Consider the following 115,343-nt stretch of genomic DNA (forward strand, 5'->3'; position numbering starts at 1 on the left):
AGATAGAGCACTAAATGTTAAAAAAGCCCTTATACAAAATGGTGTCGAAGAGTGGCGTTTAGTCTCTCGAGGTAGAGGTGAACTTGATCCACTTGAGTCCAATAGAACTGAATCGGGGCGTTTAACAAATCGTCGAACAGAGATAGTTCTCTTTTACTAACCTAAATTAAAGGAGTAGCCAATGCATGAACACTCAATATCAGTTAATGACGATGCTCTTTTAGAAGTTTTTGTACTTTTTACAAAGCTATTTCATAAACCTTATACAAAAGAAGCACTACTTTCAGGTCTTCCTATCCATGGCTCTCAAAAACTTTTTTCTCAAGGAAGTTCCAAATCACTTTTTTCACGTGTTGCTGGGCGTGCTGGCCTTAAGTCGACACTTATAAAAAGATCGATAGAAGATATGCTTTCTCTTCATCTCCCTGCCATTCTTATCTTAAGTAATGATAATGTCTGCATACTAGAGAAGTTTAATAGTGATAAAACAGAGGCAAAGATTATCTACCCTGAGGGTGACGGATTTGAGCAGTGGCTAAGTGTAGAAGATTTAGAAAAAGAGTATTTGGGTTTTGCTTATCTGCTAAAAAAAGAGTTCCAATACGATAAGAAAAACTCAAGAACTCTCCAGCTAAAGCAAAAGCATTGGTTTTGGAGTACTTTGAAACTCTCTATTCCAATATATAGAGATGTTTTATGGGCGTCGTTACTAATAAATCTTTTTGTTTTAGCAACACCACTCTTTACAATGAATGTGTATGATAGAGTTATACCAAATAATGCTCAAGAGACACTAATGGTCTTTACTGTAGGAATTATTTTTATTTACATACTCGACTTTTTTCTAAAGTTTACTCGAGGCTACCTCTTAGAGTTAGCAGGTAAAAAGAGTGATATTATTATGTCCTCTATTATTTTTGAAAAAGTACTTGATCTGAAGATGTCAGAACATCCTGCTTCTGTAGGATCATTTGCTAGTAATCTAAAAGATTTTGAATCTGTACGCTCATTTTTTACAACTGCCACAATGACTGCTGTAATAGATTTACCATTTGCGATAATCTTCTTAGCTGTTATCTATTATATAGGTGGAGTTTTGGTTTTTGTACCCTTAATTACTATGGTTTTAATTTTTATATATGCTATGGTAATCAGAGGCCCGCTAAGAGAGAGCATAGAGTCATCACATGAGGCAAGCGCAAAAAAGAACTCTATATTGATAGAAACGCTGCAAAATATAGAAACAGTAAAATCTATGCGTATGAGTGGAAAAATGCAGTGGAATTGGGAAGAGTCAACTGGTGAAATAGCTGAGAAGAACTTAACTTCACGTCTTTTATCATCTTCTATCCCCAATGTGACAAATCTCTTTATTCAGCTAAACACAGTCTTTGTTGTTGTCTTTGGTGTTTACTTAATTCAAGAATTTGAACTTACTATGGGTGGATTGATTGGTGTAGTTATATTAACGTCAAGAACAGTCGCTCCAATGGGCCAGGCCGCAGCCCTTATAACAAACTACTCCGATGCAAAAACTTCCTATACTTCACTCAACGATATCATCTCAAAAGAGGTTGAACGCCCTGCTGGTAAAGAGTTTGTTGAACGTCCGAAATTTTATGGAAAAATAGAGTTTAAAGACGTATGTTTTAACTATCCAGGAACTGAGATACCTGCATTAACAAACGTTAACTTTGTTATCAATCCTGGTGAGAAAGTAGCTATGATTGGTCGTATAGGTTCTGGAAAAAGCACTATTGCAAAACTAATACTAAAACTTTACGACCCTACTAGCGGTAAAATTTTACTAGATGATATAGATATATCCCAGATAGATCCAGCAGATTTACGTAAGTTCATCTCATATGTTCCTCAAGATATAAATCTCTTTAGAGGAACTATAAAAGATAATATTATCTCGTCTGAGCAGTACCCAAGTGTTGAAGATATTATATATGCTTCTCAAGTGAGTGGTGTTGAAGATTTTGTCAAAACCCACCCCTTAGGCTTTGATATGCCAATAGGTGAGAGAGGAGCTGGACTCTCAGGTGGACAACGCCAAAGTGTTGGTGTGGCTCGAGCACTTATTCAGGATAGTGCCATTATGATTATGGATGAACCTAGTAATGCTATGGATCAAACCACAGAAGCTAACCTATTAAGAAAACTTTCCGAAGAGTTAAAAGATGAAACAGTGATACTTATAACACAAAAATTATCGCTTTTATCTATGACAGATAGAGTTATTGTTATGCATCAATCTAAGGTATTATTAGATGGTCCTCGTGATGAAGTAACTAAGCAGTTAGGAGGGGGATCAAATGTCAAATGATGTAAAAAAGAACCTTTCTAAGCGCGACTATGAATTTATGCACTCTCTGAGTGCTGCAGTACTTGAAGTTGCTCCGACTCGTCTACGGTTTGTTCTCTACTTTTGGATTATTGCAATATTTGGTTTTTTAGCATGGGCAAATTATGCTCTCATTGATGAAATAGCTCGTGGTGATGGAGAGATTATTCCAAGTGGTGAGAATCAACTTATACAAAACCTTGAAGGTGGAATAGTTGAAGAGATTTTAGTCTCAGAGGGTCAAGATGTTAAAAAAGGGCAAATTCTTATACGAATAGATAATCAAAAATCAAAATCATCATTTAGCTCAAACGCAATCAAAGCCGATGCCCTTCAAGCTAAAATTGCAAGGCTCCGTGCTGAGTCTATGGGTGAACCTTTTGATGTAGATAAGTCTCTTGAAGAAAAAATACCAGATATAGTAGAGAATGAAAAAAGTCTTTACAAAACAAATCAGCATCAATTAGATTCAAAGCTAAGTGGTCTTGAAGAGAAGCTTTCTCAAAGAAGGCAAGAGCTCTCAGAAGCTCAGTCAGAACTAGAGCATCTTAAGTCATCAAACCAGATGATTCAAACTGAAGTTAGAATGACAAAACCTATGGTTGCAAAAGGTGTTCGTTCTAAAATTGATTTCTTAAAGCTCCAACGTGAAGCTAATGATATAGAGTCAAAATATCAGTCTGTGAAAAAATCTATACCACGGCTTAACTCAGCTATTAAAGAGGTACAAAATAGTATTGATGAAGCTAAATATATGTTTATGGGTGATGCAAAGATTAAGCGTAATGAGGCAATTGCTGAGCTGAGATCTTTAAGAGAAAACTCAACTGCACTACAAGACCAAGTTAGTAGAACAATAGTGAAATCACCGATGAATGGTATAATTCAGAGACTATTTGTTCATACGGTTGGTGGTGTAATCAAGCCAGGTGAGGACATTATGGAGATAGTTCCAAGTGATCAAAACCTACTTGTTGAAGTAAAAATAAAACCAGCAGATATTGCGTTTATATACTTTAGTCAAAAAGCTATTGTGAAATTTTCAGCCTATGATTTTGCGATTTATGGCGGACTTGATGGAAAGGTTGTCTTTATCGGTGCAGATACTGAAAAAGATGAAAAAGATAATGTTTTTTATAAAGTAAGAATTCAAACAGATAAAAATTACCTTTCTCGTAATGGAGAAAAACTAAGAATTATCCCTGGAATGACGGTAAGTGTTGATATTATTACTGGGCAAAAAAGTGTTCTGGACTATATTTTAAAACCTATACTTAAAACAAAACAATATACATTTACGGAGCGTTGAGAAGATGAAAACAGTACTCTATAGTGATGATATAAATTTACTTTCACACTGGCAAAAATCTCTTGAAAACCTATGTGATGTATATGATGACCTTGACTCTTTGTATGAGATAAAAGAGAGTATTATTATTATCAATTTTTCAGCTTGTTTACCCGAGTGTAGTTATGTTTTAGCCGAGCTAAATAAAAATAATAATAGAGTTTTAATCCTTCACAGAACACCTGACTTTGAAGTGGCAAAAAAGATGATCCATTTAGGTGCTTTTGGTTATGGAAATGCACTTATGCGAGACCATTTTATAGTCTCTGCAGTAAATACAATTAGAGATGGAATGGTCTGGCTCTATCCAGAATATACATCGCAACTAATTATGGAAATTAGACCAAAAGAAGAGAATCAAGATGCATTACTAGTTAGTTTAACATCAAGAGAAAAAGAGGTTGCTCTTCTTTTAAAAGATGGGCTTACCTATAAAGATATTGCAATTAAACTAGATATAACACCAAGAACGGTTAAGGCTCATGCTCAAAATACATATGCAAAACTTCATGTAAAAGATAGAGTAGCATTAGCACTTTTACTAAAGTAAATACTCTCCTCTAAACCCCTATAAACAAGCAATTTTACACTTTCTTGTCCCTCTGGACAATACCCTTTTATATTTGAACTCGTTATAATAGTTCCAATATTATATTTTTAGGGGATTATTATGAAAGCATCAATAGGAAAAGTAACAGAACTAGAAGGTACATTTTTCGCTCAAGACAAATCTGGAGAGATTTTTAAGCTAAAAGTTGGTGACAGCATTACTGAAGGTATGTTAGTTTATGGAGCAAGTGATAATAGCTCATCTGCATCTTTAAAAATATCTATGCAAAATGTTGAAGAGCCAATTGTTTTGAGTGGTTTAGATAAGCAACTTTTTGATCTATCTATAATAGAAGATGCTGGATTAGAAGAGGCTGTTTCCCCTGACAGCGTTAACCTAGCACTTGATGAAAGCATATATGCTGATAGTGATAACCCAGATGCTAAAGTTGGTGAGGATACAGAAGAAGATGAAACAGCAGCGGGTGAAGACCAAGCAGCAGTAGGTCACTCTTTTTCTGATACATTTGCAGACAGAGATGCGGCAGAAGTTGATATTAATAGTGATCTGCGTGGAGCTGAATTTCCTCAAGAAGAGTTAATTACTCGGACAGATGGTGAAAGAATTCAAACTAGAAATAGTATCTCTCTGTCTGGAACTGCACTAGTAGAAGAGGGTGAAATAAGTAGTTATACTTTAGAACTACAAAAAGCTCCAACAGTAGATATGGTTGTTACTATCAATATATCTGACATTACAACAAATGGGGATATTTTAAACACTTCTATTGAGGTGATAATTCCTGCTGGAAGTTCAACTATTTCATTTGCAATAAATAATCTAGATGACATGATAAAAGAAAATTCTGAAGATTATAGAGTAACTATAGTTGGAACAACTAATGGTGGCTTTGACTCAATAAGTATCGAAAACCCTGAAGTTATTACTACTATTATAGATGAGATAACGCCATCTGAAGAAGATACAACAAGACTCACTCTTTCGGACATATCTGTTAGTGAAGGAAGCTCTAACGCTACTATTGAGGCATCTTTAAATCATGCCCCAGTAGAATCTCCATTAGTAATCGCTTTAGACAATGGAGCAACTATCACATTCGAAGTCGGTCAGAGAGTGGCAACTTCAACTCCATTTGCAATCCAAGGTGATGATGTTTACATAGACGGTGAAGTAATTACTTTAGCTGCAACAGTTACATCTGGTGGAGCTGAGTTTGAAAACCTAGTAACTACTGATACAGCGACGGTTACAGTTGTAGATACTATAGATACAACAACTCTAAGCCTAAGCGGAGCAACAACAGCAAATGAGGGAGATACTCCTATATACACGGTAAGTGTAGACAACGCACCATTAGAAGATATGACTGTAGACATTACTTACAGCTATACAAGTGCATCAACAGGGGATATAGTTACAAACACTAATCAAGTAACAATTTTAAAAGATACAAACTCAGTTGACTTCAACTTAGATATTGTAGATGACAATATTGCTGAAAACGCAGAAACATTTGATGTTACTATTTCAAATCCATCTCAAGGTAGTTTTGAGAATGTAGTTATAGGTAATAGTACAGTTACTACAACTATATTAGGTAACGACACTCCTTCTATCTCTATCAACGATGTAATCGTAAACGAAGATGATGGAACTATGACATTTACAGTTACACTAAGTAACCCAAGTAATTTACCAGTAAGTGTAGATTATGCAAGTGTAGATGGAACAGCAACGGCAGGATTAGACTATACAGCAACAAGTGGTAGCCTTACTTTTAACCCAGGTGTTCTTACTCAAACTATCACAGTAACAGTAAACGATGACTTTATTAATGAAGGAAGCGAGACCTTAGATATGGTTCTAAGTAACCCTTCAAACGCAACTATCTCAGATAATACAGGTCTAGGTATCATTACAGATGAACCAACACCATCAACTGCCGATACTATCTCTGTAACTCTTAGTGGAGATACAGCAGTAACTGAAGGTGGGACTGCATCGTATACGGTAACGCTGAGTGAAAATGCAATCACTCCAATGGATGTAGTAGTAACTACAGGGCATGTTACAACAGAAAATGGCGACCTGATTCCAGCAACTATAACAGTAACTATCCCAGCAAACTCAAACTCTGTAAACTTTACAGTGGATAACATTGATGACTCTTATGCTGAAGGTGATGAGACGTACAAGGTAGAACTCTCTGGTATAACAACAGGTGGAGGGTTTGAAGCGGTAAATGTAGATACAACACCAGTAAATACAGTTATCTCTGATAACACGACTCCAGGAACGGAAAGTGATACTGATGTAGTAAAGGTTACACTAAGTGGAGCTGAAACAGTAGCTGAAGGTGCAGATGCAACTTATACTATTACTTTAGATGAGCCTACAGCAACACCTATGCAAGTAGAAGTACAAACAGGACATGTTACAACTGATGATGGTGATTTAGTTCCAACTACTATGATGGTGGATATCCCAGCCAACACTTCAAGTGTTAACTTCACAGTATCTAATAACCAAGATGCCATTGCTGAGGGTAATGAAGATTACACAGTAGCACTCACAGGAGTAACAACAGGTGGAGGGTTTGAGACTACAAATGTAAATACTAATCCAGTAACAACTACTATTACAGACGATGACGTACTCTCAATCAGTATAAATAATGTAACAGTAAATGAAGATGCAGGAACTATGACATTTATAGTCTCTCTTAGTAAAGTTTCAGCTACAGATACTACATTTGATTATGCATCAGCAGACAGTGCAAGCGCATTAGCGGGCAGTGACTATACAGCAGTGACTGGCTCAGGAATTATCACAGCAGGAGCTACAACAACTACAATTACGGTTCCTGTAATAGATGACTATATAGCTGAGAACCCTGAGACATTCTTAATGAACTTAAGTAATGTAACGCCAGGTGTAGTTGTAGCTGATGGACAAGGTGTAGGTACAATCACGGATGAGCCAACTGCAGATGCAGCTGATACTGTTACTCTTAATATTGCGGGAACTACAGATGTAAATGAAGGAGATGGTGCAACATATACAGTCACTACTGATAAAGCGGTAATAACTGATATGAGCGTAGACGTAACGTACTCTTTTACTTCAGCGGAATCTGGAGATATTATTACAAACACAACAACGGTAACTATCCCAGCAGGATCAACTGCAGCACCAACATTTAGTGTTGCAACGGTAGATGACGTATATGCAGAGGGTGATGAAGTTTATAACGTAACTATCTCTAACCCACAAGGCGGTGGCGTTGAGAAAGTAGTGATAGGTACGGCTACAGTGGCAACAACTATCCATGATGACGCAACTCCGGGAACTGAAACAACTACCGATACGGCTTTAGTCTCTATCACAGGCGCGTCTGACGTAAATGAAGGAGACTCTTCAGTTTATACTGTAGCAGTAGACAGCCCAACTACTTCACCATTAAACGTAGATATAACTTACTCTTTCACTTCGGCGCAGAGCGGTGATATAGCAACAAACACCGTGTCCGTTACAATCCCAGCAAACAGCTCATCAGTTGATTTCAGCATAGCAACTATAGATGACGTATATGCTGAAGGGGATGAAGTTTATAACGTAACTATCTCTAACCCAGTAGGCGGCGGATTTGAGAACGTAGCAGTAGATGCAACAGCAGATACCGTAGCAACAACTATCCATGACAATACAACTCCAGGAACTGAGAGTGATGACGAAGTAGTAAACGTAGTGCTAAGTGGAGTAACTACAGTTATCGAAGGCGGATCTGCAACTTATACTATCACGTTAGATGAGCCAACGGCTACAGCTATGGATGTTGAAGTACAGACTGGACACTCTACAACAGATGACGGTGACCTAGTACCAACAACAATGACAGTGACAATTGCAGCAGGAGATAGTTCAGTAAACTTCAATGTTCTAAATACGAATGATAGTATCACAGAAGGTAATGAAGATTACACAGTAACTCTTACAGGAACAACAACTGGTGGAGGGTTTGAGACTACAAACGTAAATACAACGCCAGTAACTACGACAATCATAGATGATGAAGGTAAACCAAGTTTAACTATTAACGACGTAACTGTTGATGAAGATGCAGGCAGTATGACATTTACAGTGACTCTTAGCAATCCAACGACCGAGAATGTAACATTCGATTACGCCTCTGCAGATGATAGTGCATTAGATGGAGCTGACTATACTGCAGTGTCTGGTCTAGGTACTATCACAGCAGGAACTACAACAACAACTATAACAGTGCCAATAACGGATGATTACATCAGTGAAGCAAATGAGACTTTCACTATGAATCTTTCGAATGCAAGTTTAAACGCGGTAATAGCGGATGCACAAGGTATAGGAACAATCACAGATGAAGCAGTTCCAACTAATCCAGAGGATACTTTAACTCTAACTCTAAGTGGAGACGCAAACGTTGAAGAATCAGGAGCAGCTACATATACAGTAACAGCAGATAAAGCACCATCAACTGACTTAACGGTTAGCATCATAACGGGTCATACAACTACGGAAGATGGAGATTATGTAGCACTAAGTACTACGGTAACTATCCCAGCTAATCAAATGTCAGTTGATTTCACGGTACAAACAAATGATGACGCATATGCCGAAGGAGCGGAAGATTACACTGTAACTATGTCTAACCCAATAGGTGGCGGCGTTGAAGCAGTAGCTCTTGGAAATACGGAAGTAACAACGACGATTACTGATGAAGTTTCACCAGCGAGTGAAGATACGGCAACAGTAAGCATTTCAGGCTCAAGTACAGTGGTAGAAGGGAATACAGCTACATATACAGTTTCTGTAGATAAAACGCCAATTACAGATTTAAACGTAGACATAACAACAGGGCATATCACAACTCAAGATGGTGATTATGTAGCAGTTACTAAAACAGTAACAATCGTAGCAGGAACAACTTCAGCGACATTTACAGTAGATACAACAGATGATGCACTCGCTGAGACAACGGAAGATTTCAAAGCTTCTATCACAGGTGTAAATGGTGGAGGGTTTGAGAATACTATAATCGGAGTAGCGAGTGTTACTACGGCTATTACGGATGAGACTAATGATGCTGATAAAGATATTGGAGCTGAACTCTCTATTTCAGGAGCCACTTCGACAAATGAAGGTGAATCAGTAATCTATACAGTAACAGCTACAGCCCCAGTTGTAGAAGCTATGGATGTAGAACTTACAATTACAGAAATTACAACGAATGGAGATATTCAAGCTAAAGTTGTAACGGTAACGATTCCCGTTGGAGAAACTACAGCTACTTATACGGTAGAAAATGTAGATGATACAATTAAAGAAATTCCAGAAGATTATAAAATAGCAATTAGCAATAACTCAAATGGTGGATTTGAAGTAGTAACTTTAGGAATTTCTGAAATTATTACAACTATTAATGATAATGATATCACAGCTTCAATCACACTAGATACTGAAATCACTGCTGATGATGTTATCAACGCAGCTGAATCTGGTCAAAACATTGCAATCACTGGTGTAGTTGGTGGAGATGTTCAAGTTGGAGATACAGTTACACTTGTAATAAATAATGTTACTTCAACTGGTCTAGTGACAGATAATGGAACAAACTTAGTATTTAGTATCGATGTAGCTGGTTCAGACTTAGCAGCAGATGGAGATAGAACAATTGACGCTTCAGTAACAACTACAGATGCAGCTGGAAATACAGCAACTGCAACTGATACTGAAGATTACACAGTAGATACAGCAATCACAGCTTCAATCACACTAGATACTGAAATCACTGCTGATGATGTTATCAACGCAGCTGAATCTGGTCAAAACATTGCAATCACTGGTGTAGTTGGTGGAGATGTTCAAGTTGGAGATACAGTTACACTTGTAATAAATAATGTTACTTCAACTGGTCTAGTGACAGATAATGGAACAAACTTAGTATTTAGTATCGATGTAGCTGGTTCAGACTTAGCAGCAGATGGAGATAGAACAATTGACGCTTCAGTAACAACTACAGATGCAGCTGGAAATACAGCAACTGCAACTGATACTGAAGATTACACAGTAGATACAGCAATCACAGCTTCAATCACACTAGATACTGAAATCACTGCTGATGATGTTATCAACGCAGCTGAATCTGGTCAAAACATTGCAATCACTGGTGTAGTTGGTGGAGATGTTCAAGTTGGAGATACAGTTACACTTGTAATAAATAATGTTACTTCAACTGGTCTAGTGACAGATAATGGAACAAACTTAGTATTTAGTATCGATGTAGCTGGTTCAGACTTAGCAGCAGATGGAGATAGAACAATTGACGCTTCAGTAACAACTACAGATGCAGCTGGAAATACAGCAACTGCAACTGATACTGAAGATTACACAGTAGATACAGCAATCACAGCTTCAATCACACTAGATACTGAAATCACTGCTGATGATGTTATCAACGCAGCTGAATCTGGTCAAAACATTGCAATCACTGGTGTAGTTGGTGGAGATGTTCAAGTTGGAGATACAGTTACACTTGTAATAAATAATGTTACTTCAACTGGTCTAGTGACAGATAATGGAACAAACTTAGTATTTAGTATCGATGTAGCTGGTTCAGACTTAGCAGCAGATGGAGATAGAACAATTGACGCTTCAGTAACAACTACAGATGCAGCTGGAAATACAGCAACTGCAACTGATACTGAAGATTACACAGTAGATACAGCAATCACAGCTTCAATCACACTAGATACTGAAATCACTGCTGATGATGTTATCAACGCAGCTGAATCTGGTCAAAACATTGCAATCACTGGTGTAGTTGGTGGAGATGTTCAAGTTGGAGATACAGTTACACTTGTAATAAATAATGTTACTTCAACTGGTCTAGTGACAGATAATGGAACAAACTTAGTATTTAGTATCGATGTAGCTGGTTCAGACTTAGCAGCAGATGGAGATAGAACAATTGACGCTTCAGTAACAACTACAGATGCAGCTGGAAATACAGCAACTGCAACTGATACTGAAGATTACACAGTAGATACAGCAATCACAGCTTCAATCACACTAGATACTGAAATCACTGCTGATGATGTTATCAACGCAGCTGAATCTGGTCAAAACATTGCAATCACTGGTGTAGTTGGTGGAGATGTTCAAGTTGGAGATACAGTTACACTTGTAATAAATAATGTTACTTCAACTGGTCTAGTGACAGATAATGGAACAAACTTAGTATTTAGTATCGATGTAGCTGGTTCAGACTTAGCAGCAGATGGAGATAGAACAATTGACGCTTCAGTAACAACTACAGATGCAGCTGGAAATACAGCAACTGCAACTGATACTGAAGATTACACAGTAGATACAGCAATCACAGCTTCAATCACACTAGATACTGAAATCACTGCTGATGATGTTATCAACGCAGCTGAATCTGGTCAAAACATTGCAATCACTGGTGTAGTTGGTGGAGATGTTCAAGTTGGAGATACAGTTACACTTGTAATAAATAATGTTACTTCAACTGGTCTAGTGACAGATAATGGAACAAACTTAGTATTTAGTATCGATGTAGCTGGTTCAGACTTAGCAGCAGATGGAGATAGAACAATTGACGCTTCAGTAACAACTACAGATGCAGCTGGAAATACAGCAACTGCAACTGATACTGAAGATTACACAGTAGATACAGCAATCACAGCTTCAATCACACTAGATACTGAAATCACTGCTGATGATGTTATCAACGCAGCTGAATCTGGTCAAAACATTGCAATCACTGGTGTAGTTGGTGGAGATGTTCAAGTTGGAGATACAGTTACACTTGTAATAAATAATGTTACTTCAACTGGTCTAGTGACAGATAATGGAACAAACTTAGTATTTAGTATCGATGTAGCTGGTTCAGACTTAGCAGCAGATGGAGATAGAACAATTGACGCTTCAGTAACAACTACAGATGCAGCTGGAAATACAGCAACTGCAACTGATACTGAAGATTACACAGTAGATACAGCAATCACAGCTTCAATCACACTAGATACTGAAATCACTGCTGATGATGTTATCAACGCAGCTGAATCTGGTCAAAACATTGCAATCACTGGTGTAGTTGGTGGAGATGTTCAAGTTGGAGATACAGTTACACTTGTAATAAATAATGTTACTTCAACTGGTCTAGTGACAGATAATGGAACAAACTTAGTATTTAGTATCGATGTAGCTGGTTCAGACTTAGCAGCAGATGGAGATAGAACAATTGACGCTTCAGTAACAACTACAGATGCAGCTGGAAATACAGCAACTGCAACTGATACTGAAGATTACACAGTAGATACAGCAATCACAGCTTCAATCACACTAGATACTGAAATCACTGCTGATGATGTTATCAACGCAGCTGAATCTGGTCAAAACATTGCAATCACTGGTGTAGTTGGTGGAGATGTTCAAGTTGGAGATACAGTTACACTTGTAATAAATAATGTTACTTCAACTGGTCTAGTGACAGATAATGGAACAAACTTAGTATTTAGTATCGATGTAGCTGGTTCAGACTTAGCAGCAGATGGAGATAGAACAATTGACGCTTCAGTAACAACTACAGATGCAGCTGGAAATACAGCAACTGCAACTGATACTGAAGATTACACAGTAGATACAGCAATCACAGCTTCAATCACACTAGATACTGAAATCACTGCTGATGATGTTATCAACGCAGCTGAATCTGGTCAAAACATTGCAATCACTGGTGTAGTTGGTGGAGATGTTCAAGTTGGAGATACAGTTACACTTGTAATAAATAATGTTACTTCAACTGGTCTAGTGACAGATAATGGAACAAACTTAGTATTTAGTATCGATGTAGCTGGTTCAGACTTAGCAGCAGATGGAGATAGAACAATTGACGCTTCAGTAACAACTACAGATGCAGCTGGAAATACAGCAACTGCAACTGATACTGAAGATTACACAGTAGATACAGCAATCACAGCTTCAATCACACTAGATACTGAAATCACTGCTGATGATGTTATCAACGCAGCTGAATCTGGTCAAAACATTGCAATCACTGGTGTAGTTGGTGGAGATGTTCAAGTTGGAGATACAGTTACACTTGTAATAAATAATGTTACTTCAACTGGTCTAGTGACAGATAATGGAACAAACTTAGTATTTAGTATCGATGTAGCTGGTTCAGACTTAGCAGCAGATGGAGATAGAACAATTGACGCTTCAGTAACAACTACAGATGCAGCTGGAAATACAGCAACTGCAACTGATACTGAAGATTACACAGTAGATACAGCAATCACAGCTTCAATCACACTAGATACTGAAATCACTGCTGATGATGTTATCAACGCAGCTGAATCTGGTCAAAACATTGCAATCACTGGTGTAGTTGGTGGAGATGTTCAAGTTGGAGATACAGTTACACTTGTAATAAATAATGTTACTTCAACTGGTCTAGTGACAGATAATGGAACAAACTTAGTATTTAGTATCGATGTAGCTGGTTCAGACTTAGCAGCAGATGGAGATAGAACAATTGACGCTTCAGTAACAACTACAGATGCAGCTGGAAATACAGCAACTGCAACTGATACTGAAGATTACACAGTAGATACAGCAATCACAGCTTCAATCACACTAGATACTGAAATCACTGCTGATGATGTTATCAACGCAGCTGAATCTGGTCAAAACATTGCAATCACTGGTGTAGTTGGTGGAGATGTTCAAGTTGGAGATACAGTTACACTTGTAATAAATAATGTTACTTCAACTGGTCTAGTGACAGATAATGGAACAAACTTAGTATTTAGTATCGATGTAGCTGGTTCAGACTTAGCAGCAGATGGAGATAGAACAATTGACGCTTCAGTAACAACTACAGATGCAGCTGGAAATACAGCAACTGCAACTGATACTGAAGATTACACAGTAGATACAGCAATCACAGCTTCAATCACACTAGATACTGAAATCACTGCTGATGATGTTATCAACGCAGCTGAATCTGGTCAAAACATTGCAATCACTGGTGTAGTTGGTGGAGATGTTCAAGTTGGAGATACAGTTACACTTGTAATAAATAATGTTACTTCAACTGGTCTAGTGACAGATAATGGAACAAACTTAGTATTTAGTATCGATGTAGCTGGTTCAGACTTAGCAGCAGATGGAGATAGAACAATTGACGCTTCAGTAACAACTACAGATGCAGCTGGAAATACAGCAACTGCAACTGATACTGAAGATTACACAGTAGATACAGCAATCACAGCTTCAATCACACTAGATACTGAAATCACTGCTGATGATGTTATCAACGCAGCTGAATCTGGTCAAAACATTGCAATCACTGGTGTAGTTGGTGGAGATGTTCAAGTTGGAGATACAGTTACACTTGTAATAAATAATGTTACTTCAACTGGTCTAGTGACAGATAATGGAACAAACTTAGTATTTAGTATCGATGTAGCTGGTTCAGACTTAGCAGCAGATGGAGATAGAACAATTGACGCTTCAGTAACAACTACAGATGCAGCTGGAAATACAGCAACTGCAACTGATACTGAAGATTACACAGTAGATACAGCAATCACAGCTTCAATCACACTAGATACTGAAATCACTGCTGATGATGTTATCAACGCAGCTGAATCTGGTCAAAACATTGCAATCACTGGTGTAGTTGGTGGAGATGTTCAAGTTGGAGATACAGTTACACTTGTAATAAATAATGTTACTTCAACTGGTCTAGTGACAGATAATGGAACAAACTTAGTATTTAGTATCGATGTAGCTGGTTCAGACTTAGCAGCAGATGGAGATAGAACAATTGACGCTTCAGTAACAACTACAGATGCAGCTGGAAATACAGCAACTGCAACTGATACTGAAGATTACACAGTAGATACAGCAATCACAGCTTCAATCACACTAGATACTGAAATCACTGCTGATGATGTTATCAACGCAGCTGAATCTGGTCAAAACATTGCAATCACTGGTGTAGTTGGTGGAGATGTTCAAGTTGGAGATACAGTTACACTTGTAATAAATAATGTTACTTCAACTGGTCTAGTGACAGATAATGGAACAAACTTAGTATTTAGTATCGATGTAGCTGGTTCAGACTTAGCAGCAGATGGAGATAGAACAATTGACGCTTCAGTAACAACTACAGATGCAGCTGGAAATACAGCAACTGCAACTGATACTGAAGATTACACAGTAGATACAGCAATCACAGCTTCAATCACACTAGATACTGAAATCACTGCTGATGATGTTATCAACGCAGCTGAATCTGGTCAAAACATTGCAATCACTGGTGTAGTTGGTGGAGATGTTCAAGTTGGAGATACAGTTACACTTGTAATAAATAATGTTACTTCAACTGGTCTAGTGACAGATAATGGAACAAACTTAGTATTTAGTATCGATGTAGCTGGTTCAGACTTAGCAGCAGATGGAGATAGAACAATTGACGCTTCAGTAACAACTACAGATGCAGCTGGAAATACAGCAACTGCAACTGATACTGAAGATTACACAGTAGATACAGCAATCACAGCTTCAATCACACTAGATACTGAAATCACTGCTGATGATGTTATCAACGCAGCTGAATCTGGTCAAAACATTGCAATCACTGGTGTAGTTGGTGGAGATGTTCAAGTTGGAGATACAGTTACACTTGTAATAAATAATGTTACTTCAACTGGTCTAGTGACAGATAATGGAACAAACTTAGTATTTAGTATCGATGTAGCTGGTTCAGACTTAGCAGCAGATGGAGATAGAACAATTGACGCTTCAGTAACAACTACAGATGCAGCTGGAAATACAGCAACTGCAACTGATACTGAAGATTACACAGTAGATACAGCAATCACAGCTTCAATCACACTAGATACTGAAATCACTGCTGATGATGTTATCAACGCAGCTGAATCTGGTCAAAACATTGCAATCACTGGTGTAGTTGGTGGAGATGTTCAAGTTGGAGATACAGTTACACTTGTAATAAATAATGTTACTTCAACTGGTCTAGTGACAGATAATGGAACAAACTTAGTATTTAGTATCGATGTAGCTGGTTCAGACTTAGCAGCAGATGGAGATAGAACAATTGACGCTTCAGTAACAACTACAGATGCAGCTGGAAATACAGCAACTGCAACTGATACTGAAGATTACACAGTAGATACAGCAATCACAGCTTCAATCACACTAGATACTGAAATCACTGCTGATGATGTTATCAACGCAGCTGAATCTGGTCAAAACATTGCAATCACTGGTGTAGTTGGTGGAGATGTTCAAGTTGGAGATACAGTTACACTTGTAATAAATAATGTTACTTCAACTGGTCTAGTGACAGATAATGGAACAAACTTAGTATTTAGTATCGATGTAGCTGGTTCAGACTTAGCAGCAGATGGAGATAGAACAATTGACGCTTCAGTAACAACTACAGATGCAGCTGGAAATACAGCAACTGCAACTGATACTGAAGATTACACAGTAGATACAGCAATCACAGCTTCAATCACACTAGATACTGAAATCACTGCTGATGATGTTATCAACGCAGCTGAATCTGGTCAAAACATTGCAATCACTGGTGTAGTTGGTGGAGATGTTCAAGTTGGAGATACAGTTACACTTGTAATAAATAATGTTACTTCAACTGGTCTAGTGACAGATAATGGAACAAACTTAGTATTTAGTATCGATGTAGCTGGTTCAGACTTAGCAGCAGATGGAGATAGAACAATTGACGCTTCAGTACAACATTGCAATGCACTGGTGTAGTTGGTGGAGATGTTTCAAGTTGGAGATACAGTTACACTTGTAATAAATAATGTTACTTCAACTGGTCTAGTGACAGATAATGGAACAAACTTAGTATTTAGTATCGATGTAGCTGGTTCAGACTTAGCAGCAGATGGAGATAGAACAATTGACGCTTCAGTAACAACTACAGATGCAGCTGGAAATACAGCAACTGCAACTGATACTGAAGATTACACAGTAGATACAGCAATCACAGCTTCAATCACACTAGATACTGAAATCACTGCTGATGATGTTATCAACGCAGCTGAATCTGGTCAAAACATTGCAATCACTGGTGTAGTTGGTGGAGATGTTCAAGTTGGAGATACAGTTACACTTGTAATAAATAATGTTACTTCAACTGGTCTAGTGACAGATAATGGAACAAACTTAGTATTTAGTATCGATGTAGCTGGTTCAGACTTAGCAGCAGATGGAGATAGAACAATTGACGCTTCAGTAACAACTACAGATGCAGCTGGAAATACAGCAACTGCAACTGATACTGAAGATTACACAGTAGATACAGCAATCACAGCTTCAATCACACTAGATACTGAAATCACTGCTGATGATGTTATCAACGCAGCTGAATCTGGTCAAAACATTGCAATCACTGGTGTAGTTGGTGGAGATGTTCAAGTTGGAGATACAGTTACACTTGTAATAAATAATGTTACTTCAACTGGTCTAGTGACAGATAATGGAACAAACTTAGTATTTAGTATCGATGTAGCTGGTTCAGACTTAGCAGCAGATGGAGATAGAACAATTGACGCTTCAGTAACAACTACAGATGCAGCTGGAAATACAGCAACTGCAACTGATACTGAAGATTACACAGTAGATACAGCAATCACAGCTTCAATCACACTAGATACTGAAAATCACTGCTGATGATGTTATCAACGCAGCTGAATCTGGTCAAAACATTGCAATCACTGGTGTAGTTGGTGGAGATGTTCAAGTTGGAGATACAGTTACACTTGTAATAAATAATGTTACTTCAACTGGTCTAGTGACAGATAATGGAACAAACTTAGTATTTAGTATCGATGTAGCTGGTTCAGACTTAGCAGCAGATGGAGATAGAACAATTGACGCTTCAGTAACAACTACAGATGCAGCTGAAATACAGCAACTGCAACTGATACTGAAATACACAGTAGATACAGCAATCACAGCTCAATACAAGATACTAAATCACTGCTGATGATTATCAACGCAGCTGAATCTGTCAAAACATTGCAATCACTGGTGTAGTTGGTGGAGATGTTCAAGTTGGAGATACAGTTACACTTGTAATAAATAATGTTACTTCAACTGGTCTAGTGACAGATAATGGAACAAACTTAGTATTTAGTATCGATGTAGCTGGTTCAGACTTAGCAGCAGATGGAGATAGAACAATTGACGCTTCAGTAACAACTACAGATGCAGCTGGAAATACAGCAACTGCAACTGATACTGAAGATTACACAGTAGATACAGCAATCACAGCTTCAATCACACTAGATACTGAAATCACTGCTGATGATGTTATCAACGCAGCTGAATCTGGTCAAAACATTGCAATCACTGGTGTAGTTGGTGGAGATGTTCAAGTTGGAGATACAGTTACACTTGTAATAAATAATGTTACTTCAACTGGTCTAGTGACAGATAATGGAACAAACTTAGTATTTAGTATCGATGTAGCTGGTTCAGACTTAGCAGCAGATGGAGATAGAACAATTGACGCTTCAGTAACAACTACAGATGCAGCTGGAAATACAGCAACTGCAACTGATACTGAAGATTACACAGTAGATACAGCAATCACAGCTTCAATCACACTAGATACTGAAATCACTGCTGATGATGTTATCAACGCAGCTGAATCTGGTCAAAACATTGCAATCACTGGTGTAGTTGGTGGAGATGTTCAAGTTGGAGATACAGTTACACTTGTAATAAATAATGTTACTTCAACTGGTCTAGTGACAGATAATGGAACAAACTTAGTATTTAGTATCGATGTAGCTGGTTCAGACTTAGCAGCAGATGGAGATAGAACAATTGACGCTTCAGTAACAACTACAGATGCAGCTGGAAATACAGCAACTGCAACTGATACTGAAGATTACACAGTAGATACAGCAATCACAGCTTCAATCACACTAGATACTGAAATCACTGCTGATGATGTTATCAACGCAGCTGAATCTGGTCAAAACATTGCAATCACTGGTGTAGTTGGTGGAGATGTTCAAGTTGGAGATACAGTTACACTTGTAATAAATAATGTTACTTCAACTGGTCTAGTGACAGATAATGGAACAAACTTAGTATTTAGTATCGATGTAGCTGGTTCAGACTTAGCAGCAGATGGAGATAGAACAATTGACGCTTCAGTAACAACTACAGATGCAGCTGGAAATACAGCAACTGCAACTGATACTGAAGATTACACAGTAGATACAGCAATCACAGCTTCAATCACACTAGATACTGAAATCACTGCTGATGATGTTATCAACGCAGCTGAATCTGGTCAAAACATTGCAATCACTGGTGTAGTTGGTGGAGATGTTCAAGTTGGAGATACAGTTACACTTGTAATAAATAATGTTACTTCAACTGGTCTAGTGACAGATAATGGAACAAACTTAGTATTTAGTATCGATGTAGCTGGTTCAGACTTAGCAGCAGATGGAGATAGAACAATTGACGCTTCAGTAACAACTACAGATGCAGCTGGAAATACAGCAACTGCAACTGATACTGAAGATTACACAGTAGATACAGCAATCACAGCTTCAATCACACTAGATACTGAAATCACTGCTGATGATGTTATCAACGCAGCTGAATCTGGTCAAAACATTGCAATCACTGGTGTAGTTGGTGGAGATGTTCAAGTTGGAGATACAGTTACACTTGTAATAAATAATGTTACTTCAACTGGTCTAGTGACAGATAATGGAACAAACTTAGTATTTAGTATCGATGTAGCTGGTTCAGACTTAGCAGCAGATGGAGATAGAACAATTGACGCTTCAGTAACAACTACAGATGCAGCTGGAAATACAGCAACTGCAACTGATACTGAAGATTACACAGTAGATACAGCAATCACAGCTTCAATCACACTAGATACTGAAATCACTGCTGATGATGTTATCAACGCAGCTGAATCTGGTCAAAACATTGCAATCACTGGTGTAGTTGGTGGAGATGTTCAAGTTGGAGATACAGTTACACTTGTAATAAATAATGTTACTTCAACTGGTCTAGTGACAGATAATGGAACAAACTTAGTATTTAGTATCGATGTAGCTGGTTCAGACTTAGCAGCAGATGGAGATAGAACAATTGACGCTTCAGTAACAACTACAGATGCAGCTGGAAATACAGCAACTGCAACTGATACTGAAGATTACACAGTAGATACAGCAATCACAGCTTCAATCACACTAGATACTGAAATCACTGCTGATGATGTTATCAACGCAGCTGAATCTGGTCAAAACATTGCAATCACTGGTGTAGTTGGTGGAGATGTTCAAGTTGGAGATACAGTTACACTTGTAATAAATAATGTTACTTCAACTGGTCTAGTGACAGATAATGGAACAAACTTAGTATTTAGTATCGATGTAGCTGGTTCAGACTTAGCAGCAGATGGAGATAGAACAATTGACGCTTCAGTAACAACTACAGATGCAGCTGGAAATACAGCAACTGCAACTGATACTGAAGATTACACAGTAGATACAGCAATCACAGCTTCAATCACACTAGATACTGAAATCACTGCTGATGATGTTATCAACGCAGCTGAATCTGGTCAAAACATTGCAATCACTGGTGTAGTTGGTGGAGATGTTCAAGTTGGAGATACAGTTACACTTGTAATAAATAATGTTACTTCAACTGGTCTAGTGACAGATAATGGAACAAACTTAGTATTTAGTATCGATGTAGCTGGTTCAGACTTAGCAGCAGATGGAGATAGAACAATTGACGCTTCAGTAACAACTACAGATGCAGCTGGAAATACAGCAACTGCAACTGATACTGAAGATTACACAGTAGATACAGCAATCACAGCTTCAATCACACTAGATACTGAAATCACTGCTGATGATGTTATCAACGCAGCTGAATCTGGTCAAAACATTGCAATCACTGGTGTAGTTGGTGGAGATGTTCAAGTTGGAGATACAGTTACACTTGTAATAAATAATGTTACTTCAACTGGTCTAGTGACAGATAATGGAACAAACTTAGTATTTAGTATCGATGTAGCTGGTTCAGACTTAGCAGCAGATGGAGATAGAACAATTGACGCTTCAGTAACAACTACAGATGCAGCTGGAAATACAGCAACTGCAACTGATACTGAAGATTACACAGTAGATACAGCAATCACAGCTTCAATCACACTAGATACTGAAATCACTGCTGATGATGTTATCAACGCAGCTGAATCTGGTCAAAACATTGCAATCACTGGTGTAGTTGGTGGAGATGTTCAAGTTGGAGATACAGTTACACTTGTAATAAATAATGTTACTTCAACTGGTCTAGTGACAGATAATGGAACAAACTTAGTATTTAGTATCGATGTAGCTGGTTCAGACTTAGCAGCAGATGGAGATAGAACAATTGACGCTTCAGTAACAACTACAGATGCAGCTGGAAATACAGCAACTGCAACTGATACTGAAGATTACACAGTAGATACAGCAATCACAGCTTCAATCACACTAGATACTGAAATCACTGCTGATGATGTTATCAACGCAGCTGAATCTGGTCAAAACATTGCAATCACTGGTGTAGTTGGTGGAGATGTTCAAGTTGGAGATACAGTTACACTTGTAATAAATAATGTTACTTCAACTGGTCTAGTGACAGATAATGGAACAAACTTAGTATTTAGTATCGATGTAGCTGGTTCAGACTTAGCAGCAGATGGAGATAGAACAATTGACGCTTCAGTAACAACTACAGATGCAGCTGGAAATACAGCAACTGCAACTGATACTGAAGATTACACAGTAGATACAGCAATCACAGCTTCAATCACACTAGATACTGAAATCACTGCTGATGATGTTATCAACGCAGCTGAATCTGGTCAAAACATTGCAATCACTGGTGTAGTTGGTGGAGATGTTCAAGTTGGAGATACAGTTACACTTGTAATAAATAATGTTACTTCAACTGGTCTAGTGACAGATAATGGAACAAACTTAGTATTTAGTATCGATGTAGCTGGTTCAGACTTAGCAGCAGATGGAGATAGAACAATTGACGCTTCAGTAACAACTACAGATGCAGCTGGAAATACAGCAACTGCAACTGATACTGAAGATTACACAGTAGATACAGCAATCACAGCTTCAATCACACTAGATACTGAAATCACTGCTGATGATGTTATCAACGCAGCTGAATCTGGTCAAAACATTGCAATCACTGGTGTAGTTGGTGGAGATGTTCAAGTTGGAGATACAGTTACACTTGTAATAAATAATGTTACTTCAACTGGTCTAGTGACAGATAATGGAACAAACTTAGTATTTAGTATCGATGTAGCTGGTTCAGACTTAGCAGCAGATGGAGATAGAACAATTGACGCTTCAGTAACAACTACAGATGCAGCTGGAAATACAGCAACTGCAACTGATACTGAAGATTACACAGTAGATACAGCAATCACAGCTTCAATCACACTAGATACTGAAATCACTGCTGATGATGTTATCAACGCAGCTGAATCTGGTCAAAACATTGCAATCACTGGTGTAGTTGGTGGAGATGTTCAAGTTGGAGATACAGTTACACTTGTAATAAATAATGTTACTTCAACTGGTCTAGTGACAGATAATGGAACAAACTTAGTATTTAGTATCGATGTAGCTGGTTCAGACTTAGCAGCAGATGGAGATAGAACAATTGACGCTTCAGTAACAACTACAGATGCAGCTGGAAATACAGCAACTGCAACTGATACTGAAGATTACACAGTAGATACAGCAATCACAGCTTCAATCACACTAGATACTGAAATCACTGCTGATGATGTTATCAACGCAGCTGAATCTGGTCAAAACATTGCAATCACTGGTGTAGTTGGTGGAGATGTTCAAGTTGGAGATACAGTTACACTTGTAATAAATAATGTTACTTCAACTGGTCTAGTGACAGATAATGGAACAAACTTAGTATTTAGTATCGATGTAGCTGGTTCAGACTTAGCAGCAGATGGAGATAGAACAATTGACGCTTCAGTAACAACTACAGATGCAGCTGGAAATACAGCAACTGCAACTGATACTGAAGATTACACAGTAGATACAGCAATCACAGCTTCAATCACACTAGATACTGAAATCACTGCTGATGATGTTATCAACGCAGCTGAATCTGGTCAAAACATTGCAATCACTGGTGTAGTTGGTGGAGATGTTCAAGTTGGAGATACAGTTACACTTGTAATAAATAATGTTACTTCAACTGGTCTAGTGACAGATAATGGAACAAACTTAGTATTTAGTATCGATGTAGCTGGTTCAGACTTAGCAGCAGATGGAGATAGAACAATTGACGCTTCAGTAACAACTACAGATGCAGCTGGAAATACAGCAACTGCAACTGATACTGAAGATTACACAGTAGATACAGCAATCACAGCTTCAATCACACTAGATACTGAAATCACTGCTGATGATGTTATCAACGCAGCTGAATCTGGTCAAAACATTGCAATCACTGGTGTAGTTGGTGGAGATGTTCAAGTTGGAGATACAGTTACACTTGTAATAAATAATGTTACTTCAACTGGTCTAGTGACAGATAATGGAACAAACTTAGTATTTAGTATCGATGTAGCTGGTTCAGACTTAGCAGCAGATGGAGATAGAACAATTGACGCTTCAGTAACAACTACAGATGCAGCTGGAAATACAGCAACTGCAACTGATACTGAAGATTACACAGTAGATACAGCAATCACAGCTTCAATCACACTAGATACTGAAATCACTGCTGATGATGTTATCAACGCAGCTGAATCTGGTCAAAACATTGCAATCACTGGTGTAGTTGGTGGAGATGTTCAAGTTGGAGATACAGTTACACTTGTAATAAATAATGTTACTTCAACTGGTCTAGTGACAGATAATGGAACAAACTTAGTATTTAGTATCGATGTAGCTGGTTCAGACTTAGCAGCAGATGGAGATAGAACAATTGACGCTTCAGTAACAACTACAGATGCAGCTGGAAATACAGCAACTGCAACTGATACTGAAGATTACACAGGTAATTTGGCACCAGTAGCAGTAGATGATTCAATCACAGTCGATGAAGATACACCATTTACTTCTACAATTGATTTAGATGCAAACGATACAAATTTAGATGGAGATGCATTAAGTGTAACGCCAGGTACTTTTACAACAGCTCAAGGCGGAACTTTAGTTCTAGCAGCTGATGGATCTTACACTTATACACCAGCAGCTAACTTCAATGGAATTGATACAGTTGATTACACAGTAACTGATGGTTCACTAACAGATGTAGGTACTTTAACAATTAATGTAACACCAGTAAATGATGCACCTGTAGCAGTAGATGATTCAATCACAATTGGTGAAGATACACCATTTACTTCAACTGTAGATTTAGATTTCAATGATACAGACTTAGATGGAGATGCATTAAGTGTAACGCCAGGTACTTTTACAACAGCTCAAGGCGGAACTTTAGTTCTAGCAGCTGATGGATCTTACACTTATACACCAGCAGCTAACTTCAATGGAATTGATACAGTTGATTACACAGTAACTGATGGTTCACTAACAGATGTAGGTACTTTAACAATTAATGTAACACCAGTAAATGATGCACCTGTAGCAGTAGATGATTCAATCACAATTGATGAAGATACACCATTTACTTCAACTGTAGATTTAGATTTCAATGATACAGACTTAGATGGAGATGCGTTAAGTGTAACGCCAGGTACTTTTACAACAGCTCAAGGCGGAACTTTAGTTCTAGCAGCTGATGGATCTTACACTTATACACCAGCAGCTAACTTCAATGGAGTTGATACAGTTGATTACACAGTAACTGATGGTTCACTAACAGATGTAGGTACTTTAACAATTAATGTAACACCAGTAAATGATGCCCCTGAAGCAGTAGATGGATTTGCAAGAGTTTCTGAAGAGGGACTTTTCAATGGTATAGTCGATACTACTGGTGAAAATCCTGGAGATGACACTACTGATTCAGCTGTTATGACAGGAACGATGTCTTTTAGTGATGTTGAAGGTGATGTATTGAGTGTTTCACTCTCTAATCCAACTCAAACTCTTACTTCTGGTGGAGCAACTGTAACATGGAGTGGAGCTGGCAGTGACACTTTAACAGGTTCAGCAAACGGTACTGATGTTATTACTATAAATGTGACAAACACAGGTGCATATACAGTAACTCTTTTGGATGCAGTTGATCATCCTACTAACTCAGTTGAAGATATTTTAGCATTAGATTTTAATGTAGCAGTTACGGATAGTGTAGACACTACGAATGTAAACTTAAATGTAATCATAGAAGATGATATGGCCATAAGTGGAAATATCGTTCAGGATATTGAAATTCCTGAACAAAATACAAACTTGATGTTTATAGTAGATACTTCTGGAAGTATGGGTTGGGATGCCGATACTGGTTCAACTACGATTACTACAGTGGAGAGAATGGAACTACTTCTTACATCTATGAAAGATGTAATTAACTCATATGATGATATGGGTAATGTAAAAATACAAATTACTACTTTTAATAGCGGTGAGTCTACACACCAAAATCACTGGTTTACAGTTACTGAAGCCTTAGAATTTATAGGAGATGGAACTGCTGCTACTCGTGATATTAGTTTAACACCAGGTGGTGGAACTAACTATGATGAAGCAGTTGCAGAAGCTGAAATTGGTTATCTAGTAGATGGTAAAATAGAAGCGACAGCAGAGATAGAAGTGGCAAACATAACTTACTTCTTCTCTGATGGTCAACCTCAAACTGCTGGTGGTACTGAAGGTACAGATGGAATTACTGGTGTTGAGATAACTGAATGGACTGACTTTTTAGAAGCAAATGATATTAGTGCCTATGGCGTTGGATTTGGATCTGGCTTGACTGCGGCTGATCAAGCTTTTCTTGATCCATTAGCTTATGATGGATTAAATGAAGTTGAACGTGATGGTGTTATCGTTACGGATTCAACAACATTAGCAGAAACTTTACTTGGAACAATCCAGCCTCCACTTGTTGGAAATGTTCTTGGCCAGTTAGGTAGTGATGGATTTGGTGCAGATGGTGGATATTTCCAAGATATCACAATAGATGGAGTACTTTATACATACAATGTAGCATCTGATACTATTACAAATGATGCAGATGCAAATGTAATAGCTGGAAGCCAACTCGAACTAGATACTTTACAGCTAGGACATATCTCACTTAACTTTGCTACAGGAGCATATGTTTACTCCCCAGATGTACGCTTAGCACAAGGTGATACAAAACAAGAAGTTTTTGATTTTACAGCAGTTGATAATGATGGAGATACATCTACAGGTGTGGTTACGTTAAATATTAATCGTGCTGCAGAAGAGATTCCAGTTCTTAATTCGAATGTAGATGAAGTTTATGAGTCAGCATTAGATACTGGAACAGATAGTACAAGTACGGCAGAAATCACGACTGGTAATATTCTCGCAAATGACACACTACCACTTGGATCAGCTCTTACTAATGCTACTATAGCAGGTGGTACAACAGATACTTCAGTAGCCGGAGAAATTACAGTTACAACAAAAGAGGGTAATGTTCTAGTAATAGATACAACAACAGGTGATTACACATATACACTTGTTAATGCAGTTGATCATTATACTTACAATGAGCTATTAGCAGCTATTAATGTTAATCAAACATTCAGTGCTGGATTAGAAGGGTGGTCAGGAACTAATGTAATCAATAATGCAGGTAAAATGCTTATTGATGGTGGTGGAAACACTGCTAGTCAAACTTTTGATTTTGGAGCTGCATATGCAGGTAAAACTGTTACAGTATCATTTGACTTTGAAGCAGTTGGAGTTTGGGATGGTGGTAATGATAACTTTGTTGTTACAGCTAATACAGATACAATTAGTGATATAGCATATTTTGATGGAGAAGCTCACTATGATTTTGATGTTGTTTTAGATACAAATGGACGAGTATCAATAGATCTTTTAAATAGTAGTGGTTGGAATCAAGAAGATGCACTAATAGACAATTTTTCTATTCAAGCACCAGCAGAAACAGAAATCTCAGGACTTGCAGATAATGTAATGGATAGTTTTGTATACACTGTGACAGATTTAGCGGGTTATAATTATACAGGTGGTTTAGATGTGACAATTCATGATGATGCACCAACGGCAACACCACAAGACGTTACTTTAACAATTGAACCAGTAACAACAAACATCTCAGTTATAGTAGATGTCTCTTCAAGTATGAGTGATTCAGATTTAGCATTAACAGAACAAGCAATAGAGACAATGATTAATAAGTACGAATCTATGGGAAGTGTAAACGTTAATATAGTTCAGTTTTATGGAAATGGAAAGATTCAAAGTGGTTGGCTAGATGCTGATGCAGGTAGAGCACTTACTTTAGATACTACACGAAGTGGTACAGACATTGAGCAAGGTCTTCGTGAAGTAGTAGAGAACTCGTACGGAACTCTATATACTCCAACACTTGCAGCTGCAGATCAAGATGTAATGTACTTCTTTGGAGATGGTAATACATACGACGCTTATAAAACAGATTTTGATGCATATTTACCAACTTGGAATAGTTTTGTAGACTCTGGGGCTATTGATAAGCTATTTAGTTATAGTGTAAATACAACAAGTGTTTTAAGTGATATAGTAAAAGTCGCAGATAATGGTGAAAACGTTGTTTCTCAGGATGCTGAAAATATCTCTAATATAGCTCAGCTTAGTACTGCAGTTAGTTCAACTGCTGCACTTTATACTGAAGGTAGCTTTACATCAGATGCAAGCGGTAACACTATAATCGACTTTGGTGCAGATGGTGGACATATTGAGTCAGTTACTATCGGAGCGAATACAGTTACATATGATGCTGTTAATGTAGTTCAAACTATTTCTGGAACACATGGAGATTTTGAAATTAACTTTGAAACTGGTAGTTATAGATATATACCAACAGATAGAGTAGCAACTACAGAAACTATTGAAGCTTCAATTGTTGATAACGATGGGGACTCTTTAAATACGATTTTACTTGATATAAACATAGAATACTCTGCAGTGTTTAACGATACTCTAACATATGATGGAGTTGCTCAATTAGATGGAGAAGCTGGCTTTGATACTGTTGTGATGGATGCTGGAATAACTCTTGATGCTGGAACTACTTTAGACTATACTAAACTAGATAATATTGAAAAAATTGACTTGAGTGCTAGTGGAGATCATCAGATTACGAATTTATCACTTGATGATGTCTTAAGCATTACAGACTCAAACAATACTCTGCAAATCATAGGCGATGGTGATGGAAACCCTATAATTGGACTTGATGAAGATAATGTGGCTACAGTAGACACAACTGGTTGGGATAGAGTAAATGGGACAGGAGTTTCAGATGGAACATCTACAACATATGAGTATGTAAAATCGGATGGTTCAGGTGATAGTATTAAATTGATTGTAGAAGATCAAATAGATAATACAGGCTTATAAAATAACTAGTCCCAAATCTTCTTGGGACTAGTTTTTGCTACAATTCTGCAAACATTTTAAATTTGTAGGACTCTGCTTATATGTATAAAATCCATCAACTGTTTATAGTGAAGTTTTTGTTGCTTTTCATAGGTGCTTTTGTGATATTTTCCATCATTGGATATAGCTCTATTAAATCTATCATTATTGAAGAGAACAAAAACTACTTACAAAAAATCATTTTACTCTCCGCTTTAGATATAGATAGGGTGAAAAACTTAGAACTCTATGCTAAAAACATATCTAACGCAGCCGTATTAAGAGTGACTATGATAAAGAGTGATGGAGAAGTCTTAGCTGAGTCAAACTTCGACATCCATGCAATGCAAAATCATAAAGACAGAGAAGAAATTCTCCAAGCGCAAAAGCAAGAATTTTCAAGCAGTATTCGTTTTTCTCAGACTTTAGGAATTGATTTTTTATATGTCGCTAAAAAGATAAACTATAAAGATGCAAAGATATACCTGCGTTTAGCAACACCGCTCTCAGGCATTATGGACTCTTTTTATAGCCTCTTTTTTAAACTTGCTCTAGCTTTTTTACTCATACTTTCTATCGCATTTTATATAGCGAAATTGATGAGTGATAGGGTTTTATATGATCTAAATCAGTTAAAAAATTATCTAGAAGAGATATCTACGAAAAATTATAAAGCGATTATGCATGTAAAATATTTTCATGAGTTTTTAGAACTCTCTTTAATTTTAAAGAATATTATAAAAAGACTCAATAAAAAAGAGAAAAAGAAAAAATAGCAAACTGCCATACTTTCACTCTTATTTTATCCCTTTAGATATATTTACACAAATAAATTTAAAGAGTACTTATGAGAGACTTTCATGCCATTATTAAAGTATTAAAACTTCATTTAAGCGGAGCAAAAGAGGTAAAAGTGTTAGACAAAGACGTCGCTTCTTTACTAGATATATCTCAGTCTAAATTTGCCACAATAAAAAAACGAAACGTGACACCCTATGAAAATATTTTAGAGTTTTGTAAACGCGAGGAGCTCTGCTGTAGTGAGATTTTTTTTGATTAGATTTTTGACTGGACCGTTATCTTTTTAGCTTCAAACATCTCTATAGCTTTTTGAATAAGAGGCTCTTGCGTTATATCTGTGCCGTTTAACTCTTCTAGCGGTGCCGCGTCATTACAGTTTGTAACGCAGCTCGCGTTTCCACCCATCTCCGCATCTTCTATCATTGTAGTACTTTGAGGACCTTGCATCTCTGGCTGCGTTATAGCAGTTGGCTGAGGAGCGGGTTGTTCTATGTTTGTTTGAGTAAATTCAGGAGTGCTTACAAAAGTCTCTTCTGGTATATACGTCTCTTGAGGTTCATTCTCTGGAAGATTTTGTGGCTCTTTAGTGCAAGCAATTCCTTTGATTTTTGTCTCAAAACTAAATATCTCTCGTACAAGTTGCTTAATAACAGAGTATCCATGCTTGAGAAGTTTTTTACAATCTTCATCCGCACAACTCTCCCATGTTAAAACACTCTCTTCATAAGAGATAAAAGTAATATTTTTAGTAAAACACTCACCAAGTTCATAGTTTCTATCGCTAATTTTTGCTATAAGCTCATGAAATAGTTTTAGAGCGGGGTCTTCTTGAATTATAGGAGCTACGACAGGTTCCACTATAGGCTCGGGAGCAGGAGGCACTTCTTCAACTGCTTGAGTGGTAACTTCTTTCTCTTCTTCTGTTTTAGTCTCTATTGGAGAATCCGCCTGAACTGCTGACGCTATTTCGGGAGTAGCCGTTTGGATTTTTATTTTGGCTGGAGTTGGAGTCGTTATTTCTGGTCTTTGAACGTCTTTTTGAAAAGACTCTATCATCTGGTCTATTTCACGAATACGAAGAGCTTCGATCATCTTAAAGAAAATCATAGAGAGCACAAAAGAGCCATCGGCGTTTATACTAAAGAGATATTTTGAATCACTTAAAATTCTAAAAAATCTATCTAAAACTAAAGTTGAGAAGAGTGCGTCGTGGTTATACATCTTATCTTTTAGGTAAGCTATAAGCTCATCTACTACCATCTCACTCTCATAATCTTCAAGTACTTTTGTATACTCAACTAACGCAGCGTAATCTTTGGCAAATACTGCGTTAAAAAGTTCGCCAATGAACTTAGGGTCAACTAATCCTAGCATATCTGTAACGGTGCGAACGTCTACGTGATTTTTAGAGTAAATGATGGCTTGATCTAAAAGAGTAAGCGTATCGCGAAGACTCCCTCCACCACTACGAGCCAAAATCTCTAAGGCGTCATTTTCATAAGCTATACCTTCAAGATTTAATATATGCGCTAAATGATCGATGACTTTATTTGTAGCGATGCTTTTAAATCTAAAGTGCTGCGTTCTACTTAAAATAGTGGCTGGAAGTTTTAGTGGGTCAGTCGTTGCAAGTATAAACTTTACATACTCTGGTGGCTCTTCTAGCGTTTTTAAAAGGGCGTTAAAAGCCTCTTTTGTAAGCATATGCACTTCATCGATAATAAATATTTTATATCTTGCAACGGCAGGTTTATACTTTGTCTGCTCAACTAAATCACGGATGTCGTCTATCTTACGACTACTCGCACCATCCATCTCAATGATGTCCATATGACGGCCTTCTAACGCCATAACACAGTTGGAACAAACGCCACAAGGGTGATGACTCATTCCTTCTTCGCAGATAAGAGCTTTAGCGAAAATACGAGCGGTAGAAGTTTTACCACTCCCTCTTAAACCTGAAAAAAGGTAAGCGTGTGAGAGTCTATTTGAATCAAGCGCAAGTGATAGCGTTTGAGCTATAGTCTCTTGACCTATAAGCTCATCGAAATTTGAGGGGCGATATTTTCTAGCTAAAACTTCTGATGACTCTTTCAAATAGATACTCCATTATTTAATTGAAATGATTTTAGCATTTATAGAGTTAAAAGATAATATAATCCAATAAACAATTATGAAAATGGCTAAAATGAAAAAATTTAATGAGTTACGAGAACAAAATAATAAGTTTGTATACAAGAGCTACGGCACATTAGAAAATGAGCAAACTATTTCTCTTCATTTTCACTATCAACTTATTGAATCAGACAAAATAAACGATTTTCATCACAAACTCTCACTCAATAAAAATGACAAAATATCTACTGATTTAGATTTCTCAAATATTATATTTCATATAGGAATGGCGGAAGCAATTAGCTACTATAAAATAGCTACTCCTAAAGAGTTTATTATAGAGTGTGGAACTTTAAATGATGAGCAGCAAGCATGGTTTAAAAAGCTCTACTACAACGGTCTTGGCGAGTTTATTTACTTAAATAACATAGCGGTTACTCAAGATGAACTTCTGAAGTTTGTCATCGCGTTTAATGGAGATGATTTTAAAGAGATAAAAGTTGCTACGCAAGAGAATAACATCATTCCTATTGGTGGTGGAAAAGATTCTCTTGTCTCTTATGAGCTTTTAAAAGATGAGTTTCCAGAGTCACTAATGTTCTCTATGAATCCAATAGTGGCAAGTAAAGCCATACTCGATAAGCATCCAGATAACTCTATAGAACTTAAACGCGAACTTGATTTAGAGAAGATTCTTGATTTTAATAAACGCGGATATTTAAATGGTCACATACCATTCTCTTCTATCGTTGGTTTTATCTCCATTTGGTTAGGTCTTATTTATAAGACAAAGTATATAGTACTCTCAAATGAGTCAAGTGCAAATGAAGAAAATATCATTTTTAATGGACTAAAAGTAAATCATCAGTACTCAAAATCTGTGGAGTTTGAGAATGATTTTAGATTTTACGTATCTTCATTTATAACTAAAGACGTAGAGTATTTTAGCTTTTTACGCCCACTCGATGAGATTCATATAGCAAAGCTTTTCTCACAGACTAAAGAGCATTTCTTTACTTTTAGAAGTTGTAACGTTGGAAGTAAACGAAATGAGTGGTGTGGCAAATGCCCGAAGTGTCTTTTTACCTACATCATGCTTTGCAATTTTATAGAAGATGAAACACTACATAAGATATTTGACAAGGATATGCTTGATGATAGTGAGCTTCAAGAGCTTTTTGACGGGCTTAGCAAAAGTGATGAAGTAAAACCTTTTGAGTGTGTAGGAACATATGATGAAGTAAACTATGCTTTGAGTAAAAAAAGAGCGACATACACTCAAGATAAACTTCCTTTTTTACTTAAAAATTATAAGCCGGTAGATATTCACTATGGTCTAGAAGTGGCATTTAATGGTGAAAATAATCTTCCTAAAAAATTTAAAGAGATACTAAAAGCAAATGTTGAAAAACTTAGTTTCTGATTTAGCGGCTTTTAGTCGTATAGCGATATTTGGCTTTGGAAAAGAGGGGAGGTCGTTTTATGATTTCGCTCTTAAATATTTGCCAAACGCCACCCTATGTATAGTCGATAAAAACACGCCTCAGGATATAGAAGAGAGTGAGAAGGTAGTTTTTTTTAGTGGAGATGATTATCTAAAAGGCTTAGAAAAAGTTGACTTAGTTATAAAATCACCAGGTGTTTCACTTTATAATCTTGGCATAAAGTATGACGCATATAACTTTAGTTCGACTACTGAACTCTTTATAAAACACTTTAAAAAGCAGATTATTGGTGTAACTGGAACAAAGGGCAAGAGTACTCTTGTAACGATTATAGACCAACTTCTTAAAAATGCAAAACAAGAGACTGTTTTATGCGGAAACATTGGGACGCCAGCGTTTGATATAGTCCAAGAGATTACTCCTACAACTAGAGTTGTGATGGAACTCTCTTCGCACCAACTCTTAAATATAAAACACTCTCCTCACATAGCAATTTTGACAAATCTATTTGAAGAACATCTGGATTACTATAAAGACCTACAAGAGTATTATGACGCAAAGTTTAATATCTTGCATTTTCAAAATGAGAATGACATTTTGATAGTGAATTTACAAGAACCATATAAAGAGTTAAACGCAAGTTTATTTCAAACAAAGAGCGTCTACAACGTTTTTGAACATACTCTAAAATATGATGTAACTTTTGACGTAAAGCAGGGCTTTATTCACAAAAGTTCTTTACAGATTCTAGAAAAACTAGTAGAGTTGTTAAAGATAGATAAAGAGACATACTTAAAGACAATTAAAGAGTTTAAAACGCTTCCTCATAGGCTGGAGTATGTAGATACCATAGAGGGCGTTATATATATTAATGACTCGATATCAACAATTCCAGAAGCTACCATGGAAGCAGTTAAAATATTAAAAAACGTTGAGAGCTTAATATTAGGTGGATTTGATAGAGGGATACACTATGATTCTTTGGTAGAATACTTGCTTGAATCAGATATTCAAAATATTGTACTTTTCTCAGATACTGGAAAAAAAATATTTGAAAGTCTAAGTAAAAGTGATAAAAATTTAAATATATTTTATGTAACTTCATTAAGCCAAGCTGTTGAAAAAGTTCATCAGATAACAGAGTCCGGCATAGCTCTTTTTTCTCCAGCCGCGTCAAGTTTTAACGAGTACAAAAACTTTATGCAACGCGGCGATGAGTTTAAAAGCCTTGTAATAGACTATAAACAACAAGAGGAAAAATAGATGGATAAAAAACAAGATTTGTTTGGAAGTAAAGAAGACATATTTGAGACTATGACATATAGACTCAAGAGCTCAAAAAAGATAGAAGACCTTGTAGAGAGTATACAAAAAGCATGTGATTCAAACAAGTTTTCATTACTTCATAGTTATGACTACAATGCCTTACTAAAGTCTAAGGGCTTCCCTATAGAGAGAAAGGCCTATGTATATGAGGTATGTCAGGCAAAAGTTGCTTCGGATGTTTTAAGACTAGAGCCAATGTTCACGCCATTTATGCCGTGTAGAATCGCTTTGTATGAAGAGGGTGAAAATGTGGAAGTGTCAACTCAAAATTTAGATTTATTGATAAGTAGTTTAAAAGAAGGTAGCGAGCTTCATAAGACTATGTCTACAATGTTCTCAACTCTTAAGTTAATTATGGCGGAGATAATAGAGTAGAGTTACTCTATTTATCTGTGTTCATACTCTCTAGGAACTCTTCGTTCGTAGGTTTTTTACGCATAGTGTTATAAACAAATTTAAGCGCTTCGACTTCATTGTCTTGTTTATGAATCATCTGACGAAGTATAAATACTTTTTGTAAATCAAGCTTACCAATAAGTAACTCATCTTTACGAGTACCAGATTTAAGAATGTCAATAGCGGGAAATATTCTTCTATCTGCAATTTTTCTATCAAGAACAACTTCCATATTACCAGTACCTTTGAACTCTTCAAAGATAACTTCATCCATACGGCTACCAGTATCAACAAGCGCAGTTGCTATAATAGTTAAACTTCCGCCATTTTCGATGTTACGAGCAGCTCCAAAGAAGCGTTTTGGTTTGTGAAGAGCATTCGCGTCAACGCCACCTGAGAGTACTTTACCACTTGATGGCGTTACCGTGTTATAAGCACGCGCAAGACGAGTGATAGAGTCAAGAAGTATAACTACGTCACGACCCATTTCAACGCGACGTTTTGCTTTTTCTATAACCATCTCAGCAACTTTAACATGGTTTTTCGCTGGCATATCAAAAGTAGAAGAGTAAACTTCACCCTTAACGCTACGTTCCATATCTGTAACCTCTTCTGGTCTCTCATCAACAAGTAAAACTAGTAGGTCAATTTCAGCATGGTTTGCAGAAATACCATGTGCTATCTCTTTAAGAAGCTCAGTTTTACCTGAACGAGGAGGTGCAACAATAAGACCACGTTGTCCTTTACCAATAGGAGAGAAAAGATCAAGCATACGGCCAGTTAAACCTTTTTCTCTATACTCTAGTTTAATTCTCTCTTCTGGATAAAGAGGAGTAAGGTTTTCAAAAAGTGGACGTTTTTTAGACTCTTCTGGAGGAAGACCATTAACCGCTTCTATCTTTATAAGTGCATAGTAGCGTTCTTGATCTTTTGGAGGGCGTACCTGACCAGTTACAACGTCACCATTTCTAAGTGCAAAGCGTTTGATTTGAGTATTTGAAACATAAGCGTCATTGATAGACTCGTTAAAACTTTTGTCAATCGAGCGGATAAAACCATAACCATCTTGCATAATCTCAAGGATTCCACTAAAGAGGATAAAACCACCTTGCTCAGTTTGAGCCTTAAGAATTTCAAAGATAACGTCTTGGCGTTTAAGCTCTTGTGGATGCTCTACATTTAACTCTTCAGCTATGTTAATAAGCTCTTCAATACTTTTAGTACGTAAGTCTTCTACACTTGATCCTTTAACCGGAGTATGTGTTCTAGATTTTGAGTTGTTTTTATTGTTTGATTTTGGATTTGTAGGTTTAGAGTTGTTACGAGGTTGTTGTGAATTGTTATCACTCATATAATGACTGCCTTAAGTTTTTGGGATTTTTGTTTGAACGAAGTAAAATTTTGGTTCAATACTTTGTATTTAGCCTGTAGTATAAGTTGTCTGACTTTTATTTGAAGTTCTGTGAGTTCACTTCTTCTTAATTGTTGTAATTTTACACTAACTCTAGCACATAAGTCAAGTTTTTAGGCTTTGAGGTTTGTTATGTTGTCTACAATCGCTGATATATCGACCTTTGCTTCACTCAAAGTCTTTTGCGTAGTCTCTGCTAGTTTTCTAACTTCATCGGCTACAACGGCAAAACCACGACCATGCTCGCCTGCACGAGCGGCTTCTATAGCTGCATTTAACGCCAGGAGGTTTGTCTGTTCCGCAATATCTGAAATAGTATCTAAGACATTAAATATATCTCTTGATTGCGCTTGTAACGCCAAGAGATTCTCTTTAAAATGGCTTCCACTCTCATCATCAAGTTCTTTTGTATTTTTAAGATGATCTAGCTCTCTTATGAGTTGCTCTTTTTGTGCATTCACTGACTTTAGTTTACCTTCAATAGTATCAATCTGTTTCATATAGTTGATATTTAAATCACTTAACTCATTTTGTAGTGATTCGTTGTGGTCTTGAAGTTGAGTGTATTGTGTATGTAGAGTATTATTACTCTCTTTTGTTTTTGATGATGTTATATCTGTTTGAGACTGGAGTCTTTTTATCTCTTTAGAGAGTTTTTTATTCTCTTCTTCTATATCTTTTAGATTGACTATGCCTTTTGCTGGAAACTCATTCTCTTTACTTCTAAAAAGTAAATAACCAACTCCTAGTCCTATAAGTGCTGTAACTATCGCTAATATAACAGTAAATATATAGGATTTTTTGTCCGTCTTAATCTCTTTTTTATCTCTGTATATGATTTTATCTTTATAGACAATTTTATCTTTGTATATAACTTTTTGAGTTTTTTGTTTTGGACTGTTTTTTATTAACTCTTTTGCTTGGCTATTCATATCAGTATAGAGCTTTCTCAACTTTTCTATATCTGCAGTAGTTAATTTAGTGTTAGATTCATGAAGATTGGAGAGTGTTTTTAGTGTTTCATTTTTTATATTTTTCAACTCTTCTACTTTTGTTTTATCAAGGGAAAGAGCGGTCGCTATTTTTTCATGAGTAGAGAGTACAAGGTAATATAGAGAGACTTTCTCTTCCGGAGTTAGTTTATGAGATATCTTGTCTATTTCATTATTAAGTGAAGTATAGTTTTTTTCTATATCGTTTGCAAGGCTTAGTGTTGTGAGTAGTAAAATAATAAATAATGTTTTCATGTTTGTTTTAAGCAAGGATAGTACCATAAATAGATTTAGGAGTTTTAGTTAATTTTAATTACATTTCATATAGAATTTGGCCAAAACAAAGGAACCCCATGTTAAAAATTATATTTTTACTTCTTGCATTTTTCATTTTCTCTAGTGCATCTGACTATACACGCTCAAATTCTGCATCGGCATCTGCTTTAAAAGGCTTAGATTGTGAGTTTGAAGATTGCAGTGAACCAGAGCCCAAAGTTATAGTAAAAGAAAAAGTTATTCTCAAAGAGAAGGTTGTTTACAGAGATAGACCAGTAGAGGTTATAAAAGAAAAGGTAGTTTATAAAGATAGACCTGTAGAAACCGTACAAAAAGTTGTAGAAGTTTCAGATAATGTAGTAGCGGGGAGAACTTATAACAAAGCTTTTTTTGATGTACATACTAATACACAGGCACCTATGCTAGATTATATTACTTATGGCAGCCGCACATCTTTTAATATTCAACAGTATGTAGATACTATTAGTAAAATTAAAGAGAATGGGACACATATATATATCCATGGAAAAATTGAAGTTCCAAGTTCAATTACCACATCACAAGTTTATATTGACTCAGGAAAAAAATATTTTAATTCTTATTCTAGTACTTGGATAAAAGAGATCTTTTATAACGATGCTAAAACAAGACAAAATTCTGACTACTTTTTAGTAGATGTTAAAAAAGATAATAATGGAAATAAATATGTAGATTACAAAATACATATATTATTACGTGTTCCAACTAGTGTCGGTGAAGGAAATAAAGATTGGACTCCAAACTATTACTTCTTTAAAATGGCTCCAAAAGTAAGAGGCTTTAAAAATAAGTTCGTAAAAGCAACACCATATATTATAGAAGAATAGTAATATAAATATTTATACCCTTAAGCATAAATATTTTTGTTAAACTCATCAAACTCTTTTAAAGTTTTCTCTAAAAGTTTTTGAGTCTCCTCTAAAATCTTCTTCATAGTGTCTTCAACACTCATCTCTTTTGGAGGTTGAAGCTCTGCTAATGATTTATCAAACATCTTCACTATATTTGTCTTAATAGCATTTACTCCATCTTCGTTGCGTTCTCTATTTGGGTCAAAAATAGCCGCTATTTGATGGGCAAGTTTTGTAACTGGAGTTCCGGGTGCATCCTCGGAAAACTCTTTTAAAAAGTTATCTATAAAAGGCTGAGCAGTTTTCATAAACTCATCTATCTCTTTTTGATCTTGTGCATCTATACCATTTCCCTTAATAGAAAACTGAAATGATTGCATTGATGAGAAACTCATAGAAGTACTTGAACCATTCTCATTTTGTGAGTGTCTAATTGAAGAAGATTGCTCGTTTGAGAAGTCCATTTTTATTGTATCACCACTTGATGTTCTCATAGCAATATTGAGGTCGTGTGCTCTGTAAGCATCTACTCCATAAGAGGTATTCATAATTTATCCTTTAGTTGTTAAGAAGTAAATCGGATAAAAAGTAAAATTATAAAGAGTAATGGAGAATTATTATGGGTGTAGTTATTTTATTAAATATCATCTTTATTTATCTCAACGCCACCATCTTCTAGCGTATATATGAGGTCTGTTGTATCTAGTTTGTCAAAATTTGCCAGCATTATTTTTCTCAGGTATGCTTTTTCAGCCTGTTCAGCCTTTAGTAAGCTTCCAGCAAAAATGCCTTTTTTCTCTAAAACTAAAGATGTGATATCTCTATCCATTTTGACATGAGCCATTAACTCTTTGATATTGATATCAAAAATTGAGCCCAGCAGAGAGAACATACCTGCGATGTACGCTTTGTCTTTGAGCCCTTCACTTGCGTCTGCCTCCATACTCTCGGCACGCTTGAGGGCAAGCTCAAGGATAGTTTGTGAAGCTGTATTTGTTGATACTTCAGAATAAAGATAGACCATTAACCATCTAAGGAGTTGATCTCTTCCCATAAGGGTGATTACCTGTGTTATTGATTGGACTTGTACATCCAACTTCTTAGATTTGTTGAAAAATTGGATAAGTTTAAAAGAGAGGTCAGGCTGTCTTTTTATAAAAGACTCTATCTCTTCAGTCGTTTTACTCTCTTTTAGATGTTGGATAAGTTGTAATATAACTACTTGAGCAGGTTCTTTAGAACTTTTAATCTCTATAATTTCTGGCTGATTTAGAATATAGCCTTGGAAATAATCAAAGCCCATCTCTAGAGATTTTTTAAAATCTTCTCGCGTTTCTATATTGTGTGCGAGTAGTTTTATTCGAGTACCCTTAAACTTCTGCATCACTTTTTTCAAGTTTTCAGGTTCAGAACTAAGTATATCCATACGGATAATATCTATGTATGCAAAAAGTCTTTGATACTTTACAATCATTGCAGCACTTGAGTCAAAATGTCCTATAGACAACTTAAAGCCTCTTTTTTTGTACTGAACTATTTTTTTAACAATAGCTTCTGTAAGATTAATAGTCTCGCAAAGGCTAAGCACAAATCTATCTTTATTTAAAATATCCAAAATACCTTTTGTAAGAGTTGCTTCATCAACATTGATAAATGCTAATGTATTTCTTCCTAGTAAAAGGTCTAGCTCATTACTTGTGATGGAGCTGATGATAAGCTTTGCAGTCCCTTTTACATTATTGGCGATAGTTGTTGGATTGTTATCAGCATCTTTAAAAACAAGCTCGTAAGCAAATATTCCATTTTTGTGGTTAAATATTTTTTGTTTGGAGATGTAGACTGAATTCATTAACTTATCCTTATATTTTGATTATTATACTATAAAATGACTTTATTGATAAAAGTTGAGTTATTCCACTAAAGAGTGTAAAATACACTTATGAATAAAAAGTATAAAATTTTAGTAACAAATGATGACGGTTATGAAGCAAAAGGGCTTTTGTCTTTAGTAGAAGCTCTTAAAGAGTTGGATGACGTTGAGGTAATGGTTGTAGCTCCCGCAAATGAAAAGTCTGCATGTGGACACTCTTTGACCCTTGTGAGACCTCTTCGTTTTGTTAGTGTGGATGATGATTTTTATAAACTTGATGATGGAACGCCAAGCGACTGTGTTTATCTCTCATTGAGCACTATTTATGAAAACACGAAGCCCGACCTACTTGTAAGTGGTATAAACCGTGGCTCAAACATGGGTGAAGACATTACGTACTCGGGAACTGCTGCTGGAGCGATGGAAGGTGTTTTACACGATATTCCCTCTATCGCGATAAGCCAAGTGATGGATTTTACAAATCCAGATGGCGATTTTTCTCTTGCTGGGGAGACCATTAAAAAATTAGTTACTAAGATAAGAGAAGGCTCGTTTCCTCTTCCTGAACGCGAATTTTTAAATGTAAATATTCCTCCTGATGCCACAAGCGCCAAGATAAAAGTGACTTATGCAGGTTACAGACACTATGCAAATGACTCACATCTACATAGAAATCCAAGAGGAGAAGAGCACCACTGGCTAGGACTTCATCCTCTGAACTTTTCTAAACGCGAGGGTGTAGATGGTATGAGCGACTATGATGCTATAGAAGCGGGATACATCTCCATAACACCAATCATGCTTGATTTGAGTGCTTATAAGAGTATGCAGAGACTTAAAGAGTGGGTAGAGTAGTTTGGGAAAATATGACCGCATAAAAATAATTCTTCAAGATGATTTTAAAAAACTAGAAGACGCTAAAATAATCCTTTTAGGAGTTGGCGGCGTTGGAAGTTTTTGTCTTGATTGTCTCTATCGAAGTGGAATAAAAGATATAACAATCGTTGACTTTGACACTTATGACGACTCAAATCAGAACCGCCAAATGTGGTCGGAAATGCATGAAAACGAAGTAAAAGTAGAGGCTCTTTTAAAGCATTACCCCGAACTTAAAATTATCAACAAAAAAATTGATGAGCAGTGGGTTTGGGATTTTGACTTTGATGAGTATGACGTAGTTTTAGACGCCATAGATGATAGAAATGCAAAACTCGCGTTAGCTCAAAAGTGTTATAAAAAACTTATCTCCTCTTTTGGTGCAGCTAAACGCATGGATCCGACAAAGATAATCGTGGATGATATTTGGAAAAGTTATGGAGACAAGTTTGGCTCTCGCATACGAAGCGAACTTAAAAAACGCGGGTTTAAAAAGAAGTATAAAGTGATATTTTCATCTGAAGAGGCTCAAGTAAAAGAGAAGGGTAGTTTTATGGGTGTTACCGCCGCATTTGGACTTGTGATGTGTTCAGAGACTATAAAAAGGCTTCGTGGTTGAGACTTATTTTAGTCATTTTCTTTCTGAGGACTTTGCTTATGTCGGAAGATTTAGTCGAGTATGATTATGAACTTGACGCATACTACTCGAATGTCTCTGCGTTTATAGATCTTGATACCGCAAATGAGATAACAGACGCCTCAGAACTAAGTGAAGCTGAGTTATACACAAGATTAGTATTAAATACACTCAATCCAAATATTTTTTTACTTGAAGCTGCTGTGCACCCTATGCCAATAGTAGGTATATATAGTCGTAAAAACTATGAAGAGAGTTATAATAGCTCAACTATAAATGATTTAAATCTTGTAAGAGCCGTAACGGCAGGTTTTGCAGAGCCTTACTCATTATCTCTTTTTTTTGGAAGGATGATGGTTTTTAAAAACAAGAAGAGTGATGAGAGGGTTGGAAAAAATAGAGCTTATATAGGATATTTATTAACTATAGGAGATAACTCTATCAAAGAGAATGTTGCTCATGCCAATAGATTTATGACTTTTGAGTTTAAATTAAAAGGGACAAGAGAGCAAAAAGATAGAGATTTGGACTGGAGTTTTAGAGTTGGAGCAAAAATGAATGAAAATAGAAATTTTGTAGACACTTTTTACATTGGGGCGAGAAGAAGCAGTATTGACTATAAAAAAAGTGCTTTCTCTTTTTTATATAACAGTGCATTTACTGCCCTTGTAGAAGTAAGCTCAAATACTTTTAAGTTTACAAATTCTGAGTTTGTAATTGAGAAAAAGTTTCCACTCTCTTGGAGTGAAAAGATGTCTTTTGGTTTAGGACTAGGATATCTCTACACTAGTAATGAGAAATATAATGGGATACTTAGAGATGAGGGTGTTGAAAATCATCAACTTATCTTTCGTCCAAATTTAAAGTTTTAAAGGAAGCGATTGTTTGATTTTTTAGATAGTGATTGGTTTAACATAGGTCTAGAGATAGTTTTTGTTATCTTAATCTCGTATGATATTAAAAAGTACATAGAGACTAAGAAACGCGAGTATATTACAAACATAGTACTCACCGTAGCATTTGCCATATGGACGCTTTATCCATACTATAACTCTTATGTAGGCTGGGATGGGACTCAAAAAGAGAAGATGTTAAGTACTTGTGTCGACTCAAATGACTCAAAACTTTGTAAATGTATGGATGATAAAATATTTAAAGAGTATGTATACGATGAGTATATACAAGTAGATCATAACTCAAGTGAATATAGAGAGTTTTTAGACGAAGCTAAAGAGGATTGTTTAGATGATGGATGGTTTTGATTTAAACTCCGCTCTTGTTTGTGAAGGTATTATTGGAGATGGTTGTGGAGGTGGAAGAGTCTTTTTTGTTGAGGATGAAACACTTAAAACATTTGATCCGCTAACAAAAAGTAGTACACTTTTACTAGAGGGTATTGTGGATGCACTCTCGGTATCTAAAAAGGCATGTATTATAACAATTAGCACTAAATCTCAAGAGATTAAATATGACTTATCCCTCTTACAACAGATTTAAATAGTCTCACTACTTAAAATCATTGGATTATGAAAGGTATATATAAAGGTGCTTCCCTTGGCTAACTCGGAGTGTATATCTAAAGTGATGTCCGATTCGTCTATTATGGATTTAACTATACTCATACCAATCCCAAATCCATTCTTATGCTCATTTTCTCTATAGTGTTTTTTTAGAATCATATGAGGGTTTTTAATACCTTGTCCGTAGTCTTGAATACTCAGCTTTATATCATCAGTATCTTTTTTTAGCGTTACATTGATTTTAGAGTTTGTATTGGAAAATTTTATAGCGTTTGAGAGTGTATTATCAACTATCCTCTCAAGTTTTGTTCTATTAAAAAGAATCTCTACTTTTACACTACAGTCAAAAGAGATAACTATATCTTTAAGTTCACAAATCAATTCAAAATATGTCACTCTATCTCTTAAAAACGCATTCAAGTTGATAGGTTCATCTTGGTATTCTATACGATTTTGTTTGATTAAATAGTCCATATCATTATATATGGTTGCTAAAGATTTCGTCGCAGATTTTATACGATTGAAGTATTTATTTGCTCCATAAATACTGCTAAAGAGGTCCACATTTACATTTATAATACTCAAAGGGGTATTGATTTCATGCATAGACTCTTTGATAAAATCATCTAGTTTTTCGTTTACTCTTTTAAATGGTCTTGAGAAGCTGTTTAAAAAGTAAAAAGAGAGAAGTAAAATAAGAGCAATTATCCCAAACGCCACAATACTTGCTTCTAAGTATATTGGAGCAAAAGATATTTTTTTCTCAGTAATCAAATACTCAGCGAAGAAATATTTCTCAGAGGGTAGTTTCGTTATAAGATACCTATTAGAACCATCACTATGATAACCATTCATAAATGAGGGTAGGGGCTCTTTAATCTGTGTATATATTCGTGAAAAATCTTTTTTGTAAATTCCAGATTTATATTGTGTAAATTTTGGAAATTCAAATGTTTCATTTGGGTGGTTTCCAAAAATATCCATCGCATTAATGATATGGGACTGGATGGATTTGAGCTCAACTTCGGTTTTGATTTCATGTAGCTTTATTTTATGGTCGATGTAGATATACAGGGGTGCTAAAAGGATTATTGATATAATTAAAGTATAGATGAAACTATATTTTTTTACAAACTTTTGCTCATTAACAATCAAGACGATATCCCAAGCCATAAATATTTTTTATAATCTCTTTTGGTAATTTCCTACGAAGATTATTTATTTGAACTCTTGCATTGGCTGAAGAGACACTATTCTGCCATATTTGCTCATGTAACATTTCAGTGGTGACTACCCTGTTTCTATGAAGTAAAAAAAGGTTTAGTATATCTCCCTCTGTCTTACTTAAGGCAACTCTTTGTTCATTATGTGTTAACTCATAAGTTGTGACATTATAGTTGTATCCTTGAGGAAGTTTAATAAAAGTCTCATCGGTTTTAAAGCAGTTTGACTTAAGGGCATGTTGGACTCTTAGGAGTAGTTCTATCAAGTCAAATGGTTTTTTTATGTAATCACAACACCCATGTGCATACCCCTGAAGCATAGCATCCGCACTTGACATGGATGTTACAAAAATCGTTGGAATGTTTTTATTTTCTATTGAGAGCTCTTTTCTAAGTGAAAAGCCATCCCACTCTCCTGGGACATTCACATCAAGAAGTAAAAGGTCATAATCAATTGTGAAAATCGCATCAAAAGCATCATCGCTATTCTCGTAACTGTCTACATGATAGTTTTTACTTTTTAGAAACTCTTCTATGCTCTCTTTTAATATAGTCTCATCTTCAAGTAAAAGTATTTTCACTTTATTTTTCCTCTAGATATATTTTTTGGATTATTTACAGCTTTTTCTTTATTTAAGCATATATTTGAGTCGATTGACTCACTATTTTTAAGTACAGAGTAGTAGAGATCTTTTCTTGCATATGTGAAAAATGCATTAAGCTCTCTTTCAAATGCACTAAATAGTTCAAGCTTCTGCTTTGAGATTATTAGTATAAAGTATCCAATATTGTCTCCATTACTATTTAGAATTGCTCGAGAAAAATAGAAGTGGTTTTTCCCTTCAAGCTGCCCTTGATTTAGTAGCTTAGAGATGCCAGTTTTTTTCAGATAAGCAATATGCTCTACATTTGCTCCATTATTTGCAATAATCATATTTTCAATTACTGGATTATTATTTAAAAGAACAGCTTGGTTTTTGTATTTAGAATTTAGTAGAGCAATCATACTTATGTCATAGTTAAGAAAATACTCTTCGAGTGAATTAAATCTATGTATGACCTCTATAAAACCAACAACTTCTCCATTTCTAACTATAGGTATGGAAGCTATGAGAACTAATCTTCTTGCAGCTTCAAAAGATAGATGCGGATTTTTACTTATTTTTATCTCTTGTAAGTCTGGTCTAAATTTTTTAACATTTAAGCCAGCATCACTATTGTCCCAACTTCGTGCAAAGATAACATACTCTTTAGTAAGTATCTGCGCACGCATTTTTGAACCACTAAATATCTCTAGGGCATTCATATGCTGCTTGAGTATTTCATAGCCTTTTATCGAGTCATTAGTTTTGATTGCGGATTGGAGTGTTTCATTTTGAGATAGAGCAAAGGCAAAGTTAAATGCTTCGGCCTTTTCTCTCTCTATCTGTTTATTGAGGAGATTTATAAGAACTGTATGTACATTATTAACATACTCTTCTTTCTTTTGTAGATTAAAGTAGAGACTTAAAAGTACAAGAACTATCAACAATAGAACCAAGTACTTTTGATAAAGTTTCATAACTATTCCTAATCTTACTCTGTGATGTATTGTATCACTTTTATGACTACTATTTTATTTTAATGTAAGCATATCCATCTCTTTGCAGATCAATTGCTTTAATTATTCCAGCAGGTGTTAGCTCTACAAAGTCTAGAATTTGTTCAGGTTTTACATTTTTCTTTTCCATCGTATTTCCACAAGCATAAATAGTCAAGCTATCACCAGCAGTTTGCTTTAGGCTAGAAATTCTGCCTGCTGTTCCATTACCAGAGGGCCCACCATGATCTTGGTAAGGTTTTTTTACAAAACCAGTTCCTTTAAAGTCCTTCATTACATATTGTAAACATGGTCCAAGGGCTACTAGGTTTAAATCGTATTGAATCATATTTTTGTTGTAGTGTTTTACAACATTGTTCATAGTGTTTAACATCAAGTGAATACGCTTTGGATCAGCAAAATCACATTGGTAGACTATATTTACTACATCATCTTCATCGTTATCATTTGCAGATGATGGAACAACCATCATCATTACTACTGCAAGGGCATATATTAATTTAGTTAATTTCATTTTTATTCCTTTTTAAAATGCTGCTGTGAATTGAACTTCAACACGATCGCCAATATTGTCTACTACTGTTTGTGCATTAGCATTGTTTGGTGCTTGAATATCTCTAATTAGGTAGTTAAAGTCAAGACGAGTTGGACCTTTAAATCTATATGAACACCCAAGAGTAGTAGTTGTAAAGTCACGCTCGGCTTTTTCATCATTTGTTAAGCGGTTGAGATAATCATATCTTCCAAAAACTTCGAATTTTTTAGGAACAATCTCATACTGTAAATTCACATAACCACCATCTGCTTTATTTTCATCGCCTACAGCATATTGGAACTGCCAATCTTCTTGAAGTGCATCAGGATTTTTATCTTTAGCTCCGGTATATATCATACCCTCGGCTTTCATGTACTCAGCTTCAAATCTTAATCCGTAGTTGTAGTAAGTCATACCTAAACCATAGCGTTTACGGTTTGTATCAACTCTTGTAGTAGTGGTTCCATCATTAGATAGAAGTGATCTCTTTCCACTCTGGCCCCATAAGTAGAACTTCAATGCTTGTGTAAAGTAACCTCTACCACCATAAGTCTGCTCTAACGCTAAAAATCCATAGTTTGTCTCTTGTGAATCAGAACTACTGTTTGAAATACCAGTTCCATTACCATGCATATATGCATAAGAAACTGCCCAGTCATTAGCTATATCTACTGTGTCAAATATTTGAATACCAGTATCTCTAAAAGCACCTATTGGCTGTGTGACTTCACTACTTGTATAATGGTCAGTTTTTGCACCACCAGCTGCAAGACCTGTTTGAACTGTACCAACATTTGTAACGAGTCTCTCTAAAAGTTGTTGATTTGTCATGTTTGTAAAAGTAATATATGGAGATACGAAAACAGCTTGTAAGCCCTCTTCACTACCAGGGTATTTAAACTTACCCACACGCACTTTTGCATATGGAACATGTTTTAATGTAATGGATGCATCTGAAAAGAAAGTAGCAACATTACCATGTCCTGCTAGATTGTTAACGCCATTGTTAGCAAATTCAGTCATGAAGAAATAGTTTACTAAGTTGTCATTATCTGCCATACCTCTTAGAGCTAATCTTGCCCTAAATAGGTTTACACCTGATTGACTTTGTAAGTCGGGATTAAGTAGTGAAAATGGAGTTCTATTGATTCCATCATTTTTGTTACTTATGGGGTTGAAATCTGAAACTGTTCCAAGATCTTGTTTATAGTTCACTTGAATAAATCCCCAAAGTTTTGGAACTTTACTACGATATGGTACTTTTACACCCTTTGGTGCGACTACTGCAGGTTGTTCCCCCTGTAGTGATAGCCAGTCCGCAGCATTTACTTGAGATGAAGATGCAAGTAGTGCTAAACCTAAAAGTTTTACTTTTAAAGCTGTTTTCATATATTCCTCCTATGAATGATTTGTGTAGTGTAAAATAAAAGTGAAAAGAAAGTGTAAAGTTTTTATATTTGCATATACTAGAGATATAACAAGTTTAGATATAATCATAAAAAATAAAACTTTAAAGAGAAACAACTATGCAAAGAGTAGAACCTATGACACTTTTCGGCTATGAAAAATTACAAGCTGAAGTGAAAGATTTAAAAGAAGTGAAACGTCCTCAAGTTGTAAAAGATATAGAAGATGCACTAGAACATGGTGACCTAAAAGAAAATGCTGAGTACCATGCCGCAAAAGAGATGCAGAAAAATATAGACAATCGTTTAGCAGAGCTTCAAGATATCTTAGGAAACTCACAAATAGTAGACCCTAGTGAACTTGAACATGCAAGAATCTCTTTTGGTTCAACTGTATGTATGACAGATATGAATACAGATGAAGAGGTTACATACACTATAGTAGGTGGCTGTGAATCTAATCCAGATATGGGCCTTATCTCTTTTGGTTCTCCTTTAGCAAAACAGCTTTTAGGAAAAGAGGAGGGTGATGAAGTGAAAGTCACTCTTCCTGGTGGAGAAAAAGAGTTTGAGATAGATGAAGTGAAATACCAAGAAATAGTTTTTGAGTGTCACTAAAAATGAGTAAAAATATAAATGTAGGAATCATTGGAGTAAGTGGTTATACCGGTTTAGAGCTTGTAAAGATGCTTATAAATCATCCTACTTTTAAGCTAAATTATGTTGCTAACTCTACTGGTGACATAACTATGGATGAACTCCATCCATCTTTAAGCGGCATTTGCTCTTTAGAGGTAAAAAAAGCTGACGTAGATGAGTGCGCAGCCACTTGTTCTCTTGTTTTTTTAGCGGTACCGCATAAGACTGCGATGGCGTTTGTGAAGCCTTTTATGAAACTTGGGATTAAAGTGGTGGACTTCTCGGCTGACTATAGACTAACGCAAGACGTTTATGAAGAGTACTACTGTGCACATACTGACGCAGAAAATCTAGAAAATGTTGTGTATGGTCTGCCAGAGATGTTCCGCGAAGAGATTAAGAACGCTTCTTTAGTTGCAAACCCAGGATGCTTTCCAACTTCGGCTATTTTAGGACTTCTTCCTTTTATGGATAGAAGAGTTCCTAATACTCCTATCATTGTAGACGCAAAAACAGGTGTAAGTGGTGCTGGAAAGAAGTTAAGCGATGTGACACATTTTGTAAATGTCAACGATAACCTTTTTGCATATAACCCTTTTCATCATAGACATGCTCCTGAAATTGCTCAAAAACTTGGCGTTTCATTTGATGAGGTAAATTTTGTACCTCATTTAGTTCCATTAACTCGAGGGATGATTTCATCTATTTATATTCAAACGCAGGGCTCATTTGATGCGGAGGAACTTGTTCGTGAGTATTATAAAGATGAGCCATATGTGCGTATCAGTAAAAACCCAGTTGATATGAAAAATACAGCGGGAACAAATTTCTGTGATATCTATGTAAAACAAAAAGGTAACCTACTATTTGTCTCAAGTTCTATAGATAACCTTCTTCGTGGCTCATCTTCCCAAGCTCTAGCAAATGCTAACTTGATGATGGGACTTGATGAAAACAGTGGGATACCTAACATAGCTTATGTCCCATAATATAGAACTACTTGAGGGTGCATTTGTAATCTCAGATGCACACTACTCAGATCTTCGACCCGAATTACTTGCGCTTATTAAAGATATTCATTCGAAAAAACTACTCCCTTCTCAAATCGTTTTCATGGGTGATATATTTGACGCACTTTTTGGAGAAGTTCCCTATACTCATAGTATAAATGAGGAGATGATAACTCTTATAAATGAGATAAATCAAGAGATAGAGGTGATATACCTTGAAGGCAATCATGACTTTAATCTAGAGTCAGTTTTTCCAAACGCGAAGATATTTTCCTTGAATGAACAACCAGTGAGTTGTAACTTTAAAGGCAAAAAAGTATGCTTGGCACATGGCGATTTTGATGTCAGTCTCTCTTATAGTATATACAGTGGAGTTATTAGAAACTCTACTGTTCTCTCTACTCTTAAAATAATAGATAATTTTACAAATCACTACATACTTAAAAAGCTAGACAGTTTTTTAGCAAAAAAAGATGATTGTAAAGAGTTCATAGGCTTTAGAGATTTTATATCTAAACGCGAGTTAGAGAAGTTTGAGTGTGATTATTTTATTGAAGGGCACTTTCATCAAAATAGCGCTTTTAGCTTTGATAATTTTTACTATATTAATTTAGCCGCTTTTGCTTGTAATCAAAGATATTTTATAGTAGAATCTTCAGATAATAAAGAACTATTAAAAGAAGAAAAATTCTCTAAGGAGATTTAAAATATGGACGATCGTTCCCTAAAAGTCGGTTCTAATGAAATGGAACTTGTCGACTTTCGTATACTTAAACAAGAAGAAGATGGTGTATATGAAGGTATATATGGAATAAATGTTTCAAAGGTACGTGAAATTATTCGTGTTCCATTTTTAACTGAATTGCCAGGTACGCCTGAGTTTATAGAAGGTATTTTTGATCTACGTGAAGTTGTTATACCAGTTGTAAACTTAGCAAAGTGGATGGGAATAAAAGCACCAGAGTCTGCTGAGAAAAACTCTAGAGTTATTATTACAGAGTTTAATAATGTACTTATTGGTTTTGTGGTTCATGAAGCAAAACGTATACGAAGAATTAACTGGAATGACATAGAACCTGCCTCATTTATGAGCGGAGGTGACTCCCTTGATAGTAATAAAATAACGGGTGTAACAAAAATAGAAGACGATAACGTCCTTTTGATTTTAGACCTTGAGAGTGTTGTGCAAGACTTGGGTCTTTATGAACCGGATGTAGATAGTATACCTCAAGAGATAGAAAGATTTTCTGGATTAGCACTTGTGCTAGATGATAGTGCAACCGCTAGAAAAATAGTAAAAGAGGCACTTATAAAAATGGGCTTTAGTGTGGTAGAAGCTATGGATGGAGAAGAGGGTCTGAGTCGCCTTAATGAAATCTATAGTACTTACGGAGAAAACATAGCGAATAATTTGAAAATAATTATTTCAGATGTTGAGATGCCAAAAATGGATGGTTTTCATTTTGCATCTAATGTCAAAGCAGATGGAAGATTTAATAATATTCCTATAGTGTTCAACTCTTCGATTAGTGATCATTTTAGTGAGGGAAGAGGAATAGATGCTGGCGGTGAGGCTTATTTAGTTAAGTTTGAAGCAAGCTCATTTTATAACGAAGTAGCACGTGTTGTACGTGCACATATGAAGTAGGAGTGTAAATATGGATGAATTTCAAGAGATACTACAAGATTTTTTAGTCGAATCATTTGAACTTGTAGAAAAATTAGATGAAGATTTAGTAGAATTAGAAAATACCCCAGAAGATTTAGAACTTTTAAATGGTATTTTTCGTGTAGCACACACGGTTAAGGGAGCTTCATCATTTTTAAATTTTGATGTTTTAACGCACCTTACTCACCATATGGAAGATGTACTTAATAAGGCTCGTCATGGTGAGCTAATTTTAACACCTGATATTATGGATGTTGTACTAGAATCAATTGACCTTATGAAAGCATTGCTTGAGACTATCCGTGACACAAGTGCTGATGCTGGAATAGACGTTTCTGCTTGTGTAGCTAGACTAGATAAAGTGGCTGGCGGTACGGGAGAAGTTGAATCTCCTGTTGTAGAAGCACCTGCCGCTCAGATTATTGAGGCTGAAGCTGTTGCGGAAGTAGCGGTAGATTCAGATGAACCTGATTATGATAATATGGACCCAGATGAGATTGAAGCTGAGATTGAGAGACTATTACAAGAGCGCCAAGAGCAAGATAAGGCTAAACGCCAAGCTAAGATAGATGCAGGTGAGAGCGTATTAGCCGCTCCTCCTGAACCAACATCCGATGATGAAGCTAGCTCAGAGCCAACACCAGCAGCTCCACCGCCTCCACCACCACCTTCAGCTCCAGCTGTTGTTATAAATGATGCTCCGGATGAAGATCCAAAAGCAGCTGCTCCAGCCAAACGAACACCGGCTGCAGTTGAACAGACTATTCGTGTTGATGTAAAAAGACTTGACCACTTGATGAACCTTATAGGTGAGCTGGTTCTTGCAAAAAATAGACTCATTAAGATAAATGATGATGTAGAAGAGCGTTATGAGGGTGAAGAGTTCCTTGAAGAGTTAAACCAAGTGGTTTCTATAGTATCTATTGTTACAACTGACTTACAGATAGCAGTTATGAAAACTAGAATGCTTCCTATTGGTAAGGTATTTAATAAGTTTCCAAGAATGATTAGAGACCTTTCACGTGAACTCAACAAAAAAATAGAACTTGAAATATCTGGTGAAGATACTGAGCTTGACAAGTCTATTGTTGAAGAGATAGGCGATCCATTAGTTCACATTATTCGTAACTCATGTGATCATGGTGTAGAGACTCCTTCAGAGCGTATAGCTAAAGGAAAAGATGAGACCGGAACTATAGGCTTAAAGGCTTATAATGAAGGGAATCAAATTGTTATTCAGATAGATGATGATGGTAAAGGTTTAGACTCTAACATGCTTAAGAATAAATCACTTGAAAAAGGGATTATTACTGAAAAAGAAGCTGATAGTATGAGTGAAAAAGAGTCCTTTGGTCTTATTTTCAAACCTGGATTCTCAACTGCTGCTTCTGTAACAAGTGTTTCTGGTCGTGGTGTTGGTATGGATGTTGTAAAAACAAATATTGAAAAGCTTAACGGTATTATCGATATTGATAGCGAGCTTGGTGTTGGTACTTCAATGAAGTTGAAGATTCCTTTAACACTTGCGATTATACAGGCACTTCTTGTTGGTGTTCAAGAGGAGCATTATGCTATTCCTCTTGCATCTGTTTTAGAGACTGTTAGAATCTCTAAAGATGAGATATATACAGTAGAAGGTCGCTCAGTTATGAGACTTCGTGAAGAGGTTTTATCACTTGTTCATATTGGAGATATCTTTGAAGTTGAGCGCATTCTTGATGCGAGTGAGCATGCTTATGTAGTTGTACTTGGTTTGGGTACAAGTAAAATAGGTCTTATTGTTGATACTTTAGTTGGTCAAGAAGAGATAGTTATTAAGTCATTAGGTGATTATCTCAAAGGGATTGAAGGTATCGCTGGGGCTACTATCCGTGGTGATGGTGGCGTTACACTTATTGTGGATGTTGTTGCACTTATGTCTATGGCAAAAACTGTAAAAGCTTCTCAAATAAGTAGTAGTGATTCATCTTCAGCAGATGTCTCTCGTGAAAAAACAAAGGCTAGTGACTACACGGTAATGATAGTAGATGATTCTAAAACAGATAGAACTATTATGCGTAAATCTTTAGAGTCTACAGGAATAACTCTAGTAGAAGCTACTGATGGCCAAGAAGCACTAAATATTTTAAAAGCGGGTGATCATAATTTTGATGCAATGCTGATTGATATAGAGATGCCTAGAATGGATGGATATACTTTAGCTACAGAGATTAAGAAGTACAACAAGTATAAAGCTTTACCACTTATTGCCGTTACCTCTCGTACTGGAAAATCAGATCGTATGCGTGGTGTAGAGTCTGGAATGGTAGAGTATATTACTAAACCATACTCTGCAGATTATCTCTCTAGTGTTGTACAGAGAAATGTTAACTTTAAATCGGAGTTTTTATAATGAGTGATAAATTAAAACAGATTATTAACAATCAGAATGCACAAGAAAACGGTTCTAAAGAAAATATAGATGAAGTTGTTCAACTAGTAGGATTTGTGATAGGAGATGAAGAGTACGCTGTGCCTATTCTTGCCATTCAAGAGATTATTAAACCTTTTTCATGGACAAGAGTTCCCCAAGTTCCAAAGTATGTTCTTGGCGTATTTAATCTTCGTGGAGCAGTAATTCCTCTAATTGATTTACGCTCTAAATTCAGCCTTCCTACTAAGAAGCACTCCGAAGATACGCGTTTCATCGTTATGCGTCATGGTGATGATGTGGCAGGGTTTGTTATAGATAGACTCACTATGGCGATTAGAATTAAAAAGCAAAATATTGGTCCAGCACCTGATACAGCGAGTGGTGATGACACGATTATTGATGGTGTTGGAAAACAAGAAGATAAAATTATTACTATACTTAAAGTTAATAAACTACTAGAAAGAGATTTTTAAACCTTTAAGAATGGCAAAAGAACTTATACTCCAACATAGCGATGAAAAACTCTCCATACTCTTCAGTGGAGAGTTGACTCTTTATACAATAGCAAATTACCAAAAACAACTTGAAAATAGCTCTTTAGAGATAAGAGATAATATTGTGCTTGACCTAAAAGAAGTATCATTTATAGATACGGCAGGGGCACTTTTTTTAAATAAACTCGAAAAAAAGTATAAACTTTTAGAAAAAAATGTAAAAATTGAGTCTGCAAATAAAGAGGTTTTTAGCACTCTTGAACTTATAAAAAAACAAGAGTATTCACATCAAGAAAAAAAGAAAAAAGAGGAGCTATTTAGAGATAGTGGCAGCTCTCAAAGTGGCACTACATATCTAGCAGGTATTTTCTCTTTTTTTGCTTTTTTAGGTAAGCTCTTTATGACGAAGGTTTACTATATAAAATGCGCTAAGTTCTTAAGGTTTAAAGAGATGGCGTTTGAGCTTAACGAGAGTGCCATAAAGGCATTAGGTATAGTCTCGCTTACGAGTTTTTTAATAGGTTTAGTTGTGGCATACCAATCTGCGTATCAGCTCAAAATTTATGGTGCGAATATATATATCGTAGATATGCTAGGTATTTCTATATTAAGAGAGTTAGCACCACTTATTACAGCTATTGTAATAGCTGGAAGAAGTGGATCCGCATTTACTGCACAGATTGGCGCTATGAAGATAACACAAGAGTTAGATGCGATGCAAACTATGGGCTTTGACCCTTTTAGATTTTTAGTAATTCCGAGAATTTTTGCCCTGATGATAGCTATGCCACTATTAATATTTGTAGCAGATATTATGGGTATCTTAGGTGGAATGCTAATTGCAAATATTGACCTTGGTATTAGTGTAGATCTATTTTTAAACAGATTTAATGAAGTGGTAGCTGCAAAACATTTTTTTGTCGGAATTGTAAAGGGGCCATTCTTTGCGTTTTTAATTGCAACAATCTCTATATATAGAGGGATGATAGTAAAAGACGACACACAAAGTATAGGTTTTAACACTACGAAGAGTGTGGTCGAATCTATCTTTGCTGTAATAGTTTGTGATGCACTCTTCTCTATCGCGTTTACAAATTTGGGGATATAATGGCAATCATTGAAGTAAAAGACGTACGAACGGTTTTTGGCTCTAAGGTTATACATGATGGACTGAATCTAGAGATAAATCAAGGTGAAATCTATGGTCTTTTAGGTCCAAGTGGATGTGGGAAAACAACGCTGCTTCGTGAAATGGTTATGCTTCAAGGGTTCCACTCTGGGAGTATAAAAATTCTTGGTGAGAAGATAGAAAGTATTAGCGATGAGGCTGCTCAAAAGTTAAGAAGAGAGTGGGGTGTTTTATTTCAAGCTGGAGCACTCTTTTCATCTTTGAGCATTAAAGAGAACATAGCACTGCCACTTATTGAATATAGTGACCTCTCAAACTCTATGATAGAAGAGATAGTTGACTTTAAGATAAATCTTGTTGGATTAAAGAGTAGTGATGCTCATCTTTTCCCATCTGAAATTAGTGGTGGTATGAAGAAAAAAGCTGCACTTGCCCGCTCTTTAGCGATGGATCCAAAACTACTTTTTTTAGATGAGCCAACAAGTGGACTTGACCCTATCTCTGCACGTGAGTTTGACCAACTTATTTTAAATCTTCGCTCAATGCTAGACTTAACCATCGTAATGGTCTCACATGATTTACAATCCATTTATGATACTTTAGATAGAGTTGCTATAATAGACAATAAAAAAATTGTATCTGAAGGGACTCTCAGTGAGGTTATGTCGACTTCAAGTGAATTTATTCAAACTTTTTTTAAAAACCAAGGGTGATGATATATGAACAATAAAGCAAATTATACATTAGTAGGTTTTGTAGTCTTCATCGGACTTGCATTGATGCTAGGCTTTACTTATTGGATGTTAAAGCCAACCGTAGACTCACAAGTACAAAAGTATACGATCTATTTTGATGAGTCCGTTTTAGGACTTAACATTGATGCACCTGTAAAATATAGAGGGATTAGTGTTGGAAAAGTCTCAAAGTTGATGATAAATCCAAATAATTCCGAACAAGTAGAAGTACGAGTAACGATACTAAAAAATACTCCAATTAAAGCAAATACAGTTGCAAAGCTTACTGCACAGGGGATAACTGGACTCACCTATATAAACCTAAGTATGGGGGATAAGAGTACAGAACTGCTTAAAGCTAAAGATAATGAAAAATATCCAGTAATAAAAACAGAAGCATCGTTTTTTGAAAACTTTGAGAAATCCTTTGGTTCAGTCTCCTCTAGACTCTCTTCTACGCTTGGAAGAACAGAAGAACTTTTAGGCGCGGATAATCAAGAGCAGATGGCACTGCTTTTAAAAAGAACGGCAAACGTAATGAGTAAAGTTGAGCTTCTTTTAGATGATAAGACCATAAAGCATATACAAAATAGTGCACAAAATATGGACTCATTCACTAAAAAGTTAGATTACATGATGCCAAACATTGAAAACTTTATACAAACAAGTGAAGCATGGGAAGATAAGGTTGAGAAATCTTTAGGTTCTATTAGCGAGAGTTATTTAGTTATTCGCTCTTCTATGGATGAGATAAAAAGAGCGGTTTCAAGTGGTGAGTTTAATCTTAAAGATATTACGGCAGATATTGTTCCAACGATGAACGCAACGTTTTTAGAGATGCAAGAGGCTATGATAAAACTTGAAGATATGCTCAAGCAGTATGAAAAAAATCCTTCCGACGTACTCTTTAAAACGCAAGAGATTACAAAAGCTCCAGGAGAGAGATAGTATGAAATTTTTATTTATTGTAGTAGTTTTTATTTTTCTTGGAGGTTGCAGTATTAATAACCCTGCCGTTAAAGAGTATAGGATACACTTAGAGCCTAAAACGGTTACTTATGACTCTCAATCTTGTAAAGAGAAGTCTTTGAAAGTTGGACAAGTTTTTAGCTCAAGTTCACTTCTCTCACATAGAATGAAGTACATGAAAGATGGGTATAGTGAGTTTTCATTCACGCAGTCTGAATGGGCTCAAAGTCCTAACAAAGCTTTAAGTGCAGAACTTGTAAAGAGCGTAAGAAGTAGTGGACTCTTTTCTAGTGTAAATAGCTACAAATCAAGAAGTAGAAGTGACTTGATACTTGAGACAAATTTAGAGGAGTTTATACAGTACTTTAGTAATGATAACAATAGCTCCTTTGTCAATATATCACTCTCTTTAAGTCTTGTTGAGACTGGTACAAGTAAGGTACTCCAAACAAAATATATATCTAAAAAGTTGGGTACTAAGAGCTTAGATGCACAGGGTGGAGTTAAAGCATTTAACGAAGCACTGTCTGGTGTTTTAAAAGAGAGTAATGATTGGTTAAGTGAGGCATGTAAATGATAAATGAAAAAGAGTATTCCGCACGAAGAGATAAGTTGGCTAAATCATTAAAGCCTTATTCAATTGCAGTAGTGTTTAGTGCTAAACAAAAAACACGCTCTAATGATACAGAGTTTCAATATAGACAAAACAGTAACTTCTATTATCTAAGTGGATTTAAAGAGGACAATGCAGTTTTAGTACTTATAAAAAAAGCTAAAAAAACAAAATCTTATCTTTTTGTTCAAAAAAAAGATGAAACGCTTGAGCTTTGGACTGGCAAAAGAGTTGGAGAAATAGAAGCAAAAGAGCTTTTTGACGTTGACGATGTTTTTATAGTTGATAAGTATGAGAAAAAGATAAAAGAGTTTATTCAAAAAAGTAAAAATGTCTATTTTGATTTCTCTGTTGAGACAAATGAGACGCAAGGTCTAAAAAAACTCACTCAAAAGTTTTTCTCATATGAAAATATCGCACCCTTAATTGGTACGATGCGTTTGATTAAGTCAGAAACCGAAATTAAACTAATTAGAAAGGCTATCGCTATAACAAAAGATGCCCATCATCATGTGATGAGAGAAAGCAAAACTTTAAAAAACGAGTATGAACTTCAAGCTGATATAGAACATATTTTTAAAAAGAGTGGAGCGTATAGCGATGCTTATACCTCAATAGTCGCTTGTGGTAACGCTGCAAATACACTGCACTATATAAGTAATGACAAAGAACTTGTAAATGGTGAGCTTATACTAATCGACGCAGGTTGTGAGTATAACTACTATACGAGTGATATAACGCGAACAATCCCGGTTAACGGCAAGTTTACATTAGCTCAAAAAGAGCTTTATGAGATGGTCTTAGACGTACAACTTCAAATCATTAAAATGATAAGACCTGGAATTAAACGCACAAAACTTCATAAAAAGTCGGTAGAACTTTTAAGTCAAGGAATGATAAGTTTAGGAATACTTAAAGGTCCACTAAAAAAAGTCATAAAAAAAGAACTCTATAAAAAATACTACCCTCATGGAATAGGTCACTGGATGGGAATTGATGTTCATGATGAATCTCCTTATATGGATGAAAATTCTAAGGAAATCAGACTACAAGAGGGTATGGTGATGACAATTGAGCCTGGAATCTACATAGATATAAATGATAATAAAGTACCTAAAAAGTATAGGGGCATTGGAATTCGAATAGAAGACGATATCCTAATAACTAAAGATGGTTGTGAAAACCTCTCTTTAGAAATAGCTAAATCTATAAAAGAGATAGAAAATATCTCTTAGATATTACTCTTTCTTTCTCTTTTTTGACATAATGTCACACTTTTATAAAAAATAAAAATCTTATAATAGAATCTAAAACTAATGGTACAAAATATGCTAGATAGGTTTTTATATAAGGGGTGGCATGCAGTTTATAGAAGCGCTTAAGCTAAAGAGTAAGTTATTATTTCTTTTCATATTAACTACATTAGCACTAATTAGTGTTGCTGTAATGGGTAATATGCACATCAACTCTATGAAAAATAATATTGACTCACTCTACTTTGGTTCACTCGTTCCGGTTACTGAGTTAAATGACATTATGCAGACCTATCACAATGGTTTAGCAAGTACAGTCTATAAGGCCTCTCGTTTAGAAATAAGTCCAAGTCAAGTAAGCTCTCAAATAGAATCATCACTTAAGCAGATAAGTAAAAAATGGAAAAATTATGAGTCCCATTTTAAACGCAATGATGAACTTGAATATGTAGAGTATGCCGGTCATGAAATAAAAGCTATAAATGAGTACTTCTTAAGAATATATAGAGTTGCAAAAAAAGGTAGAGATTTATCAAATATATCCATAAATACTTTAGAAAAAAAAGTATTTTTTATACACAATGTAATCCAAAAACTGATAAATTATGAGGTGGATGTAGCAAAATATGAGAGAAAAACATTTCTGCATAGTTATGCAGAGTCCAAGTTTCATATTGGAGTGGTACTATCAGTAATCATATTTATAGTTCTTTTAATATCTACTTATGTCTTTAAAAGTATTCAAAAAGATCAAACAGATTTAGAGATCTCAACAAAAAAACTTCGTAAAGCAAATAAAAAGCTAGAGAATGTCTCTTACACAGATACTTTAACAAACCTTCATAATAGAAGGTATTTTAATTTAGTCTACGATAGAGAACTCAAACGTGCAAGAAGAAAAAATAATTATATTACTTTTATGATGTTGGATATAGATTACTTTAAGCAGTATAACGACACTTATGGACACATAGAAGGTGACTTTGCACTTAAGAGTGTATCAAAGGTTTTAAAAGAGATACTTAAACGCCCAAGTGACTTTGTGTTTAGACTTGGTGGTGAAGAGTTTGGCGTACTTTTAGTCGATACAGATGAGTCAAATAGTGCAAAATTAGCTAGAGATATATGTGATGGAATAAGAGAGAGAAAACTGATACATGAAAACTCTAAAGTTAGTGATTATGTGACAATTTCAATTGGAGTAGTCTGTTGTATCGCTGATGATGCACTAAATGATGAGGTATTGATCTCTCGTGCAGATGAGATGCTCTATGAAGCTAAAGAGAGTGGAAGAGATAGATATATTATCACATCAAATGCCAGTGCGGCACGGCCAAGAGTCGTAGAAGAGATGACTGCCTAGCTAGTGCCCATTTTTAAAACGAAAATTTAACTCAATTAAAAGAGGACGGATTTTATCTTTAAGTTCGCCTTGAAACTCCATCCATCCATCTTTATAACTTCCACCGCAACCAAGCTTCTTCTTGAGAGTTTTTAGTGCTGAACTTGCATCTTCTTTAGTGATTTGAAACTCACCAACTAAAGTGACTGTTTTACCTCTGCGCTTCTCTTTTGCAAAGACTAAGAAGTGTTTTTGTGGTTCTATTATGTCCTTGGCGATTTTAGACTTTCTAGGAGACTCTACTGCTGCCCATCCATCATCTATATCTGCACCTATAAATAGGTCTAGTTTTTTGCCTCTACTCATTCTCTTTGCCTATATACTTAAAACGCGGAGTCTCTTTATCATTTATGATAACAGTTTCAAAAAACATAGTATATGGTCTTGCCCAAAGTCCTTGGTCGCCATACAGAGCACGGTAAAGTACCATTAACTCTTCTGTTTCACTATGTCTAAGAGTATCTATGACTTCGTACTTCTGACCTTTATAGTGCTCATATATACCTATTTGCATATTAAAGTACTTTTTGAGCTAATATACTCATATCTGATTGAGAATGGTCTCGACTTTCAAGATTCTTGATTACATCATTCAATGAGTACTTAGATCTATTATATAAAACAACAAAGAGTTCATCATCTACTTTTAAAAATGTGCTCTCTCCATATTCTGTATATCTCGTAGCACCAATACTGATGATAGCTTTAGTTGGGTAGTTACATGCTCTTATATACTCATTTATTGGCTCTAGGGGTCCAAAATTTTCTTGAGTATTTATCTGATTTTTTATCCATTGCGTTAGCTTTTCGTAGAAATAACTATATCCGGTGAGTTCCACATCCTCACCATAGGCTTCAAGCTTACCATCACGAGATAAAAAACTACAGATACTATATTCATCCATAACGCCACCCTCTTCAAACTTATCTATTTTTAGAATCGTTTTAGAGAAGCCTTTTGAACTCTCACCCCAGTTTTTCTTATCACTTATTTTCTCTGCGCCGGCTACTCTAATCGAGCAGTCATTATATGCCCCAAAGTGAGTGGGCGTTATAGAAAATATCTCTCCATCTTTATAAGCGATATCACAAATGAGTCCAACCTCTGGTTCAGCTTGAACATTAAGTTCTGCATTAGGAAGTTTAATCGTGTCACTTGAGAGTGGATAAGTCCTAAGTATCTCTTTAGGTTTTCTAGTTGGGTTTTCTAAAAGAGGAGAGTAGTTTGGAAGATAAAAGGGAAACAAGCCTTTTGGAGCAGCTTCATCAGCGGTAATTACATCTTTGAAATCTTCGAGTTCACCCGCTTGCGCTAAGTGAAGTGCGAAGTTCCCAGCTATACCTAAGCCGAGATACTCATTGAAAGTCTTCATATTTTTTAAAGTGTTCCAGCTTCTTTAGCTTCAGCAAACTCTTCATAAGAGCCTTTGAAGTCTATGATAGAGCCATCAGCTTGAATCTCTATGATACGGCTAGCAAACGCGTCTAGTAACTCGCGGTCATGAGATACACAGATAACATTTCCTTTGAACTCTAAAAGACCTTCACCAAGTGCAACGATAGCCTCAAGGTCAAGGTGATTTGATGGTTCATCTAAAACTAAAAAGTTTCCACCCTCTAGCATCATTTTTGAAAGCATCATTCTATGTTTTTCACCACCAGAGATACTTACAACAGACTTCTCTTGTTGCTCACCATTAAAGAGCATACGCCCAAGACAGTTTCTTATCTCAGCGATATCGCGTTTAGGATCAAACGCGCGTAACCAATCATAAAGCGTGCCATCACCATTAATCGTATCGGCAGTATCTTGTGGAAAGTAAGAGTTCTCGATAGTAGCTCCCCATATAACTTCACCTGAAGTAGGTTTCATCTCTTCCATAAGTATTTTAATTAGAGTTGATTTACCAACACCATTTCCACCAATTAGCGCAACTTTCTCACCTGGCTCAAACTTAAGAGTTACGTCTTTAAGTACTTCATTGTCTCCATAAGAGTGATTGACGCCATTAATCTCTAGCGCTTCGCCACCCATAGTTCTTTTAGCTTTAAAAACTATACTTGGGTCACGACGAGAAGATGGTTTGATATCTTCAATCTCCATCTTGTCAAGTTTTCTTTGACGAGAAGTTGCTTGTTTTGCTTTTGATGCATTTGCCGAGAAACGTCTAACAAAGGCTTCAAGTTCATCTTTTTCTTTTAGCTTTTTAGCGTTATCAAGTTCCATCTGCTTAGCCATAACGTTAGCAGCGATATACCAGTCATCATAAGTACCAGTAAACTCACGAATTTTTTGATAATCAACGTCAAGAATATTTGTAACAACGGCATTTAGGAAGTGTCTATCGTGAGAGATAACTACAAGAGTACCTTCGTGGCGCTGAAGTTCATTTTCTAACCATGAAATTGTCTCGATATCCTGGTTATTTGTAGGCTCATCGAGAAATAGTACGTCTGGTTTAGGGTAAAGGACCTGTGCAAGTAGAACCTTGAATTTATCTGCACTATCAAGTGAAGACATAAGGTCATTGTGATTTTCAGGAGGTATGCCAACGTTTGCAAGAATTTTTGCTATGTTTACATCGTACTCATAAGTTGGATCTTCTTCAACAGAGATAGTTTCAAGCTCTGCAAGACGTTCATTTGTAGCATCATCTTCAAAGTCACCATTTACATAGAGGTCTTCTTTTTCTTTAATAGCATCATACAAACGCTTGTTACCATAAAGAACAGCATCCATAATAGTGAAATCTTCAAAAGCAAATTGATTCTGTCCAAGAACACCGACTTTTAGACCATTTTCTACACTGATATCACCTTCATATTCGTCAATCTGACCAGAGAGGATTTTTAAAAAAGTAGTTTTACCAGCGCCGTTTGCACCGATAAGACCGTAGCGTTTGTGACGGTCAAGTTTTAGATTTATATCTTGAAATAGGACTCTACTTCCAAAACGCATTATTAAGTTGTTTACAGTTACCATGATTATCTCTTTCTCTAGGTACGTCTGAGCGTACCTATTTTGATTTTCGCGATTATATCAAAGTGTTGTTTAAAGCTTGGTTATTTTCCAACATAGAGTTGACGAGGGCGTGCTATTTTTGCACCCTTAGTCTTTTTAAACTCCATCCATTGCGTTATCCAACCAACGGTTCTTCCTATTACAAATACGGGAGTAAACATTGAGATAGGGATTTTTAGTGCCGTAAGTATAACGCCAGAGTAGAAGTCTATGTTCGGATAGAGCTTTCTACTTACAAAGTACTCATCATTTAGAGCTATCTCTTCGATTTTACTAGCTATTTGCATAAGGTGTGAATCAAGCTTTAGTTCATATTGGAGTTGAACTTGTAACTCTTTTAATATTCTTGCTCGTGGGTCAAAGTTTTTATATACACGATGTCCGAATCCCATAAGTCTAAAGTCATCTTCTGGATCTTTCGCTCTTGCTATAAACGCGTCTACATTGTCTACGTGGCCTATCATTTCAAGTTGTTCAATTACAGATTCGTTTGCTCCACCATGTGCACTTCCCCAAAGAGCGGAGATACCAGAACTAATAGCTACATAAGGGTGAGCTCCCGTAGACGCTACGTTTCTTACACTTGTCGTTGAAGCATTTTGTTCATGGTCCGCATGGAGAGTAAAAATGGTGTCAAGTGCTTTTATCTCTATATCGCGGATTACATCTTCTCCATTTATTCCTCTATGCATTTTTCCACCAGGGTATGCGCGCATCATATATAAAAAGTTTTCAGTAAAGCCTCTATCTATGTCGGGCTGAATAAATGGCGCGCCTATTGAGGTTCTGTACGCATAAGCCGCGATGGTTGGCATTTTAGCGATTATCCGCCTTGCCATTACTTGTAACTCCTCTTCAGTACAAACGTCAAGATGACTGAAGTAAAAGGTTGAGAGTGCCGCAGTAGCGGCAGAGAGCGTTGCCATAGGATGAGAGTTTGAAGGAAAGGCAATAAAGAGATCATTTAGCCCTTGATGTAAAAAAGAGCGATGACGAAGCTCTAAATCAAAATCTTGTAACTCCTCTTTAGTGGGCAGCTTCGAATTAAGAAGTAAATATACAGACTCAAGGTATTCGTGATTAGTGGCAAGTTCTTCTATCTCCACTCCTCTATATCTTAGTTCACCCTTATCGCCATCAATAAAAGTCACCTCTGAAGTACAACTCGCGGTAGACGTATATCCAGGGTCATAAGTAAACATACCGGTTTGTCCGTAAAAGCTTGATATGTCAACGACTTTTGGACCTCTAGTCCCTTCAAGAATATTAAACTCATACTCTTTATCTGTACTGTTGTCTCTAATGGTAATTGTAGGTTTCACAATTAATCCTTATATAATAAAATATTATCTTGAGATTATTCTAACTAAAATTACTATAAAATACAATCATGCAAATTAGAGAAATGAATTTAAAAGAGTTAGATTTAATATATGGAGTGCTTTCTCAGCTTCGAGATGAACTTTCATTTAAAGAGTTTGATGATCTTGTCTATGAGATGAGGCATATGGAGTATAAAATGATAGGACTCTTAGAACGAGGAGAACTTATTAGTTATGCAGGCGTAGCAGTGCAAACAAACTTCTATCATAAACGCCATCTTTATGTTTTTGACCTAGTAACTGATGAGAAATATAGAGGTAAGGGGTATGGCAAAGAGATGCTTACATACTTAGAAGATTATGCCAAAACCGCCATGTGCGAAAATATCGTTTTATCATCTGGTTTTAGTAGAGATATGGCACATAAATTTTACGAAAAAAATGGTTTTATGAAAAAAAGTTATGTTTTTCTAAAAGGAGTAGTTTAGTGAAGGCTTATTTACAAGAGAGTGAGTTGATAAATTTTTCAAATCCTGAAGTGCATGCCCTTGCATTAAAGTTGGCAGAGGGAACAACAACGGATGTAGAGTGCGCAAAAAACTGTTTTTTATATGTGAGAGATAAGATAAATCATAGTGGTGATGTAGTAGATGGAAAAACAACCACTTTTAGGGCAAGCGATGTTTTAAAGCATAAAACCGGTTGGTGTTATGCAAAAAGTATACTGCTTGCGGCACTCCTACGCGCTAATAATATTCCAACAGGTTTTTGTTATCAGAGACTCTCTTGTTCAGAATACGTAAAAGACGTTTATTGTCTTCATGGATTAAACGCCATCTATTTAAAAGAGTTTGGTTGGTATAGAGTCGACGCACGAGGAAATAAAGAGGGTGTAAACGCAGAGTTTAACCCTCCTTATGAAAAACTAGCGTTTGAACTACAAGAACATGAGTCCGACTTAGATGGTATTTTAGAAAATCCACTTGAAGAAGTTATATACGCTTTGAAAAGATTCACTACATATGATGAGATGATTCATAATTTTCCAGATATAAAAGTATAGATGCTAGGAGTCAAAAATGAAAATAAAATTTTATCAAGTGGATGCATTTGCAAACAGCGCGTTTGAAGGAAACCCCGCTGCTATCTCTCCTTTGGATGAATGGCTAGATGATGAAGTAATGCAGAAGATAGCTATGGAAAACAATCTCTCTGAAACAGCTTTTTTTGTAAAAACAGATGATGTATATGAACTCAGATGGTTTACTCCAAAAAAAGAGGTAAACCTTTGTGGCCATGCCACATTAGCTAGTGCTTATGTGATATTTAACTATCTGGATTATGAGAAGGAGAGTATAGTTTTTCATTCTAAAAGTGGACCTTTATATGTTAGTAAGTTGAATAATTTAATAAGGCTTGATTTTCCATCAGAAGCTCCAATAGAGTGTGAAACGCCAAAAGAGATAATAGAAGCATTTAGCGAAGTGCCAGTTCAAGTCTTAAAAGCTACAGATTATATAGTAGTGTATAAGGATGGGACGGACTTAACTAAATTTAAGCCAGATTTACAAGCTTTAAAAAATTTGGACTTGCGTGGTGTTTGCATAACGACTATTCATAATAAATATGACTTTGTAAGTAGATTTTTTGCACCAAATTATGGAATAGACGAAGATAGCGTTACAGGCTCTGCTTACACTCAACTGACTCCCTATTGGGCTAAAATAATGAATAAAACTACTTTTACTTCTAAGCAACTTTCGAGTAGAGGGGGCGAGTTAAAGTGTGAACTTGATGGTGATCGCGTTTATATCTCAGGAAAAGCAGTTTGTTGTATTGTTGGTGAAATGACGATATGAGATATTTGATATATAAAAGTAGATACAATTGCGTCAAGGAAAATATATGCAAATTGTAACGCAGGCTTTACTAGATTTGGGAATGGATGAGAAGAGAGAGGTAAACAAATCTCAACTCATCTTGCTTGATATAAAGAATAAAGACAAATCTAAGTGGGAAGATCTCTCTTTAGGTAAAGAACTCTCTGACGCAAGGGCTGAACTTTTTGTTTTACTTAGTGGGGTGGATGACGAAGAGATTCAAGAGAGAGTTATTTTTAACTATAAAGCTCTTCAAAAGTTTAGAAAAGAAGCTACCTTAGAAATAGAGACAAAAAAAAAGCTAGAGATAGCTGAGTTGATAAGTGGAGACGTGACTATATACTGTGATGGTGGATGCACGCCAAATCCTGGTAAAGCGGGTTCAGGCGTTGCAATTTATCGAGCGGGTGAACTTAGTGAGCTTTGGTATGGACTGTATGAGCCTATGGGGACAAATAACACCGCTGAGTTAGGAGCGCTTTATGAGTCTCTACTCATAGCCCAAAAAGAAGCAAAAAATGGGAATAGCGTAGAGATAAAATGTGATTCGATGTACTCAATAGATTGCATAACAAAGTGGGCAATATCATGGGAGAAAAAAGGGTGGACAAAAAAAGGTGGAGAGATTAAAAATCTTGAAATCATCAAACTTTCATACGCTCTGTACAACTCCATCAAAAAAGATGTAAAACTCTCTCATATCAAAGCGCATAGTGGTTTTGAAGGAAATGAGTTGGCAGATAGAATGACGATGTATGCAATACAGCAAAAGAGCACAGATTTTGTAAAATACGATAAAGAGATTGATGTCACTGAAATCTTAAAAATGAGAGCTGGTTAATAAAAATCTAGAAATGAAAAAAAGAAAAGGAAAATAGATGAAAACAATGACATGTAAGCAACTAGGCGGATCTTGTGATATGAAATTTGAAGCTAATACGTTTGAAGAGATGGCAGAGTTAGTAAAGGCTCATGGAATGGAGATGTATATGGCACAAGATAGTGATCACATAGAAGCAATGAGTAAGATTCAAGACCTTATGGTAAATCCAGGAGATATGGAAGCTTGGTATGAGGGTAAACGCAGAGAGTTTGAATCCCTACCTGAGAGTTAAAAGTTCTTTGAATAGATTTAAAAGTTTACAATCTCAACTTCTAAAATGGTATAAAATCCATGGTAGACACGAACTTCCTTGGAGAAATACCAATGATATGTACCATATATATCTAAGTGAGATTATGTTGCAGCAAACACAGGTAAATCGTGTAAGAGATGAGTACTATCCACAGTTTTTAGAGAGGTTCCCAAGCTTAGAGATACTCGCAAATGCCAAGCAAGATGAGGTTTTATCCGCTTGGAGTGGGCTAGGTTACTACTCTCGTGCAAGAAATCTTCATAAAACCGCCATAGCGTCCTCTTTTGCTCTTCCAACTACACAGAAGGAGCTCATAAAACTTCCCGGAATCGGTAGATACACCGCAAGCGCTATCTGCAGTTTTGGACACAATCAAAACATTCCAGTGGTAGACACGAATATAGCTCGGGTGATTAAAAGAGTATTTGCACTTATGGATACAAGTGAAAAAATAGTTTGGAGTCATGCCGAGGAGTTTGTAAACGCCACAGAGCCACGTCATCATAATCTTGCTCTTATGGACTTGGGCTCTTTAGTCTGTCTGCCTAAAAATCCGAAGTGTGATGAGTGCCCACTAAGCAGTTTTTGTAAAGGAAAAACAGAGCCAGAACTCTATACTCAAACTAAAAAAACGGTATATGAGTCACTTGAACTTTTTTATGGTGTTTTAATAGAAGAAGAAAAAATCGCACTGAAGTACTCTAAAGAAAAACTTTACAAAGATATGCTAGTCCTACCAAGTGTGGACCCTATAGAAGAGAACCTACTTGGAGAATTTAAGCACTCCTATACGAAGTATCGTTTAAATGTAAAACTTTATGAGATTCAAGATATCAATGATGAAAAGGATGAAATAGTCTGGATAAATTTAAAGGATTTTAAAAATGCTGCTATCTCCTCACTCACTAAAAAAGCGAGTAAGTTTTTTATAGACTAGTCTAAATCTATAGCGCACTTTTTTAAAGTTTCAAGGTCTATAAGCTCTAAAATAGCTTGATGTGTAGAGTGAATGAAAATATGTGGAGCCATACCATCTTTTACCGCTTGCACAAAACGCGGACCAGATAAGCACCAACTCTCTCCAGGTTTTACGCCAGGGAAGTTATACTGAGGCATTGGAGTTGAGATGTCATTTCCCGCTTTTTTTGAGTACTCTAAGAACTCTTTAGTTGCATAGATACAAACGGCATGAACACCTTTGTTTTCAGCTGTTACTTGACATGAGCCAGTTCTATAAAACCCTGTAAGTGGATCTAAACTACATGGCTCAAGTGGACCTCCAAGAGCGTTTTTTTCTTCATATATATTTGTTGGTTTTGGCATTTAAGATGACCTTATATTATTTTATAGGGATTGTATCTTATTTTTTAAAAAATTATTTTTTAACTTAAAATTAATGACAACAGTTAAAACTCTACTAATATTAAATATACGCTTTGATAGACTGTCATTAAATTATGACGAGGTAAGAAAATGAGTGAAGAAGAAAAGCTACTGTATTATTTGGAAAAATTAAAAGTTCTCTCTTTGGAAAAACTTGAAGATAAAAACAAAAGCGCTATCGAGGCGCTTAAAGAATCTCTCAATATTATTGAGGGCGAGATGATAGGATACTAGATGGCTGGAAATCCAGGAATTACGCTTATACAGATGGAATCAGCACTAAATAATATGCACAATACAATGGTAAATGAAGATGGAAGCTTTAATCTTGATGATACTTTTTTTGAGCTATTTGATGAGGTGATGATTAAACTTCAAGAGACTAGACAAATTGCTGAGTCAATTAGAGAAAGTGAGAGCAAGAGTAAAAGTAAGTTTTAGGCACAACACTTTTTATACTTTTTTCCACTTCCACATGGACAACTCTCATTTCTCTCTACTTTAGAGTTATAAAGCTCACCATCTTTGTACTTCCAGATGCCATCATCTAAAACAAAGTTGCTTTTTTCATGTAAAACTTGGATGTTTTCACCATCTTTGTAATATGCTTTAAACTCAACTGTATCGCCTTGAACTGTTAATATATCAAGTTTGAGCCACTCTACAGAGTTTGAAAACTCTTGAATGAGTGCTGCATCATCTTCATGCTGCTTTTCTTTAAGAGCACTATCTACTAAGTACTTTCCATCAGCTCGAACATAAGCACTAAAACGACTTCTCATAAGCTCTTCAGGAGTATTCGCCTGGCGTTTACCTAAAATAATAGTTCCACAACACTCATCAAAACTTTTTTCACTGCCACATATACACATAGATATCCATTTTTTAGGTAGAATTATACTACTTTAATTGAGAAAAGGTGAATGCACTTGAAAACTAAATCGCTTTTTATATCTGCACATGAGATAAACTCTGGCATGCTTTTTGTATCTATGGGAATGATGGAAATTCTTAAACGCAAGCTCCCTAAAGTTGCATTTTTTCGTCCTGTTATTTATAAAAAAGATGTGATTGATGGGGATATTGAGTTTATTACTTCGCGTTATGAATTAGATATAGAGTACAAAGATTGTTTTGGTTTTGATATAGAATATGTTGAGAGTATGATTGCCTCAAACAAAACAAAACAGCTCATAAATCAACTTATGGTCAAGTTTAAAAAATTAGAATCTACATATGACTTTGTTCTTTGTGAGGGGATACGACAATCTTTTTTAAGCTCAAACATTAACTTTGACTTAAATATTAAAATAGCACAAAATTTTGGCTCACCTTATATTAATATTATAAATGCAAAAGAAAATAGTGCACATGATGTTTATGAGAGTATTTTAATAGAAAATGAAACTTTAGTTTCACAAGGGTGTACCCACTTTGCTACTTTTGTAAATAGACTCTCAAGTGATAAAAAAGAGTTTCTAGAAGAAAAACTTGATGGATATAGTTATAAAACATACCTTTTAAATGAAGTAGAGGAGTTAAGTCTTCTTAGTATTCAAGATGTTATAGAGTCACTAAAGGCAAAAACCGTTTTATTGTCAGCTGAAGATCATACTAGAAGTATAAGAAATGTTAAAATCGCAGCGATGTCTCTTGATAATTTCTTAGAGAAGATTGAAGAGGATGACCTAATTGTAGTGCCTGCAGATAGGTCTGAAATTATTTTAGGACTCTACGGTGCACTCTATTCACGTGCCTACCCAAATATTTCTTGTATTGTTTTTCCTTTTGACATGAAAGCCCATCCAAATATTGATAAGCTTATTTTTGGACTTGATAAGTTTAATATTCCAATTCTATCAGTTGAAACAGATACCTATCAAACAGCAAGAGCACTTACTAAAGTTCACTCACGAATAAGAGTGAGTAGCGATAGAAAAATAGCTTTAGGCCTAGGACTTTTTAACTCAAATGTAGATTCAAACTACATTGAAGATAAGATAGCAACGACTTCAAATAGCATTATGACTCCTATAATGTTTGAGTATAAACTCTTTGCACTTGCGGGTTCAAATAAAAAAAGAATTGTTTTACCAGAGAGTAGTGATGAAAGGATACTACGTGCAGCAGAGATAGCTCTTCATCGTGGAGTGGCAGACATCATACTTCTTGGAAAAGAAGTTGAGCTTAGAGAGAACTCTCTGCGTTTAGGGTTAGATCTCTCAAAAGCAACGATAATAGACCACTGTAACTCTGTTTTAATGAAAAAGTTTGTAGATACATTTTATGAGATGCGAAAAGAGAAAGGCTTAACTCGAGGAGCTTCAGCAGATGCAATGATACATGAGAATTATTTTGCAACAATGATGGTTCAGCTTGGATATGCCGATGGGATGGTTAGTGGAGCGATTCACTCAACAGGAGATACCATCCGTCCAGCTCTTCAAATAATCAAAACAAAACCCGGCGTATCAGTAGTTTCTAGTGTGTTTTTTATGTGTTTAGAAACGCAAGTTTTAGTCTATGGTGATTGTGCTATAAATCAAGACCCAGATAGTAAAACTCTCGCTGATATAGCTATAGCATCTGCAAAGACAGCTAGCTCTTTTGGAATAGAGCCAAGAGTGGCGATGCTCTCATACTCAACTGGATATAGTGGCTCGGGAGTTGATGTCGATAAGGTGAGAGAAGCTACAAATATGATAAAAGAGAGGGATAAAGAACTTCTTATAGAAGGCCCAATCCAGTATGATGCAGCAATAAATATGGCTGTTGCAAAGAAAAAACTTCCAGATTCAAAAGTAGCTGGACGAGCAACAGTATTTATATTTCCAGATTTAAATACTGGAAATAATACCTACAAAGCAGTGCAGCGTTCAAGTAACGCGGTAGCAATTGGACCGATACTACAGGGTCTAAATAAACCAGTAAATGATTTAAGTAGAGGCTGTTTAGTTGAAGACATAGTAAATACTATCGCTATTACTGCAATTCAGGCGGGACAAGAGTAATGAAGATAGCCGTTTTAAACGCAGGTAGCTCTTCACTTAAGTTTAAACTCTTTGATATGGAGAGTTTGAAAGTTTTAAGAAGTGCTCTTATTGAGAATATTGGCGAAGAAAATTCAATTATCACTAACCATAAAGAAGCAATAGAGAGTTTAGATATTGATTTTTCATCACTTGATGTTATTGGGCACAGAGTTGTTCATGGTGGTGAGAAGTTTCAGAGTGCTGCTCCTATAACTCAAGAAGTGATAAAAGAGATAACAAAACTAATACCTTTGGCACCATTACACAATAGAGCAAACCTTGAGGGTATAAAAGTGGCGTTTAATAAAGCTCCGAGTGTTAAACAGGTAGCTGTTTTTGATACAGCATTTCACTCTACTATGCAAAAAGAGGCTTATCTGTATGCTTTACCTTATGAGATGTATGAAAGAGATGGCATCCGGCGTTATGGGTTTCATGGAAGCTCACATGGATATATAGCTAAGAGAGCCGCTAAAGAGCTCAATAAAAGTTTAGATAGTGTGAATTTGATAACACTGCATCTAGGAAATGGTGCGAGTGTTTGTGCTATACAGAACGGGAAAAGCATCGATACATCTATGGGCTTTACCCCATTAGAAGGCCTTGTTATGGGGAGTCGCTCAGGAGACATTGACCCAGCCATAGTTTTATATATGCAAAGAGAACTACTTTTAAGTGTTGATGAAGTGGATGATATACTTAATAAAAAGTCTGGATTAAAAGGAATCTGTGAGAGTAATGATGTTCGAGAGATAATTGCTAATGACGATGAACAATCAAAATTAGCGCTAACTATGATGATACGACGGATTCAAAAATATATTGGTGCTTATATGTCCCTATTAGACGATGTGGATGCTATAGTCTTTAGTGGTGGCATAGGTGAAAATTCCGCTTATATACGAGAAGAGGTACTAAAACCGAAGCTATTTAGTAACATAAAATCTCTAGTGATAAAAACAGATGAAGAGTTAGAGATAGCAAGCGAGTGTTTAAAAGTTTTAAAAATCAGTGAGGGAATTAGTCCTGCTCTTTAGTTTTGTTAACTATTTTGCACTACAGTTGGATCTTTAAGTATAGATATATCTTAATTTATGGATTTTAATTTGAAAAATTTAAAGGGGAGAATAGAGAGTGGAAATAATATTTACAGGCAGAAGCCTGTAAAAAAGGTAACTACTAAAGTGGAGTTACGTTCTCAGCTTGAGGGCCTTTTTGACCTTCACCAACTTCGAAAGTTACTCTTTGACCTTCAGCAAGTGAAACACGTCCACCTGAAGTGTTGTTAACTTGACGGAAATGTACGAATACATCTTTTCCACCATTATCTTGTTCTATGAAACCATAACCTTTTTCGTCGTTAAACCACTTAACTTTACCGTCTTCTAATTGTGCCATTGCATTGCCTTGTATATAAATATTCACTATGATTTAAAAATCATTAGTGGAGTCAAAAATTGGAGAATCTTTAGGGGGTCTAAATGCAACAAACGCAAACGTACACACTAAAGATGAACTCGAGCCTCATCTTTCATCACAGAAAGTATATCTAAAATGTAGGCATAAACCAATTTTATTAGTGCAATTTATGTTAATTTTTTTCTGACCTCCCTATTATTGGGAAATTAAGTATTAATTTTTTTTAAGTAAGTTGTGTAAATAGTCGATATAATTTGTAATATAAAGTCTAAAAGGATAAATTATGAATATTTCATCAACTCTGCCACAAGCATCAAAGCTCTCAAGCACAACAGGAATTAAGAACTTATATACTGAGAAGTTGAGCAAAGATGAAGTTAAAGAGATACGAGCACAGATAGTTAAGAATGCAAATGCATTTACTTTTAAAGCCACTTCTATTCAGTCAAACACACTCTCTTTAGAAGATAAATTTACTCAAGCTTATGATGAATTTCAATCTTTTTTAAAAGATATAGGCTATAAAGGTCAACCAATTGCAGAGCTCTCTCAAGAAGAAGCAGCAAAACTTGTAAGTGAAGATGGAATCTTTGGAGTTACACAAACCTCAGAGAGAATTGCTAATTTTGTAATAAATGGAGCAAATGGTGACGAGGATAGACTTCGCGCAGGTCGCGAGGGAATGCTAGAAGGTTTTAAAATGGCAGAAGAGATGTGGGGAGGAGAACTACCCGATATCTCCAAAGAGACTATTCAAGCAGCAACTCAAAAAGTTGATAAGGCTATGTATGATTTAGGATTTTCAATTTTAAATAAAGAAGCCTAATCTAAAGATAAAAACTTTCGTACTTAAAAATCTTAAGTACGAGAAAGAAGTTCCTATATATCTATTAGAAAAAACTTTTGAATAAATCTACTGCTTTATCAAGGTCTTCATTACTAACACCATCTATAAGACTATCCTCATTATCGTTCTTGTTTTGATTTTCAAAAGTGTTATTTTGATTAGAAGGAGTTACATCTCTCTTTGTAGCTTCTCGTATGCCTAAATCTTCCATGATATGAAAGAGATTTATTCCTCCTGCTCCAATCAGAGACCTACTACCAGAATATCCTAACATACCACCGACTCTTGGTTGTGATATCCATAAAGTATTTTTTGCATTAAGTGGATATTCGATTATATGCTCTTGCATTGGCATCATAATACCTTCGGCTATCATAATCCCATACTGTTCTGTATTATCGCTATACTCTTCTATCGCTTTTATTTTACCTACTGAATGGCCTCTATCCAACTCTTTTTTAATATTTTTTACTTTAGCACCATTTGAGTCGTTTATGGCAAGAGTCATACTTATAACATGGTTTCTTCTTTTATAAAGTACGTTTTCTGTCTTGTCTTTACATGTACCGCTTCCTATGAGAGTGTATCCATAGATAGTTTGTAAGAGATTTGGTTTCAATATTTTTGATTCAGAGATTTTTTCTCCACAACAAACTTCTTTATAACATTTACCAAAATAGTTAGTTGTTTTTTTAGGAGGTATCTTTGTAGAATTATTTCTGCTTTTTAGATTTTTCTCTAAGGCTTTAAACAATGAAACTTCCCCTATTGAACCTGACTCAACTAGAAGTTTTAAAGACTTAGAGTATTCCATTTTTTCTTTTTCAAGTCGAGTAAATGTGAGTGTAGTTCTATTGTTTAGAAAGATATCTATAACTTCTTCAGCCTGAGGGGAAAATATTGCAGAAGCAAATGGATATGAATTACTATTTGTATATGTTCTTATCCTCCCATCCTGATAGTTACTTACAGAACTATCATAGTCCGATTCAGAGTAAGCATTTTTTACACTACCCTGATTTTTATCGTTAAAGTTAAGGGTTACATATAAACGGCTAAATTCAGCTGATTCATATATGGCAGCTTCAATTCTATTGCCTTTAGAGTCTTTTGCACAAGTTGCACTATCTATCAGTGTATAGTTTTCAGCACCTTTTCTTTTTGGTAAAGATTTACTCAAAACAAGAGACTCCCCAGCTATTTTCCCACAACAGAGGTTGTCATAACAAGATATAGCATGTGTACTTTTTGTAGTTTTATGGCTAGTTCTATCAGTACTTTTAGAGTTTTTGTTAAAGTTCTCTCTATTTTTTGAAGTATCGGGAAGTGCATACTCACTCATAGGTAGATTTTTCATCTCAAAACTTTTAAGTTCAATTCCCTCAGCTTTTGCGATTATATAACCTTTTTCAACTTCATAAAAATTTTGTGTATCCCCTCCCATAAGAGCGAGCATATCAAACATCTTTTGTGTTGTTTTTACAACATTTTTATCTTTTGTGACAAGAACTTTAGTCTGCTCATTTGACTCTTTATCTTTTAAAATCCACTCTTCACAATTGACACCGGCTAGTTTTTGCTTTTTACCGGTTTTATGTATTATAAACTCAGGAGCAGGAGCCTCTTCATCCTCAAAATCAAATGAAATGCCAATAGAGTCCATGAAGCCTTTGGCCTTGTTAAGGTCCATGATACTTACGACTCCTTCATGTCTTGATACAATATAACTATTTCCATCAATGGAGTACACTTCACTTGACCCCTCTTCATCCTGTGGCATCATCATTTTTGCATGGTTTTTATCTTTGTATTTAAATACACTAACTCCATCATCCATTTGATATGTCAAAATGTAATCAGCTTGTAGTGAGAAAAACAGCACTGATACAAATAAAAGTAATTTAATCATCAAAAATTCCTTAAAAATAATATTTAATATTATTTTATCAAAATAGCTCTGATTTTCTTTTTAATCTAGTAGAATTTAATGTTAGAACTTTTATCTACGTGTAGTTATTCGTAGATTTAAAGTTTTTCATTGTATTATTTGCTAATAAAGATAATTTGAAAAAATTGAGAACCCACAGACTTTTATAGTGAAAAATAAAAATATTTGGAGAGATTTAATGAGCATCTACAGAGAGTACGACATACGTGGCATATATGAAAAAGAGTTAAATGAAGAGAGTGTAGTTCGCATAGGATTTGCCTTGGCATCTAAGATATCTGGCGAATACGTAGCAGTTGGATATGACGCTCGTTCGCACTCTCCTATACTTTTTGAGTATCTTGTTCGTGGACTTAACGCAGGTGGCAAAAAAGTTCTAGGTATGGGACTTGTTCCTACTCCCGTAAACTACTTTACAAACTATCAAGAGTGGAATGGTATTACTCCATCAGCTTCGGTAATGATTACAGGCTCACATAATCCAAGCGAGTATAATGGTTTTAAAATTACAGTAGATAAAGCGCCATTTTTTAGTGAAGATATTTATGCACTAGGACGTGAGTGTGAAGCTATGACTATGCCTAAGAACGTAACTCGCGACGTAACTGAGATAGATGCCGTTACAAGATACGTAGACTTTTTAGTTTCTGAGTTTTCACACTTAAAAGGGATGGATACTCGTATAGTGTATGATTGTGGAAATGGCGTCGCAGGCGTTGTTACGGAAGATATTTTCTCTCGTCTTGAATTAAATACAAAAGGCTTATATGTTGACCCGGATGGGACATTCCCAAATCATCATCCAGATCCCTCAGATGAGCATAATCTTGTGGACATAAAAAAACTTTTAGCAGAGTCTGGCGACATAGCGTTTGCTTACGATGGAGATGCGGATAGAATAGCGGTACTTACTCATAAAAATAATATAAAAGGCGACATGATGGCTCTTTTATACTCTATGAAGATGGATAAGCCGACTGTGATTGGAGAAGTTAAGTGTTCTCAAGTGATGTATGATGAGTTGGAAAAACGCGGCTGCAAAGCTATTATGTATAAGACAGGTCACTCTAACCTAAAAGTTAAAATGAAAGAGACAAACGCAGACTTAGCATGTGAAGTGAGTGGACATGTATTCTTTAAAAATCGATACTTTGGTTATGATGACGCTATATATGCAACTTTAAGAATGTTAGAGTTAGTTCATGATGGTATTGATCTTGACGCTGAACTCGCAAAACTTCCAGAGGTCTTTTCAACTGAAGAGATAAAAGTAAAAACTACAGAGCACGAGAAGTTTAAAATAATAGATGCAGTTAAAGAGTTACTTAAAAATCCACCAGCAGATTTTCCAACTATAAAAGATATTATAGAAGTAGATGGCGTTAGGATAAATTTTGAGAATGGCTGGGGACTTGTCCGTGCAAGTAACACTACTCCAGTATTAGTTACGAGATTTGAGTCTACAACTTTACAAAATGCTAAGCTTTATGAAGATAGTATAAATAATCTAATCATTTTAGCAAAAAAATCACTTTAGGACTCGTTGACTTAACATGGAAGAAACATCATATAACTACTTGAAAATTTACGAACACTTATCTATCCTTTATGCACAGTATAATGAAGAGAACAAGTTTAATCAGAAGATTTTAAAGAGTGTTTCACAAATATTTCACAGTTCTCTTGGTGTTGAAGATACTATAAATAAATATAAATTTCTTAAAGAGATAAATGGCTCCTATGTGGACCTTTTAATCATAGATAACCGCTTTGGACTTGAGCTTTGTCATACAATCTTAGAGATTAATCCAAAGCAGAGAATTATAGTCCGTGTTAAACTCGATAATAACGAATTTCTCTCAGATTTTTACGTAAATGGGTTCGATGATTTTATATATGAACCTCTTACAACATTAGCAATAGACAAGACTATCTCTAACATCAGTGAGAAAATGGACTATACAAATCTTTTGGCGCGTAGTTTGAAAAAAGAGGAAGAGATTGTTCTTGAGTATGAAGATAAACTCGAAGAATCGCAGAGAAAACTAGAGCAAAGAAGTGAGTTTTTTGCAAGTATGTCACATGAGATAAGAACTCCAATGAATGCTATTTTAGGGATGAGTCAAATTCTTATAGAAGATAGCACACTTACTCTCTCACAGCTTGAAAATGCTAAAACCATTAATCGTTCAACAAATATGCTATTAGGCATTATTAACGATATTTTAGATTTTTCTAAAATAGAAGCGGGTAAATTAACTTTAGAGAAAACTTCTTTTGATTTAAACACTATTTTGAGCTACATAGCAGATATGATAAGTTTTAAAACGCAAGAGAAGGGTATAAATATAATCTTTGAAATAGATCACAATATAGGAAAAAACTATTTTGGTGATCCTCTTCGTATCTCTCAAATTCTATTAAACCTTGTTGGTAATGCAGTCAAGTTTACAGATGAGGGTAGTGTAACACTTAGTATTAAAACACTCAAGGATGACACTGATTCTAAAACAAATATACAGTTTGAAGTGAGTGACACAGGAATAGGTATGAGTAAGGCACAGCTCTCAGGCCTTTTTCAAAGTTATGCACAAGCATCACATGACACAAGTAGAAAGTATGGTGGAACAGGCCTTGGACTTACTATCTCTAAACAGCTTGTTGAACTAATGGATGGTAAAATTTGGGCAGAGAGTGAAGAAGGTAAGGGGAGTAGTTTTTTTGTAAACATTGTTCTTGAGCATGATGAGTCAGCAGATACAATAAGAAAGTATCGTCTTCCTTCAAAAGATATCATGTCTTGGAGGGTTCTTATTATAGATTCACATTTGAAATCTCAAGAGTCACTAAAATATTTACTCAAATATTTTCATATTGAGTCACATTCAGCATTCAATACACAAGAGACAAAAGAGATACTCAGTAAAACAAGATTTGACCTTCTATTCATAGATGAGAAAATGTTTGATATGTTTAATTTTGCTTCATATAAAGAGAAAACCGGTATTAAAATAGTTGTAATTGAAGAGTGGATGAATAGTTTAAAAAGTGTTAAGGCTCAAAATGACGCTATCGACGAACTTATGAAAAGACCATTTAACCAACAGATGGTTTTTGACACCCTTAGTAAACTTTATAATAAAACCAATAATGCAGAGATACCAGAGAGTGAACTCTCATCTAAAGATAAGGTTAAAGAGCTGGGCAAACATAAAATCCTCATTGCAGAAGATAATCTAATCAACCAAAAAGTTATGAGAGGCCTTCTAAATGGAACTGAGCTAGAACTTGAGTTTGCTGATGATGGTTTAGAAGCTCTAAAAGCTCTCCAAAATGCAGATGAGTTACCAGAAATAGTTTTTATGGATATAAATATGCCAAATATGGATGGGTTTATGGCAACTAAGAGTATACGAAGAAATAGCACTTATGACAAGATAATTATTGTTGGACTCAGTGGTAATGTTGAAGAAGCTGAAATTAAAAAAGCAAAAGAGTCTGGCATGCAAGAGTATCTATCTAAGCCTATTGAAGTAAAAGCACTCCATGGTGTTTTATTGCAATACTTAAGTGCATCTATTTAGATTTTGAATAAAAACAGAAGTAAAATTAAATATCATAAAAGTATAAGCATACTATATGCTGAACATACTGATGTAAGTAACTTTAACTCTAGTCTTTTAAAATATACATGTAAAGATTTTAAAAATTCTCTTGGTGTAGCTAGTACAATCAGTACATATGAAAGATATAAAAAAGAGTATGGATACTATTTTGATATAGTAATAATAGATAGTACATTTGGAACCTCTTTAATTAAAAAAATATTAACTATAAACCCTACTCAAAAGATAGTTTTAGTTGTAAAACTTGATCATCAGGTAAGTCTTTTAGAAATGGAAGATTATGATGTGCGACATGCTCTTTATGAGCCTATAAGTATGCAAGATGTGAACATTGTTATCGAAAACATAATAGATGAACTTGATAGTAATGATATTTTAAAAAGACATATTAGAGCATATGAAGAGTTAGATACTGGTATGTCAGAGCTAATTAATAAATATGAAAATAGACTAACTGAACTTGAGAATAAACTTCAATCACAAGGTAGTTTTTTTGCAAGTATGAACCATGAAGTAAGAACACCTATGAATGCAATCATAGGAATGAGTCAAATTCTTTTAGATGACAACTCCCTAAATACTCATCACAAAAAAAGTATAAAAACAATACACAAATCTTCAAATATGCTACTTGGAGTAATCAATGACATTTTAGACTATTCTAAAATAGAAGCTAGAATGCTTACTCTAGAAAAAACCTCTTTTAATTTAAATACTGTTTTTGATTACTTAGCAGACATGATAGGCTTAAAGGTTAAAGAAAAAAATCTAGAGCTTATCTTTGAGATAGATAATAATATTGAGAAAAACTATGTAGGCGACCCTCTGCGTTTATCACAAATTCTTTTAAACTTAATGTCAAACGCAGTCAAATTTACTGAGCAGGGCAGTGTCACATTAAAAGCCAAAACAGTAGAAATATTGAATGAAAAAGCTCATTTAGAGTTTTGTATCTCTGATACTGGTATAGGAATAAAAGAAGAGGCACTCGAGACTCTTTTTGAAAACTATACACAAGTAAATGATATTAAAAATCATCAGCATGGTGGAACAGGACTTGGTCTCTCAATAGCTAAGCAGTTAAGTAATCTTATGGATGGAAATATAAAAGTTCAAAGTACTTATGGCGAAGGGGCTTCTTTTATTGTTGATATTATGCTTGACTTAGAGGATCTTAAGACAAAAAGAAGATACAGACTTCCAACTAAGGAGCTAATGGATAAAAAAGTTCTCATAGTTGACTCAAGAGAAAAATCTGTGAAATCCCTTGAAAATATGCTCAGATATTTTCACATACCCGTTTGTACAGCATTTAACTTAGAAGATGCTCAGAGGCATTTTGATAAGCAAGAGTTTGACATTCTTTTTATAGATAAAAAGATCTATTTACAAGATAGTGCAAAATACAAAAAAGTAGAGCACATTGTTATCTTAGAAGATTGGATGGACTCTTTAACAAGAGGCCCAGAAGATAAAAGTACACATCATAAACATCTTAAAAGACCTTTTACGCAAGAAATCCTATTTGAAATGATATTAAGTCTGTATGATTACTCCATAAAAGATGAATCAAGACTAGCCAAAACTTATACTAAAGAGGACATTATAAAACTTGGAAAACAGAGTATATTGTTAGCTGAAGACAATAGAGTCAATCAGGAGATAATAAAAGGTCTGCTTGCCAAAACAGAGATTAATATAGATTATGTAAGTGATGGAGAAGAAGTTTTAGAAGCAGTTTATTCAAGGAGTGAACCTTATAAACTTATACTAATGGATATCAATATGCCAAATATAAATGGATATACGGCTTCAAAAAAAATACGAGAAGATAGTAAATATGATGATTGTATTATAGTCGCACTTACTGGTAATACCTCTAAAGATGATATACGAATTGCTGAAGAGTCAGGTATGCAAAGGCATATATCTAAACCAATTCAGATGAATAAATTTTATAAAGTAATTGTGGAGTCTCTATCTCCCTCAAAGCTTTAAGATGCACTCTTAAACTTATTTTTGTTATAATTTTAAAAATAAATTTTTGACTCTTAAGTAAAAAAACTAAGGAATACTAATGAAAACTCAGACTATTTTAATGCCATTGGACATGCACCTGCATCTGCGTGATGGCGTTATGCTAGAAAATGTTGCCCCACTTACTGCCTACTCTTTTAGTGGAGCGATAGTAATGCCAAACTTAGTTCCACCAGTTAAAACACTTGAAGATGTAAAAGCATATAGAGCACGTATTATGGCGGCGGTTCCTAATGATTATTTTGAACCATATATGACACTTTTTTATCAAAACTACGATAAAGCATTTTTAGAGAGTGTAGCAGATGAACTGACTGCTATAAAGCTTTATCCTGCAGGTATTACAACAAACTCAGAAGGTGGTGTTTCCTCTTTTGATATAGAAGAGATGAGAGCAACACTTCAAGCAATGAGTGATTTAGATATTCCTTTATGTGTTCATGGAGAGACAGATGGTTTTGTAATGGATAGAGAAGCTGAGTTTATGACTATATATGAGCTTCTTGCTAGTAATTTTCCAAACTTAAAAATTATTATGGAGCATATCACGACAAAAGCAGCTGTAGATATGTTAGATAAATTTGAAAACTTATATGCGACTATTACCGTGCACCATCTTATCCTTACACTTGATGATGTTGTTGGTGGTATGATGAAACCACACTTGTTCTGCAAGCCAATAGCAAAACGCCCAGAAGATCTTGATGCACTTTTAACTGTTGCACTTGAGGCACATCCAAAGGTCATGTTCGGTTCTGATTCAGCTCCACATCCTCAGCATAAAAAAGAGTCTTGTGGCTGTGCAGCAGGTGTATTTACAGCACCTATTGCACTTCAACTCTTATGTGAAATCTTTGAGCAATATGATAAGTTAGGTAACTTACAAGCGTTTGTAAGTGATAATGCACAAAATATTTATGGAATATGTCCTGAGTTTAAAGAAGTAACTCTAGAGAAACGCCCATTTATCGTGCCTGAGAATTATTTTGGTGTTGTTCCAATGTATGCTGGAGAGACTCTAAACTGGGCTATAGAGAGTGTTGAGTAAAATACTACTACTCGAAGATGATTTACTCTTTGCTGAGACACTTGTAGATCTCCTTGAAGATGAGAACTACTTGGTATCTCATTTTCCAAATGGTCAAGATGCTCTTGATGCTACCTATGAAGGCAAATTTGACGCATACTTACTTGATATAAATGTTCCTCTTATAGATGGCCTCTCTTTACTCTCTGAACTTAGAGACGCAAATGATAATACTCCCGCAATTTTTTTAACCTCGCATAAAGATAAATCAATGCTAGAGAAGGGCTTCTTGAGTGGCTGCGACGATTACTTAATAAAGCCATTTGACTCAAATGAACTGCTCCTGCGTTTAAGCGCGCTTCTCAAGCGCTCAAAGAAGTATAAACCAGAGTCCTTTGGTGATTTGGTTTATGATGAACTTCATAAGTGCATACTCTACAAGAAAGAAGAGTTAGAACTTTCAAAAAAAGAGTATTTACTCTTACTTCTTCTGATGAGACATATAAATACAAGCGTTCCAAAAGAGCTTATATATGATGAACTTTGGAGTAGTGCCGAGAGTGGTAGTGACGGTGCTATCCGCGTTTATATAAATAGACTCAAGCAGTTGCTTCCTGGGATGAAAATTGAAAATATTCGTGGTATAGGATATAAGCTTGTGGAGTAATTTTCGCATTAGTATTTTTATCTACTATTTTATTACAGTTGTAGGATTTTTAGGTTTTGGATACTATTTTTTAATTGTATTAGAGTTTGAGAACCTTTATCTATTGAGCCTTTTTTTACTTTCGTTTGTAGTTGTATCTGCCGTTTTTATCTCGAAGTTGGCAGTGGATCCTCTTTTTGAATATGTGACAAACCTACAAAGGCTCTCAAGAGAAACTCTTCACGAGTTAAACCTTCCCATCAGTACCATCATTACTAACTCTCAAATGCTGAGTAAAACGCTTGATGATGAGAAGAGTTTAAAAAGAGTAGGGCGTATCACAACTGCGTGTGATATGTTAAAAGAGCGTTATAACGAGCTTGACTATATGATAAAGATGCAGACCAAAGAGGACATTAGAGAGAAGTTTCTTGTTGACGAACTTGTGAAAAGTCGTGTTGAGTTTTTACAAAGAATCTATCCACATATGAAATTCTCAACTTCTTTGGAGCATCTTGAACAGTATGGAGATAAAAAAGGCTTAACAAAAGTAATTGACAATATCATTGATAATGGGGTAAAATACTCACAAAATTCCAAGAATATAGATATCAAAATAGAGAATAACATTCTTCTTATTCAAGACCATGGCATAGGTATGGATGAGGTTGAACTTATGAGGATTTTTGACAACTATTATCAATCAGATAGCAATATGCAAGGCTTTGGAATAGGCTTAAATATGGTCAAAAGATTTTGTGATAAAAATGGAATAAAACTAAGTTTTAAATCAGCACCGAACGTAGGCACGAGTGTTGAATTAAAATTTTTATAAATATAAGGAAAGTAATGCAAGAAGTAAATATGTTAGAGTATGCAGAACAAGCACTTGACTATGGAGTAATGGGAATACTGATTTTAATGAGTATTGTAACTCTGTGGTTGTTCATAGAAAGAATGATGTTTTATAAAACGATTAAAACCCAAGAGTATAAGTATAGAGATAATTTAGAATTAGACTTAACGGATAATATTGGCGTTATAAGCGCAATTGGCTCAAACGCACCTTATGTTGGTCTTCTTGGTACCGTTATAGGTATTATGATTACATTTTATAGTATGGGTGATGCGGGGGCAGTAGACGCAAAGCAGATAATGGTTGGACTTGCTCTTGCCCTTAAAGCGACTGCAATGGGGCTTGTTGTAGCTATTCCTGCTATTGTGACGTATACTATAGCACTTAGAAAAGTAGAGCGAATCCTTACAAAGTTTGATGTTGAGCAAGAGGCAAAAGTAGCTTAATGGCAAAGTGTAAAAAGAGTAAAAAAAGGTTTGATGAGATAAACGTTATCCCTTTTATCGACATTATGCTAGTGCTTCTAGTTATGGTTTTGACAACGGCAACTTTTATAAAGCAGGGTGTTATACCCGTCAATCTTCCACAAGCAAAAACTTCAGATGAGGAAGATACAAAAAAAGAGGTGACAGTATACGTAAATGCAGAGGGCAAGACTTTTTTTGAAAAAGAGCCAGTTAGCTTAGAAGTGTTAGAGCAAAAGCTCGCTGCAGTTGAGAAAACACAGACGGTAATACTCAGAAGTGATAAGGAGTCTAAATTTCAAGACTTTGTAAGCGTTATGGATATTTTAAAAAAGCTAGGACACGAACAGCTCTACATAGTTACTAAAAAATAACTAGTAAGCTTTTTCTAAGAGTTTAAACTTTAGTTTTGACTCTTCGCGTTTAACTACTTCTGTCTTCTTATGAGTGTCTACTTTTACTTCTGTATCAAATATCTTTTTATCAAACACTTCTACGTCATGAAAAAGCGTCGCTGCCATAAAAAAGAGAATTACAATAACGACTATACTTGCATAAAAGAGAAGATAGTTTTTTATATGCCCAGATTCAAATGGATTTTCCAAAGATACCTCCTAAATTAAAGTCCTATATTCTAGCAAAAATGGACTTAAGTACTCTATCGTTAAAGTTAATATTATTTACTTGCTCTTTTTAGTTCAAATATGTCTTTTCGTCTATCTTTCATGTTTTGCACGCTTCCAAACTCATGTAGTTCCGTTAAGAGGTCTATATCTACGTCAGCTATTAAAACCATTTCAGTATTAGGAGTAGCTTCCGCTTTTATGCCATTTGTTGGAAAAGCAAAGTCACAAGGTGTAAAGACCATTGACTGAGCGAACTGCATATCCATATTATGAACGTTAGGTAGGTTGCCTACGCTTCCGGCTATGGCAACATAACACTCATTTTCAATAGCTCTTGCTTGAGAGCAGTGTCTTACTCTAGAGTAGCCATTTTGGGTATCTGTTAAAAATGGAACAAAAAGAATATCCATACCATCCTCTGCGAGTAGTCTGCTTAACTCCGGAAACTCTGAATCATAACAGATAAGGATTCCTATCTTTCCACAATCGGTGTCAAAGGTTTTTATTTCATGGCCACCCTGCATCCCCCACACTTTTGTCTCATCCGGCGTTACATGTATTTTCTCATAACGGTCTATGGTGCCATCTCGTCTACATAAATAACCTACATTATATAAATGACCATCTTTTATCTCTGGCATGCTTCCGGAGATTATATTTATATTGTAAGAGATTGCAAACTCAGAAAATTTTTGAATGATGTCATGCGTATGTTTTGCCAACTCTCTAATTGCGGCAGGTTCTGACAAATGGTTATTCTCAGCCATCAAAGGAGCATTGAAAAATTCTGGAAATAGAGCAAAGTCAGAACGATAGCCTGATACGCTATCTATAAAGTACTCTGCTTGTTGTAGTAACTCTTCTAGGTTTTTATAGGGTCTCATCTGCCATTGAATTAATCCTAGGCGAACTATTTTTTTCTTTGTAGAAGTGATTTTAGTTGGTTTTTCATAGTAAATATTATCCCACTCAAGTAAAACGGCGAACTCTCCAGACGCTTCATCGCCTTCTAAATATCCTTTTAATATCTTAGATGGATGAAAATCATTGGATATCTGAAAGTTAAGCACAGGGTCGTGAAGCTCTTTTCTTTTTACTTTTTCAATGTACTCTTTGGGCGAAAACTCATTTTCATACTTATGGTAATTTGGAATTCTACCACCAAACGCTATACCTTTTAGATTTAGTTTTTCGCATAGCTCTTTTCTGTAATCATATAGGCGTCTTCCAAGACGTAAACCTCGAAACTTTGGTTTTATAAATACATCAATACCATAAAGCGTATCACCTTTACTGGTATGAGTGTTAAACGTATAGTCGCCTGTTATCTCTTTGTATGTATGATGATGTGAAAACTCATCATAATTTACGATGATTGATAAGGCACATCCAGCTATCTCTCCATCTATTTTGATGATGACTTGACCCTCTTGAAACTTATCTATCAGCGCTTTAAATTGAGACTCTTGCCAATAAGCGTCTGGCATAGTCTCATATGATAAAAGCATGGTCTCTTTTAGCTCTTGATAATCATGCATACCTAAGAACACAAGTTCAATATTTTCTTTTAATTGTATTTCCATTTTTTCCAACTGGTTTTAAAAATTTATATGACTTTTTTAACTTCGGATTATAGCTAAATTAGATTGTAAGATATATGTAGATTTTAAATATTTTTTTGAGAAGTTAGTTAGGAAAATAGTTTCCTAACTAGTAGATTTTAAAGTGTATGACGTGCTTTTACATCATACCTGGCATACCACCCATTTGAGGAGACATTCCAGCTCCTTGAGTAGTCTCTTCTTCGGCAATCTCAAAGATAGCCGCTTCAGTCGTTAAAAGAAGTGAAGAGACAGAAGTCGCGTTTGTAAGTGCCACACGAGCAACTTTAAGTGGGTCGATAATCCCTGCTTCAAACATGTCAACATACTCTCCAGTAGCTGCGTTGAACCCTATGTTTAAGTTCTCTGCACTCTCTACTGCGTTTACTACAACGCCAGTATCAAAACCAGCATTTTTAGCGATCTGTTTCATTGGAGCTTTTACTGCGCGTAAAATGATTTCACAACCAATTTTTTGATCACCTTCAAGGTCAAGCGATACTGTTGCGGCAGCGCGAACAAGAGCAGCTCCACCACCGATGATGATGCCCTCTTCAACGGCAGCTTTTGTCGCACTAAGCGCGTCATCAACTCTGTCTTTTTTCTCTTTCATCTCAGTCTCTGTAGCCGCGCCAACTTTGATAACCGCTACCCCACCTGAAAGTTTTGCTAAGCGCTCTTGTAGTTTCTCTTTGTCATACTCTGAAGTTGTAGCATCTATTTGAACTTTTATCTCAGCGATTCTTGCGTTAACTAAGGCCTCATCACCTGCGCCATTTACGATTACAGTGTTGTCCTTATCTATAACTACGCGAGAACACTGACCTAGCATTTGAATGTTCGCGCCTTCAAGCGTGTGGCCTGTCTCTTCAGAGATAACGGTACCAGCGGTAAGAGTTGCTATATCATGTAACATAGACTTTCTTCTGTCACCAAAACCTGGAGCTTTAACGGCAGAGATGTTTAAAACGCCACGAAGTTTGTTTACAACTAGAGTAGAGAGTGCTTCACCCTCAACGTCTTCAGCGATGATAAGAAGTGGACGAGAAGTCTTTTGAACTTGCTCAAGTACTGGAAGAAGGTCTTGCAGTGAAGATATTTTACTATCTACAAGTAAAATCCAAGGATTTTCAATCTCTGCTATCATCTTTTCAGTATTTGTAATGAAGTAAGGACTTAGGTAACCACGGTCAAACTGCATACCCTCAACTACGTCAAGCTCATCTGAGATACCTTTAGCCTCTTCAACAGTTATAACGCCATCTTGACCAACTCTATCCATAGCTTCTGCAATCATATCACCAATAGCACTATCAGAGTTAGCAGAGATAGTAGCAACTTGAGCGATGTCTTTTTTACCATTTACTACTTTACTAGCAGCTTTTAAGTTTGCTAAGATGACTTCGCAAGCTTTGTCCATACCGCGTTTAACTTCGACAGGGTTAGCTCCAGCTGTAATGTTTCTAAGACCTTCTGAAAAGATTGCGTTTGCTAAAACAGTCGCCGTTGTCGTACCGTCTCCAGCCTCATCAGCCGTTTTTGAAGCAACTTCTTTAACAAGCTGCGCACCCATGTCTTCTAGTTTGTCTTTGAGCTCAATCTCACGAGCAACGGAAACGCCATCTTTAGTGATGACAGGTGCACCATAACTCTTTTGAATAAGAACGTTACGACCACGTGGCCCCATAGTTACTTTTACTGCATTTGTTAGTTTTTCAACACCACGAGCCAATGAATTTCTTGCATCATCTGAAAAAATTATCTCTTTTGCCATCTTTTATTATCCTATTATTCCAAATATGTCTTCAACTTCTAGTACTATGTACTTTGTACCTTCAAACGCAACTTCGTTCCCTGAATACTTTCCAAATAAAACTTCGTTGCCATTTTCTACTTCTGTTACTTCTTTACTAACAGCCACTACTTCACCGCGAGATGGTTTCTCTTTTGCATTGTCGGGAATAATAATTCCTGACATTGTAGTTGTAGCTTCTTCTACACGTTTAATTAAAACTCTTTTTCCTAATGGTTGAAAGTTCATTTATATCCTTTTCATATTTACTTAGTAGTTTATTATAAACACGATTCTATCATAATAGATTTAATCCTAGACCAATCTATATGATAGATAGTATATAATTAAGTGTGAATTTTACATATAAAAGAGTAAATAAAAGGAAAATAAAAGCTTAGTGTGGTTATAATTCCACCCTCTTAAAAGATGTCACGGTAGCTCAGCTGGTTAGAGCACTGGTCTCATAAGCCGGGGGTCGGGGGTTCAAGTCCCCCTCTTGACACCATTTTTTTAAGAGATTTTACACATTCCGGATTAGCTCAGCGGTAGAGTAGGTGACTGTTAATCACTTGGTCACTGGTTCGAATCCAGTATCCGGAGCCACATTTTAAAAACAATCAAACTAAATCTCTCAGAACATCGATAAATAGGTACTTTCAAGCACTATTACATCATTTCAGTTTAGCTATTAAAAAACCTTTATCCGGCTATTTGGCGGGACTTTTGAACATCGAAACAGCACTACTATACAGTAACCTTACCGTTTAGCTCACTTTTTTACCCTACCTATGTTCCGGTACTATTTGCTTTTTTAGAATATTTGTAAGAAACAGATTTCAGATGCTTATTTTTATCACTCAATATCCTTATATTTTAGGTTTTAAACTGCAATGCTTTTTTTGTCGGTAATGAAAATGAGGCTGGATTCTGCTCTAGAATATTGGATTGTTTAGTAGCAATGAGTAATCTGAATTAACTCTAAAACCGGATAAATCCGGTTTAGAAAATGAGTTAAAAAGTATAAGTTAAAATGGAATGAGTTTTTGTCGGTTTTTTGAAAAAAGGATAGAACTATAAAAAGCTCTATATTTATAAGTTCTAAGCTTGAAGCTCTTTGAAGTTTAGCATATTGTTGATAGCGTCTTTTCCTGATTCTGGTGCAAGGTGAGCGTATCGCATTGTCATATCCATAGAAGCGTGATTCATTAATCGCATAACGTTGTATAGTGGTGTGCCAGCAATAACGAGTAAACTTGCGAATGTATGTCTGAGTGAGTGCACCACTATACGATTCTTAGCATCTTTTGGATCTAGTCCAATATTGAAGAGTTTGTCTAGATGCTTTTTTAGTCTCCCTTGTATAGTTCTTGAATTGAATATTTTATCGCTTCTACCTATTACGTAATCGTTAGGTTTAAGCCCTTTAAGTGTCTCTTTTATGTTTGGTAGTAAAGACTCTGAAACATGGGATTTATAGGTGCTTTGAGACTTGAAATCATATATGCTAATGTTGGAGCCAGAAAAAGATTTAGCTGTTAAATTTACAATTGAGTTTAATCTCGCCCCAGTTGAGAGACTCAAGCGAGTAAAGAGATCAAGCTCTTCATCATCTTTAATCGCATCAAGAAGCTGTATGATATTTTCTTGAGTGAGATAATTTATTCTAGCATTGTCGAGTTTGAGATCATCCATTAAGCCATCACATATGTTATGTGAGTTAAAACGAATGTTCTCACTTGTTATCGCATGATTAATAATAGTTGATACAAGGGATATAACATGCTTTGTTGTAGCCTTTGACTTTGTGGAGAGTAGTCTTGTTTTAATTGTGAGTATATCTGCTTTAGTAAGATGGTTTATACTCTTACCTCCTATGTACTCTTTTACATGTAAGTTGTATCTATTTTGAGGGTTATAAGTATCTTTTTTTCCAGAGTCTAAAAGATACTGAAAATAACTCTCAGCGATTGCATTTAATTTTAGTTGTTGCTTGTTCTTCTTATGAGCTAGAGGGTCTTCACCTAGTCTAGTTATATTAATATACTCTATACGCTTGTTATTCGCATAGTTCTCAGTAATGCCATGTGATTTATTCCCCACCTTAACTCTTCGCCATTTACCGCTAGTATTGTTATAACCACAGTAGTAAGTTGTATCACCATTTTTTAAGATGTTTGAATAAACACCGGGAAATTTCTTTGACTTTATCATTGCCATTTCAGTTACCTCCAGTAACAATAGAATACTTTGATTCTATTGTAGAGGTAGTGCAATGACACTGACAGTAAGGAGTACTATATGTGAAATTATTCATTTACTACTCCCTTATATAGTTTTGGTTGTATCGTTAAGAAATTCGGCTACATCGTTAATGTTAAAGATAACTTTTGAGTTTTGTTTATGCCCTAAACGCTTGTATGCAGGCACCCCATATCCTCTTGCGATACTCTTTGCAACATAAGATAGTGATACATCCATAAGCTTTGCAAGGTCTTGTCGTGTAAACACAACTTTTTGGTAAAGTTGAAACAGTTGCTCTACTAATGTTTGCGTAGTTGAGTAATGTTTGTCTATTTGTGTCATAATAGCTCCTCATAATAAAAATATTTGTGCTTGAAAAAAGTACTTGTCCTCAATTCATACAGGAATTTTAAGATAGATATTTAAGAAAATAATGGAAAAATTAGAAGTAATATTTTCCATAAATAGAGGTACTATTGAATTACTTAGACCTAGAAAATGAACTACAAAAAGTAGAGTATAAAGATAACCAAAATAAGATAGAACTTTTAAATTTCACTTCTGAAAATCAGCTCACGATAACCAAAAACCTTCAAAAGCTAAAAGAGCTTTACAACTGCATTAACTTAAATCAAAACTATAATTTTTCAAATTTTGAAGATGATGATATGTTCTTTTTTAGATATTTCCCAAAGATACCACATCGAGATGATGAGAGATACAAAACTATTAAAAAATATGCTTGTAAGTTTAATGCATCAAATAAAACAGACAAGTTCTGTACAGAGCAATATAACTGTTTAATATTTGAACTTGCAGCTAGAGTTCCTAAAAATGTACAAGCTGTAGAAGAAGCTGTGGCTTTGTATGAAAAAAATGAGAGCCAACTGCACCTCTTTTATGATTTAGTTTTTTATAAAGATATAGCTTTAGAGAAAAACAATAGAGAAAAACTCACAAAAGAGGAAGAGAGCGAGCTTTTTTTAATTGCATCACAGTTAAACGATAAAGTTAAAAACCTCCAACTTGTAAGGTATCAATACTATAGCTATGAGAGAGACAAGTTCCAACACTGGTCCATTAACCATAAAATATATGAGATTGTCAATTTGATGGTTGAATGTTTTAGTCTTCCTGTAAAAGAAGAGGTCAATGTCATTGGTGAAACAGATACAGAAACTTTGCAGTTTAAAACTAAAAAATCATACTATTACGATATAGATAGAAGCAATCAATCAAATCACGAGGGTTATTATTTCCAAAATGATAATCACTTTATTAAGACGATAAACTTTACTCAAACATACTACCTAGAGCACATAAATAAGTTGAACGATTTTAGTTACTTAGTCCAAAGCATACCTCTTGCTAAACCATTTGATTTAGGTTTTATGAACTACGAAGATAATCTAGCATACTTTAATCTTCACAGTGGCAATATGACAAAAACTCTACTACCGATATACTATTATCCAGATATAAGTTCTGAGAGTATGGTTAATGTTCAGATTAATGCAAGCTCTGGTAATACAAATGCTATAGAGTTATTTGATAAACTTTATACGTCACTCAAAGGCTCAAAAAAATTAGAATTAGCAAATGAGACTCGTATATTTGATACATTGTTTTTTTATAACAAGACAGGTACTGCCATTGCTGAAGACTTATTCTATTACGATTATTTCTATTATAGAGAAGAACAACAAAAACATATAGTTGAGTATTTAAATCATATACTACAACTAAAACCAGCTACATTCAAAAAAGTTTTTAAAAAAAATACTGATAAAGCTACTCGCAATGAGATGATTCAAGAAGATAGTGAAATCTTAGAAGATGCAATAAGAAAAAAGATAAAAATCATTAAAGACACATTACAAAAAAATCAATAACCTCTCTCTTCATAACTCCAAGATAGACATGTAACACATAGTCAAATCTTGGAAAATTTTACTTTTTTTATTTCCATTATTTACTTTCATTTTCATCGCATAATTACATCATCCATTCAGAAATGGAGTAGTTGTTACCGTTGACGAGCGGTAATTTATCGAAGCGAGTTTTCGCTATGAAGGGTAAAAGGAAGAGAAGATGAGAGCATTAACAAACGACACGGACATTATCAAACAACTAGTAGAGCAGAATGACTATAAAACTATTTATAAACTAGCAAAGAATCTTGATGAGAAAGGTATTGTTGATGGAACATTGATGCTGAGTGTGATGTACCATAATGGTGACTATGTAAAACAGAACTATAAAAGAGAAGTGAAATTACTTAGAAAAGCTACAAAAATGGGGAGTCTACAAGCTAAGTTTAACTTGGCAATGGCATTTGCAACTGGTAGTGGGATAAAGCAGAATATTGATAAAGCAATAAGTATGATGGAGCAGTTAGCAGATGATGGGTTTGAGCCAGCAATTGACTTTTTATATGGAGATGAATGTGATTGTTGTAACGGTGGATGTGGAGCGTGTAATCTAGTCAAATGTGGGGAAACATTAGATGTCGTTATGGCAAGATTAATTGCACTTATGGAGAAAAAGGATTTCAAAACAGCCTTTGAATTAGCAACGGAACTTGATGAGATAGATATTGAGAATGGAACTTATGCGCTTAGTACCTTTTACCATAACGGTCAACATGTAAAGCAGAATTTTGTGAAAGAGGTAGAGCTCTTAGAAAAAGCAGCTAGTAAAGGATTCGAGCCAGCACTATATAACTTAGCAGTAGCAATTAGTCTTGGTAAAGGAATTGAGCAAAATGCTGAGCTTGGTTATGAAATTGTTTGTGATTTAGCGGAAGATGGATATGAACCAGCAGTTGAACTATTAGATGGAATGGCGGCATAACCATGTCTCAAATTACAACAAACAATTACTCGGATGCAGCACTTGATTCTTCAAGTACTGCATCGCAAACTACAACAATAATAAAAGGGAAAATGATGAACGATACAACCACTACAGCAAACACAACTATTAGCACAGAGGATTTAGATATGAATAAAACTACAGAAGTGACTCACTCAGAAGTACAGGATTTAATCATAGATGAAGTAATAAAAACTACTCCAATAATAGTTGCCAACTCTACTACGACCGGAGAACAATCAACACAAGTAACAGTTGTACCTAACAGAGTAACAACAAGTACTACTCCTTGGATAAGAATGATGCAGACTGTTCCAACAGCAAGTGAAATACAAGAGAGAAAAGAAGCTCGTAGAGTAGACTTGATTGCTGAAAACTATGGAACTGGTTGTAAATATAATGTAAATGATGTTGAAAAAAGTGTAAGTATCCTAATCGATGAGGGTAAACTGTTAAGTCAATGTCTGAACATAACATTAGAAAGTGGTGAGAAGCTTGAAGTTGAAGATCTCATTCTAAAGGGAAATCATCACAGAGTGAAAGATCTCATTGAACCAGAGTTTGGAACTGGAAGATTAATGCATAAGTACTATTTTGATGCAGAGTATGCAACTACACTAAGAGAAGGTGAAACATTTAAAGTCGTCTATACCCTAGATTCTATTAAGAAAATTATTAAGAAGTTATTTGGCAAAACTATTGCAAAACAGAATTTTTTAAGTGCTTTAATTAAAGTACTTACCGTAACTAAAGTTTCCTCTAGTGATATTTATTCGGTCGAAAAACGTTTAGAAGAGTCTTTTATAATTGATAAAGGAAATACCTTTGTAGCAGATGCCCTTAAAGCAATAAGAGAAGCAAAAAAAGTAGTTCCAGTAGTTCAAGAAACAGATTATGAACAAAGAGCTTTTGGGATTATGAAAGACTATGCTGTCTTGAACAATCAAGGAAAACCTCAAATTATTAATACAACTAAGCTTGGACTAGTTGCATCATCAGAAAGTGGACTAAAAGCTCTATTTAAAAATCAACTTATTAATGGGGAAAATCCAGTAGATATTTGGATGCACAGTAAGAACAGACCTATCTTTACTGATACAAAGTTTGACCCATCATGTAGTACAGATGATGATAAGTACAATCTCTTTAAAGGTTTTAAGCATAAAGCGATATCGATTGTGGATATATCTTTTTTTAAAAACTTCGTAAAAGAAGTTATCTGTAGTGGTGATGATAAAATGTATAACATAGTGTGGAGTTTTTTAGCACAGATGTTACAGGACCCAAGTAGAAAAATGGGGACAGCTCTAGTTTTACTTTCATCAAAGGGTACGGGTAAATCTACCTTTGTCAAAGTAATAGGCGAACTCCTTAAGGGTTACTTCTATCAAAGTGCTGATAATAAAAGACTTCTAGGGGAGTTCAACACACATCTTGAGACTACACTCCTTTTTTATGCAAATGAGTTAACGTTTACAGATAACAAAAGAGTTATCTCTAAACTCAAGAATGTCATTACAGAGAAGAACTTTACATACGAAATAAAAGGTGGTGCTACATACAGTGCCGACAACTTGATTCGTGTAATTATTGATAGTAACGATGATATAGCAGTGGTGCAAACAGCAGATGAAAGAAGGTTTATCTATCCTCTGATTTCAGAGAGAATGATAGAAAACACTGAGTACTTTAATGAGCTTCATGCGTTGTTTGAGACTAAAGGCTTTTATGAATCACTTATGTATGACCTAATGCATTATGACTACCAACCTTGGGAGCATTACCTAAAGACACCACCAAAAAATGAAGTCACTGAGGAACAAGTAATGGAGAGTTTTATACCTATTGAATCATGGTGGTTAAATTGTCTTGAGACTGGTGTAATTCCATATGTGTCGTATGAAGTTGTTTATGATGGTAGGTTACATATTGCAAATGAAGCTTTATACCAAAGCTTCGCAAAACATACTCGAGCTAACGGGGGGAGAGTAAAAGTAGATTCTATTGCTTTTGCAAAAGCTATGAAAAAACACATTCTAAAAGATATTGACCTTGACATTAAAAGTAAAATTCTAGTTGATAAAGTACGAAAAAACTCTCGTGTCTATGAGACTCGTGATAAAAGTATGATGCACTATGCTAATATTAAAAAGCTTAATAATCTAGACTATGATGGCACACCCTGGGAAGTGTGTATCTCATAGTTTGTTATCTGACAAGAGCTTCCACTTTTGTCAGACTTACTTTAACTCTAGACAACCTAGACATCTAGACAAACTATACTGATAGCTAACAGATACAGTTGCTATTAGCAAAATACTTCAAAAATACAAGTGATTTTCAACGCAGTTAACAAATCTAATAGAAGTACATATTTATACATTTAATATGCTTCAAATACAAATAAGTGGAGGTTCGTAATGAATCCATTAAATGAAGTTTTGGCAATACTAAAAGAGAAGTACGCGATGCTTTTGAAAAAAGAAGATTTGGCAGAGGTAATGAATTGTTCTCTAAGTTCAATAGACAACCTTTTAAGAACTGGTGGCAACTTACCTAAACCGATTAAGTTCGCAGATACAAGAAATGCATCTATACGCTTTTTAAATACTGAAGTTGCAGAATTTTTAGTTAATGCATCTAAAGGTGTATAAGATGAGTTTCAACATACTAGAGATTACCAATAAAACAGGTGATATAAATAAGAATTTTTCTTATGTTGATGGTGAAGTCTGTAAAACTTCAAATGCTCAGGTTTACGATGCATCTTTTAGAGAATTAACATTTACTACTCTTGAAGAGTTTGACTTGTATATAACAAGTAATTTACAATCTAATCAAGCGATATGCTTAGGAAAATCCAAACATAATCTTACTGCTGGAACACTTTTAACTAAGGGTAGAGAAGATTTATCTAAAGGAATTATTTCTCGTACTAATGATTACTTAGGAGTACAGTCATGAGTGTACAAGTATGTTTAGGCGATGTTGATATAGATGAGCAGATGTCAGAGGAGATGATCAAAACCATATCTACTCAAGATGCTACATATGATGCAGTAGTGGAATTACATGGTAAGGAATTTCAAGATGTAAGTGTTAGAAGTGGTTACAGTAGTAGTTCTGGTCTAATAGATGAAGAAACACAACAGCCGGTTTACATTAGTAACTCTCAACATTTGTATTGGACATTATTAAATGCGAACTCTTCACAAGACTTAGATAGATATGTTGAGTTTTTAAAGAGACGTGCAGTTATAAAAAAGTTTTGGTTTTTGAAAATACACAAAGATGGTAGTACAAGTTTTAGAATCTTGCTAGACCTATCAGTTATTAAGTCTATGCAATCTAGATTATCGTTTGAGGCACCAGCAACTGTTGGTGAAGGATTAAAGAAGATTCAACAAGAATCTAAATTTTACAACACAGAGAACGGTCTAATCCCTTTTGATTTGCATAATGTTGATTATAAAGGTTTACCAGATTGGCGAGTAGTTTACGAGCAAGCAAAAATAGATAATGAAGATAAAATCAATGCTGTGAAGAAGCAATACAGAGCTGATAAGATACTTGAACTTGTACAGTTGTACAATCTTAGTGAAGCAGAAGCCGCACTAATTATAGATGAGTATCTTTCAAAAAGTATTGTATCAGCTTCCATGATATTAAAGGGTACTGATAATAATCCTTACAGAGTATATCAATTTCTAACTCAAGATGCTACAAAGTGGGATGTCTATGATATTTTTGATTATAAAAAAGGGCTTGGAAAAACACATATAAATGTAAAGAATATTTTTAATGCAACAATCTATACATATCTAAGAGGTGGAGTTACTTACAATATCTCTTTTACATTAGATGAGATAATTGTACTTTTAGCTACCTTGGATTTTACTAAGGATGTAAAAAAGGTTCTTTTTTCTTTAGTTGACTATATTGTTTCTAATGAATTTAATAAAGATGATGTAAACACTATAATTGATTTACTTCAAAGTAAAAATTGCTCATTCGAGTTTGAGAAGTATTACTATAAAAACTATATAAATTTTACAGTACAAGCAAAGATGAGTGATTTTGCTTTTATGATGATGGATGGGAAAACAGGAGTTTTTAGAAAGAGTGAAGATGGTGACTTAACACTTTACACTATAAAAAGCATAAGCGACTTGTTTCTAAATAAGAACTTTTACTCTAAAGACCCAAATAACTTATCAAAGACAATACTTATTGATGTTGTAAAACATTGGTTGCGTAGTCAGGAAAGAGAAGAATTTACTTCTGTTGTATTTACAGACAAAGATACCAAGGAAGATGAATATAACCTGTTTGGAGGTTTTGCATATGAGCCGATCAATCATTCAGGTGTTGATTTACAGCCATACTTTGAATTAGTAAAAGATGTTATTGCTGGTGGGGATGAACTGTTTTGTAATGTGAACCATTCTTTTGTTGCTCAGATGCTTCAAGACCCATTCAATAAACTTGGTACCGCTCTCGTTTTAAGTGGAAAAAAGCGTATTGGAAAGGGATCCTTTATAAAAATAATTGGTGCATTAATTGGCGGTAATCATTACTTTCAAACGAATCAACCTGATAAAGTTTTTGGACGTTTTAATATTCAGTTGTTGAGGACTATTTTAGTATATTTAAATGAAGCATTTTGGTCTGGTGATAAATCTATGGAAGGACGAATTAAGGGGATAATTACTGATGATGATTTTAGTTATGAAATCAAGGGCGGAGCAATCTTTGGTGGTAAAAATGCTACTAGATTGATTTTAGATTCTAATGAAAAATATATAGTTCCTGCAACTGAAGATGAAGGAAGATATATAGTTGAAGGTGTCTCTGATTGCAAGAAAGGAGATAAAGAGTTTTTTACATCTGTAAATGACTTACGAACAAGTCAAAAGGCTATGGAAAAACTGATGTACTTTTACATGAACTTTGATTATAAACCATATGAACACTATCTAAGAGAAGCTCCTAAGAGTAAATTTCTTATCGAACAGATATCTCAGAACTTTAGTAAGATTCAAGAATGGTGGTTTAGAAACCTTCAAGAAGGTAACATTTATAAAGCTAATTATGTAATGGATGCCGATGGTATTAAAATTTCAAACGAGGCTTTATGGGAAAGTTTTAAAGAGTTTCATAAAGGTAAAACGCAGTACGAGAAGCAACAATCTTTTTATAGTGATCTAAAAGATTTACTCGATGGTGTTGTTGTGAGAAGTGGTGTAAAAGTTAGTGCTGGCGTTACTGGAAAAGTTATAGCTCCTCTTCATAGAGCTAGAGAGTTATTTACTCACATTTACTTAGTGAGTGATTTTGATGATATGGTTGATTGGTCTCAACCGTACACACTAGATATCCCTCTACCAATTCCATTCTGTGCTTAATCATTTGTTCGTTAGGGATAAATTTTATCCCTATTTCAAAAATTCAAAATAAAAATAAGGAAAATATATGTCATATAAATATATTAAAAGTCCATCTATGCAGATGGCATCAGAAGCAAAGTCGCTCACTATTGATGAGTATTTACAATTAGAAGAACTGTTGAAACAGTTCAAAGAATCTCATGACAGAGATACAAGAGTTACAATCATCAGTGAAATGAAGTTCTATGTTGAACGATTCTCTCTTGAGTCAAAAGTTAGCATTTATTACAATAACTGGTTAAAAGATACAATTCATAGTGATTCATATATGAATTTAATTTTAACTCTTCGCCGATTATCCAAAGAAGCCTATGAAAAAGAGATATTTAAAAATCTCCTCTAAAGATGTAACTATCACAGCTATCACGACTATCTAGACTTTTTTTGAAGTTTGTTGCATATTTTATAGAGTCTTTTTAAATATTATTATTTTTTTTTTTAAAAGTTAAATAAGTCTAGATACTCTAGATAGTTGTGATAGTAAAGGATATCCTTTACACTATTCTTCGTAAAATAATAAGAATTTATCAGTACTATCTAGACTGCTCTAGATAGTACTAAAATAGATTTAAGCTCTCGCCTAAACCTTAACACTCCTTAATCGCTTTTACTAACGAAGGCATAACCTCAAATATCTCAGCTAATTTTACATAGCTTCCACTTGAAGTATATATATTTTTATAGAGTGTCTTCGGACTCAACCCATATGGGTCAAGTTCACAAATCTCTTCTATCTTTGATTTTAACTCTCTTGGTAAATCTTCATAATCTCTCATTACTTACCTTTACTGTTATCGTTGTGTATAATATAATTACATACACATTTTTCATTTTCTCTTTTTTTAACTATAGGTTTTCTAACTCTTCTCATTTGATTCTCCTAATCTCTGTAGTTGCTACTGCAACCGCCTATACTGTCACTAAACTTGTGACTTCTTCTACTTGCTAAACCTCTTGTTTGGTTGATATTCATTCTCTCGTAATATCTTGCTCTTGGGTCATACATTTTATTCTCCTCTTGTTGCTTTTAATAAATCTTCTATTTTTGGCAAAGTCACCTCTGCGCCTAATTCTTCATTTAATCTCTTTTGTAAATCTGATATATTTTTATACATCGAATCTACTAACTCTTCATCTTTATGATTATCATACATCCATAGATGTAAACTACTCTCGCTATAGGCTCTAATATTTATTTCAATATCTTCTTCTGTTGCGAAACTGTAGTCATTTCTACTATCCCATATAGGGTTAATAACTTTACTTTTTTGCTTTATGTTTATAAGCTCGTTCATCTTGGGGACTATAAGTTCCACTGTAACAAGCTTCTTGATTTCTTCATCATTTATTCCAATGATGAACCAGAACAAAGATGCTCTTTGTTCATTACTTAATATTTTAAGATTTTTTACTATCATCTCAAAATCACATTCTAATTCGATACCTTTATTTTCACAGTATCTTTGGATATCTTCATCATCAATCGATTTTAATATCTCTTGTGCACCTGCTTCTTCTTCACAAATGCATATCGCATCAGAAACGGATAAATCCCCTTCTCTTAATGCTTTACTTAATATGTCATCAGGTTCTATATAAACCTCGACATCCCTTAACTCTACTAACATTTCAACTCCTTTATATCTCCATATCTTGTTGGAGCGAAATGTAAATCTCTTTCAACTCTCAAACCATTTACTTCTAGGTTCTCGAGTTCATCTAGGCTTACATAGCCTAACTCATCAGATTGCCCTTGCACATATGCGAAGAACAATCTATCTTCTTTGCTATATTCTAAAATCCACCACATCCAGTTATGGATAAAGAATTTTGTATAAACCGTCTTATTCTCTAGCTTAGTATCCTCATCTGAATACATCGCTGGAATTATCTTCTCTAACTCTTTTGTCATCAATTGCATTTTTACCTCCTCGTAACTAATGCTATTAATAGATTTATTTCTATGGTATGTATGATGTATTTCTCATACGGTAAAAGAGCATGTTTATTTATCTTTTTAGCTAAGAAAAGTTAGGATAGAAATGACACAGATATTTACATGGAGAGGTCGAGACACTGAACGAATCAATACTAAGGAATTATTACTGACTTACAGAAGTAAGCAAATTCTCAAATTTATTAAAATAATTCCCAACGTAAATTTGAGTCCAAGTGCCAGCTAACACTTGATGCGTTTGTTTATCAAATCACCTAAATCCTCTTGTGCTTGATTTCAAGGAACTGAACAAATTAAAGGAAATTCAAAAAAAGGTTTAAACTATGGAAATTAAATTCAATCAATACGAGCATGAATATTTACTTAAAGCAGTAGAGAAGATGCAACAAGATAAAAAAGATGACAAAGAGGTTACAATCCCTGAGATGTCACATGAAACAAAAGTTGCCCTCAAACTTGTAGGTTTTTAAATATACAGTCGATGCATTAATTTGTATCGACTGTACTTTCTTGTGGCTAAATTTATGACCAGTAAGTCCATCCTGCCCGCCCATTTTCAACTCTGTGGAAAATACTTCATAATTTTATCAAGTTCATTTTCCATCTGATACAGTTCATACACTTTTGAAACATATTTATTTAAGAGTTCTAAACGCGACACATTAATGTTTTTAAAATCTTGCTGCATAGTAACTGCCAAGAAAATTATAAAGTCCTCATCCTCGATTGCCACATCAAAGTTTTGGGAGTGAACCATAAGTGTGATGGTATTATTCATCTATACCTGAACCATACACCTCTAGTTCTAAATCTTCTATATGGTTTGCCATCAACACTAAATCAGTTATAGAAACTTCAACACTTGCTAGCCCTTTTTTGCTCCATTTGTATATTTGAAATATTAAGTCATTGATACTATCTTTGGCATAGACTTTTTTATTTTCATTCATTGGGGTAAATCCTATTCTAAGATAATAGGATTATATGGAGAGGTTAGTGAAAGTTTAATTACATAAGATGTAATAAATAATAAAATAATAACTACTTATTACATCTAAAATTAATATGTTATTATTATAATGGTGGAAATTTAAGGAAAAAAATAATAAATATGAGTGATAACACAAAAAAAATTAGAGATATGATTGTCGAATATGAGATTGACTTAAAAGACGTACTACAAGCAGCAAGAGTATTGGGAATGAAGAAGATAGCTACTGATAAAAGTACTGTTTACGATGCACAAATTCAAAAAATATTAAAGTATATAGATACTGCAGATTCGACTTTAAAGTTGTATACAGTTGATGATATTGTTACAAGATATAGGATTAGAGAACCGCTGGTCATAGAGATAGCAAAAAGATTAGAAATAAACAATATTTATAAATCACAAAGCTATATCTCAATTAAGCAATTGACAAGTATTGTGAATTATCATTCTAATGAGTACAAGTATAATATGAAAGAAAATGATTCTAAGTTAAATGCAAATACTCAAAAAGAAAAATTATCAAAAGTAAAAAGTAGCACTAGTTTAAAGAAAACATCATTAAATCAAAAAGTAAGTGAATTTGAATTTATGATAAGACATGGTTATTTGATATTTTTCGATACATCAAGTTTAATGAATCCTAATATATCCAAAATTTTAGAAAATGAAGTTATTCCTTTTCTAAAGAAATATAAGAAGGAACTTTATATTGTAGATTCTGTACATAAGGAACTTGAGAAAAATTGTAAATCAGCTGAAAAAAGTATAAGAGAGAGAGCAGAATATGCATTGAATATGCTTGCTACACTCTCTGCAGATAAGTTATATAAAGTAGCAAAGACTAATTCTGTGCATACTCACTTTGCAGATGGTGAATTGTTGTCTTATTTTACTGATATTAGAGTAATGACTAATCTATGTTTAGTTACAAATGATAATAGTATTAAAAAAGATGGTAATTTATCAGGTGATATACTTAATTTAAAAAATAATAAAAGTGTTGAAACTAAATTTGATGTAAAGGTGTTTTATATAAGTAATCATAAAGAGAATCCTCAATTAACTAAATTTGAAAAAAATAAAGATTCAAATTTTAGATTACATGAACACCCGCCAGAAATAGTAAAGCTATTTTAAATTTATCTCACTAGAGATGCTTTTATATCTGAGTCTGTTGGTTTGATATACCCCAATGTCGTTGAAACATTCATGTGACCGATGAAGGATTGTATTACTCGTGGATTTACAGATTTACTCCCCATCTCAGTTATAAGTCCTTGACGAAAACTATGTGAAGTGTAATTATCTCCTAAAACACTTTTCATATATTTATTTACGAGCTGAATGAGAGAAACTTCATGAAAATGCTTTTGAGGATTGCCCCATGAAGTGATACAGTAGTTATTTATTTCACTTTCTTCATATATGAAATATTTTTTCAACTCTTTGATGGCAGTATCACTAAAATATAGGATTCTTTCTCTTTTAGTTTTGTGAGAGATGATGATGGTTTCTGATGTTTGTATAATCTCTTGTATGTGCGAGTATCTAATCTGAGTGATTTCGTTGACTCTTAAACCACTGTAGTACAATATACAAAATATCTTAAAGAAGCGCTTTTGGTTAAACTCTTTGATATCTTCATCACCTCTTACAAACGCCATCAATTTTTTATACTCTTTCTCAGTTACTGATTTTTTAACTCTTTTGATATATGTGGTTTCCATGATAAGCTCCAATTACTAGGTTTTAGTTATTTAGAGATTATTTTATAGTAACTATTCTGACATTCTAATACCGTTGGTAGAGGGAATGTACTTATAGCTTCAATGATTAGGTTTTATATAATTTTGTAGTAATTGAATTTTAGTAGTATTGAAATATTTTGCACCCTGACATATTTTTCAATGTAACTAAGAATTTGTGAGAGAATAGCCTTTAAGGAGTATAATTATGCAAACATACAATGAAGCTGATGATACAACTGAAACTTACTCTTACCAAGGTACAGAAGTTATAATCATCACAGTTTTCAAAACAGGCATTAATAGTGTAGCTATTGTTGAAGATGTAAGTACGGGAGAACAGTTTGAAGTATTTAGAGATCAACTTTATTAAACTAAAAGTCTTTCTACACTTTTTAAAAAAGAAGATGCTTCGAGTTTAGGTAAGCAACTCTATTTTTTGAACTAGCTTCTTTACAGACCTATCTTGAAGATAGAGTTCATAGACACTTTTTACATAAGCTCTCAAGGCAGAGAGTCTAGAATTATTACCCTCTATCTCAAAATCATCTAAAACAGCACAATTCAAATAAAGTGCAAAATCAGCATCATTAGTTTTTAAGTCTAATTTTGACTATGAACTTTTAACTCAATCTGATATTTCATCTGCTTGAATCTCCCATTCAGACTTATCATCAATCCAGTCACTACCATCTTCACTCCAAGACTCAAACTCAAAGCTTTCGAGTTTAGCTTCATTATCAGCTAATTTTTCGATTGCTTCTTTTTTAGAGTTAGCAGATACAGAGTAAGTGACTTTTGCATAAGCATGAGAACATTCATTTCTAGTTATTAAATATTTCATATCAAATCACAACATAAATAAAATAGCATCTTCTGCACCACCACTACAGAGTCCACCATCTACTAAGTTCTCTTCTAGATACTCACCATTTTCATCTTTATCAGCAATTGAGTATACATTGACTATATATCCCTCATTACTCACAGAATCAAAAATCTCATAAAACAACCCATTATATTTAAACTCTATGGTCTCGCCATTTTCAAGAGCAGCTTCTAACTTTTTAAATTCTGCTTTTGAGATATTATCAGTATTGCCTTCATGTATATTTATAGCTTCTCTGATAAGCTCAACAAGTTCGTTAACGTCATCAGTATCAAATGGTTCTGATTTAGCTCCATTTTTTATGATTATTTTTGAGACTAAAGTTAAGAATGCTTCAACTTTTGCAACATCATTTTTTAGGTGATATGCTACATTGTACTTATCAAGATAATTTAGTTCGTACTCTACCTCTTCATCTAAAAGTTTAAAAGCTTCTTCCTCATCAAAATTGGAGTTCAAAATAAAATCTATCAAGTCATGGTTATGCTCACGAGATACTTCTGTAGCAGTATCTTCATTACAAGCTTGCCACTTCAAAATGTATTTACTTTCAAAAATGTCATAATTTAAGAGGTCTGGATTTTCAACTTTGGAGCATTCTAAATCAACTGTTATATATAGTGTACCTCTAATGCACATAATAGAGTTTACTTTAGAGTTATTATCTATTTTAAATTTGAGTTGTTTATATATTATAATTCTCATGAGTGCAACTTACGAACTTCAGATAATGGTGTTGGAGTAAAGCTAATATCTAACTCTATTTTTAAGCCGAGTGATCCACGAACTGAGTTTAGCTCGCTTAATGTAAAGTAGCCAAGTTCAGCAGAAAATCCAACGACATATCCGAAACAAGTGTTATTATCGTCTTTTGAAAGTTCAGTGACATACCAAGTCCAGTTGCTATCAGGTGTGAAGAGTTTGATATAGCATATTGGGTCTTTTGTGTTTTCAGTGCTGTATAGGTTGGGAAGTGTGTGTAAGAGTTTCGGAGGGATGAGAGTCATTGATAACCTTTTTTAAGATTATCATTGAATATATCTACAATTTAGCTGCATTAAAAAATTAAATGCCTCTTACTTTTAAATATAGTAGCCTGACACCAAGGTTGCTCAGCTTGCATTAATACACATAAGTTTATAGTATTTTGATGATAAGCATTCCTGTTTTTTTCTTCTGTCAAAACATTTTCCACTACTGTCTTGCAAGTTTTGCTTCTACAAGATTACCCATTTTAGAGTTCATGGCCTGAACAAAAAAAGCTTCACCAAAAGAAACAGCCTCTTCGGTATATCTACCTTCTAAATTACCTATAAATTTATCAATAATCCATTTATGTCCTGAATCAACTCCTATATTACATTCATCACCATTTTTATCTTTTATTATTGGATATTTCTCTTCAGATGTAAATTTATTCTTTACTTTAATATTTCTCTTGATACTTCCACTAAAGTCATTAAGCTCCACTACATTAGCATAGTCAAACAATACGCTCTTTTTTGTTCCCACTACTACAAAAAAGTTCGGTCCATATTTACCATAACTTTCTTTTGTAGAGTGCATAGACATTTTCAAGTTTATAGTTGTTTTGTCAGTTTTGAATATAGCTTGAAATTCATCAACCTTTGCATGCACCCAATGACTAGAAACTTTTCTTGGGAAGATATCAACAAGTTCGAATTTACCAATCAGAGAATAAATTATATATAAATTATGTGGATTTGCTTCAAAAAGTCTTCCCCCAGGGATACCTTGTGCCCAATGATCTTCTTCCATCATCCCAGGGTCTTCCCAATTAAAGCTCATCTCTTTATTAATACTTATTATATCTCCGATCTCACCACTTTTGATCATATTCCTAACTTCTCTAACAGATGGATAGAATTTATGATTATGCACGGCACACACTACCTTACTATAGCGCTCTTTTAGCTTTCTAAGTTCTTCTATTTCTTCTATAGTCTCAGTTACAGGTTTTTCAACTAATACATTACATCCATGTTCTAGTGATACTTTTGCTATAGACAAATGTGTAGCCGAAGATGTACATATATCTACAAAGTCTATATTTTTTTCATTTTGAAGTGCCTCTTCGATAGATGTGTAGTAACTATTCAGCCCATATTGTTTTGATGCTTTTTTTGCCATCTCTTCATTTATATCTACAAAGGCCACTATATCAGCACCTGCTGCTATTAAAGCACCATAATGCAAATGTGTTCCAGTACTTCCTGCACCACAAATAATTCCTCTAATAGCCATTATTATTGTCCTTTATTCCTTTATATATATTATTACTTATTCAGTAAAAAAATCTTTTAGTACATGACTGGCTTTTTTAATATCACCATGATGAAAATTAACTGGTATTATATTAATATTTTCTCCAATTTTATCTAAGTTATTATTTTTTAAAGAAATAATATAATCATATAAATCTTCATTATCTGTTCCTTTCCAATTTAAGTTTTTTTCTAGTGCTTTAAATAAAATAATATTTGAAGAAACTAACATACTTGACAACCTCTCTGCTTGACTTAAAATAAATTCTGCATTATATGCTGAGATAACTTTATTAACATAACTGACTTCAAAACCAGCAGCTATGTATGATTTTCTTAAATTTTCTTTTCTTTTTTCTATATCCATTTTTGAAATAATATCTTTTAATCTATCATCTAATATAAATGTATCTATTGCATAAACATTAATATTAACATAAGATTTCTTTTCTAATTGGGCGGCTATCTCTAAAGCTATTAAACCTCCAAGCGACCAACCATAGAGATTGATTTCATCTTTATTAAATAGATTATCATTCAAAATGATTTTTAAATAATATGTAGCAAGTTGTTTTAAAGAAGAGATTTTTTCAGAATGGTACAAATTATAATTATCAATTCCTATACAATTGTAAGAAGAATCGATATTTGTAGCAAATTCTTGATAAGCTTCGCAGCTAGCATTACCAGGGTGAATCATATACATATTTTTTTTTGTATTACTATAATTATTAAGATTACTTATTAACATTTCTTTTCCTTTTTTATATTTTTGAAGTGATATTTGATGTGCTAACTTTTTCACTGTTTTACTTAAAAATATATTTTGTAATTTAATTGATATATTAAGTGTGATCTCAATTTCTAATGTTAATGAGATAGATAATAAAGAGTCTCCTCCTATGGAAAAAAAATCATCATTAATTCCAACTTTGGGTCTGTTTAATATTTTCTGAAATATTTCACACAAACTTGATTCTAGATTATTTGTTGGAGCTACATAGTTTTCATGACTATAAAAGATTGGTTTAGGAAAGGATTTAAAGTCAAGTTTACCATGTAATGTTGTAGGAAATGAGATTACATGAATAAATAAATATGGGATCATATACTCAGGTAATCTATTTTGTAGAAAACTTTTCAATTTATTTGAATTAATAGGTAGTTCAGATTGATAGTATGCGATTAAATAGCTATTCTTATATAATATAACTTTGGTTTCAAAAATTAAACTAAATTTCCTTAAATTTAATTCGATTTCTTCTAGCTCAATCCTCAATCCATTTATTTTAACTTGGGAATCAGTTCTACCAATATATTGCAAATTGTCATCATCTAATAGTCTAACTAAGTCCCCAGTTTTATACATTTTATTATATATTTCAGATTCATTTTCTTTTATGAAAATATTTTGTAAAAAACTTGTTTTTGTAAGTTTTTCTTGATTGTTATATCCTTCAGCTAAACCTATTCCAGAAATATAAAGTTCACCTACCTCGCCCTTTTTTACCGCTTTCAGTGCATCTGATAAAATATATACTTTTGTATTATCAATGGCTTTGCCAATTGGTATTATGCTATGTATGTTATTGGAGCAATCAAAATACGTAGAATCAATTGTTGTTTCGGTAGGACCATAAAGATTGATTAATTTAGTTTTTTTATATTTATTAATTTTATTAAAAAGATTAACATGGTGTTTCTGCAATACTTCACCAGATGTAAAAATATAATCTAAATTATGTAGAATGATATCAATATTCTTATGTGGTTGTACTTGTAAATATTCTAAAAAATATAAAAACATAGAAGGAACAAAATGAATAATATTTATATTGTAATTGATGATGTTGTTGACTATTTTCAATGGATCCTTATGATCTTCAGGATTAGAAATAACAAGAGTTGAACCAGTAAGAAATGATAATAGTAATTCCCATACAGATACATCAAATGTATATGGTGTTTTATGAAGTATTACTTGATTCTGTGCTATATTAAATTTATTTTTCATCCACAATAGCCTGTTAAGTAAACTACTATGATTAATCATAACACCTTTGGGATTCCCTGTTGTTCCTGATGTATAAATAATATAAGCAATATTGTTTTTTTTCTTCAAGTTAATAGGATTTATACTTTTATTGTAACTAAAATCATCAATTTCTATTATGGTAATATTTTTATTTATTAATCTCAATTTTTTAGAAAATTTTTTTTGAGTTATCACTATATGTGTGGAAGTATCGTTTAAAATAAATTTTATTCTGACATCTGAGAAATTCGGATCTACCGGTATATAAGTTCCACCTGCTTTAAAAATAGATAAAATACTTAATGGTAATTCTAGGGATCTTTCTAAGAAAAGTGCTATATTTTTGTTTTCAAGCATATATTTTTTAATATAACAAGCTAAAGAATTAGATTTATCATTTAACTCTTTATATGTTAAATATTCATTTTTAAAAACTACCGCAGTTTTATAGTTATTTTTTTTGACTTGTTGAACAAAAATTTCACAAATGTCATTATCAAAAATATTTTCAGTTATCATGTAAGCCTGGAAAGATAGAATTTTACTACACTAATACTATATTAATAGTGCTTACTTCTAACTTATTTAAGTAAGTAATATTAATTAAAAAATAAGTCTTTCAGTTAAAAGAAATTTATTATAGGATAATATCAGCACAATTTAATTATATAATAAGGGATAATAAAATGAAATACTGTTCTAGACCTTGGACTCATATGTATGTAGGACCAGATGGAGTTGTAAAAAACTGTTCTTGGATAAAATTTCCAGAAGGTAATTTGGGCAACCTAGTCGATTCATCGGTAGAAGAATTATGGAATGGCGATATGATCAAAAACATCAGAGATTCCATAGAAGATGGTAGTTATAAATATTGTGATGAAGAATCTTGCCCTCTATTAGGTAATGATAGTCTACCAGATTTAAGTAGTGAAGAACTAAAAAATGCTGTAAAAAAAGATTCACTAAATAATTTCCCTATTGAATTCAATATGGCCTATGACTATGTATGTAATCATGCATGTCCTACTTGCAGAGATACCGTATTTAAATCAGATAAAGTGTATACAAATAAAATTGACAAGATAGAAAATGAACTATTACCATACTTGGACAATGCAATCTTAATTATGGCATCGGGAAATGGTGATCTTTTTTCTAGTAAAAGTATGCTTAATATGTTAGGTGCAGCTCAACCTAAAAATAAGGATTGTGTTATTTTGCTTGAAACAAATGGTGCTCTTATAGAAAGTAAATGGGATAAAATTAAGCATCTAGAAGATTATCAAATACATGCTGTCGTAACTCCAAATAGCTATGAGGAAGAAACTTACACATTACTTACTGGAGGCATAGCAAGCTACCAAACTACCATGGATTCTTTAAAGTTTTTAGCAAAATTACGTTTAGAAAACAAAGTAAGTAAAATTAAACTCAATATGGTTGTTCAAGATACAAATTTCAGAGAGATACCAAGTTTCGTAGATAGAAGTATTAATGAGTTTAATGCTGACATTGTACAGCTTAAACCAGTATTACGTTGGTGGAGGTTATCTGAAGATGATGCTGACTACAATAGACGAAATGTACGAAGTCCACTACATCCGTCTCATAAAGAATTTATCGATGTAATTAATGATCCTATTTGTAAAAATCCAAAAGTATATCATTGGAATGGAGAAAATTTTGAAAATTAAAATTTTCCATTATAAAATATCTTTCAAAAACATAGAATTAAAAAGGAGATTTATATGGAATTAGCACCAATAGCACTATCTGTATATAATCGGTTAGATCATTTAAAAAAAACTGTCAGTGCATTAAAAGATAACACACTCGCATCAGAAAGTGAATTATATATTTTTTCAGATGGACCAATGACTGGAGATGAAGAAAGCATTAATAAAGTGCGTCAATATATTAAAACTATAGACGGCTTTAAATCAATTCATATCACAGAAAGAGAATACAACAGTCGACAATATAATAATAGACAAGGGATGAGACAGCTACTAGACAATTATGGAAAACTGATTTATATTGAAGATGATATTGTTACATCAAAATTTTTTTTGCAGTTTATGAATGATGCTCTTGATAAATATGAAAATGTTAAAAATGTTACCTCTATATGTGGATATACATCCCCTATTGAAATACCACAAGATTACCCATATGATGTTATTGTAGATCCTATTGCTTGTATTTGGGGGTTTGGAATTTGGAAAGATAGATTTGATGAAATTAACTGGAAAATAACTGACTTTGAAGACTTTTGCAAGAATCCATCAAACCTTATAGAGTTAGATAACTTAGGAAAATGTTTTAAAGAGTTAATGGAAGCTGAGCACTTAGGAGTATTGGATGCTATGGATATAAAACTGATGTATCAACAGTTTAAAAATAAACATTATACAATTACACCGAAATACTCACTAGTTAATAATATAGGTTGGGATGGATCGGGAGATACATGTGCACCTACAACCAGATTTAATGTTGATTTATCAAAAGTAAAACACAACCTTAATGTGTCAGTTAATGCAAAAGTTGATAACAAAGTTTTAGACAACTTGAAAAAATTTCGCGATACTCCATCTGAAAAAAAATGGGAAATAGATTCATACTAGGATGGAAAAATGATTAAAATTGGGATTCACAATACTGGAAATTTTGCTAGTGCAGCATTATTTAAAGATGGTGAAATAATTTATGCTTGTGCTAATGAAAGGCTTACACGAAACAAATATGATAGTTCTTTTCCTTTTGCTGTTATCGAAAAGGGCTTAACTGAAATTGGAATGACTTACAATGATATAGATGAGATTGTGCTTTCTTGGAATTCATACATTAATGCATCAAACAGATTTAAACGTTTTAGTAATTCAGTAAACCACCCAATGGAAAGGCTTCATAATTCAATTAATGCAATATTACCAAATTTAAATATTAAGCATATTGATGTATCTCATCAAAAAATATATTATGATAACAAATCAATTACTTTTAGTTTTGTAAATCACCATTATTCTCATATTGGAATGGCATATAACACTTCGCCGTTTGAGAGTGCTAGTGTATTCATTTCTGATGGATTTGGTGAAGAAACGAGTTCTCTGTTGGCAGTTGCTAAAGGTAATGAAATTAAGATACTTAAAGAGCATAATTTCCCACACTCTCTAGGTATGTTTTATGGTACATTAACAGAATATTGTGGCTTTAAAAGTGAAAAGGATGAATGGAAAATAATGGGTGCTTCAGCATATGGAAATCCTGAGCGCTTTTATAGTAAGTTAAGTAAATTGATACATGTTGAAAATGGTAATTTAGAATTAGATTTAAACTATTTTGACTTTTATAGTTTCAACTCGAAAGGGATGTTTAGCAATAAACTTATAGAATTACTAGAGGATGATATAAAAGATAATAATCCCAATCAAAAAATGTATGATATCGCTTCAGCTACACAATTAATTTATGAAGAATCATCTATAAAATTAATAAATTGGCTACATAGTAAATCAGAAGAAAAATCCAATCTATGTCTTGGCGGTGGTACCGCAATGAATAGCTTATTTAATGGAAAAGTAACTTCTAAAACAAAATTTAAAAATGTTTTTATATCTTTCTCTCCCGATGATACAGGTAATGCAATAGGCTCTGTCTTATATAAAGACAGAATAAAAAAACCTTATTTAGAATCTTTTTTAGGTTCAGAATATTCAAATAATGATATTAAAGTATATTTAAACAAATACAAATTAAAGTCACACTATTTCGAAAGAAATGAACTTAATTTACAAATTGCAAAAAGTATATTTGAAGGTAAAATAGTAGGCTGGTTTCAAGGTCGAATGGAATATGGTCAAAGAGCATTAGGAAATAGAAGTATTTTAGCAAATCCATGTGATCCAGAAATGAAAAATAAATTAAATAAGATCATTAAATATCGAGAGTCATTTAGACCTTTTGCCCCAGCAATTATTGATGAATATGGAGAAGAGTATTTTGAAAATTACACTTATACACCATATATGGAAAAAATACTTAAATTTAAAGATGCGGTAATCAATAGAATACCTGCTGTTGTACATGACGACAATACTGGTAGATTGCAGAGTGTTAGCGAAAATGATAATTTTGAGTTTTATCAGCTTATTCAATCTTTTTATAAAATTTCGGGTATTCCAATTTTAATAAATACCTCTTTTAATGTATCAGGAGAACCAATTGTTTCATCTCCTGAAGATGCAATTAAAACATTTTATACAAGTGGTTTAGATATTTTAGTTTTAAATAACTATGTAATTTTTAAAGAGGATATTTAAATTATTTAAAAATATATACTTCTTCTCGTTGGTACACTATTTTAGGTGTATCGCAGTGATGAGTATTCCTTAACTTGACTAAATTTTATGTATATGTCGTTATTAATTCGTGCTCCCTAATGTTAAATATATCCTTAATGTCATGCATCTCCAAAATCTATCAATGTAAATATTATCAGCTTTCTTCTTTTGAGTGTCCCGAAGATTAATTTCTATCTTTTTTATATTTCTCTTCGACGGTACAGACAAAATATTCTTTATCTTCCTTGTATTTTTTTTGCATTAGTGTAAAAAGATCATTGAATCTAATACTATCTAATTTAAAATTTCCGATATTATATGTAAAATACTTATTCTCAAGCTTTAGATCTTCTAAAATTACTGTGAAGTCAGACACTAATCCACTATGCCGTCCATAAATAGTTACAATCTGTTCGTAAAATTTTTGCTTTTCATCTAAAAAAATTCCCTGTATATTAACATCATGTCTGTAATAGACTTCTATTTTTCTTTCTAGATAGTGTGCTTCTGTCATACGTTTCAAAACATTGCCTATACTCATAAGAGAACCATTATTTCTTAAAAGTTCTTCAATTAAGGAACCTTCTCCCATAGAGTTATATTTATTTATAAAATTGAAGTGATGAAGTTTTTTATTTTTACTAAAAACAAGGTATGAAAACATAGGGTCAATTGTACGTTTATAAGGAAACATACTTCTAAGATATTCAGTGGCATGACCAACAACGGATGGGCTATTTAAGTAATCATATGTTTTAAGTTCATCGGTATTATAGCTATGTGAAAAAGTTGGAATAATTATATTACCGCCACGGTTTTCTACTTCACATAACACTTTGCCAAAGGATTCAAGTTTTTTTGTAATCATATCATTAATTGAGCAGTTAGGTTCTTTCTCTACTGGATAATAGAAAAAACCAATAATATCTATATGAAGCGAAATCAACGAGTTAGTACTAACTCGCACAAGTAGCTCTACTAATGAGTTTTCAAAGTTAGTATTTAATATATATTTTCCTTTATTTTTGATAAACTACAGCATTTTATAATACTAGGATATATATGAATAGCGATTTAATTTTAAACAAAATTATACAAGAAGTTTCTTTATTATCAAAGAAAGATGTAATTAATTATAACCAAGAAATTTTTGGGAAAGATGGACTTCTTGATTCATTGAATGTCTTGCATATAATGCTATTTA

At 34.6% G+C, this 115,343-nt stretch carries 102 protein-coding genes and 2 tRNA genes (2 of these 104 running past the window's edge); 66 read left to right on the forward strand and 38 right to left on the reverse strand.

The window, feature by feature from the left end; genetic code table 11:
- From GJV85_RS03080 to GJV85_RS03125, 10 genes are all read left to right on the forward strand, one after another.
- Window positions 1-160, forward strand: the 3' end of a protein-coding gene (locus GJV85_RS03080; protein ID WP_207562408.1) for an OmpA family protein. The gene continues 1,037 nt to the left of window position 1, outside the view; only the last 160 of its 1,197 coding nucleotides appear in the window; its start codon lies off the left edge, out of view; the stop codon is at window positions 158-160.
- A gap of 21 nt (window positions 161-181) precedes the next feature.
- Complete coding sequence (locus GJV85_RS03085) at window positions 182-2,332, forward strand: type I secretion system permease/ATPase (RefSeq protein WP_207562409.1); 2,151 nt, start codon at window positions 182-184, stop codon at window positions 2,330-2,332.
- Window positions 2,322-3,659 carry an HlyD family type I secretion periplasmic adaptor subunit gene (locus GJV85_RS03090; protein ID WP_207562410.1) on the forward strand — a complete coding sequence of 446 codons (1,338 nt, stop codon included), beginning with the start codon at window positions 2,322-2,324 and terminating at the stop codon, window positions 3,657-3,659. Before GJV85_RS03085 ends, GJV85_RS03090 begins: the two co-directional genes overlap by 11 nt.
- A 4-nt stretch (window positions 3,660-3,663) precedes the next feature.
- A complete protein-coding gene (locus GJV85_RS03095) occupies window positions 3,664-4,248 on the forward strand; it encodes a response regulator transcription factor (protein WP_207562411.1) in 585 nt (194 codons plus the stop codon).
- Between the two features lie 120 nt (window positions 4,249-4,368).
- Window positions 4,369-17,145, forward strand: coding sequence for an Ig-like domain-containing protein (locus GJV85_RS03100; protein WP_207562412.1), 12,777 nt, complete (start codon window positions 4,369-4,371; stop codon window positions 17,143-17,145).
- Between the two features lie 9 nt (window positions 17,146-17,154).
- Complete coding sequence (locus tag GJV85_RS03105) at window positions 17,155-18,066, forward strand: Ig-like domain-containing protein (protein ID WP_207562413.1); 912 nt, start codon at window positions 17,155-17,157, stop codon at window positions 18,064-18,066.
- A gap of 40 nt (window positions 18,067-18,106) precedes the next feature.
- A complete protein-coding gene (locus GJV85_RS03110; RefSeq protein ID WP_242689861.1) occupies window positions 18,107-18,382 on the forward strand; it encodes a hypothetical protein in 276 nt (91 codons plus the stop codon).
- Window positions 18,383-18,419: 37 nt separating this feature from the next.
- Window positions 18,420-28,994, forward strand: coding sequence for an Ig-like domain-containing protein (locus GJV85_RS03115; RefSeq protein ID WP_242689862.1), 10,575 nt, complete (start codon window positions 18,420-18,422; stop codon window positions 28,992-28,994).
- Between the two features lie 80 nt (window positions 28,995-29,074).
- Window positions 29,075-29,788, forward strand: a complete 714-nt coding sequence (locus tag GJV85_RS03120; RefSeq protein ID WP_207562415.1) for a hypothetical protein — start codon at window positions 29,075-29,077, stop codon at window positions 29,786-29,788.
- A gap of 71 nt (window positions 29,789-29,859) precedes the next feature.
- On the forward strand, window positions 29,860-30,072 hold the full coding sequence (locus GJV85_RS03125) for a hypothetical protein (protein ID WP_207562416.1): 213 nt from the start codon (window positions 29,860-29,862) through the stop codon (window positions 30,070-30,072).
- Here the strand turns inward: GJV85_RS03125 and GJV85_RS03130 are convergent.
- Window positions 30,069-31,910 (reverse strand): DNA polymerase III subunit gamma/tau, encoded by a 1,842-nt coding sequence (locus GJV85_RS03130; protein WP_207562417.1) that lies wholly within the window; start codon window positions 31,908-31,910, stop codon window positions 30,069-30,071. The genes GJV85_RS03125 and GJV85_RS03130 overlap by 4 nt on opposite strands.
- 91 nt (window positions 31,911-32,001) lie before the next feature.
- Between GJV85_RS03130 and GJV85_RS03135 the strand changes: the two genes are divergently transcribed.
- Genes GJV85_RS03135 through GJV85_RS03145 form a run of 3 tightly spaced genes read left to right on the forward strand, consistent with a single transcriptional unit; the run spans window position 32,002 to window position 35,074 of the window.
- Window positions 32,002-33,351, forward strand: coding sequence for a MurL-like N-terminal domain-containing (locus GJV85_RS03135; RefSeq protein WP_207562418.1), 1,350 nt, complete (start codon window positions 32,002-32,004; stop codon window positions 33,349-33,351).
- Entirely contained in the window at window positions 33,332-34,636 is a 1,305-nt protein-coding gene (murD, locus tag GJV85_RS03140; RefSeq protein ID WP_207562419.1) for a UDP-N-acetylmuramoyl-L-alanine--D-glutamate ligase, read from the forward strand. The genes GJV85_RS03135 and murD overlap by 20 nt, the downstream gene beginning before the upstream one ends.
- On the forward strand, window positions 34,637-35,074 hold the full coding sequence (locus GJV85_RS03145) for a DUF302 domain-containing protein (protein WP_207562420.1): 438 nt from the start codon (window positions 34,637-34,639) through the stop codon (window positions 35,072-35,074).
- 7 nt (window positions 35,075-35,081) lie between these two features.
- Here GJV85_RS03145 and rho read toward each other — a convergent pair whose 3' ends face one another.
- The gene (rho, locus tag GJV85_RS03150) at window positions 35,082-36,446 is read right to left on the reverse strand and encodes a transcription termination factor Rho (RefSeq protein WP_207562421.1); all 1,365 of its coding nucleotides are present in this window, start codon (window positions 36,444-36,446) and stop codon (window positions 35,082-35,084) included.
- Window positions 36,447-36,619: 173 nt separating this feature from the next.
- Window positions 36,620-37,768: a methyl-accepting chemotaxis protein gene (locus GJV85_RS13810; protein WP_283949413.1), complete on the reverse strand. Its 1,149-nt coding sequence runs from the start codon at window positions 37,766-37,768 to the stop codon at window positions 36,620-36,622.
- Between the two features lie 83 nt (window positions 37,769-37,851).
- Here GJV85_RS13810 and GJV85_RS03160 point away from each other — a divergent pair, with 83 nt between their 5' ends.
- A complete protein-coding gene (locus GJV85_RS03160; RefSeq protein ID WP_207562422.1) occupies window positions 37,852-38,640 on the forward strand; it encodes a hypothetical protein in 789 nt (262 codons plus the stop codon).
- Window positions 38,641-38,660: 20 nt separating this feature from the next.
- Here GJV85_RS03160 and GJV85_RS03165 read toward each other — a convergent pair whose 3' ends face one another.
- Both GJV85_RS03165 and GJV85_RS03170 read right to left on the reverse strand, forming a co-directional pair.
- Window positions 38,661-39,212, reverse strand: coding sequence for a hypothetical protein (locus GJV85_RS03165; RefSeq protein WP_207562423.1), 552 nt, complete (start codon window positions 39,210-39,212; stop codon window positions 38,661-38,663).
- Between the two features lie 89 nt (window positions 39,213-39,301).
- Window positions 39,302-40,513 (reverse strand): EAL and HDOD domain-containing protein, encoded by a 1,212-nt coding sequence (locus GJV85_RS03170; RefSeq protein WP_207562424.1) that lies wholly within the window; start codon window positions 40,511-40,513, stop codon window positions 39,302-39,304.
- A 90-nt stretch (window positions 40,514-40,603) separates the two neighbouring features.
- Here GJV85_RS03170 and surE point away from each other — a divergent pair, with 90 nt between their 5' ends.
- The 5 genes from surE to GJV85_RS03195 are packed head-to-tail and all read left to right on the forward strand — an operon-like array spanning window position 40,604 to window position 43,544.
- Window positions 40,604-41,389, forward strand: a complete 786-nt coding sequence (surE, locus tag GJV85_RS03175) for a 5'/3'-nucleotidase SurE (RefSeq protein WP_207562425.1) — start codon at window positions 40,604-40,606, stop codon at window positions 41,387-41,389.
- A 1-nt stretch (window position 41,390) separates the two neighbouring features.
- Window positions 41,391-42,029, forward strand: a complete 639-nt coding sequence (locus tag GJV85_RS03180; RefSeq protein WP_207562426.1) for a ThiF family adenylyltransferase — start codon at window positions 41,391-41,393, stop codon at window positions 42,027-42,029.
- 38 nt (window positions 42,030-42,067) lie between these two features.
- Window positions 42,068-42,919: a hypothetical protein gene (locus GJV85_RS03185; protein WP_207562427.1), complete on the forward strand. Its 852-nt coding sequence runs from the start codon at window positions 42,068-42,070 to the stop codon at window positions 42,917-42,919.
- 9 nt (window positions 42,920-42,928) lie between these two features.
- A complete protein-coding gene (locus tag GJV85_RS03190; protein WP_207562428.1) occupies window positions 42,929-43,309 on the forward strand; it encodes a hypothetical protein in 381 nt (126 codons plus the stop codon).
- Complete coding sequence (locus tag GJV85_RS03195) at window positions 43,293-43,544, forward strand: thiamine biosynthesis protein ThiF (RefSeq protein WP_207562429.1); 252 nt, start codon at window positions 43,293-43,295, stop codon at window positions 43,542-43,544. Before GJV85_RS03190 ends, GJV85_RS03195 begins: the two co-directional genes overlap by 17 nt.
- On the opposite strand, the gene GJV85_RS03200 is transcribed toward GJV85_RS03195, so the two are convergent.
- Genes GJV85_RS03200 through GJV85_RS03220 form a run of 5 tightly spaced genes read right to left on the reverse strand, consistent with a single transcriptional unit; the run spans window position 43,541 to window position 48,314 of the window.
- Window positions 43,541-44,722: a sensor histidine kinase gene (locus GJV85_RS03200; protein ID WP_207562430.1), complete on the reverse strand. Its 1,182-nt coding sequence runs from the start codon at window positions 44,720-44,722 to the stop codon at window positions 43,541-43,543. The two genes, GJV85_RS03195 and GJV85_RS03200, sit on opposite strands and share 4 nt — an antisense overlap.
- Complete coding sequence (locus GJV85_RS03205; RefSeq protein ID WP_207562431.1) at window positions 44,712-45,371, reverse strand: response regulator transcription factor; 660 nt, start codon at window positions 45,369-45,371, stop codon at window positions 44,712-44,714. Before GJV85_RS03205 ends, GJV85_RS03200 begins: the two co-directional genes overlap by 11 nt.
- Entirely contained in the window at window positions 45,368-46,351 is a 984-nt protein-coding gene (locus GJV85_RS03210; RefSeq protein ID WP_207562432.1) for a cache domain-containing protein, read from the reverse strand. Before GJV85_RS03210 ends, GJV85_RS03205 begins: the two co-directional genes overlap by 4 nt.
- 49 nt (window positions 46,352-46,400) lie before the next feature.
- On the reverse strand, window positions 46,401-46,904 hold the full coding sequence (locus GJV85_RS03215; RefSeq protein WP_207562433.1) for a DsrE family protein: 504 nt from the start codon (window positions 46,902-46,904) through the stop codon (window positions 46,401-46,403).
- A 12-nt stretch (window positions 46,905-46,916) separates the two neighbouring features.
- Window positions 46,917-48,314 carry a porin gene (locus GJV85_RS03220; RefSeq protein WP_207562434.1) on the reverse strand — a complete coding sequence of 466 codons (1,398 nt, stop codon included), beginning with the start codon at window positions 48,312-48,314 and terminating at the stop codon, window positions 46,917-46,919.
- A gap of 137 nt (window positions 48,315-48,451) precedes the next feature.
- Here GJV85_RS03220 and greA point away from each other — a divergent pair, with 137 nt between their 5' ends.
- The 12 genes from greA (at window position 48,452) to GJV85_RS03280 (ending at window position 60,617) form a co-directional block, all read left to right on the forward strand.
- Window positions 48,452-48,949, forward strand: coding sequence for a transcription elongation factor GreA (greA, locus tag GJV85_RS03225; RefSeq protein ID WP_207562435.1), 498 nt, complete (start codon window positions 48,452-48,454; stop codon window positions 48,947-48,949).
- A 2-nt stretch (window positions 48,950-48,951) separates the two neighbouring features.
- The gene (gene argC, locus GJV85_RS03230) at window positions 48,952-49,959 is read left to right on the forward strand and encodes an N-acetyl-gamma-glutamyl-phosphate reductase (protein WP_207562436.1); all 1,008 of its coding nucleotides are present in this window, start codon (window positions 48,952-48,954) and stop codon (window positions 49,957-49,959) included.
- Window positions 49,949-50,686, forward strand: coding sequence for a UDP-2,3-diacylglucosamine diphosphatase (locus tag GJV85_RS03235; protein ID WP_207562437.1), 738 nt, complete (start codon window positions 49,949-49,951; stop codon window positions 50,684-50,686). Before argC ends, GJV85_RS03235 begins: the two co-directional genes overlap by 11 nt.
- Before the next feature lie 3 nt (window positions 50,687-50,689).
- Window positions 50,690-51,628 carry a chemotaxis protein gene (locus tag GJV85_RS03240; protein WP_207562438.1) on the forward strand — a complete coding sequence of 313 codons (939 nt, stop codon included), beginning with the start codon at window positions 50,690-50,692 and terminating at the stop codon, window positions 51,626-51,628.
- A gap of 10 nt (window positions 51,629-51,638) precedes the next feature.
- Window positions 51,639-54,041, forward strand: coding sequence for a hybrid sensor histidine kinase/response regulator (locus GJV85_RS03245; RefSeq protein WP_207562439.1), 2,403 nt, complete (start codon window positions 51,639-51,641; stop codon window positions 54,039-54,041).
- Window positions 54,041-54,535: a chemotaxis protein CheW gene (locus GJV85_RS03250; protein WP_207562440.1), complete on the forward strand. Its 495-nt coding sequence runs from the start codon at window positions 54,041-54,043 to the stop codon at window positions 54,533-54,535. The genes GJV85_RS03245 and GJV85_RS03250 overlap by 1 nt, the downstream gene beginning before the upstream one ends.
- Before the next feature lie 10 nt (window positions 54,536-54,545).
- Window positions 54,546-55,664, forward strand: a complete 1,119-nt coding sequence (locus tag GJV85_RS03255; RefSeq protein WP_207562441.1) for an ABC transporter permease — start codon at window positions 54,546-54,548, stop codon at window positions 55,662-55,664.
- Window positions 55,661-56,398 carry an ABC transporter ATP-binding protein gene (locus GJV85_RS03260; RefSeq protein ID WP_430739170.1) on the forward strand — a complete coding sequence of 246 codons (738 nt, stop codon included), beginning with the start codon at window positions 55,661-55,663 and terminating at the stop codon, window positions 56,396-56,398. Before GJV85_RS03255 ends, GJV85_RS03260 begins: the two co-directional genes overlap by 4 nt.
- 6 nt (window positions 56,399-56,404) lie before the next feature.
- Window positions 56,405-57,367: an MlaD family protein gene (locus GJV85_RS03265; protein ID WP_242689823.1), complete on the forward strand. Its 963-nt coding sequence runs from the start codon at window positions 56,405-56,407 to the stop codon at window positions 57,365-57,367.
- Window position 57,368: 1 nt separating this feature from the next.
- A complete protein-coding gene (locus tag GJV85_RS03270; protein ID WP_207562443.1) occupies window positions 57,369-57,965 on the forward strand; it encodes an ABC-type transport auxiliary lipoprotein family protein in 597 nt (198 codons plus the stop codon).
- On the forward strand, window positions 57,962-59,236 hold the full coding sequence (locus tag GJV85_RS03275; RefSeq protein WP_207562444.1) for an aminopeptidase P N-terminal domain-containing protein: 1,275 nt from the start codon (window positions 57,962-57,964) through the stop codon (window positions 59,234-59,236). The genes GJV85_RS03270 and GJV85_RS03275 overlap by 4 nt, the downstream gene beginning before the upstream one ends.
- Window positions 59,237-59,360: 124 nt before the next feature.
- Complete coding sequence (locus GJV85_RS03280; RefSeq protein ID WP_207562445.1) at window positions 59,361-60,617, forward strand: GGDEF domain-containing protein; 1,257 nt, start codon at window positions 59,361-59,363, stop codon at window positions 60,615-60,617.
- On the opposite strand, the gene GJV85_RS03285 is transcribed toward GJV85_RS03280, so the two are convergent.
- The 5 genes from GJV85_RS03285 to GJV85_RS03305 form a co-directional block, all read right to left on the reverse strand.
- The gene (locus GJV85_RS03285) at window positions 60,618-60,962 is read right to left on the reverse strand and encodes a translation initiation factor (RefSeq protein ID WP_207562446.1); all 345 of its coding nucleotides are present in this window, start codon (window positions 60,960-60,962) and stop codon (window positions 60,618-60,620) included.
- Entirely contained in the window at window positions 60,955-61,170 is a 216-nt protein-coding gene (locus tag GJV85_RS03290) for a DUF1653 domain-containing protein (protein ID WP_207562447.1), read from the reverse strand. The genes GJV85_RS03285 and GJV85_RS03290 overlap by 8 nt, the downstream gene beginning before the upstream one ends.
- 1 nt (window position 61,171) lies before the next feature.
- Window positions 61,172-62,029: a DUF5718 family protein gene (locus GJV85_RS03295; RefSeq protein ID WP_207562448.1), complete on the reverse strand. Its 858-nt coding sequence runs from the start codon at window positions 62,027-62,029 to the stop codon at window positions 61,172-61,174.
- Between the two features lie 5 nt (window positions 62,030-62,034).
- Window positions 62,035-63,639 (reverse strand): ABC-F family ATP-binding cassette domain-containing protein, encoded by a 1,605-nt coding sequence (locus GJV85_RS03300; RefSeq protein ID WP_207562449.1) that lies wholly within the window; start codon window positions 63,637-63,639, stop codon window positions 62,035-62,037.
- Window positions 63,640-63,719: 80 nt separating this feature from the next.
- A complete protein-coding gene (locus GJV85_RS03305) occupies window positions 63,720-65,003 on the reverse strand; it encodes a citrate synthase (protein WP_207563124.1) in 1,284 nt (427 codons plus the stop codon).
- 65 nt (window positions 65,004-65,068) lie between these two features.
- Between GJV85_RS03305 and GJV85_RS03310 the strand changes: the two genes are divergently transcribed.
- From GJV85_RS03310 to GJV85_RS03335, 6 genes are read left to right on the forward strand one after another with little or no spacing between them, the layout of a single operon-like run.
- Window positions 65,069-65,488 carry a GNAT family N-acetyltransferase gene (locus GJV85_RS03310; protein ID WP_207562450.1) on the forward strand — a complete coding sequence of 140 codons (420 nt, stop codon included), beginning with the start codon at window positions 65,069-65,071 and terminating at the stop codon, window positions 65,486-65,488.
- A complete protein-coding gene (locus GJV85_RS03315) occupies window positions 65,488-66,063 on the forward strand; it encodes a transglutaminase-like domain-containing protein (protein WP_207562451.1) in 576 nt (191 codons plus the stop codon). Before GJV85_RS03310 ends, GJV85_RS03315 begins: the two co-directional genes overlap by 1 nt.
- A gap of 16 nt (window positions 66,064-66,079) precedes the next feature.
- A complete protein-coding gene (locus GJV85_RS03320; protein WP_207562452.1) occupies window positions 66,080-66,859 on the forward strand; it encodes a PhzF family phenazine biosynthesis protein in 780 nt (259 codons plus the stop codon).
- Window positions 66,860-66,905: 46 nt separating this feature from the next.
- A complete protein-coding gene (locus tag GJV85_RS03325; RefSeq protein ID WP_207562453.1) occupies window positions 66,906-67,721 on the forward strand; it encodes a ribonuclease H family protein in 816 nt (271 codons plus the stop codon).
- A 37-nt stretch (window positions 67,722-67,758) separates the two neighbouring features.
- The gene (locus tag GJV85_RS03330; RefSeq protein WP_207562454.1) at window positions 67,759-67,995 is read left to right on the forward strand and encodes a hypothetical protein; all 237 of its coding nucleotides are present in this window, start codon (window positions 67,759-67,761) and stop codon (window positions 67,993-67,995) included.
- A 7-nt stretch (window positions 67,996-68,002) separates the two neighbouring features.
- Complete coding sequence (locus GJV85_RS03335; protein ID WP_242689824.1) at window positions 68,003-68,953, forward strand: A/G-specific adenine glycosylase; 951 nt, start codon at window positions 68,003-68,005, stop codon at window positions 68,951-68,953.
- On the opposite strand, the gene GJV85_RS03340 is transcribed toward GJV85_RS03335, so the two are convergent.
- Window positions 68,950-69,339, reverse strand: a complete 390-nt coding sequence (locus tag GJV85_RS03340) for a DUF2237 family protein (protein WP_207562456.1) — start codon at window positions 69,337-69,339, stop codon at window positions 68,950-68,952. The genes GJV85_RS03335 and GJV85_RS03340 overlap by 4 nt on opposite strands.
- 150 nt (window positions 69,340-69,489) lie before the next feature.
- On the opposite strand from GJV85_RS03340, the gene GJV85_RS03345 reads away from it, so the two are divergent.
- Window positions 69,490-69,633 carry a hypothetical protein gene (locus GJV85_RS03345; protein ID WP_207562457.1) on the forward strand — a complete coding sequence of 48 codons (144 nt, stop codon included), beginning with the start codon at window positions 69,490-69,492 and terminating at the stop codon, window positions 69,631-69,633.
- Complete coding sequence (locus GJV85_RS03350; protein ID WP_207562458.1) at window positions 69,634-69,840, forward strand: hypothetical protein; 207 nt, start codon at window positions 69,634-69,636, stop codon at window positions 69,838-69,840.
- On the opposite strand, the gene GJV85_RS03355 is transcribed toward GJV85_RS03350, so the two are convergent.
- Window positions 69,837-70,271 (reverse strand): YchJ family protein, encoded by a 435-nt coding sequence (locus GJV85_RS03355; protein ID WP_207562459.1) that lies wholly within the window; start codon window positions 70,269-70,271, stop codon window positions 69,837-69,839. The two genes, GJV85_RS03350 and GJV85_RS03355, sit on opposite strands and share 4 nt — an antisense overlap.
- A 51-nt stretch (window positions 70,272-70,322) precedes the next feature.
- Between GJV85_RS03355 and pta the strand changes: the two genes are divergently transcribed.
- Both pta and GJV85_RS03365 read left to right on the forward strand, forming a co-directional pair.
- Window positions 70,323-72,410 (forward strand): phosphate acetyltransferase, encoded by a 2,088-nt coding sequence (gene pta / locus GJV85_RS03360; RefSeq protein ID WP_347402366.1) that lies wholly within the window; start codon window positions 70,323-70,325, stop codon window positions 72,408-72,410.
- Complete coding sequence (locus GJV85_RS03365) at window positions 72,410-73,468, forward strand: acetate kinase (RefSeq protein ID WP_207562461.1); 1,059 nt, start codon at window positions 72,410-72,412, stop codon at window positions 73,466-73,468. Before pta ends, GJV85_RS03365 begins: the two co-directional genes overlap by 1 nt.
- A gap of 142 nt (window positions 73,469-73,610) precedes the next feature.
- Here the strand turns inward: GJV85_RS03365 and GJV85_RS03370 are convergent, their stop codons facing one another.
- Window positions 73,611-73,829, reverse strand: coding sequence for a cold-shock protein (locus GJV85_RS03370; RefSeq protein WP_207562462.1), 219 nt, complete (start codon window positions 73,827-73,829; stop codon window positions 73,611-73,613).
- 304 nt (window positions 73,830-74,133) lie between these two features.
- Between GJV85_RS03370 and GJV85_RS03375 the strand changes: the two genes are divergently transcribed.
- Window positions 74,134-74,676, forward strand: a complete 543-nt coding sequence (locus tag GJV85_RS03375; protein WP_207562463.1) for a hypothetical protein — start codon at window positions 74,134-74,136, stop codon at window positions 74,674-74,676.
- Between the two features lie 64 nt (window positions 74,677-74,740).
- Here the strand turns inward: GJV85_RS03375 and GJV85_RS03380 are convergent, their stop codons facing one another.
- Window positions 74,741-76,606, reverse strand: coding sequence for a hypothetical protein (locus tag GJV85_RS03380; protein WP_207562464.1), 1,866 nt, complete (start codon window positions 76,604-76,606; stop codon window positions 74,741-74,743).
- A 217-nt stretch (window positions 76,607-76,823) separates the two neighbouring features.
- Here GJV85_RS03380 and GJV85_RS03385 point away from each other — a divergent pair, with 217 nt between their 5' ends.
- The 8 genes from GJV85_RS03385 (at window position 76,824) to exbD (ending at window position 85,675) form a co-directional block, all read left to right on the forward strand.
- Window positions 76,824-78,182 carry a phosphomannomutase/phosphoglucomutase gene (locus GJV85_RS03385; RefSeq protein ID WP_207562465.1) on the forward strand — a complete coding sequence of 453 codons (1,359 nt, stop codon included), beginning with the start codon at window positions 76,824-76,826 and terminating at the stop codon, window positions 78,180-78,182.
- Window positions 78,183-78,198: 16 nt separating this feature from the next.
- Entirely contained in the window at window positions 78,199-80,229 is a 2,031-nt protein-coding gene (locus GJV85_RS03390; RefSeq protein ID WP_207562466.1) for a response regulator, read from the forward strand.
- Between the two features lie 3 nt (window positions 80,230-80,232).
- The gene (locus GJV85_RS03395; protein ID WP_207562467.1) at window positions 80,233-82,269 is read left to right on the forward strand and encodes a response regulator; all 2,037 of its coding nucleotides are present in this window, start codon (window positions 80,233-80,235) and stop codon (window positions 82,267-82,269) included.
- 79 nt (window positions 82,270-82,348) lie between these two features.
- Window positions 82,349-83,356, forward strand: coding sequence for a dihydroorotase (pyrC, locus tag GJV85_RS03400; protein ID WP_207562468.1), 1,008 nt, complete (start codon window positions 82,349-82,351; stop codon window positions 83,354-83,356).
- Complete coding sequence (locus GJV85_RS03405) at window positions 83,346-84,002, forward strand: response regulator transcription factor (RefSeq protein ID WP_242689825.1); 657 nt, start codon at window positions 83,346-83,348, stop codon at window positions 84,000-84,002. The genes pyrC and GJV85_RS03405 overlap by 11 nt, the downstream gene beginning before the upstream one ends.
- A complete protein-coding gene (locus GJV85_RS03410; RefSeq protein ID WP_207562471.1) occupies window positions 83,992-84,816 on the forward strand; it encodes a sensor histidine kinase in 825 nt (274 codons plus the stop codon). Before GJV85_RS03405 ends, GJV85_RS03410 begins: the two co-directional genes overlap by 11 nt.
- Before the next feature lie 14 nt (window positions 84,817-84,830).
- Entirely contained in the window at window positions 84,831-85,283 is a 453-nt protein-coding gene (gene exbB / locus GJV85_RS03415) for a TonB-system energizer ExbB (RefSeq protein ID WP_207562472.1), read from the forward strand.
- A complete protein-coding gene (gene exbD / locus GJV85_RS03420; protein WP_207562473.1) occupies window positions 85,283-85,675 on the forward strand; it encodes a TonB system transport protein ExbD in 393 nt (130 codons plus the stop codon). Before exbB ends, exbD begins: the two co-directional genes overlap by 1 nt.
- Here exbD and GJV85_RS03425 read toward each other — a convergent pair whose 3' ends face one another.
- From GJV85_RS03425 to groES, 4 genes are all read right to left on the reverse strand, one after another.
- A complete protein-coding gene (locus GJV85_RS03425; RefSeq protein ID WP_207562474.1) occupies window positions 85,676-85,906 on the reverse strand; it encodes a hypothetical protein in 231 nt (76 codons plus the stop codon).
- Between the two features lie 71 nt (window positions 85,907-85,977).
- On the reverse strand, window positions 85,978-87,510 hold the full coding sequence (locus tag GJV85_RS03430; protein ID WP_207562475.1) for a bifunctional GNAT family N-acetyltransferase/carbon-nitrogen hydrolase family protein: 1,533 nt from the start codon (window positions 87,508-87,510) through the stop codon (window positions 85,978-85,980).
- A 157-nt stretch (window positions 87,511-87,667) separates the two neighbouring features.
- Window positions 87,668-89,302, reverse strand: a complete 1,635-nt coding sequence (gene groL, locus GJV85_RS03435; protein WP_207562476.1) for a chaperonin GroEL — start codon at window positions 89,300-89,302, stop codon at window positions 87,668-87,670.
- A 6-nt stretch (window positions 89,303-89,308) separates the two neighbouring features.
- Window positions 89,309-89,569 (reverse strand): co-chaperone GroES, encoded by a 261-nt coding sequence (gene groES, locus GJV85_RS03440; RefSeq protein ID WP_207562478.1) that lies wholly within the window; start codon window positions 89,567-89,569, stop codon window positions 89,309-89,311.
- Between the two features lie 182 nt (window positions 89,570-89,751).
- On the opposite strand from groES, the gene GJV85_RS03445 reads away from it, so the two are divergent.
- Together GJV85_RS03445 and GJV85_RS03450 are read left to right on the forward strand one after the other, a co-directional pair.
- Window positions 89,752-89,828 (forward strand) — tRNA-Met (locus GJV85_RS03445).
- A gap of 23 nt (window positions 89,829-89,851) precedes the next feature.
- Window positions 89,852-89,926: transfer RNA gene (locus GJV85_RS03450), tRNA-Asn, on the forward strand.
- A gap of 495 nt (window positions 89,927-90,421) precedes the next feature.
- Here the strand turns inward: GJV85_RS03450 and GJV85_RS03455 are convergent.
- A complete protein-coding gene (locus tag GJV85_RS03455; protein WP_207562479.1) occupies window positions 90,422-91,540 on the reverse strand; it encodes a tyrosine-type recombinase/integrase in 1,119 nt (372 codons plus the stop codon).
- Window positions 91,541-91,648: 108 nt separating this feature from the next.
- Window positions 91,649-91,906, reverse strand: a complete 258-nt coding sequence (locus GJV85_RS03460; protein ID WP_207562480.1) for a hypothetical protein — start codon at window positions 91,904-91,906, stop codon at window positions 91,649-91,651.
- Between the two features lie 134 nt (window positions 91,907-92,040).
- On the opposite strand from GJV85_RS03460, the gene GJV85_RS03465 reads away from it, so the two are divergent.
- From GJV85_RS03465 to GJV85_RS03495, 7 genes are all read left to right on the forward strand, one after another.
- Window positions 92,041-93,456 (forward strand): hypothetical protein, encoded by a 1,416-nt coding sequence (locus tag GJV85_RS03465; RefSeq protein ID WP_207562481.1) that lies wholly within the window; start codon window positions 92,041-92,043, stop codon window positions 93,454-93,456.
- A 199-nt stretch (window positions 93,457-93,655) separates the two neighbouring features.
- Window positions 93,656-94,417: a tetratricopeptide repeat protein gene (locus tag GJV85_RS03470; RefSeq protein ID WP_207562482.1), complete on the forward strand. Its 762-nt coding sequence runs from the start codon at window positions 93,656-93,658 to the stop codon at window positions 94,415-94,417.
- Window positions 94,418-94,419: 2 nt separating this feature from the next.
- On the forward strand, window positions 94,420-96,642 hold the full coding sequence (locus tag GJV85_RS03475) for a primase-helicase family protein (RefSeq protein ID WP_207562483.1): 2,223 nt from the start codon (window positions 94,420-94,422) through the stop codon (window positions 96,640-96,642).
- A 216-nt stretch (window positions 96,643-96,858) separates the two neighbouring features.
- A complete protein-coding gene (locus GJV85_RS03480) occupies window positions 96,859-97,092 on the forward strand; it encodes a hypothetical protein (protein WP_207562484.1) in 234 nt (77 codons plus the stop codon).
- Window position 97,093: 1 nt separating this feature from the next.
- Window positions 97,094-97,402, forward strand: coding sequence for a hypothetical protein (locus tag GJV85_RS03485; protein ID WP_207562486.1), 309 nt, complete (start codon window positions 97,094-97,096; stop codon window positions 97,400-97,402).
- The gene (locus GJV85_RS03490; protein WP_207562488.1) at window positions 97,399-99,843 is read left to right on the forward strand and encodes a primase-helicase family protein; all 2,445 of its coding nucleotides are present in this window, start codon (window positions 97,399-97,401) and stop codon (window positions 99,841-99,843) included. Before GJV85_RS03485 ends, GJV85_RS03490 begins: the two co-directional genes overlap by 4 nt.
- Before the next feature lie 67 nt (window positions 99,844-99,910).
- Window positions 99,911-100,228: a hypothetical protein gene (locus GJV85_RS03495; RefSeq protein ID WP_207562490.1), complete on the forward strand. Its 318-nt coding sequence runs from the start codon at window positions 99,911-99,913 to the stop codon at window positions 100,226-100,228.
- Window positions 100,229-100,472: 244 nt separating this feature from the next.
- Here GJV85_RS03495 and GJV85_RS03500 read toward each other — a convergent pair whose 3' ends face one another.
- The 4 genes from GJV85_RS03500 to GJV85_RS03510 form a co-directional block, all read right to left on the reverse strand.
- Complete coding sequence (locus GJV85_RS03500; protein ID WP_207562492.1) at window positions 100,473-100,661, reverse strand: hypothetical protein; 189 nt, start codon at window positions 100,659-100,661, stop codon at window positions 100,473-100,475.
- 104 nt (window positions 100,662-100,765) lie between these two features.
- The gene (locus GJV85_RS13755; protein WP_255550561.1) at window positions 100,766-100,891 is read right to left on the reverse strand and encodes a hypothetical protein; all 126 of its coding nucleotides are present in this window, start codon (window positions 100,889-100,891) and stop codon (window positions 100,766-100,768) included.
- A gap of 1 nt (window position 100,892) precedes the next feature.
- Window positions 100,893-101,513, reverse strand: a complete 621-nt coding sequence (locus tag GJV85_RS03505) for a hypothetical protein (protein WP_207562493.1) — start codon at window positions 101,511-101,513, stop codon at window positions 100,893-100,895.
- Window positions 101,507-101,806 (reverse strand): DUF2958 domain-containing protein, encoded by a 300-nt coding sequence (locus GJV85_RS03510; protein ID WP_207562494.1) that lies wholly within the window; start codon window positions 101,804-101,806, stop codon window positions 101,507-101,509. Before GJV85_RS03510 ends, GJV85_RS03505 begins: the two co-directional genes overlap by 7 nt.
- 359 nt (window positions 101,807-102,165) lie before the next feature.
- Between GJV85_RS03510 and GJV85_RS03515 the strand changes: the two genes are divergently transcribed.
- Window positions 102,166-102,312: a hypothetical protein gene (locus GJV85_RS03515; protein WP_207562495.1), complete on the forward strand. Its 147-nt coding sequence runs from the start codon at window positions 102,166-102,168 to the stop codon at window positions 102,310-102,312.
- An 86-nt stretch (window positions 102,313-102,398) separates the two neighbouring features.
- On the opposite strand, the gene GJV85_RS03520 is transcribed toward GJV85_RS03515, so the two are convergent.
- A complete protein-coding gene (locus tag GJV85_RS03520; protein WP_207562497.1) occupies window positions 102,399-102,620 on the reverse strand; it encodes a hypothetical protein in 222 nt (73 codons plus the stop codon).
- Entirely contained in the window at window positions 102,613-102,792 is a 180-nt protein-coding gene (locus tag GJV85_RS03525; RefSeq protein WP_207562499.1) for a hypothetical protein, read from the reverse strand. Before GJV85_RS03525 ends, GJV85_RS03520 begins: the two co-directional genes overlap by 8 nt.
- A gap of 161 nt (window positions 102,793-102,953) precedes the next feature.
- Between GJV85_RS03525 and GJV85_RS03530 the strand changes: the two genes are divergently transcribed.
- A complete protein-coding gene (locus GJV85_RS03530; protein ID WP_207562500.1) occupies window positions 102,954-103,973 on the forward strand; it encodes a PIN domain-containing protein in 1,020 nt (339 codons plus the stop codon).
- 2 nt (window positions 103,974-103,975) lie between these two features.
- Here the strand turns inward: GJV85_RS03530 and GJV85_RS03535 are convergent, their stop codons facing one another.
- Window positions 103,976-104,563: a tyrosine-type recombinase/integrase gene (locus GJV85_RS03535; RefSeq protein WP_207562501.1), complete on the reverse strand. Its 588-nt coding sequence runs from the start codon at window positions 104,561-104,563 to the stop codon at window positions 103,976-103,978.
- A 226-nt stretch (window positions 104,564-104,789) separates the two neighbouring features.
- On the opposite strand from GJV85_RS03535, the gene GJV85_RS03540 reads away from it, so the two are divergent.
- Window positions 104,790-104,954 (forward strand): hypothetical protein, encoded by a 165-nt coding sequence (locus GJV85_RS03540; RefSeq protein ID WP_207562502.1) that lies wholly within the window; start codon window positions 104,790-104,792, stop codon window positions 104,952-104,954.
- 255 nt (window positions 104,955-105,209) lie between these two features.
- On the opposite strand, the gene GJV85_RS03545 is transcribed toward GJV85_RS03540, so the two are convergent.
- The 5 genes from GJV85_RS03545 to GJV85_RS03565 all read right to left on the reverse strand — a co-directional run bounded on the left by GJV85_RS03545 (window position 105,210) and on the right by GJV85_RS03565 (window position 110,309).
- Window positions 105,210-105,425, reverse strand: a complete 216-nt coding sequence (locus GJV85_RS03545) for a hypothetical protein (protein ID WP_207562503.1) — start codon at window positions 105,423-105,425, stop codon at window positions 105,210-105,212.
- A gap of 6 nt (window positions 105,426-105,431) precedes the next feature.
- Entirely contained in the window at window positions 105,432-106,175 is a 744-nt protein-coding gene (locus GJV85_RS03550; RefSeq protein ID WP_207562504.1) for a hypothetical protein, read from the reverse strand.
- The gene (locus GJV85_RS03555) at window positions 106,172-106,477 is read right to left on the reverse strand and encodes a DUF2958 domain-containing protein (RefSeq protein ID WP_207562505.1); all 306 of its coding nucleotides are present in this window, start codon (window positions 106,475-106,477) and stop codon (window positions 106,172-106,174) included. The genes GJV85_RS03550 and GJV85_RS03555 overlap by 4 nt, the downstream gene beginning before the upstream one ends.
- A 187-nt stretch (window positions 106,478-106,664) precedes the next feature.
- Window positions 106,665-107,735, reverse strand: coding sequence for a Gfo/Idh/MocA family protein (locus GJV85_RS03560; protein ID WP_207562506.1), 1,071 nt, complete (start codon window positions 107,733-107,735; stop codon window positions 106,665-106,667).
- A gap of 36 nt (window positions 107,736-107,771) precedes the next feature.
- Complete coding sequence (locus tag GJV85_RS03565) at window positions 107,772-110,309, reverse strand: non-ribosomal peptide synthetase family protein (RefSeq protein WP_207562507.1); 2,538 nt, start codon at window positions 110,307-110,309, stop codon at window positions 107,772-107,774.
- Between the two features lie 167 nt (window positions 110,310-110,476).
- On the opposite strand from GJV85_RS03565, the gene GJV85_RS03570 reads away from it, so the two are divergent.
- The 3 genes from GJV85_RS03570 to GJV85_RS03580 are packed head-to-tail and all read left to right on the forward strand — an operon-like array spanning window position 110,477 to window position 114,118.
- The gene (locus GJV85_RS03570) at window positions 110,477-111,487 is read left to right on the forward strand and encodes a radical SAM/SPASM domain-containing protein (protein WP_255550562.1); all 1,011 of its coding nucleotides are present in this window, start codon (window positions 110,477-110,479) and stop codon (window positions 111,485-111,487) included.
- Window positions 111,488-111,541: 54 nt separating this feature from the next.
- A complete protein-coding gene (locus GJV85_RS03575) occupies window positions 111,542-112,420 on the forward strand; it encodes a hypothetical protein (RefSeq protein ID WP_207562509.1) in 879 nt (292 codons plus the stop codon).
- Between the two features lie 9 nt (window positions 112,421-112,429).
- Window positions 112,430-114,118, forward strand: a complete 1,689-nt coding sequence (locus GJV85_RS03580; protein WP_207562510.1) for a carbamoyltransferase family protein — start codon at window positions 112,430-112,432, stop codon at window positions 114,116-114,118.
- Between the two features lie 205 nt (window positions 114,119-114,323).
- On the opposite strand, the gene GJV85_RS03585 is transcribed toward GJV85_RS03580, so the two are convergent.
- The gene (locus tag GJV85_RS03585) at window positions 114,324-115,106 is read right to left on the reverse strand and encodes an AAC(3) family N-acetyltransferase (protein ID WP_207562511.1); all 783 of its coding nucleotides are present in this window, start codon (window positions 115,104-115,106) and stop codon (window positions 114,324-114,326) included.
- 95 nt (window positions 115,107-115,201) lie between these two features.
- Here GJV85_RS03585 and GJV85_RS03590 point away from each other — a divergent pair, with 95 nt between their 5' ends.
- Window positions 115,202-115,343 carry the 5' portion of an acyl carrier protein gene (locus tag GJV85_RS03590; RefSeq protein ID WP_207562512.1) on the forward strand. Its footprint extends 101 nt past the window's final position, so the window shows 142 of its 243 coding nt (coding positions 1-142); its start codon is at window positions 115,202-115,204; its stop codon lies off the right edge, out of view.

It is taken from the genome of Sulfurimonas aquatica, assembly GCF_017357825.1.
GTDB lineage: Bacteria > Campylobacterota > Campylobacteria > Campylobacterales > Sulfurimonadaceae > Sulfurimonas > Sulfurimonas aquatica.

Coding starts and splice junctions, on each gene's coding strand:
- GJV85_RS03285 (WP_207562446.1), bottom strand. CDS start 60,962: ATGAGTAGAGGCAAAAAACTAGACCTATTTATAGGTGCAGATATAGAT.
- GJV85_RS03290 (WP_207562447.1), bottom strand. CDS start 61,170: ATGCAAATAGGTATATATGAGCACTATAAAGGTCAGAAGTACGAAGTC.
- pyrC (WP_207562468.1), top strand. CDS start 82,349: ATGAAAACTCAGACTATTTTAATGCCATTGGACATGCACCTGCATCTG.
- GJV85_RS03565 (WP_207562507.1), bottom strand. CDS start 110,309: ATGATAACTGAAAATATTTTTGATAATGACATTTGTGAAATTTTTGTT.
- GJV85_RS03520 (WP_207562497.1), bottom strand. CDS start 102,620: ATGAATAATACCATCACACTTATGGTTCACTCCCAAAACTTTGATGTG.
- GJV85_RS03350 (WP_207562458.1), top strand. CDS start 69,634: ATGGCTGGAAATCCAGGAATTACGCTTATACAGATGGAATCAGCACTA.
- GJV85_RS03310 (WP_207562450.1), top strand. CDS start 65,069: ATGCAAATTAGAGAAATGAATTTAAAAGAGTTAGATTTAATATATGGA.
- GJV85_RS03580 (WP_207562510.1), top strand. CDS start 112,430: ATGATTAAAATTGGGATTCACAATACTGGAAATTTTGCTAGTGCAGCA.
- greA (WP_207562435.1), top strand. CDS start 48,452: ATGCAAAGAGTAGAACCTATGACACTTTTCGGCTATGAAAAATTACAA.
- GJV85_RS03555 (WP_207562505.1), bottom strand. CDS start 106,477: ATGACTCTCATCCCTCCGAAACTCTTACACACACTTCCCAACCTATAC.
- surE (WP_207562425.1), top strand. CDS start 40,604: ATGAATAAAAAGTATAAAATTTTAGTAACAAATGATGACGGTTATGAA.
- GJV85_RS03275 (WP_207562444.1), top strand. CDS start 57,962: ATGATAAATGAAAAAGAGTATTCCGCACGAAGAGATAAGTTGGCTAAA.
- GJV85_RS03245 (WP_207562439.1), top strand. CDS start 51,639: ATGGATGAATTTCAAGAGATACTACAAGATTTTTTAGTCGAATCATTT.
- GJV85_RS03355 (WP_207562459.1), bottom strand. CDS start 70,271: ATGTGTATATGTGGCAGTGAAAAAAGTTTTGATGAGTGTTGTGGAACT.
- GJV85_RS03160 (WP_207562422.1), top strand. CDS start 37,852: ATGTTAAAAATTATATTTTTACTTCTTGCATTTTTCATTTTCTCTAGT.
- GJV85_RS03185 (WP_207562427.1), top strand. CDS start 42,068: ATGTCGGAAGATTTAGTCGAGTATGATTATGAACTTGACGCATACTAC.
- GJV85_RS03365 (WP_207562461.1), top strand. CDS start 72,410: ATGAAGATAGCCGTTTTAAACGCAGGTAGCTCTTCACTTAAGTTTAAA.
- GJV85_RS03385 (WP_207562465.1), top strand. CDS start 76,824: ATGAGCATCTACAGAGAGTACGACATACGTGGCATATATGAAAAAGAG.
- GJV85_RS03100 (WP_207562412.1), top strand. CDS start 4,369: ATGAAAGCATCAATAGGAAAAGTAACAGAACTAGAAGGTACATTTTTC.
- GJV85_RS03505 (WP_207562493.1), bottom strand. CDS start 101,513: ATGTTAGTAGAGTTAAGGGATGTCGAGGTTTATATAGAACCTGATGAC.
- GJV85_RS03390 (WP_207562466.1), top strand. CDS start 78,199: ATGGAAGAAACATCATATAACTACTTGAAAATTTACGAACACTTATCT.
- GJV85_RS03530 (WP_207562500.1), top strand. CDS start 102,954: ATGAGTGATAACACAAAAAAAATTAGAGATATGATTGTCGAATATGAG.
- GJV85_RS03575 (WP_207562509.1), top strand. CDS start 111,542: ATGGAATTAGCACCAATAGCACTATCTGTATATAATCGGTTAGATCAT.
- GJV85_RS03570 (WP_255550562.1), top strand. CDS start 110,477: ATGAAATACTGTTCTAGACCTTGGACTCATATGTATGTAGGACCAGAT.
- GJV85_RS03195 (WP_207562429.1), top strand. CDS start 43,293: ATGATGGATGGTTTTGATTTAAACTCCGCTCTTGTTTGTGAAGGTATT.
- GJV85_RS03460 (WP_207562480.1), bottom strand. CDS start 91,906: ATGACACAAATAGACAAACATTACTCAACTACGCAAACATTAGTAGAG.
- GJV85_RS03370 (WP_207562462.1), bottom strand. CDS start 73,829: ATGGCACAATTAGAAGACGGTAAAGTTAAGTGGTTTAACGACGAAAAA.
- GJV85_RS03430 (WP_207562475.1), bottom strand. CDS start 87,510: ATGGAAATACAATTAAAAGAAAATATTGAACTTGTGTTCTTAGGTATG.
- groES (WP_207562478.1), bottom strand. CDS start 89,569: ATGAACTTTCAACCATTAGGAAAAAGAGTTTTAATTAAACGTGTAGAA.
- GJV85_RS03510 (WP_207562494.1), bottom strand. CDS start 101,806: ATGCAATTGATGACAAAAGAGTTAGAGAAGATAATTCCAGCGATGTAT.
- GJV85_RS03525 (WP_207562499.1), bottom strand. CDS start 102,792: ATGAATGAAAATAAAAAAGTCTATGCCAAAGATAGTATCAATGACTTA.
- GJV85_RS03330 (WP_207562454.1), top strand. CDS start 67,759: ATGAAAACAATGACATGTAAGCAACTAGGCGGATCTTGTGATATGAAA.
- GJV85_RS03475 (WP_207562483.1), top strand. CDS start 94,420: ATGTCTCAAATTACAACAAACAATTACTCGGATGCAGCACTTGATTCT.
- GJV85_RS03375 (WP_207562463.1), top strand. CDS start 74,134: ATGAATATTTCATCAACTCTGCCACAAGCATCAAAGCTCTCAAGCACA.
- exbB (WP_207562472.1), top strand. CDS start 84,831: ATGCAAGAAGTAAATATGTTAGAGTATGCAGAACAAGCACTTGACTAT.
- GJV85_RS03340 (WP_207562456.1), bottom strand. CDS start 69,339: ATGCCAAAACCAACAAATATATATGAAGAAAAAAACGCTCTTGGAGGT.
- GJV85_RS03550 (WP_207562504.1), bottom strand. CDS start 106,175: ATGAGAATTATAATATATAAACAACTCAAATTTAAAATAGATAATAAC.
- GJV85_RS03560 (WP_207562506.1), bottom strand. CDS start 107,735: ATGGCTATTAGAGGAATTATTTGTGGTGCAGGAAGTACTGGAACACAT.
- groL (WP_207562476.1), bottom strand. CDS start 89,302: ATGGCAAAAGAGATAATTTTTTCAGATGATGCAAGAAATTCATTGGCT.
- GJV85_RS03265 (WP_242689823.1), top strand. CDS start 56,405: ATGAACAATAAAGCAAATTATACATTAGTAGGTTTTGTAGTCTTCATC.
- GJV85_RS03470 (WP_207562482.1), top strand. CDS start 93,656: ATGAGAGCATTAACAAACGACACGGACATTATCAAACAACTAGTAGAG.
- GJV85_RS03220 (WP_207562434.1), bottom strand. CDS start 48,314: ATGAAAACAGCTTTAAAAGTAAAACTTTTAGGTTTAGCACTACTTGCA.
- GJV85_RS03535 (WP_207562501.1), bottom strand. CDS start 104,563: ATGGAAACCACATATATCAAAAGAGTTAAAAAATCAGTAACTGAGAAA.
- GJV85_RS03320 (WP_207562452.1), top strand. CDS start 66,080: ATGAAAATAAAATTTTATCAAGTGGATGCATTTGCAAACAGCGCGTTT.
- GJV85_RS03380 (WP_207562464.1), bottom strand. CDS start 76,606: ATGATTAAATTACTTTTATTTGTATCAGTGCTGTTTTTCTCACTACAA.
- GJV85_RS03105 (WP_207562413.1), top strand. CDS start 17,155: ATGTTTCAAGTTGGAGATACAGTTACACTTGTAATAAATAATGTTACT.
- exbD (WP_207562473.1), top strand. CDS start 85,283: ATGGCAAAGTGTAAAAAGAGTAAAAAAAGGTTTGATGAGATAAACGTT.
- GJV85_RS03085 (WP_207562409.1), top strand. CDS start 182: ATGCATGAACACTCAATATCAGTTAATGACGATGCTCTTTTAGAAGTT.
- GJV85_RS03500 (WP_207562492.1), bottom strand. CDS start 100,661: ATGAGAGATTATGAAGATTTACCAAGAGAGTTAAAATCAAAGATAGAA.
- rho (WP_207562421.1), bottom strand. CDS start 36,446: ATGAGTGATAACAATTCACAACAACCTCGTAACAACTCTAAACCTACA.
- GJV85_RS03545 (WP_207562503.1), bottom strand. CDS start 105,425: ATGAAATATTTAATAACTAGAAATGAATGTTCTCATGCTTATGCAAAA.
- GJV85_RS03210 (WP_207562432.1), bottom strand. CDS start 46,351: ATGAAACTTTATCAAAAGTACTTGGTTCTATTGTTGATAGTTCTTGTA.
- GJV85_RS03240 (WP_207562438.1), top strand. CDS start 50,690: ATGGACGATCGTTCCCTAAAAGTCGGTTCTAATGAAATGGAACTTGTC.
- GJV85_RS13755 (WP_255550561.1), bottom strand. CDS start 100,891: ATGTATGACCCAAGAGCAAGATATTACGAGAGAATGAATATCAACCAA.
- GJV85_RS03485 (WP_207562486.1), top strand. CDS start 97,094: ATGAGTTTCAACATACTAGAGATTACCAATAAAACAGGTGATATAAAT.
- GJV85_RS03095 (WP_207562411.1), top strand. CDS start 3,664: ATGAAAACAGTACTCTATAGTGATGATATAAATTTACTTTCACACTGG.
- GJV85_RS03145 (WP_207562420.1), top strand. CDS start 34,637: ATGGATAAAAAACAAGATTTGTTTGGAAGTAAAGAAGACATATTTGAG.
- GJV85_RS03235 (WP_207562437.1), top strand. CDS start 49,949: ATGTCCCATAATATAGAACTACTTGAGGGTGCATTTGTAATCTCAGAT.
- GJV85_RS03295 (WP_207562448.1), bottom strand. CDS start 62,029: ATGAAGACTTTCAATGAGTATCTCGGCTTAGGTATAGCTGGGAACTTC.
- GJV85_RS03455 (WP_207562479.1), bottom strand. CDS start 91,540: ATGGCAATGATAAAGTCAAAGAAATTTCCCGGTGTTTATTCAAACATC.
- GJV85_RS03090 (WP_207562410.1), top strand. CDS start 2,322: ATGTCAAATGATGTAAAAAAGAACCTTTCTAAGCGCGACTATGAATTT.
- GJV85_RS03125 (WP_207562416.1), top strand. CDS start 29,860: ATGAGAGACTTTCATGCCATTATTAAAGTATTAAAACTTCATTTAAGC.
- GJV85_RS03480 (WP_207562484.1), top strand. CDS start 96,859: ATGAATCCATTAAATGAAGTTTTGGCAATACTAAAAGAGAAGTACGCG.
- GJV85_RS03300 (WP_207562449.1), bottom strand. CDS start 63,639: ATGGTAACTGTAAACAACTTAATAATGCGTTTTGGAAGTAGAGTCCTA.
- GJV85_RS03540 (WP_207562502.1), top strand. CDS start 104,790: ATGCAAACATACAATGAAGCTGATGATACAACTGAAACTTACTCTTAC.
- GJV85_RS03345 (WP_207562457.1), top strand. CDS start 69,490: ATGAGTGAAGAAGAAAAGCTACTGTATTATTTGGAAAAATTAAAAGTT.
- GJV85_RS03165 (WP_207562423.1), bottom strand. CDS start 39,212: ATGAATACCTCTTATGGAGTAGATGCTTACAGAGCACACGACCTCAAT.
- GJV85_RS03215 (WP_207562433.1), bottom strand. CDS start 46,904: ATGAAATTAACTAAATTAATATATGCCCTTGCAGTAGTAATGATGATG.
- GJV85_RS03495 (WP_207562490.1), top strand. CDS start 99,911: ATGTCATATAAATATATTAAAAGTCCATCTATGCAGATGGCATCAGAA.
- GJV85_RS03135 (WP_207562418.1), top strand. CDS start 32,002: ATGAAAAAATTTAATGAGTTACGAGAACAAAATAATAAGTTTGTATAC.
- GJV85_RS03325 (WP_207562453.1), top strand. CDS start 66,906: ATGCAAATTGTAACGCAGGCTTTACTAGATTTGGGAATGGATGAGAAG.
- pta (WP_347402366.1), top strand. CDS start 70,323: ATGCACTTGAAAACTAAATCGCTTTTTATATCTGCACATGAGATAAAC.
- GJV85_RS03120 (WP_207562415.1), top strand. CDS start 29,075: ATGTATAAAATCCATCAACTGTTTATAGTGAAGTTTTTGTTGCTTTTC.
- GJV85_RS03270 (WP_207562443.1), top strand. CDS start 57,369: ATGAAATTTTTATTTATTGTAGTAGTTTTTATTTTTCTTGGAGGTTGC.
- GJV85_RS03250 (WP_207562440.1), top strand. CDS start 54,041: ATGAGTGATAAATTAAAACAGATTATTAACAATCAGAATGCACAAGAA.
- GJV85_RS03490 (WP_207562488.1), top strand. CDS start 97,399: ATGAGTGTACAAGTATGTTTAGGCGATGTTGATATAGATGAGCAGATG.
- GJV85_RS03255 (WP_207562441.1), top strand. CDS start 54,546: ATGGCAAAAGAACTTATACTCCAACATAGCGATGAAAAACTCTCCATA.
- GJV85_RS03515 (WP_207562495.1), top strand. CDS start 102,166: ATGGAAATTAAATTCAATCAATACGAGCATGAATATTTACTTAAAGCA.
- GJV85_RS03170 (WP_207562424.1), bottom strand. CDS start 40,513: ATGAATTCAGTCTACATCTCCAAACAAAAAATATTTAACCACAAAAAT.
- argC (WP_207562436.1), top strand. CDS start 48,952: ATGAGTAAAAATATAAATGTAGGAATCATTGGAGTAAGTGGTTATACC.
- GJV85_RS03280 (WP_207562445.1), top strand. CDS start 59,361: ATGCAGTTTATAGAAGCGCTTAAGCTAAAGAGTAAGTTATTATTTCTT.